This is a genomic window from Chitinophaga eiseniae, from assembly GCF_900167135.1.
Taxonomy (GTDB): domain Bacteria; phylum Bacteroidota; class Bacteroidia; order Chitinophagales; family Chitinophagaceae; genus Chitinophaga; species Chitinophaga eiseniae.
Genome location: NZ_FUWZ01000001.1, coordinates 1,399,349 through 1,514,691 on the forward strand (window position 1 = coordinate 1,399,349; position 115,343 = coordinate 1,514,691).

Genomic DNA, 115,343 nt, shown 5'->3' on the forward strand with positions numbered 1-115,343 from the left:
ATCCTTCACTGAAAGGAACTGCTTTTCAGAGGGCTGTCAACAATGTGGTTATTGTGGAATGTAGAAATATGGGAGCCGCCGGCCTGAATGAAGATGAGGTGGATTTGTTGTGGTAACAGAGGTCGGGTGGCTCTCAACTTCTTTATGTGGATACCGTGATATGTATTGACTTCAAAAATGTGATGTATGAAGGTGAGGTGGTTGAATTTGAAGCAGCACAAGGCTGCCTTGTTTTTAGCTGGTACGACAGTGTTGCTGTCATTGATTAATGTGGCTGTTATGGCGCAGGGAAAAGCTGATGGTAAGGCCGGTATCAAAGAGGCCAGCGATAAGGTGCGGGGCTACTTTGATACAGGTACAGATCTGATGTACGCTGTGGGCGCCGTTGTTGGACTGATCGGGGCGGTTAAGGTTTATCAGAAATGGTCGAGTGGCGATCCCGATACTTCCCGCGTTGCCGCTGCCTGGTTCGGTAGCTGTGTTTTTTTGGTGGTGGTTGCCACCGTGTTGAAGTCCTTCTTCGGAATTGCGTAGCAGGTTATGGTGGGGTAATAATATATGGCGTATGGCGAACAGTGTATATACCATTAATAAAGGAATAAATGTAAGTATTGAGTTCAAAGGGCTAAAAGCCCAGTATATATGGTATTTAGCAGGGGGATTACTTGGTATTATGATACTGTTTGCCATCCTGTATATTATGGAGGTGAACGCCTATGTATGTGTTGCTATTGCTCTCGGTATGGGAACCGGACTGGTTGTATGGGTATACCGGTTAAGTAATACCTACGGTGAGCATGGTCTGAGTAAGAAATGGGCCCGGCGGCAAATTCCATCCTGTATAAGAACCAGGAACGGCCGGGGATTATTTATTGGCAATTTAAGTGGTGGTTATGGAAAAAGTGCTGGAGGAAATGTTGCCAATTATGGCGGTAGAACATGATTGCATACTGGCGAAGAACGGCGATGTTACGGTGGCGTTCCAGGTGCAACTGCCGGAGGTGTTTACGTTATCTGCCGGGGAGTATGAGGCGCTGCATCAGACCTTTATTAAGGCGATTAAAGCGCTGCCTAAATATTCTGTATTTCATAAGCAGGATTGGTTTGTTAACAGGAGGTATAAAGGCGATTTTGAGAAAGACGGTGATTCCTTCCTTTCGCGGAGCAGTAGCCGTTTCTTCAATGAACGTCCTTTCCTGGACCATACCTGTTATATAATGTTGACAAAGAAGCTGGAAAGCCGTAAGCCCTCCACCTCATTGTTTTCTTCCCTGTGCAGGAGGTCAATTGTTCCCGGGGAGCTGCTACAGGGAAATGCCCTCCGGGACTTCATGGACGCGGCCGGGCAGTTCAAGAGCATACTGGAAGGCAGCGGGTTCATAAAGGTGACGCGCCTGTCTGATACCGACCTGATAAGTGAAAAAAAGCGGGCGGGCTTACTGGAAAGATATTGTAGCCTTTCACCGGACCAGGACAAACCGCTTTCCAAAGATATTTTCTTTGGAGAAGACATCCGGGTAGGAGATGATTACCTACAGATATATACCTTGTCGGATGTAGCGAGCCTTCCGGGACTATGTGGTAGCAGGATAAATTACGATAAGTATTCCAGTGACAGATGTAAGTACAGTGTTGGGTTTGCCGCCGCATTAGGCCAGCTGCTTAGTTGTAATCATCTCTACAATCAGTATATCTTCGTCGGTGATGCTTCCCTGAAAATACAGCAGCTGGAAAAAAAGCGGTTGCGTCTCCAATCCCTTTCCGCGTATAGCAGGCAGAATGCCGTTGCTCGCGATGCCGTTAATGACTTCCTGCAAGAGGCGATAGGCCAGCAAAGGCTACCCGTGCAGGCGCACTTCAATGTCTGCGTCTGGTCCAGCGATAAAGACGAGCTGAAAGAACTGAAGAACCAGGTGGCCACAGCACTATCCCAGATGGATGCTTCAACGAAGCAGGAGACAGTCGGTGCGCCGCAGATCTATTGGGCTGGTATTCCCGGGAATGAAGGGGATTTCCCGATGAATGACACCTTCGATAGCTTTTGTGAACAGGCTTGTTGTTTCCTGAACCTTGAAACCAGCTATCGAAGCAGCACCAGCCCGTTTGGTATCCGGCTCGGTGATCGGCAGACAGGACGCCCCCTGCATGTAGATTTATCCGATGAGCCCATGAAACAGGGCATAACCACCAACCGCAATAAGATTGTGATCGGCGGTAGCGGCTCCGGGAAGAGCATGTTTATGTGTTCGCTGCTCCGGAGCTATTGTGAACAAGGTGCCCATTGCGTTGTGCTGGATGTCGGTGGAAGTTATGCCGGTTTATGTAAACTGCTGAACGGATATTACTTCAGCTATACGGAGCAGGACCCTATCCGCTTTAATCCCTTCTATATATCTGAAAATGATACGCTCGATATAGAAAAACGGGAAAGTATTAAAACCCTATTGCTCGCTTTGTGGAAGCGGGAGAGCGAAACGTTTAATAGGTCGGAGTATGTGGCGCTTTCAAACGCGCTCCAGTTATATTACGAAAAGCTGGAGAAGGACAAATCTATATTCCCCTGTTTCGATTCCTTCTATGAATTTTTACAGGAGGATTATGTTTCCGTTCTAGAAAAGGAGCGGGTGCAGCAAAAAGATTTTGATATTAACAATCTCCTGTATGTCCTGAAGCCATATTACAAAGGTGGCGAGTTCTCCTATCTTTTAAACGCCCGGGAGAACCTTAATTTATTGGATGAAAGGTTTGTTGTCGTAGAACTGGACAATATTAAAGACCATCCCATCCTCTTCAGTGCCGTTACCCTTTTGGTTGCTGAAATGTTCATCTCCAAAATGAGAAAGCTAAAGGGCGTAAGAAAGGTAATTACCATAGAGGAAGCCTGGAAAGCCATTATGCGTAGCGGCATGGCAGAGTTTATGAAGTATCTCTACAAAACCGTGCGTAAGTTCTTTGGAGAGGCCATTACCGTTACACAGGAGTTATCAGACCTTATCAGCTCCCCTGTCGTGAAAGAAGCGATCATATCCAACGCAGACTGCAAAATACTGTTGGATATGAGGAAGTTCCAGAATAAGTTCGATGATATTCAGGCACTTCTTGGTCTATCCGATAAGGGTAAGGAGATGGTATTATCTGTTAACCGGTCCAATGAACCTGGACGCCGCTACCGAGAAGTGTTCATTGACCTGGGAGGGCAGGTAATGAAGGTATACCGGTATGAACCTTCACCGGAGGAGTATTACGCCTTTTCGACGGAAGAATCCGAAAAGGTAAAGGTGATGGCCTATGCAGAGCGATATGGTGGCGATATCAAACGGGGGATTGCTGCGCTGGTGCAGGATTTACATTATCAGCAAAATTGAGGTGTATGAAATGGGTAAGTAAGGTGATGCTGTGCATTGTATTGTGCTGTGGATTGGTGATGCTTCCTACGAAGAAGAGCCATGCCATTATCTGGACTGTTATTAAAGCTGCTGCAAAAAAAGTAATCAAAGCGCTTGATCTGCAAGTGCAGCGTATGCAAAACAAGACCATCATTTTGCAGAATGCGCAGAAGACTATCGAAAACACTCTGTCAAAATTGAAGTTGCAGGAAATTGCCGGGTGGACGGAGAAGCAGCGAGAACTGTATGCCGGGTATTTCGATGAATTGTGGAAGGTAAAGAATGCTATCTCCACCTATAAGAGAATAAAGGAGATAGTTCAGCAACAGGTTGTTCTGGTAGATGAATATAAACGGGCATACAACCTGCTCCGGAATGATGCTCATTTCACACCTGATGAAATTGATTATATGTACCGTGTTTATTCCGGTATTCTATCTGAAAGTATAAAGAATATAGATCAGCTTTTTTTAGTGATAAACTCTTTCTCCACACAAATGTCTGACGGGAAAAGGTTGGAGATCATTTCAGCGGCAGCGAATGGTATTTCTGAAAATATGACGGCGTTGCAGCGGTTCACTGACTATAACATCGGCATCAGTATCCAGCGGGCAAAGGGAATGAAGGAGATTGAAATGATAAGGCAGATTTATGGAATAACCGGAAAGTGATTGGTGATATGAAAATTGAGCGGTATGAAGGTGGTGTTGTTAATATGTGTGGCAGTAGTCTTTTCCTTTCCGTCAAAGGCGCAGACATTCGACGAATGGTTCCGACAAAAGAAAACTCAGCGGGAATACCTGGCAAAGCAGATAGCGTTATTGCAGCAGTATATTGGTTATGTCAAAAAGGGCTATGGCATTGCTAATAAAGGGTTAACTACAATCTCGCAGATAAAGAACGGCGATCTTAAAATACACGAGGTTTTCTTTGCCTCCTTGAAGCGGGTTAACCCGTCTGTGAAACGGTACCCTAAAGTAGCGGATATATTTTCGTCTCTTATGGGAATTAGTACAGCCTGTGGCGCTGCTGAACGGGGACTTGCTGCCAATGATCTCCTTGATCAGAATATCAGGGAATATATTCATCAGGTATTTTCCAGTATTAGGGCTTACAATAGAGAGTCCCTGGCTGATCTGCTTATGGTCACTGAAAATGACCGCCTGCAGTTGTCGGATGATCAACGGCTTTCCAGGATAGATACTATATATAAGGAAGTGAAGGAGAGAGAAGCCTTTTGCTCTGTTTTCATAGATCAGGTTGATTTGCTTGTGAGGCAGAGAAGGTTTGAGACTGCCGATATCACGATGCAGAAGGTTTTGTATGGGTTAAAATGATTGGGTATGAAGTTGTGGATATGTGTTGTGGCTGTTGTTTTCTCATCCCAGCTTTTCCTGTGTGTTCCGGCTAGGGCTCAGGCAGACGAGCTTGCGCAGTTGGCATTGAACATCCAGAAGTTGAGCCAGTTGAAAAAGATACTACAGAATATGTACGATGGGTACAGGATTATCAGTAAGGGGTATAATACAGTGAAAGACCTTTCCCAGGGTAATTTCAACCTTCACTATGTTTTCCTGAATGGTTTATATGCTGTTAATCCTGCGATAAAGAAATATAAACGTATCCCGGATATCATTAACCGACAGGCAGCCATCGTAAAGGAGTATAAAACGGCTTTCAATACCTTCCGGGCTTCCGGGTTGTTTAGCGTCGAGGAACTAGAGTACATGACCGCCGTATATGGCAGGTTAACTTCTGAAAGCCTGAAGAGCCTGGAAGAGCTGCTGATGATTATTACAGCGAGTAAGCTAAGGATGTCGGATGATGAGCGTTTGGAAGGGATTGATAGGATTTATGCAAACATGGAGGATGCCTGGTTGTTTATCCGGCATTTCGATGACAGGGCTACGGTGCTTGGATTACAGCGGGCCAAAGAGAATAATGATGTGGAGATGGTAAAGGTGTTGTATGGTATCAGGGAACTAAAGTGATTGATATGAAGTGTGGTTGGAGATTATTTATGTATGTAAGCTGTGGGGTTTTATTACCTGGCATCAGCAACGCCCAAAGCGTGGCGGATAGCATCGGGGGATTACATGGCGTGCTGGATAAGCTGTACGATGACATGATTCCTCTTTGTGGTGATATGATAGACCTGGGCAGGGCAATTGCTGCTTTTGCAGCTATCTGGTTTATCTCATCCCGTGTCTGGAAAAATATAGCGAACGCGGAGCCGGTTGATTTGTACCCGCTCTTACGTCCGTTTGTTATTGCACTGGCAATAGGAATGTTTCCCCAGGTTCTGGATGTAATCAACGGAGTGATGAAACCGACAGTAGAGGCTACTGCTGGTATTGTTAAAGATTCGGATACAGCTATTGCGGTTTTGCTGAAGAGAAAGGAAGATGCCATAAAGGATTCAAAATTCTATAGAATGTATGTCGGTGTTGACGGGCGTGGAAACAAGGATGAATGGTATAAGTATTACCATCCGAAAGACAGCTCGCGTACCAACGAGGGTATTTTTGAGCGGTTGGGGAACGATATTAAATTCAGCATAGAGCAAACGGCATACGGCATCCGCAATTCAGTAAAGCAGTTCTTGTCGGAGGTTTTGCAGGTGCTATTTCAGGCGGCTTCGCTGTGTATAAATACGGTACGAACATTTTATTTAATAGTCTTAGCCATAATGGGGCCGCTTGTTTTCGGTATGTCTATTTTCGACGGTTTTCAGCAATCGCTGATAAGCTGGCTAGGGAGATATATTAACTATTTTTTGTGGCTGCCTATCGCCAATATTTTCGGCGCTATCATCAATAAGATTCAGGTCAATATGCTGAAAATAGACATCGAACAGATCTCGAAATATGGCGATACTTCATTTGGTGCCAACGATACGGCATACCTCATCTTCCTTGTTATGGGTATTGTAGGTTACTTTACCGTACCCAGTATTGCCGGGTATGTTATTCACGTGGCAGGCAGTAACCCACTTTTACAGAAAATAACCGGCATGACTACTTCGGTAGCTACAGGCGGTGCGGGGATGGCTGCATCCCGCCTGGGACAGGGGATTTCCAATGCCTATAATGCCCCGAAAAACTTTAACGAAGGTTACAGCGGTAAGGACGGTGGTTCCGGCGTTATGGCAGATATTGGCCGTGTGGCCGGAAAGGGTGGGGCATATATGTATGATGAATTGGCTGGTAAATAAATAGTAGGGTATGTTTAGGCAGTTGAAGAATATTGACAGTGCATTCAGGTACATCCGGGGTTTTACTATTGCTGTTATCGTGGGAAATACCCTGTTATCATGCTTTTTCTATTATCAAAGTTATCAGTTAGCAGGGAAGGTCCAGGGAAAGATTTATGTATTATATGGTGATAAGGTCATTGAAGCCTTTGCTGATGACAGGAAAAACTATCTGCCCGTAGAGGCCCGGGCTCATGTCAAAGACTTCCACCGGCTTTTCTTTACGCTGGACCCTGATGATAAATTGATACAATCCAATATTTCAAAAGCCATGTATCTGGCGGATGCCTCTGCGCGGGAAAAGTACCAAAGCCTGAAAGAGGGCGGATTTTATACCGGCGTGATTTCAGGCAATGTTAGCCAGCGTATTGAAGTGGATAGCGTGAATGTAGATTTTGGCAAAAAGCCCTACTATTTCCGATGTTATGCTACGCTACAAATTCGCCGGCCAACAAGTATCACTACGAGAAGTCTTATTACAGAGGGTTATTTGCAGGATGCGAAGAGTACAGATAACAATCCTCATGGCTTTCTGATACTTCACTGGACAACTATCCGTAATGAGGACCTGAACGTTGTAAACAGATAATGTATGCTGTGGTGGAAGATGTTTATGAGGAAGAGGAACAGCCCTGTGAATAACAACCAGTCTTATTTATGGCTGGACAGATGGGCTGCACGCTGGAACAGAGCTGTGCTGGCATCCTGTAGTAGGCTACAGAAGAAAATAACCAGGGTGCCCCTGCTGTATCAGAAAATGATACTTACCTGCTTTTTCCTTTCTGGGCTTGCGGTATGTATCTATATTGGATTCAGCGGCATGGGAGCAAGGCGGGGGGCTTTATTTAAAATCGATGCCATCCGCCACCCGGCCTACGTTTTGCCAGTGCGGGCCGGCGCCGGACCTGTTCAGCGTGCGGAAAGTCCCGCCAGCAATGCCGGCATTAAGGAATTGAGAAAGTACCTGGATAGTCTGTCTTCAACTGCGGAAGGAAAACTTCTGCTGGACAGTCTCCGGAAAAGCCGGCCAAGTTTGTATGATAGCTTGATATATACCGACAGATATTTTCAGTTGCAGTAATTGTGTTGTTTGATTTTTAAAATGTGTGTTATGGATAACCTGCAGCAATCCTCCTCAGAGGAGCTTTTAAGGAAGCGGAAGTTTGCAATAATACTCCCCCTCATCGTATTCCCGTTTGCAACCTTAATATTCTGGCTTTTAGGTGGTGGCAGCGGTACCGCTGCGCCGGCCAGCCACAAGGTAGATGCGTTTAATTATGAACTGCCCGCGCCCATTCTGCCGGATGAATCAAAAATGAACAAGCTGGATTATTATGAAAAAGCCGCCAGGGATTCTGCGAAATGGCAGGACATCGCCCGGCATGACCCTAATTACAATAAAACCACTCGTGTGGATAACGATGATATTGATTTCCGCAGCTTTGTTGAAGCAGAGAAAGCCAGGGCGGATGAAAAAGGCGGCGTTGTGGAATCACCATTCTCACCGGGTAATGAGCCGGACGAGAATGTGCGGCGGGTAAACCGGAAACTGGCAGAAATAAATCGTGAGCTGGACAAATCTACCGCCTCCATGCCTGCTGTGAAGGAGGGTGGGCCTGATAAGAATAGTAGTGTAGGCGTTGATACTACTGACATTAGGCCTGACGTGGCCCAGCTGGAGAAGATAATGGAGGCTATGCAGGATAAGGCGCCGGAAGACCCTGAAATGACAAAGATCGACGGAATGCTGGAAAAGATTTTGGATATCCAGTACCCGTCCCGTGTCCGGGAAAAGATGCGGAAGCTCTCTTCTGAACATCAGGAGCAGGTATATCCGGTATCATCTTTCAATAACGATGCGTTGGATGTGTCTACGCTGCAGCCGACGCAGCGTTCCCGGGTGCATATCGGGGATACGGTATTTTCTGTTCATCAGGCGGCAAACGGTTTCTATTCATTGGACGATGCTATGACCGATATTGAAGAAGAAAATGCTGTGGAAGCAGTAGTGCCGGAAACACAGACGTTGGTTACCGGTGCTACATTGAAGCTTCGCCTTACCCGGGATGTTTATATTGCCGGCCGGCTGGTGCCGAAGGATACCTATGTATATGGAGCTGTATCGATCAGCGGTGAGCGCTTGCAGGTGGATATACGTTCTATCCGGTATTCCAATTCTATTTTGCCCATCGCTATTTCCGCATATGACCTGGATGGTATGGCAGGGATATACGTTCCAGGCGCAATTGCGCGGGATGTTTCCAAAAATTCGGCGGACCAGGCTATACAGGGCCTCGGTATCATGTCAATGGACCCTTCTCTTGGTGCCCAGGCGGCGAGTGCCGGTATTGAAACGGCCAAGACCCTGTTAAGCAGGAAGGTTAAGTTGATCAAAGTAACGGTAAAGGCAGGCTATCAGGTGTTGTTGAAAAACAGCCAGAGCTGACCGGTTATTTTATAAATCTAAATTCCTAAGTGATGTTGAAATGTGCTGTTTGGGTGGCAGGTCTATCCTGCCTGGTAGGAACTATACCTGCATTAGGGCAGGAGTATAAGGAGATAGTTCCTTTGAACATGGAAGTGTCGTATAACAAGACCTCCAATCTTATTTTTCCGTATGCTATCAGCAGTGTTGACAGGGGAAGTCGTGATCTTCTTGTGCAAAAGGCAAAGGGGGTAAAGAATATCCTCCAGTTGAAAGCGGGGAAGGAGAATTTTCCGGAAACAAATCTGAGTATTGTTACTGACGACGGGAAGTTCTATTCTTTTATGGTGAGATATGACAGTATGCCCCGTGTGCTGAATTTACGTTTGGGACAGGGACCAGCAGAACTATATGGCGGTCCTGTACTGCTGAAAAGTGATTCCCTAAGCGCTGCTGAATTACAGCGTACTGCTGAGTTAACCAGGATAAGTAAGCAGCATCGCCTTAAACTATCAGACGCAGCTTATAATGTTCGGCTTCGGCTTAGTACCATCTTTATTAAGAATGATGTTTTCTACTTTCAGGTGTCCATAAAAAACAGTTCTTCGATAAATTATTATTTCGACGAGGTGAAGTTCTTCATCAGAGATAGAAAAGTTGCACGGAGGACGGCTTTTCAAGAAAAGATCATCCAGCCAAAATATGTTCTAGGCCCAGATCAGGTCATTCCTGCTCGCACCGAAACGGTCCTGGTATTTGCCCTGCCAAAGTTTACGATTCCCGATAAAAAGCACCTGTATCTGTATGTAACAGAGAAGGATGGTGGCCGGCATCTGAAAATTCGGATTAAAAACCGCCACCTGGTAAGTGCTGTTCCCATCTGATTAGATAAAAATCAAATTTTATGGCTAAAGAAACTTTCAACCGTGACGGAAATAGAAACGACCGGGTTTGGTTTGTACCATCAGAGCTGATTGATGAATACTGGATAGTCCGACACAGTCATCCTGGCCACCAGGTTTATGAAATCGGACATGAACTACAGGTCCTGGACAAAAAGGCGGATTTTATCGACGCGTATAAATCTTTCCTAGAAGTTGCAGTGAAGGAACCTCTGGAACGAAAAGAGTATGTGGATTTTAACCTGGTAGGCACATATAAAGGACAGCGTGTACAGTTCAGCATGGAAGGTACTCCGGAGGGAGAAACTGGTCTTCATGTTGCCTCGGCTTATGCAAGTGGTACCACGTTAAAAGATCGGCATTGGGATTTTGAACAGTATCATAACCCATCCGACCCTATTATGCTTGACCTGCCCGCCGGCTATTATTCTGCTGAACTGAAGTTTGCCGGACCCGCTGCTAAAATAGACCAGGAGATTTATGATGCGATGAACAATGCTTTTGTTAACGGAAATGCCTGGATGGCTTTCAATACGGTTTCTTTTCATAAAAACATCAGCGACTTTGATTTTTTCTCTTGCGAAAGAGAAGCTGAGCATCATATTTTTTCTATGGGGCGGGATTTAGATGAATACCGTGTGGTAGAGCTAAAATCTGTTGATGCCGCTGTGCGAGGAATAATTTATGGGGTTGATGAATATCGTTGGTATAACACAATCAACCCAGATTTTTTACGACGTGAAAATGGTATTGAGATGAATGAGAAGGTATATGAATATCATAAAAAGCAGTTAAGGAGCCGGGGTGTTGGTGATGCTCTGGACGATGCCCTGAAGATAATGCTGGAAAAGGGAGAAAAGCAGTCCAGCTTATATCATACTACAAAGTTCGGTGAAGACCTTTCGGTTACCACATTTAAGTATAACAAATCAAACCGCCCGGACAGTGATCTTGTATTCCTGAATGAAATGGAATTATTAGTAAAACCCAAAGTGGGAGAAATACAAAAGCAATCATTTGATATTACCGGCAATTCTGACGTGATCACCATTAAGAATGCCTACAACGCCATGCAAAAGCGGTCTTTTCTTATCAACAAAGACGAGAAGGAATGGGCCTTTCTTGATTTTAAACAGATAGACAAAGACGGTAACCATCCCCTGGTAAGGGTGAAGGGAGTTGATGCGGAAGCTGTATTAAGAAGGTATCCCGGAATAAAAGAGATGTCCACGCCAGAAGAAAGCCAGCGGTTGGTTAGTTCGCTTGAAAGAGGTAACCGGCAGATGGTCCATGTTGGAGAAAACCGCTTTTTTGTTGAAGCGCTTCCTCTTCATGATACTTTGCGTGTTTATAAGGAGAATCTTCAGCAGACAACTGTGGAGGCGCTGAAGCCTGCTGCTCAGCAGAAGCAGTCTGATAGCCAAGCTACTGGCCAAAATGTTACGAAGGAGGGAAACGCCCAAAAAAACGATCAGCATAGAGGGCAGTCTATCTCCTGAATTTAGTACGCTTTGTGAATTTTTGAATTGGTGTGTTATGGAGAAAGCGCGTGAGAGATTAACAGCAGTTATGGATTCCGTTAAAAATGACGGTAGGGTAGGAGCTACTCACCTCAGTTTGTACCTGGCATTGTTCCAGGTATGGAATCAGACAGATTTTGAAGAACCGATATCAATAAACCGTCCGGAGGTGTTGGAGATGGCGAAGATCAGCAGGTCTACCTACCACAGGTGTATGAATGACCTGAACGAGCTGGGATATGTTAAGTACATTCCATCCTATCATCCAATACTGGGTAGTATAGTGTATATGGCTGACTTCCAGGATTCATCAGGCCGGCCCCAAAATAAAATAGATTAATATACTGTAAGCCTGAAAAGGAAGCAGCCGGTAGGAGTACCACTGCCAGCGATAGGGCTTGCTGACGGGGATAAACCTCTGCCAAAGCCTGATACAGGCTTTGGCTATTCCTATTTGTTGCAAACTGACAAGAATTTAATATTTTTGCTGTCATCGGGATGTTTCTATTTCCTGCTTGATCAGCGGCCTGCTGGTCATTATTCCTTTTAATTCTTTCCTTGTGTTTGCAATTGCAGCTTCATTGTGTGATGTTGTAAATGGTGTGTTATGGATGAAATTGAAGATCAATTGCTGGATTTTATCGCGGAGTTAATTGTGGAAGTTATTTTAAAGGAATCCGAATGAATATAGAAGACATCGTTTTTGCCAACGCTTTCAGCGACCTGATTTCAAATGCTATTGGTTACATCCGTATAAGCATTAAGGACCAATCACTATACAGCCTCGAATATCAGGATAGAGGTATAAGGGACTATTGTACCCGCAATAACCTGAATCTTATCAGCGTGTTCAAGGATGAAGGTGAACATAGTGATACCTTTGATCGTCCGAACTGGCTTGCCCTGGAACAGTTTATAAAAAAGTACAAAGGCAAGGTGAAATACCTTATCATAATTGACTATGATAGGTTCAGCCGTGACCTTGCAGAGGCGCTGTTAAAAATAAAGGAACTGGAAAACCGCCTGGGCGTCAAAATTCTATCCACCCATGAACATATAGATACTGATACGCAGGACCCGCAGACGTTCATGAATCGTGCTTTTAAGCTGATGGTCGCAAACCATGAGTTAATAAATATCCGGAGACGTACCAAGAATGGTATCCGTACAGCATTGGAAGCAGGGCGTATGGTAAACCTGGCGCCGTTCGGCTACAAGAACGCCAGGGATGAACAGGGGAAAGCTATTATAGTTATCGACCCGGTTAAGAGCAAAATTGTAGGGAAAATTTTTACGGACTTTTTGTACGGTGTTTCTATAGCCAGCATCTTGAAGTCGGTTACCCGCCAGGGATTTAACCTGAAAAGCCAAAGCGCCGTTAGCCGTATTTTGTTGAATCCTGTCTACGCAGGTCTTTTAAAGGTACCGGCAGGCAATAATGAACCGGAAAAAATGGTACGGGCTATCCATACGCCTATCATTAGCGAGGCGGTCTACTGGCAGGTCAATGAACAGATAATAGGCAGAACCCGGGGGAGAGCGGTACCGCGTCCTGAAGTGCCTCTTCGCGGGATACTGCGGTGTACCTGCGGAGCTGCGTTGACTGCCGGCTTCAGTAAAGGCCGTAACAAATACTATCTATATTATCGGTGCGTACATGAGCCGTGGAAAAACTATAGGGGAGAGAAGCTGCACGAAATGGTGGACGAGCTTCTTCATAATTTGTCTTTTTCTGCCAGGCAGTTGCGGATAATTATTTCTAAGGTGAAGGAAAAGTTTGATGAACAGCTGAAGAACAGAGCCACCGTTATTAAGAATAAGGATAAGGCGCTGACTGAGGTAAATAAAAAGATCAACGATCTGGAAGAAAAGTTAATCAACGGTGTCATTGAAAATTCCACCTACAAAAAGTGGTTCAGCAAACTTTCTAGTGAACGGTCTTTGCTGCAAAGTGATATTACAAAGTTGAAGGGAGATATAAATCAGCGCTGGTCTAAGCTGGAAAAGGCTTTGCCGTATTTATGTGATATGAAAAATCTGTATCACAAGTTGGGTATAAACGCAAAACAGAAACTTTTAAAGATGTGGTTCAAACCTACTCTCATATATGACGGGGAGGTACTTAGAACCAACTTATTACACCCTAGTTTAATGGCTAACTACTTGAGTATAAAAGAAAAAAGGCTGCTCTTTGTTGAGCAGCCTTCTCTGAGTTTTGCCAAAAACTCCATAAGTACCCCAGATGGGAGTTGAACCCACACTCGCATTGCTGCGAACGGGATTTTAAGTCCCGCGTGTCTACCAATTCCACCACCAGGGTATCAAGGTGTAAAACCTGGAGCGGAAGACCGGGCTCGAACCGGCCACCCCGACCTTGGCAAGGTCGTGCTCTACCAAATGAGCTACTTCCGCAGGTTGTCTAATATAAGAACTTTTTCAACGTTTAGCACAGGGCTTTTTTCGTTGGGACTGCAAAGATAGCAATCTTTTTGAAGCTGCAAAATTTTTTTGGCGTTGAGCTAAAAGAATTTATGCATTCCATAAATTTTAACTGTAACTAGGGGTTCAGCTCATAGCTGTACTTTACCATGCCCAGCAGTTCTTTCCCTTTGCCATAGCAGCTTTCCTTTGAGGGCAGACCGTTACCCTGGTACTCGTATTCCCAGATGGTATAGGATGACGTTTGTGCGTTGACGGTAGTCATTTTCGTTACCTGTCCCTGGGCATTATATTCAAAGATATAGTCCGGCAGCATACGTTTCTTCGCAGGCTGATAGCGGTATACATCGGTCAGCTGCCCGTTTTTGTCATAGTTGTAAAAGATACGTTTGGCGGGAGCGCCTTTGCGCTGCTCCAGCTCTTCGGTCACATGACCGGCACTGTCTGTCTTGAAGGTGACCAGCGCGGAATCGGTGCTGATGCCCTTTTTCTGGACCATCTGTTGCAGCCGGCCGGCGCTGTCATAACGATAGCTGCGCGTCTCGTCAAACCGCATCTTGCTCTCCCGGGCAATGGAGCTGCTGCTGACAGACTGCAATCTGCCCTGTGCGTCGTACCGGTATAAAGTAGTGGTGATACTGCCGGCGGAGCTGTCTACAGTCTTCGTCAGCAACCCCTTGGAAGAAAAAGAGGAGGTAAGGGCCGAATAGCCGGTGGCGGTGGACTGTGTCTGCGATTTCATCTGGTGATAGGTGGGGCTCAGGCTGCGCTCACAGCGAAAATCCCGGTCTATCTCCATCGTGGCGGCATCCAGCGTCATCACCCGCTGCAGCTTCACCTTGTTCTCCTTCAGCAACGCCATGGTAGCCACAGTCTGCTGCGTATTATAGATGTCCTGAAAATAAAACTGTGTATACGCCTTGCTGCCCACGGCCAGCATTCCCAATACCAATAGGATCGTCTTCTTCATGTAGGTAATAATCGCTGATTTTTAATGGTGACAATTACGACAAATGTAAAACGCAATTTTCATATTAAAATTTTTTGACCGTATAAGATACATGGCGATTATTAATTATCTTGTTCCCCGATTTCATATTACAACCATCTAAATCGCGTGAAAACACAGCCCTTACGCTCAGAGAAAAACTGTCTCAACTGCGGTACGGAGGTCCCGGAACGTTATTGTACACACTGTGGACAAGAAAATACAGTTCAACACGAAAGTTTCGGTCACCTGGCTGGTCACGTCGTGGCCGACATCGTCCACTACGATTCCCAGTTCCTGACCACCTTCAAATACCTTATCATCCGCCCCGGCTTTCTGACCAAAGAATACTGGGCCGGCAGAAGGGTACGGTATGTCAATCCCATCAAACTATACGTTTTTATCTCTTTTGTATTTTTCCTGTTCTTTGCCATCCTTACCCACACGCCGGAGCAGCCTGCCAAAAAGAAAGTGAAAGCGCCAAAGAAAGAAGGGGTCGTTGACCTCAGCGCCATGAACACAGCATACAACAGCGTGGCCCAGTTTGACTCGCTGCAGGCGGCCCTGCCTCCGTCGAAACGCCTTACAGGCGTGGAATACCGCTGGCAGCGACGGATAGCAGCGTTAAAAGAAGGCGGCAAAACAGCAGATGACGTCATCATAGAGATGTTCTCCCATAACCTGCCCAAAATCATGTTCCTCCTGATGCCACTGTTTGCATTAATGGTGAAATGGACCCATCGCAAACGAAAACTGGTATATACGGACCACGCCATTTTTACCATCCATATCCACTCGTTTTTGTTTATCATCCTGTTTGTGGGGCTGGTCCTGCGTTTCTTTGTGCACGATGATCTGCCGCTGGACCTGGCCTACTGGGGCGGCTTCTTCTACCTGGTATTTGCGCTGAAAAGCGCATACCAGCAGGGTTTCCTGAAATCGTTTGTGAAAGGCGCCCTGCTTTTCTTCGGCTATATATTTTTCGCCATGCTGGTATTCATGGGTTTCATATTCGCAGTACTGTCAGTTTAAATTTTTATCTCACAACCATCTACATCGCGTGAAAACACAACCCTTACGCTCAGAGAAAAACTGTCTCAATTGTGGTACGGAAGTACCGGAACGTTTTTGCCCCCGCTGCGGTCAGGAAAATACGGTGCAACACGAAAGCTTCGGCCACCTCGCAGGCCACGTGGTAGCGGATATCGTCCACTACGATTCCCGGTTCTTTACTACCCTCAAATACCTCACCATACGCCCCGGCTTCCTGACCAGGGAATACTGGGCCGGCAGAAGGGTACGTTATGTCAATCCGATCCAGCTATACATCTTCATATCTTTTATCTTTTTCTTCTTCTTCCTCACACTGGCCAACAGCCCGCGGAAACAGGGCGCCAAACCCGGTATCCAGTCGGAACTGGCGGATATAAAGGTGGGCGATATCAACGCACAGTATAAAAGCGTGGCGGAATTTGATTCCGTACAGGCTTCATTACCGCCTGAAAAACGCCTCACAGGACTGGAAGCCCGCATAGAGCGCCGCATGGCCAAAATGCGGGAAAACAAACAAAGCGCTAAACAACTGATCAAGGGACTTTTTACCGACAACCTGCCCAAAATCATGTTCGTCCTCATGCCGCTGTTCGCCCTGATGGTGAAATGGAGCCATCGCAAAAGAAAACTGGTATATGTAGATCACGCCATCTTCACCATCCACCTCCACTCTTTTTTGTTTATCATCCTCTTCGTGGGACTGGTGATACGTTATTTTGTGCACGACGATCTGCCGCTGGATATCGCCTATTGGGGCGCATTCTTCTACCTGGTATTCGCACTGAAAAATGCCTACCAGCAATCGTTCCGGAAATCACTCGTGAAAGCAATCCTGCTGTCCTGCGGCTATTTCTGCATCGCGGTAACACTGTTCGTACTGGTGCTGCTCCTGACACTGACCGTTTATTGATAACTTTTCTTTAAATTGAGTGATGCAACCGGAATTTATTATCATACACCAACAGGTGGCGCCCTATGTAGCCCACATCCAGTTAAACAGACCCAAGGAACTGAATGCTCTGAATCTCCAGCTGATGGGGGAACTGCGGGATGCCCTGAAACTGCTCGACGCAGATGACCAGGTGAGGGCCATCGTCCTCAGTGGCAATGAAAAAGCTTTCGCTGCCGGCGCTGACATTAAACAGATGGCAGAAAAATCAGCCATCGATATGTTTAATACCGACCAGTTCAGCACCTGGGATACCATCAAAAAAACAAAGAAACCCATCATCGCTGCGGTAAGCGGCTTTGCCCTTGGCGGTGGCTGCGAGCTGATGATGCTCTGCGATATGATCGTGGCCAGCGAAACAGCCCGCTTTGGTCAACCGGAAATCAAACTGGGCGTAATGCCCGGCGCCGGCGGCACCCAGCGCCTCACCCGCGCGGTCGGTAAAGCCCTCGCCATGGAAATGGTGCTGACAGGCCGCTTTATTACGGCACAGGAAGCCCTTCAGGCTGGCCTGATCAACCGGGTAGTACCGGTGGAACTGTTTCTGCAGGAAGCGATCAAACTGGCTGGCGAAGTGGCGGCCATGGCCCCGCTGGCGGTAAAAATGGCGAAAGAGGCCGTCCTCAAAGCTTTTGATACCACCCTCGATGAAGGCCTGCACTTCGAAAGGAAAAACTTCTACCTGCTCTTCGCCTCGGCCGACCAGAAAGAAGGAATGCAAGCCTTTATGGAAAAAAGGACCCCCGACTTCAAAGGACAATAACCAACAGGAAATACAACAGCTTGAAAAACCATTAAACTTTTTTGTTATTTGAATTGTTAACCTGATATGGACGTTTGGGCCCGTATGTAACGAAAGCGCAGGGGAGTGGTACCCGGCAGCTTCGGCAACCTGTTTGTATTGATGACTAAAAATTTAACCATGATCGTTAAGTTGTTACCTGTAACGCTGTTCCTGTTCGGCATCTGCACAACGGCCTGTAACGGCCCCGCCCAGGAAATCAGGGCGGTCATGCTGGCAGATGATACCACCGTGCCCCTCACAGATACCATGATCGCCAATAAAGACACCATCCAGACCGACAGGGTCGACTCCTGGAAGAAGTTTGAACAATATAAAGGACAGTTTGCGGAAGAAGTAGGACTGCTGGAACAGGAACCCATGAAATCCCGGCTCAGCCACCTCCTGGGGAAAAACCACAAAACCTTCCTGGAACGCTTTAAGGTATGCCCGCCCATCGAAGTGGAAGACAGCATCCTCTTCAACCAGGGCCGTATGCCCGATAACGCCGGCCCCTACGAAGCAGCCGTCGCTGTGGATATGGACCGCGATATCATTTACGCCGCCTACTCCTTCCATAAAAAAGTCATGATCTTCGCAGAAAAAAATGATACTGCCTACCCGAAGAAATTCAGAGAATGGCTGAACCGGTAGTTGCTCGCCAAGCCGTCACGCAAAGGCGCAAAGCAGCAAAGGCGCAAAGATTTTTTTAAGTTTAAATAAGAAAGCAAAGGAGCGAAGATCACATTTGATCTTCGCTCCTTTGCTTTCTGTGCTCGCTTATTTCTTCTTTGCGCCTTTGCTGCTTTGCGCCTTTGCGTGACGGCTTGGCGAGGCTATTTATCAAACTTATTCTTCAACGCTGCCAGCTTCGCCTGGAAATCATTCAAAGGCGCTTCTTTGGCTGGTTTTTCCCGGCGCTCATCGCGACGATCGTCCCTGCGCTCATCCCGGCGTTCCTTACGCGGTCCGCCGCCACCCTGGCCTTTCTCCTGGTCTTTCATAGACAGGGAGATGCGTTTCCGGGCGATGTCCACCTCCAGTACGGTCACCTGTACTTTCTGGTTCAGCTTCACCGCTTCGTTGGGGTTGCTGATGAACTTATTGGACATATGGGAGATATGCACCAGGCCATCCTGTTTTACGCCGATGTCCACAAAAGCGCCGAAAGCGGTGATGTTGGTCACTACGCCAGGTAGTACCATACCGGCTTTCAGGTCCTCCATTTTGTGGATGCCTTCCGCATATTCAAAGATCGCTATCTCGTCGCGCGGGTCGCGGCTGGGCTTGGCCAGCTCTTTCAGGATATCCTCGATGGTAAGCATCCCGGCGTCTTCACGCACGAAGTCTTTCGGATTGATTTTTTTCCGCAGGTCTTCCTGGCCGATCAGCTCCTCAATAGTGCAGTGCTGCTTCTCGGCGATTTCTTTCACGAGAGCGTAGCGCTCAGGGTGTACCGCGGAATTGTCCAGCGGGTTATCGCCGTTTTCGATACGAAGAAAGCCGGCACACTGTTCAAAGGCTTTGTCGCCCAGCCGGTGTACCTTCTTCAGCTGCGTACGGTTGCTGAAAGCGCCGTTTTCCTTGCGGTATTTCACGATGTTTTCGGCGAGGGAAGGGCCCAGGCCGGAAACATAGGCCAGCAGGTGCTTGGAGGCGGTATTGAGATTCACGCCCACATTGTTCACGCAGCTTACCACCACGCGGTCCAGGCTCTGTTTCAGGGACGACTGGTTCACGTCGTGCTGGTACTGGCCCACACCAATGGACTTAGGGTCGATTTTCACCAGTTCCGCCAGCGGATCGATCAGCCTGCGGCCGATGGATACGGCGCCGCGCACGGTCACGTCCTGGTCGGGGAACTCTTCACGGGCTACTTCGGAAGCGGAATACACGGAGGCGCCGCTTTCGTTCACCATAAACACGTTGATTTTCTTACCGAAATCGATCTTTTTAACGAACTCTTCTGTTTCGCGGCCGGCGGTACCGTTACCTACCGCGATGGCGGCGGTATCGTACCGGTTCACCCATTTTTTCAGCAGGGCTTCGGCATCGTCCCGCTTGTAGTTCTTTTCCAGCGGGAAAATAACGTCATGGTCCAGCATATTGCCCTGGTTGTCCAGCGCTACGGTCTTACAACCGGTCCGGTAACCCGGATCGATGGCGATCACGGCCTTAGGGCCCAGCGGCGCTGCCAGCAGCAGCTGACGCAGGTTCTCTGCAAACACGTCGATAGCCTCGGTATCTGCCTTGTCTTTGGCCACCGCCCTGAATTCATTTTCCAGGGAAGGACGCAGCAGGCGTTTGTAAGCATCTGCGCCGGCTTTGGCCACCTGCTCGGAGGCAGCGCCCTTGCCAGTCACAAACTGTTTGTTGATCAGCTCCATGGCCTCTTCTTCCTGCGGCGCTATGGTGCTGAACAGTATACCCTCAGACTCGGCACGCAGAATAGCCAGTACCCGGTGGGACGGCACTTCGCGCAGGTCTTCGGAAAAATCGAAATAATCCTTGTATTTATTGCCTTCCTCTTCCTTGCCTTCGGCTACCTTGGAAGTCATCTTGCCGGTATGGGTGAAGAGCTTACGCAGCTTGTCACGGCACTCGGCGTTCTCGTTGATCCATTCAGCGATAATGTCGCGGGCGCCTTTCAGGGCCTCTTCCGAAGTGGCCACCTGCTCGTTGAGGAAGGTCTCCGCAGCGGCGGTATCGCCGTCCTGCTGATTAAACAACAGCTGGGCCAGCGGCTCCAGCCCCTTCTCAATGGCCACAGTGGCGCGGGTCTTGCGTTTGGGCTTGTAGGGAAGATAAATGTCCTCCAGCGCTGCCAGTACCCAGGTGCCCTCCAGCTTCTCCAGCAGCTCAGGGGTCATTTTCTCCTGCTCCGTAATGGTTTTGATGATAAACTCACGACGGTCGTCCACTTCCTTGTAACGCTTTTGCAGGTCTTCTATCTTACCGATCTGCACCTCATCCAGACTGCCCGTCATCTCCTTGCGGTAACGGCTGATAAAAGGTACGGTAGACCCTTCAGACAACAACACCATGGTGTTCTCTGCCTGTTTGGCGGAGATGCCCAGTTCGGATGAAATAAGCGTAATGTGTTTCGGATTCATATCAATACTTTTTGGGATTTTTTTATGTTGACAGCAAGCCCTGATGCCTTTATTTTAACCGGTAGACGGCCAGCTGCCAAATACTAAAATCGCTGAATTTTTTACAGCTCGCAAATGTAATTAAAAAGCCTTTCAAACAGAAAGCAATTTTCCCCCATTCCCTGCTGTCCGTAAAATGCCAAAATGACAAAATCTCTCTGTATTTTTACGGCCATGGAAAAGACAGCTACATTCAACAGATTGTTACAGATAATGGACGATTTAAGGGAAAAATGCCCCTGGGACCGCAAACAAACCATCCAGACCCTGCGGCAGCTGACCATTGAGGAAACCTACGAGCTGGCAGACGCCATCACGGAAGAAGACTGGAAGTCCATTAAGGAAGAACTGGGAGATATCCTCCTGCACATCGTCTTCTACGCTAAAATAGGCTCCGAACAACAACAATTCGATATCAACGATGTTATCAACGGCGTATGTGATAAACTGATCGCCAGACATCCCCATATCTACGGCGACGTAAAAGTACAGGACGAAGAAGAAGTGAAACAAAACTGGGAAAAACTTAAACTGAAAGAAGGTAAAAAATCTGTCCTCAGCGGTGTTCCCGTGTCCCTCCCGGCCCTCGTAAAAGCGATGCGCCTGCAGGAAAAAGCCAAACAAACAGGCTTCGAATGGGACAACACCAGCCAGGTATGGGATAAAGTGAAAGAAGAGGTGAACGAACTGGAAGAAGTAGTGAACACCGGCGACCAGAACGCCATCGAAGCGGAATTCGGTGATGTGATGTTCTCCCTGGTCAACTACTCCCGCTTCCTCAATATCGACGCGGAAAACGCCCTGGAACGTACCAACAAAAAATTCCAGCGCCGCTTTCAGCATATGGAAGCCCTCGCACTGGAACAAGGCCGCCGCCTCAACGATATGAACCTAACGGAAATGGACACACTCTGGAACAAAGCAAAAGAGTTAGGAATTTAGATATTTAGATATTTTGATATTTGGTTATTGGGGGTTCGCACTGCCAAACTCACAAATTTCAAAATTCCAAAATTTCAAAATTTCAAAATTTCAAAATTTCAAAATCCGTAAATCCAATAACCCAATAACAAAATATCTAAATACTTAAATCCTTTTGGTTGATATAAAAGAAATACGCCTCTTCTTCCTCCGGCACGGATACCTGTTGATCGTTGCAGCATGGCTCTTCACCTTCGCCTTCCTGTTCAGCAACTACTGGGCGTACTATTCCTCCCCCCAGGGCGTGAAACGAAGCATCGAGAAAAGCCTGCACCAGCGCGAACAGTCATTCGATAAACTGCTGAAAGATACCGCCGTCGTCAACAGCCTTTTTCAACGTTCTTACGATGAAAAAACACTGGACCGCATCGGTAAACGCGACTACTTCGTGTTCGCCTACGACTCCAGCGCACAAGGTACCTGGCTCACTTTCTGGAGCACCAGCCAGGTGCAGCCGGAAGAAATGCAGGACGTGCTGAAGCCAGGCGCACAGTTCATGAAACTGAAAAACGGGTATTACGAAATCATTACCCGTCAACTGAAAGGAGGGGGCAACCACCAGCATTTTGTCGTAGCTGCCATCCCGGTCCGCATGGAATATGCTATCCGGAACAACTTCCTCATCAGCCATTTCTATAATAAAGCGGAACTGGGCGCAGAATACACCGTCCACGTGGACCTCCCCGGCCTGATATTACCCGATCATACCATCCTGCCGGTGAAAAACGGGTACGACGAAACCCTGTTTTTCCTCGACTATAATAAAAGCATCCGCGCACAACCTCCCAACAACCTCAGTGTTGTCCTGCGCGTACTGGGATGTATCTGCGTGCTCATCTTCTTTAACCTGTTCGCTACGCTGCTGGCCAAAAACACCAACCCGCTCTACGGGTTCCTGTTCCTCTTCCTCATGGTCTTCGGCCTCCGCGTGCTGAGTTACGTATACCCCTTCCCGTTCAACCTCCGCGCGCTCAACGTATTCGATCCGGTCATCTACGCGAAAGATGAAATATTCTATTCGCTGGGTGACCTGCTGCTCAACGTACTGCTGGCCTTCTGGATGATCCTTTTCTTCCGGGAACACGTAAAAACGATCAACCTGCCGGTGCTCCGCAAACGCTGGCTGCAAAGCATCGTGATCATCGTGGCCAGCCTCCTGCTGTACATGGTGGAACAGTTCCTGGCAGACCTGATCCAGAGCCTGGTGATAGACTCCCGCATCTCGTTTGATGTGACCAACCCCTTCAGTCTCAACGAATACAGCCTGATAGGGTTTGTGGTGCTCGGCTTCATCTCTTTCAGCTTCCTGTTTTTCTCCCAGATCATCAACTACCTGCTCAATGAGCTCACCAACTTCCAGTACCGCACCAAATACGTGTGGCTGGCGGCGGTAGGCATCATCTGGCTGCTGTTCCGCATCCATAACCCGGAACTGCCGTTCTCCGTGGCCATGGTCATCTGGCTGCTGCTGTACATCGTGCTGCTCGATTTCCTGGCCGACCGTTTTGAAAGCAGTGTGGCCACCGTGCCTTTCCTGTTCTGGCTCTTCCTGCTCACCATCACCACCTCCGGCGCACTGGTGTATTACAACGACCAGAAAGAACTGTCCGCCCGCGAAAAACTGGCGGCCGATCTCTCCAAACAGAAAGACCCGTACCTGGAAATGCTGCTCAATGACCTGGGCAAAAAAATTGAACACGACGAATACATGCAGTACTTCTTTATGGACAAAGGAAGTAAACAGTCCAAAGCCCGCATGGAAGAAGTGCTGCTGCAGAATTATTTCCAGGGATACCTGAGCCGCTTTGATGTGGCGTTCTACCCGTACGATGAAAACGGCCAGCCAATCTATCAGGGAGATACCACCAGCCTGATTTCGTTCAACCGCCGTATGTTCTTTGAGTCGGAAGCTTCGCCCACAGACGCCAGCGGCAACGACCTCTATTACTACGAGCCCAGTTTCAACGACTATAACTATATCGGTAAGAAAGAATTTCATAACCCGGTGGACAACACGGGCACCGGTTGGCTGGTATATGTGCTCAAACCCAAGATATTCAGCCAGGAACGGCTCTATCCCGAATTGCTGGTGGAAGGGGACCTTTATGACCGCAGCCGGGAATCGCAGGCCAACTACTCCTATGCCATCTATGATAAAGGCGTGCTGGTAAGCCATTACAGCGATTACCCGTTCCCCATCCGGCTGTATCCCGGCGATGTGCCGCCCGGTGAGCTGACCATCAAGGATGTAGCCGGGCACTCGGAAATGATCTATCGCGCTTCGCCTGAAAAAGTGGTGTTTGTGGTAAAACAAAGCCGTACGTTCGTAGAGTTCATCACGCTTTTTGCGTACATGTTCTGCCTGTTCCTGTTGATTATCGTGATATACAAGATGTTTGACCTGCTCATTAAGGCGCGTATGCGCCTCAGCAACATACGGGCGTTGATCAACATCAGTATCCGCAAAAAAGTACATGGCACCATCATCTTTGTCGTGGTGTTCTCTTTCGTGATACTCGGTATCACCACCACCATGTTCTTCATCTGGCGCTCGGAAGTGCAGAACCGCGAAAGGCTGAGCAAAACGATGGGAGAGGTGGCCACCGATGTGGAAACAGTATTCCTCAACCAGCGCGACATGGACGAGATCGACAATATGTATGATCCCGTGTTTAAAGAAAAATTGACAGCCGCACTGGGCAACATCGCCAACGAGCGGGCGCTCGATATCAACGTGTACGATGCCGACGGTAACCTGCGGCTCACCACGCAGCCGCTGATGACGGAAAAAGGGCTGATCTCCGGTAAAATGGAGCCTATGGCCTATTACGAGATATCCCGCCTGCAGCATATCCAGTTCATACAAACAGAAAAGATCGGCAGTATGCCGTTCCTCTCTGGTTATATGCCGCTGCGCAACCGCAGCGGAGATGTGATGGCGTATCTCAATGTCCCTTATTTCGCTACGCAGACGGAGCGTAACCAGCAGATCTCCAACTTCCTCGTGGCTTTGATCAACTTCAACGCGTTCATCTTCCTCATCGCGGGGATGGTGGCGCTGCTGATCACCAATTCCATTACCCGTTCGTTCTCGCTGGTAACGGAGAAGCTGCGGCATGTGAACCTGGGGCAGCGCAACGATGAAATCGAATGGGACAAAGACGACGAAATCGGCGCGCTGGTAAAAGAGTACAACAAAATGGTGCGGAAGCTGGAAGTGAGCGCCGCGCGGCTGGCCAAGAGCGAAAGGGAAGGGGCCTGGCGGGAAATGGCGCGGCAGGTGGCCCATGAGATCAAAAATCCGCTGACGCCCATGAAACTGAGCATACAGTACCTCCAGCGGGCAATTGCCGGCGACTCCCCCAATGTGAAAGCGCTGTCCACTAATGTGGCCCGTACGCTCGTGGAACAGATAGAACACCTGTCCAATATCGCTTCCGACTTCTCGGCCTTTGCCCGTATCGGGGAGCCCAACAACGAGGTGGTGCTGCTGAACGAAGTCCTGTCATCGCTGACAGGCTTGTACCAGACACAGGAAGATTGTAGCATCGAATACGTGGAACCGGGCAGGCCGCTGTACGTTTTTGCCGATAAAACCCAGATGAACCGGTTGTTTACCAACCTGTTGCTCAACGCTATCCAGGCTATTCCGGAGGAAACCGAAGGCCATATCCGGGTGCGGCTGCAGGAAACGGCCGACCATTACGTGATTGTGAGCGTGGCCGACAATGGGGGAGGGATCTCACCGGAAGTGCAGTCCCGGATTTTTGTGCCCAACTTCACCACCAAATCATCCGGTACAGGGCTGGGGCTGGCCATGTGTAAAAATATTGCAGAGCAGACAAGAGGGGAGATCTGGTTTGAAACCAAGCTCAATGAAGGGACCACCTTTTATGTGAAGCTTCCGCTTCATGAGGGGCAATAATAATATTTCTCATTTCCCGTTCGCCGGAATGTTGCGGGGAGCAGTAGGGACTAAAAACAAAAAAAGGCAAACCGGATGGTTTGCCTTTTCTCAATATCTTTTTCTCTATGCTCTTAGTTACCGCTGTGGAAGCTCTCCTGGATCTTTTCCAGCAGTTTACTTTCGATCATTTGTTGTGCCAGCAGGATCATATTTTTGAAGGCAACGTTCTGGGAAATACCGTGACCGATGATCACCGGTTTGTTAACGCCCAGCACGGGAGTGCCGCCATAGGATTCTGAGTCGAGTTTGTTCAGGTATTCATCGTTGATATTGCGTCTTGCCGCGATATCGTAGATGGACTCGGCCATTTTCAGGATAATGTTGCCGGTAAAACCTTCACATACAATGACATCGGCTTTTTCAGATAAAACATCTCTGCCTTCGATATTTCCGATGAAATTGATTTGTTTGTTTTCTTTTAACAGCGGGTAGGTGGCCTGGGCCAGTAAGTTGCCTTTGCCTTCTTCTTCGCCGATATTCAGCAGACCAACCTTTGGATTGTCGACCTTCAGGATGTGTTTGGAATACAGGGAACCCAGAATAGCAAATTGCACCAGGTTTTCAGGTTTACAGTCAGCGTTGATACCTACATCCAGCATTAGTCCTTGTGAACCGTTTTCACGGGGGACCAGGGTAGAAATAGTAGGGCGTTGCACTCCTTCGATGGCTTTAATGGAATAAAAGGTGCCTACCATCATGGCGCCGGTATTGCCTGCGCTGATGAAAGCATCTATTTTCTCATTTTTTAATAAATGAAAGCCAATAGAGATGGAGGATTGTGGCTTCTCCTTCAGTGCCTTGGTAGGGTGTTCATTCATCCCGATTACCTGGGATGAATGAACAACTGAATATTTTGATTGGTCCACCTGCGCTTCCGCTAATAAAGGGACCAGTTGTGACTCGTCCCCTATCAGTACCAGATGCGCATCAGATGCAACGGTGTCTAAAAATAACTTTACTCCTTTTACTGCTGCTGCGGGGGCAAAATCGCCGCCCATCATATCAAGCCCGATTCTCATGTAACTCAAGTTTGTCTTGTTAGCTCGGGTAAAAATAGTAAAATAATTATTTAGCTGCGCTCTGTTTTTCCAACACTACTTTTCCTTTGTAGTACAGTTTGTTTTCTACCCAATGAGCACGATGTCTCAGGTGCACTTCACCGGTTGCGCTGTCTGTGCTTAATGTATCCGCTACCGCCTTGTAATGCGTTCTTCTCTTTGCTGATCTCTGCTGAGAATGTCTGCGTTTAGGATTTGGCATTTTATTTAATTTTTAATTGTCCTTAAATTTATCCAATCCTTTCCAGATTGGGTTATCGTTCTCTTTTGCCTGCTGGTTCATACGCTCCAGCATTTCTATTACCTTTGGGTCACATCCGCTTTTGCCATCGGCAGTGTCAGGATGGATGCGTTGCATCGGAATGCTCAGCAGGATAAACTCGTATATCCATTCCGCCACGTTCAGATGGCTCTCGGTCTTGGAAATATACGCTACATCCGGATCTGCGTCTTCACTGGCCATTTCTTCGGGATTGTCCGCCATTTTCACAATCTGGTTGAACTCATCCCAGAGCTGCAGCTCGTAAGGCTGCCCACAACGGTCGCAGGTAACTGTTACCGTACCGCCGATCTCAAACTTCAGTAAAAAGAAATTTACTTTCTTGTCCAGCGTCAGGTTCACCGTCGCCTTACAATCACTGAAGTCCCTTTCTCCTTCAAAATGCTCAAAGAAACTTTCCCCGATCTCATACTGAAATGAATGCACCCCTGGTTTTAATCCAACAAAGGCTATCTCAAATTCGCGGAGTGGTTTCATATCAATGTCCTCACTTTTAGAGGGATGCAAAGGTAATTAAATATTTGCAATTGCAAAAATTTCATAAATTTGTTCACTTTCGATATCCGGATTATATATATTTATATATCGGAATATCATCCATATTGCTGTTGCTAAACAGCGGGAGTGAGCCGCAAAGGTAAGGATTTCCACCTTTATCTCATACCTGTTTTTTGCAATACAACCGTGAAAATTGAAAACCTGAAGTCCCCTGGCCATCATAACCAATGACATCCAAAGGAAAGAACGCAAGGAAAATCCCGGCTCCTGACACGGCCCCCACGGCTGCCCGTGACACCCCGGACATCTGCTCGCTGCCTATCCACGCATGGCTCAGCCATACCAGCGCCGGTATCCTAGTGACAGATGAGGACTTCCGTTGCTGCTGGACAAACGACGTTTTATCCGGGCGCCTGCCACATCCCATCCCGGAAAATCTGCCTTTTGACGACCTCATCCAGCTGCTGAAACCACTCGTTACCGGTCCGGATGCCTTCGCCACCAAAATGAATGCCGTCAGAAGCGAAAAAAAAGCCCTTTTTGGCTGGGAACTCGTGCTGGAGACGGGAACGACCGTAGAAGTGGCCTATACCCCCGTTTTCGACGGTCCGGGCTTTAAAGGCAGCATCTGGCAGGTCATCAATATCACCCGCAAATACCACGTTCAGGAAGAAATAAAACGCAATGAGCACAAATTCCGCGTCATGCTCAATAACCTGAACGCGGCCATGTGCGAAACCGACCTCGACGGTAACATCACCCGCGTATACGAAAGCTTCTGCCGCCTCTCCGGCTACTCGGAAGGGGAACTGCTGGGCAAAAATATCACCGACGTGTTCGTGCCGGAAGAAAACAGGGCCTTCGCCCGCGCTCTCCGCCGTAAACGCCTCTCGGAAAACGTTCCCCTGGTCTATGATATGGAAATTGTGCTCAAGGACGGCTCCCGCAGATGGGTGCTCGCCAGCTCGGCAAACGTATACGACCGCAACGGTAACATCACGGGCGGCGCCGGCATTCACATGGACATCACCGGGCAGAAACGCCTCCAGCGAGACCTGGAAAACGCCCGCCACCTCGCCGAAGAAGCCCGCATCGCCCAGAAAGACTTCCTGGCCAGCATGAGCCACGAAATACGCACCCCCCTCAACGCTATCATCGGCATGGCGCACCTCCTCGAGGAAACCAGCCTCGACCCGCAGCAAAAGGAATATGTCAACATCCTGAAACACTCCTCCGGCATACTGCTGGGCATCGTCAGTGATATTCTCGATATTTCCCGCATAGAAGCAGGCGAACTGCAGGTCAACCAAAGGGAATTCAACCCCCGCGAACTGATACAGTCCCTCCGCCATACCTTTGAGCTTAAACTGGGCCGGCGCCCCGTCACCATCACGGCCGAACTGGACGCCAACCTCAATACCTGGCTCATTGGCGATGACGTGCTGCTGAACCAAATATTACTCAATTTGTTAGGAAATGCAGAGAAATTCACCAGCGAAGGAGAAATAGCCATTAAAGCCACCCAGGAAAGCTGGCTCGATAATACCATCTGGGTCCGCTTCCGGGTCTGCGATACCGGCATCGGTATCCCGAAAGATAAACTGGAACTGATTTTCCGCAACTATAAACAGGCAGAAGCAGATATCCGCGAAAAATACGGCGGCACCGGCCTCGGCCTCGCCATCGTGAAACAACTCGTGGAACTGCTCGGTGGCACCATCAGCGTGGAAGATTGCCAGGGATACAATACCTGCTTCGTCTTTGACCTCCCGTTCATGGACAGCAGAAAACCTATCTCGGCCTCGGGTATTAAACCCCGTAAAAAAGGGAAACAACGTACCTTTGAGGAAGCCCGTGTGCTGGTAGTGGAAGACAATCAGATGAACCTGCGCTACATGATGAGCCTCCTGGATAAATATAAAATCAATTACCAGCTGGCCACCAATGGACCCGATGCCACATGGTTTCTCAATGCCCGGCAGTATGACCTTATCCTCATGGATATCCGTATCCCCGGTATGAATGGATTAGAACTGGCCCAACAAATCAGGACAGATGAAAACCAATTTAATGTGGCAACGCCTATTGTCGCCACCACCGCTGTAGCCATGGAAAATACCGCCGCCACCGTCAGGGCCGCGGGCATCACCGATATACTTATTAAACCGTATACACCGGATCAGCTACTACAGATCTTTAACAAATATCTCAACGAAGAAGAAACAGAACTAATAATGGAAGAAGAAGTGCAGAATATCAGCGGATTTGAGTTCCACCCGGAATTGGACGTTAAATATCTCACAGCGCTCTATGAGAACAATATTTCCTATGCGGCCGACTTGTTTGAAATATTTATCCGGACCATCCGGGACGAAATCAAAAAACTAAAAGCGATCGTAGACACCGGCGACTGGGAGCGGGTGAAGTTCCAGGTACATAAACTGAAACCCAACTTCGCCATGGTAGGCCTCACCTGGATCAGCGCCAAAATGCAGGAACTGGAAAACTACCTCCGCACCGGGGAACCGCAACAGCCCGAAAGCGCCACCCGCCTGTTCGATGAAATCGTGGCGGACGTGGATAAATACTATCCCGTAGTGGATGAGGAATATGCCCGTATGCGGGAATTTGTGGACGCTGCCTCCCATCCCCATCAATAGGCCTGCAACACCTCCCGGATGCTGTTGTAGTAGTTGCCGCCAAATAATAACATATGTACCAGCAAAGGATATAACTGGCAAACACCGATCCGCTGTTGCCATCCCGGCGACAGCGGCCAGGCTGCCTGATAGGCATAATAAAAACGGGTGTCAAAACCACCAAACAAACGCGCCATGGCCAGGTCCATCTCCCGGTGCCCGTAATACACCGCCGGATCAAACACGCAAGCCCTGCCATCCGGCCCCACCATAAAATTACCCGACCATAAATCCCCATGCAACAACGCCGGCGCCTCGGCCGGGAACAACTGCGGCAACTGCCGGCAAAGCCGCTCCGCCTGCTGCACCATGCCCTGATCTATAATACGCTGGTCATAAGCCATCCGGACCAGCGGCATCAGCCGGTTGAACGCATAAAACACCGGCCAGCTGCTGTAAGGCGTATTGTACTGCCGGACCGTGCCAATATAATTCGGCGCAGGATACCCATAATGTGGCTGCGTTTTCCGGTGCTGTTGCGCCAGCGACTGCGCAAAATGCTCCCAGAAATCCTGTACCGCATTGCCTTTGACCATCAGCTCCATCAACAGGTAAGACTGCCCGTTGCTCTGCCCATAGGCCAGCGGCTGCGGTACCGTCAGCGCCCGCGCACCATGCAACGCCTCCAGACCGGCATACTCGGCGGCAAACATGTCCGGATAACGCCGGGCATCATTCAGCTTCAGGAAAAAATATCCCTCGTTGGTGCCTATACGAAATGTTTGGTTAATATCGCCACCATGTACGCTTTTTGCGTCATTAATATGTATTTTCACTTTCAGCTGTTCGGATAACGCCGCGCTTAGTTGTTTTTGTAGAATTTCATCGATCATGTTTCGCCACTTATATGGAAACAAAAGCCAAAATTAAAAAGAAGATCGTCCGTATTGTATTAACACTCACGGGTATACTGTTGTTAAAGGGATGCTTTGCCTGGAGTAACCGCTTCAGCGAAGCCTGGTTCCATAGGTGGTACAGCAGTATCAGTACGGTGTTTCGACAGTTAACAGGTATAGTGCCATTCAGTGTTGGGGACGTAATATATACCGCCTGGATTGTAACTTCCCTGTTTTATTTGTTAAAACTATGTTATAAACTGGTCCGGATGCAATGGGGAGGAGCCGGCTGGATCACCCTGCGCGGTATCCATTTTGTCCTGAAGCTCTATCTTGCCTTCCTTATCCTCTGGGGATTCAACTATGAACGCAATACCCTGCTGCGTGATACGGGCATCATCACGGGCGACTATAACACGCAGCAACTTTACCAGCTGTCTGATACTCTGCTGCGGCTCACCAACGCCGAAAAACAACGCCTCGGCGATACCACAGGCGTTACCCTGCCGGATAAAACCACTCCGCTGTTTGCCAGGGCTGCCGCCGCCTACCAGGCCGCCGCGGAACGCTGGCCCGCTTTCCGGTACAAGGCGCCCTGCGTGAAAAAAGCACTCTTCGGCGAATGGCTCAACTATCCCGGGGTAACCGGATACCTCAATCCCTTCACCCTCGAAGCACAGGTCAACACTACCGTACCCACAGTGATACAACCCATCATTACCTGCCATGAAATTGCCCACCAGCTGGGATATGCGCCGGAAGAAGAAGCCAATTTTGTAGGGTATCTTGCTGCTACCAGTATTCAGGATAGCCATTTCCGTTATGCGGCCAATTTTGATATGCTCCTCTATAGCGTACGCCAGCTGGCCGTCAGAGACACCGTGCTGGCAAAGGATATCTGGCGCCGGGCGCTCCCCGGCGTAAAGGCGGATTATAAAAGCATCACTACTTTCTATGAAAAGTATACGGGCAAAGTGGATGACTATTCCACCATCTTGTATGACCAGTACCTGAAGGCGAATAAACAGCAGAAAGGTATCCGCAGCTACAGCGAAGTGACCGGATGGCTGATCGCCTGGTTTAAAATACGCTGACTAGTTCATCATCAGCACGTTCACACTGCGCTGCAGAATATTGAACGCGATCTCGGCCATCAGGTTCTCCCGGTCCAGTGTCGGGTTTACCTCGGTAATTTCAAAGCAGCAGATCTTGCGGTGCTGCATAAACTTGGCAATCAGGTCCTCCGCCTCACGCTCCCTTAAACCATTGCTCACCGGCGTACCGGTACCCTTGGAAATAGAGGCGTCCAGGCTGTCCACGTCGAAAGACACATAGATATAGTCGCAGTCGCTCAGGTAACGGAACACAGACCGGGAAATATTCTCCGGCCCCTTGCGGCGTACTTCATTGGTGGTGATCACCTTCATGCCGTATTGTTTGATCAGGTAGTCCTCTTCCTTCTCATAATCTCTCAGGGAGATGAACACAATATCTTCCGGTAATACCTTGGGAGCGATTTTACCGATGTTTTTCAGGGCATTCCACATACCGGTGGTGGTTTCATCGAGGTCGTGCACCTTGCAGTCCAGGTTGTCCTCCGCAATGGCGGTGGCCAGCGGCATCCCGTGCATATTGCCGGAAGGGGTGGTGTAAGGCGTGTGCAGGTCGGCATGGGCATCTATCCAGATCACGCCCAGCTTGGACTTGGGATGCGCCATTTTCAGCCCGGCAATGGTGGCGCCGGCCGTACTGTGGTCCCCGGAAAGCAGTACGGGGAACCAATTGGCTTTCACCGTTTCACATACGCTTTTGCTGATACGCTCGTACATGTTCACGGTACCCTTGATCCTTTTGGCATAGGGAGACTCAATAGGTTCAAACAGCAGTTTGTTTTCCGTTTCGATCGCTTCGGTGGGGAAGTGTACAAAAAAGTTGCTCATGAAGTCCAGCGCAGCTATCTTGATCGCATCCACCCCCAGGCTCGCGCCCCGGGTACCAGCCCCTATTTCCGACTTGACTTCTATTATTTTGATATTCTTCATAAAGTTTTCATTACCGGCAAGCTACAGGATTTTGGCAGAACACCCAAAGCAGCAGAACCGGCAACGGTAAAAAAAGGACGGATATTGTATGAACCAAATCCAATACAGTGGTGTTATCCTCGCATTTTGTTCAATAATTATCACGATATGGTTGACAACGTTGAATTTTCCCAGTGGCATTTTTTTACGTGCTGATTTATAAATAATTTGGATGCTATCAACTCATCTTTTAAAAACAACTACAACTATAACCATGGACTTTCAACTTACGGAAGAGCATCTTATGATTCAAAAGGCTGCGCGTGATTTCGCCCAAACCGAACTTTTACCGGGGGTGATAGAGCGTGATGAGCATCAGAAATTCCCGGCTGAACAGATAAAAAAACTGGGCGAACTGGGCTTTCTGGGTATGATGGTCAGCCCTAAATATGGCGGCGCAGGTCTGGACACCATCTCCTATGTACTGGCGATGGAAGAAATATCGAAGATAGATGCTTCCGCTTCCGTGGTAATGAGCGTAAATAATTCACTGGTTTGCTGGGGACTGGAAGCCTACGGCACAGAAGAACAGAAACAGAAATACCTTGTGCCGCTGGCTAAAGGGGAAATTATTGGCGCCTTCCTGCTGAGCGAGCCGGAAGCCGGTTCCGATGCCACCTCCCAACGCACCACGGCAGAAGATAAAGGAGACCACTACCTGCTCAACGGCACCAAAAACTGGATCACCAACGGTAACTCCGCCAGCGTATACCTCGTGATGGCCCAAACCCATCCGGAAAAAGGCAGCAAAGGCATCAACGCCCTGATCGTAGAGAAAAACAGCCCGGGCGTAACCGTCGGCGCCAAAGAAAACAAACTGGGCATCCGCGGCAGCGACACCCACAGCATCATGTTCCAGGACGTGGTGGTACCAAAAGAAAACAGGATCGGGGAAGACGGCTTCGGCTTCAAATTCGCCATGAAAACGCTGGGCGGCGGCCGCATCGGCATCGCTTCCCAGGCACTCGGCATCGCCAGCGGCGCGTACGAACTGGCCGTTAAATACTCCAAAGAAAGAAAAGCATTCGGAAAAGAGATATCCCAGCATCAGGCCATCCAGTTCAAACTGGCGGACATGGCCACCAGAATCGAGGCGTCACGCCTGCTCTGCCTCAAGGCAGCATGGGAAAAAGACCAGCACCTCGATTATACCCTCAGTGGGTCTATGGCCAAAGTGTTCTCCTCTGAAACCGCTATGTGGGTGACCACAGAAGCAGTACAGGTACACGGCGGCTACGGCTACGTGAAAGAATACCACGTAGAACGCCTCATGCGCGACGCAAAGATCACCCAGATTTACGAAGGCACCTCCGAAGTGCAGCGTATCGTGATCAGCCGCTCCATCCTGGCGTAATCAGCACCAAATATTCCACAGCGCCCCGGGCCCAAACCCCGGGGCGCTTTATTTTACAGCAGCTTTGTTTATTTTTGCGGGATGGCTATCAATATCAATGCTTACCAGGAAGTGCTGTCCCGGCTGAAGCCCTATAACGCCCAACTGGTGGCGGTTTCCAAAACCAAACCAGCAGAAGACATAGCTGCGTTCTATGCTGCAGGACAGCGCATCTTCGGCGAAAACTACGTACAGGAACTCGTGGACAAACAGGCAGTACTGCCTGCCGACATCGAATGGCATTTTATCGGACACCTCCAGTCCAATAAAGTCAAATACATGGCTCCCTTTGTACACACCATCCATGCGGTAGACAGTCTTAAACTGTTGCAGGAAATCAATAAACAGGCCGCCAAACACCAACGGGTGATCAACTGCCTGCTACAGGTCCATATCGCAGCGGAAGAAACAAAATTCGGCCTGGACGGGCAGGAGTTACAGCAACTGCTCTCTTCGTGGAACAGCCACCAGGCTGATTTTGCAAACATCCGCATCGCCGGCATGATGGGCATGGCCACCAACACCACCAACGAAACACAGGTCCGCCAAGAGTTCCACCAGCTCCACCAGTTATTCGGGTCTGTTAAAACCACATTTTTTAACACACAGGATTATTTCAGGGAACTATCCATCGGCATGAGCGCTGATTATACCATCGCACTGGAGGAGGGCAGTACATTGGTACGCATCGGCAGCCTGCTGTTTGGAGAAAGGAACTACAATCAGTAACTTATGAAACAACTTTGGATCTGCTGCCTGGCAGGTATCGGCTTCACCGCCTGCAACACCGGCACCGCAAAAAAAGAACTCACCAACGGCACCTGGCAGGCCAGCCTGCACCGCGCCGATGGCGCCAACATCGTCTTTAACTTTCTCGTAAAAGACACCGCCGGAAAAAAAGTACTTTATGTACTTAACGCAACAGACAAACTGCTGGTAGACGATGTAAAAGTCTCCGGCGATTCAGTCTTCATTAAAATGCCTTTCTTCGACTCTGACTTTAAAGCCCGCTTCACCGGCGATGGCAGCCTCGAAGGACAATGGACCCGCCACCTCGCGGATAAAGACGTATCAATACCATTTACCGCTAAACCCAACACCGCAGAACGTTTCCCGAAAGGCGCGGCCCCCGCGCAACAGGTGACCGGCCGCTGGGTGACCACCTTCGTGGATAAGGAAAAAGACAAATCCAGCACCGCCATCGGCGAATTCAAACAGATGGGCGACCTGGTATATGGCACTTTCCTCACCACCACCGGCGACTACCGCTTCCTCGACGGCAGCATGGACGGCGATACTCTCCGCCTCTCCACTTTCGACGGCTCCCACGCTTACCTCTTCAAAGCCGTGGTCAAAAAAGACAGTATCGTTGACGGCCGCTTCTTCGCCGGCATCGGCGATCATGTGGAAGACTGGTCCGCCGTGAAAAATGATACCGCCAAACTGCCCGACGAACGCACCATCGCCACCATGAAACCAGGTCAGTCAAAACTCGATTTCACCTTCCCCGATATGAACGGTAACAAAGTCAGCATTAATGACGACCGCTTCAAAAACAAGGCGGTGGTCATCACACTCATGGGCTCCTGGTGCCCTAACTGTATGGACGAAACCGGTTTCCTCAGCGAATGGTACCAGAAAAATAAAGACCGTGGCGTGGAAATCATCGGCCTGGCATATGAACGCACGCCCGACTTCGAAAAATCGCAGAAAGCACTCACCGGCTTCCTCAACCGCTTCAACGTGCAATACCCCGTGCTCATCACCGGCGTAACGCCCGCAGACCCCGAAAAAGGAGAGAAGACGCTGCCCCAGCTGACTGCCATCAAAGGATTTCCTACCACCATCTTCATCGATAAAAAAGGAAATGTGAAAGAAGTACATACCGGCTTCTCCGGACCAGGCACAGGTGATCATTATGAACAGTTCAAAGCCGATTTTGAAAGGTTGATCACCCAGTTGCTCGAATCATAATTTTAACGGATAAATTAGTGCAAATCCTTCCTGGTAAACAGTTACCGGGAAGGATTTGACTTTTTAAGAAAATTTATTTTTTCATCTCTTTCAAAAAGTATTGAAAAATTGAAAAAACTGCCTATTTTACTGCTCCGTTTGACTTTATGAATTCCACCATTATCTAACACGCTTGTCAATCCACCTCCGGAACAATGTCAATATCTGGTATTGTTCCGGCAGGTAACGAAGCCTCCACGTTTAGCCTTGTAAATTCCACGTTTTTTTCTTTCACGCTATCTTAACATTTGCGGTGGCCGTTATGGCCTGATATTTGAAAATCTTGCTTCACTGTGCAGGTTTAAACCACGCACGCGCTTTTTTTGTTAAACCAAATAAAATCTACACATTATGTCTACTACCAAATTTTTAGCAGGAGCAATTGCAGGGTTAACCACCGGGATTATTATTGGTATGTTAACAGCCCCGGAAAGCGGCGATAATACACGCAAAAGGATCAGGCATACTGCGGATGACTGGCGCAACAAAATCAATGGTATGGTAAATCGTGGCGGTGAAGATCTCTCAGACCTGAAAGAAGTATTTGAGAAAGAAATCGACGGACTTCAGGAAGATACCCGCGAACGCGTTTTAAGACTGATCAACAAAGCACAGGGAAAATACAACCGCTTTAAAAAAGAAGCCCTTTCATAAATGTTGGAATTTTTTGATTTACGATTTTTTGATTTAAAGTTCACATATACCCGAAATCAAAAAATCGTAAATCAAAAAATCCAAAATGATCAAATGATCAACTGATGATTTCCCCGGTTTCCATATAGTTCTTGAAACGTTTGATATCCTTGTCAATCATGTTTTCAAACGCGGGGTTCAACAGCCAGGCCAGGCCACTGCCCATATACCCGGCGGGCGGGCGATAGGAGATCATCACATCCACTTCAGTACCGCCGCCCAGCGTTTCCTGGAAAGTAACACGGCCTGCCGTAGCAATCGATGATCCGGGTAAAGACCGCCACCCCAGCATCTCTCCGGGTATCTCTTTCACAATTTCCGCATCCCATTCCAGCGTGCCGATCCCTCCCGGCCCTTTCGCGACCCAGCGCGAGTGCAACGGGTCTATCTCTTCCACAGACTTCAGATGTTTCATGAATACCGGCAGATTGCTCAACTGCCGCCAGAAATAATAAACCTCCTCCTTCGGGTTGTCTATCTTCATGGAAGTGCGGATATTAATAGAAGCAGTGTGTTTGTCGGGTTTCCTTCTGCCCAGCAATCCGTTAACCAGGTCATTGCCGGAGATGCCACGGTACAACAGGTAGCCGGCAGCCAGCAGTTTCAATAAGCTGCCGCCGGGCTTCTTGTCTACCTTACTGATAGCACTGCCCAACAGCCACGCACCTGTGAAAATGGATACAATCCTGCCTTCCGGAGTTACATTGATGATATTTGAACTTTCATAGAGCGGTCCTGCCTTCGGAGGTACATGACCATTTGATAGTTTTGTCATTAGATACAGTTTGGGGTGACGCAGCTAAAACCCTGCAACTTTTGTTGGAAGTCAATAAGATGCTAATATCTAAATAACTAAATATTAAAAAATATATACAACGCCTGTGGCATGATGGGTACGGTGCGTAAATAATTACACACTTCCGGCAACCCTTCAACGATCATTGGTAAGAAGCATTCAGGACATCGAAAATATTTTTTCCCCAGTTAGGCGCCAGCGCGTCGGCTGGCATAAACCGGCTGAATTTTTCACCCGTTTCCTCCACCACAGACCGCGCCCTTTTTTTACCACCACCGAAAATAGCCGGTGTGTAATAGATGTTTAAAGCCTTTACCAGCGAGGCCCGGGGATTGGCGGGATCAGCATCGATCGCTTTCTCCGCATATTGCCGGCTCTCCGCGCCCAGCGAGGCGCCCCGTGAAGGAACGGCGTTGATGCGAGCCGACAGCCAATAGCCCATCAACGTCAGCGTTTCCGTATGATGCGGCTGCATCTCCAGCGCTTTTTTCACAAAAGGAGCAGCCTTGTCACAGTATTCCTCCGCTTTTTTCTTTTCTGCCTTGAAAGATAACTGCGTATAGGCCCAGCCGGCATAATACTGCAACAGCCATTCCCGCGGATGGGCGCCGGCCAGCTGCGCCAGCGTATCGGCATGAGGCAGCCATTGCGGGGGGGCGCTCTTCTCCAGCACCTGCAACTGCGCCTGTAATACGGCCTGCCAGGAGCTGTCCTGCGCAGAAAGGGCGCTCATACCACCGGTGATCATCAAAAAAAGTAAAAGTAATCGCCTCATATAAAAATATTTCTGATAAAAGCCCCGGCGCCAATTATGTGCCACGTTTGTATTTCTGTGCCCGATAGCCTATCTTAACCGGCCAAACCACTGAACATATGAAAAAATTACTGACCACGTTATTGTTACTCTCCGGCCTCCATAGCTATGCACAAAAGGAAATAGCCCCCGATAAATGGCTGAAACTCTTCAACGGTAAGGATTTGACAGACTGGGACATTAAAATAACCGGTTACGACCTCAATGATAACTTCGGCAATACTTTCCGCGTGAAAGACGGTTACCTGACCGTTGCCTATGATCAATACGATGAATTCAAAGAACGATACGGACACATCTTCTATAAAAAGAACTTCTCCGCCTACCTCGTGGTAGCAGAATACCGGTTCACCGGCGACCAGGTGAAAGGCGGTCCGGGCTGGGCTTTCCGCAATAGCGGCATCATGCTGCACGGCCAGCCGGCAGCTACCATGACGAAAGACCAGGACTTCCCCATTTCACTGGAAGAACAACTCCTCGGTGGCAACGGTAAAGACCCGAGAAGCACGGCCAACCTCTGCACACCCGGCACCAACGTGGTGATGAATGGTAAACTGATCACCGATCACTGCATCAGCTCCACTTCCAAAACTTATCATGGCGACCAGTGGGTACACGTGGAAGCGCTGGTCCTGCGTGATTCTGTCATCAAACACATTGTTCAGGGTGACACCGTGATCGTGTACAACAAACCGCAGATAGGCGCCGGCAACGTATCCCACGCTGATCCCGCCGTGAAACAGGACGGAAAACTGCTCACAGAAGGTTCTATTTCCCTGCAAAGCGAAAGCCACCCCGTTCAGTTCCGTAAAGTGGAGCTGTTTGACCTGTCACCTTACGTCAATGACCCGGTGAAACTCAACAGGATACTGCATTTGCTGCAGCAACGGAACAAAGGCCGTCAATAACGCGGTTGACAACCGTGGTCGTGGCGGATGAGGCGGCTTCGGTCTCCTCGGAGGAACACAGCTGGCTGCCAACAGGGCAGCCACTGTCAACAGCCATACATACCGGTAATAAGCAGGTTTTCTGACCATAGTTATGCTTGTTTTTTGTTATGCGAAGGCAATAACTATTCCCGAATTAAGAAAAAACGAAAATTCCAAGGTTGATTTTTTACAGGTTTGGGCTACCTTTGGCCCCTCGAAAAAAATAGCATGGAAAATTGTACCCTCTACACGCATGAGGTAGATATGGGGAAGGTGTTGACGCGCATGCGTGCGCATTTCGATGCATCGGCCCTGAATGTAAACGGACAGGAAGACAACTGGGAGAGTATTACCGTAGTTTCGAAAAAGAGACGTTTAAGAAAAGGCAATACCATTACAATCACTTACCGTCAACGGTCAGTGCCGGGTTACACGCTGGAACACAGTGATGAGCCCATCATCGTTAATCTTCACGGCATGTACGCCTTCGTACAACAGATCGATGCCGAAAACCAGGAACTGAAAAAATTGCTGCTGGGGAAAATCCCGACCGTCAACACGGAAATAGCCATCAAGGCCGAACCCTCTTTCAACGGAGATCTCCGCTCCGCTGTCATGGACCTGGCCTACGAACTGGATGCTTTCTTTTTCTCCGAAGGCAATTCCATCTTTAACACAGACGTACAGGGATTCTGGGATAAAACCGGCGCCCTGCTGCTGGATGTGAACGGCCACGCTACCGCTACCAACCTCACTGTAAATATCGAGGCAAAATATTTCGACAGCCAGACGCCTCCCTCGGCGGAAGCGCTGGAAAGGAAAGCCCGCAGCCTGCAACAACTGCAAGCCATGGGCGTCCGCTCCAGCGCCATGCTGCCGGCCATCGTCGATGAAACGGTCGCTGTCATCCGCACGCCGGAAGAAGTAGCCAAAAGGGTAGCCATCCTTACTGCTATCAACGGCGTTGCTTTCGGACATTTGCCACCACAGGACGTGATCAGTTATCTGCAAAAAAAGCAACTGTGGGAACATGTCACGCCCGATGAAAAAAAATTCCTGCAACATCCCACCGAAGAAGAAAAAACAAAAGCTACCTGGAAATGTGAAAGCATCTGGGTATTGCTTTGGGCGCTGGGCCTGATGCCTGAACTGGGGTACATGACAGACCTCTGTAACCTCGACATGGTGCCGGAAGAAGTATTCCCTTTCCGTGGCTTGTCCGGCGATCTCACGCCTTTCTTTGAAAAAGCCACCACACTGCGCCCCGCTGCGGCCATACTTGATGCCAACGATCTTTACTACCGCGCCCACTGGTCATGCGTGGACGCCCGCCTGAAAAGCGAAGAAGCGCCCGTACACCCAGGCGTGGTCTATGAAAGACATTATGCGCTCAACTGGTTGATTAACTACCGCAACCAGCCGTGGGACAGCGTCACGTGCGACACCTGAGGAATGTAGGGATTTTTTGATTTACGATTTTTTGATTTACGATTTTTTGATTTTTGTTTGTTTTATTAAATACGAAGACCGAAGCAACTTTAAAAATTGCTTCGGTCTTTTTTTATGCGCAAAATCAAAAAATCGTAAATCAAAAAATCGTAAATCAAAAAATCCCTACATCTATTTGAGCATCAGCTGCCGGATATACTTCACCGGTGCACTGCCATAGCTCAGGAATTTTTCGTTGAAAGCTTTAAGGCTGTATTCTTTGCCCATCTTCTGTTTGTAAGCTTCCCGCAGGTCGATGATTTCTTTGTAACCGGTGTAGTAGCTGGTGAGCTGCACGCTGGTCACGCTAACCCTTTTCCACTTGCCTTCTGCTTCCGCCTGTTGCTGGAACGCTTCTTTGGTCAGCAGGTGAATAGCATCTTCGCGGCTCATGTTTTTCACATGTACGCTGTAATCGAGGATGGTATTGCACACTGCCCGCAGGTTCCATTTGTACCACATCAGCCACATTTCAGGCTCGTTATTGCCGTAGCCGTTTTCCAGCATCATCTGTTCGGTGTATACCGCCCAGCCTTCTATCATAGCGCCGTTGCCCATCAGGGATTTGATGAGGCTGGGAGACTGGTTGGCATATACCAGCTGGGTGTAGTGACCGGGGATCGCTTCGTGGATATCCAGTATCTGCAGGATATAGTGATTGTATTCGCGGAGATAACTTTCTGCTTTGTCTTTGGGCCATCCTTCGAGGCTGCCTACGTTATAGTAGGTGTTGCCGCCTTTGTCATACGGGCCGGGAGCGCTGATGGAAGCGCCGGCCACGCCAGCCATGTAGGCAGGTTCTTTACGTACAACCAGCGGTTTGGACGGGTCAATGTACAGCAGGTCTTTTTCTTTGATGAAGGCAATCAGTTCGGGCAGTTGTTTTTCAATGGCCGACTGGAACTCTTCCGGTTTCACGTGTTTGAGCGATAAGGTATCGATCATGCGGCTGATCAGCTCCAGTGAATCTGCCGGCACTGGCTGGCTGCCGAAGTACTTGGGCCACAGCTGCCGGCTGATTTTAGCCATCTCACCATGTACAAAAGCTTTGCGTGCTACTGCGGAATCGTAGATCTGTGTAGCGGAGAAAGAAGATTGTATGCTGTAGTTGAACTTCTGATCGTATAATGGTTGGCCCAGGCGGAAGCTGCGCGGATTGGCAGGCTTCAGTGTTTTCAGCCATGCCGCGTAATCTTTGATGGCTTTCACTGCTGTCTGCGCGCGGGCGATCATTGCTTTCTTTTCGTCTGCGCCGATGCTGGTCTTCTGCAGGGAGTCTGCAAAGTCTTTTTCAAATACAGACAAGCCGCCGTTGTTCTGATCTGCGGCCAGCGAGGTCAGTTCCGGTACCGGGTCTTTGATCTGTTTTTTGGCAGCTTCGTAGTATGCCGGCACATTGCCCAGTCTGGCGGAGAAGGCACGCAGCCGTGTTTCCAGCGGTGCATAGTTCTCGTTGAGAATAAAGGCGAACGTGTTGCTTACGTTAAAGGAAGAAGGGTCCCACTCGTTGCTCTTCAGTTCTTTGATACTCCATTGTACGGATTTCAGATAGTTTTCTATCAGCTGATAATCGATCTGGTTGGCATCTGTCAGTTTGCCCGGCTCATAACTTTTGAGGGAGTCCAGCTGTTGTTGCACAAAGGCGAGACTGGCCTGTGCTGCCGCGCTGTCGGGCACAATCAGTACAGAGTCGTACTTGTGATAGCCCACGCCGGTGGCCCAATCAGGGTTTTCTTTCCAGAGTTGGTCAATAAAACGTTCCTGGTAGGCCTGGAATGCTTTGTTCAGCACACTGTCGGCCTGACCTCCGCCCCGGGTACCGTTGCCGTTATTACAGGCAATCATGGCCGCAGCCGCCGTGGCGCAAAGAAGTATCTTTCTCATGATGGTGGAGATTTTGTTGATTGTCGGCACCTAATATAAAGAATTATGGCGTATAGGACAGGAATAACAGGATGGACGGAAACAGAAATAAAAAAGTTCCCTATCTTTGCGGCTCATTTGTAAAAACAGATAAAACCTTGCGCCATGTAATTTCACAGGCATATTGATCCTCTTTTTCTTCGCCGTTCCGCTCCGGAACCGGCCTGTGAATTTTTTTGTCTAACCTGATTACGTTACCCGAATACCATGAGGGCCAACAGGCTGATTACCTGTAGTTCACTGTCTTGCAGGTTTATATACCCCTGCTGATAAACAGCCCCTCATTCGTAATTCGTAATTCGTAATCCGTAATTTCATTAATATGGCGATTTCCCAAAAATATGGCCGTACCTATCATTATCCGTTCTCACCGGGAACTACCAGCGATGACCGTATCCAGCATGATTACTGGGACTGGCTGGTAAACATACCGCAGCTGATACATACGGAAAAGCTGGACGGGGAGAATAACTGTCTTTCCCGCCACGGTGTGTTTGCGCGCTCTCATGTGGCGCCTACCACGTCACCGTGGACCGAAAGCATCCGCCGGTACTGGCAAAGCATAAAAAATGACCTCGGCGACCTGGAAATTTTTCTGGAGAACCTCTACGCCGTTCATTCTATTGAATATAAAAACCTGGACCATCACTTTTATGTGTTTGGCGTCCGCGAGCATGACCGCTGGCTGAGCTGGGAAGAGACCTGCTTTTATGCCGCCATGCTGGACCTGCCGGTGGTACCGGTAGTAAGCACGGTAACGCCGCCGGCTGCACGGAATGAGTTTGAACGCGATACGCTGTCGCTCGTAACCGGCCCTGGCGCCTTTGATCCGCACGATGCTTTCAGTGGCGAACCTGCGATTATGGAAGGCATCGTGTCCCGTAACGCCGCCGGTTATCCGGTCAGCGAATTTTCACACAACGTGTTTAAATATGTCCGTAAGGGACATGTAAAAACCGATCAGCACTGGACCCGCCACTGGCGCAGGGCCCGGCTTAACTACGAAGGAGGTAACTATGTGGCAGATTACAGATAATAAAGACTGGGCGTCCCTCGAACAGCAGTTTGAGTGGGTAAGGGTCATGGCTTCCGTGCCACAGGATGCCCGCCATCATGCGGAAGGTAACGTAGCCGTACACACGCAGATGGTGCTGGAGCAGCTGCTGCAGCAACAGGCATACCGGGAGTTGACGCCCCAGGACCAGGAAACCCTGTGGGCTGCGGCATTGCTGCATGATGTGGAGAAGTATTCCACCACCGTGCAGGAGCCCGACGGCAGGATCACCTCCGCAGGGCATGCCCGCAAAGGAGAGATGCGCGTGCGGCAGATACTCTACCGGGATATGCCCACGCCCTTTTTTATCAGGGAAACGATCGCGAAACTGGTGCGGTATCATGGGCTGCCGCTGTGGGTATTCGATAAAAAAGATCCGCAGAAAGCCGTGATCATGGCCAGCCTGGAGGTAGATACCCGCCTGCTGGCGCTGCTGGCCCGCGCCGATGCGCTGGGGCGTACCTGCGATGATCAGGCTGACCTGCTGTACCGGCTGGACTGCTTCGAAGAGCTGTGCCGCGACAACCAGTGCTGGGGCGTACCCCGCGTTTTCGCCAGCGCAGCAGCACGGATGAATTACCTGCTGAAGGATGATGTATCGCCGGACTATGTGCCGTATGAACAGCCGCAGCCACAGGTGATCATGATGAGCGGTTTGCCCGGCGCCGGTAAAGACACCCTGGTACAGCAGCAGTATAAGGACTGGCCGGTCATCTCCCTCGATGATATCAGAAGGGCCATGAAAATTGCGCCAACCGATAAAAGCGGTAATGGCACTGTGATACAGGCTGCCAAAGAACAGGCGCGGGAACACCTGCGCAAAGGGCGTTCCTTCGTTTGGAATGCTACCAACATCACCCGCCAGATGCGGGAGCAGTTGACCAGCCTGTTCTTCACTTACCATGCCGCCGTTACCATTGTATATGTGGAAGTGCCGGCAGCCCGGCTGCTGCAACAGAACGGCAGGCGTGAACATATCGTGCCCGCCGCAGCCATGGAGCGGCTGATCAGCAAACTGGAAGTGCCCTCGCTGACAGAAGCCCATGAGGTGATTTACCAGCTCCGCTAAAAAATAGTATGGGTAAAAAATTATGGATTGATTATCTTGGCCCGCGCTCGTGAGATATATCCATTTTGTTTTACCCATATTGTTTAATAAGCATTTAAAGGGCCAACCATTTGACAACGTATGCAGGAGACTCCTTTTTCATTGGAGCAGTTTGAATTGTTGTTTAAGGAACACTTCAAATCATTAGCCCTGCTGGCATATAGTGTGGTGAAAGACAAGGATGTTGCCAAGGATATTGTGCAGGAATTCTTTGTAAAGTTCTGGGAAACACAGCATACCCTGCAGCTAAGGGGGCCTTTTGAAGGCTATGCTGCCCGCGCGGTAAAGAACAGAAGCCTTAACTACATTGCCCGGCAGGAAGTACAGGACAAACATCAGCAGCTTTTTGCCGCCATGCCGCCGGACAACCCGGATGCGGACCATGGGGACAGAGAGCAGTTTTACCAGCGGTTGTCGCATGCTATCGACTGTATGCCGGAGCAGCGCCGCCGCGTTTTCCTCATGAGCGCCGCCGACAACAAAAAGTACGCGGAGATAGCCCGTGAACTTAATATCTCCATCAATACCGTTAAGTTTCACATCAAAGCGGCCTATGTTTTTTTGCGGAATGAAGCTTTTATGCCACTGTGGATCAGCGTTTTACTGAACCTGCTGCATTTTTTCTAAAAAAACTTCCCCGTAGTACCTACCCTTTTTTAATACCTCACTGTCTAATCATCAGAAGCTATGACAGAAAATCAACCATCCCCTGAGTGGGAGAAGCTTGCAGCCAGACTGGAACAACCCCGGCAGGAAGGACCGCTTTCGCCGGAAGAAGCGGCGTATTTCGATATCAGGGACGCGGCGGAAGGCTGGCAGGAAATAGCATCACTGGACACCACGGCAGCCTGGCAGGAAGTAGCGGCCAGGATAGAACATACCCATCGGAAAAGATATTCCATTAATTGGTTCCGGGTGGCCGCAGCAGCGGCCGTTACCGGGTTGATTGCAGGAGGAGCGGTATTCCTGTTGAAACCACCGCGTCACAAACCAACCACCAGCGTAGTGGCTCATGCTGCCGGAAACAATCAGCAAATACAACTGATTACCGGCAGCGGCGCTACGGTAATACTGGACTCCGCCACCCGGCTCAAAGAAGCAGACGGTACCCGCATTACCGCCGGCAAGGCAGGCGTGGCCTACCAGTCCGCCCAAACCGTTGGCGCACCGGTATTTAATACCCTCGTGGTGCCACGCGGACATACCTATAAAGTCGCCCTCGCCGATGGCACACGGGTATGGCTCAACGCTGATTCCCGGCTGCGCTTTCCGGTGGCCTTCTCCGGCGATACCCGCGAAGTGGAACTGGAAGGGGAGGCCTGCTTCGAAACAGCGCCCATGGCCGCCAAACCTTTTCTCGTAAAGGTGCGCGACATGAAAGTGACCGTACTGGGGACCGAGTTTAACATCAACGCCTATACCAGCAATACACTCACCACCCTTGTTTCCGGTAAGGTAAAGGTAGACGCAGGCCCGCTCGTTAAAGAGCTGTCCCCCGGCCAGCAGGCGGCTTACCGGCAGGGTAATATGACCGTGGCCAGCGTCGACGCCGAACAGTTCACCGCCTGGAAAGAAGGCCTGCTGATATTTGACAACGAAAGCCTGGACGATATCATGATCAGACTGGGCCGCGAATACGATTATACAGTCAACTTTGAAAATAAATCATTACAACAACTACGCATCGGCGGAAACATCGAAAAATCACCGTCTGTCGCTCAGGTGCTGACTTTAATTGAACAACTGACAGATGTACACTTTGTAATAGATCAACCAAAACGAGCCATCATGGTAAAACAAGGCAAATAAAAAACGAACATGTTGTAGCATGTTCGTTTTATGAGCAAGCCCCGTAGGAAACAGGGCCTGGATCATCATCTATAATATAAATCAACCTAAATGTAATGAAAAAAAATTACATGCATGGCGTAGCCATGTTTCTGAAGAGATTTTATCAACCTGTACTGCTCTTTCTTTTTTGTGTACTATGGGCCGCCGCCGTAAGTGCCCAAACACAACCAAAAGTCACGCTGAAAGCCAACAACATGGCAGTGCCGGAATTCCTCAGACAACTGAACCGCCAGACCAAACTGCGCTTCCTCTACAACCAGGAGGAAATGATGCAGCTGCCACCGGTAACTTTACAAGTGCGTAACGAACCGCTGGACAAAGTACTGGAAGCTGCCTTCAAAGGAAAGCATGTGTATTACAACATCTCCAACGGCACCCTGGTGCTGCGCTACCGGCCGGCATTGGAAAGAACACCGGTTCAGGCAGCGGAAACTCCGCCGGTGACAGGCACCATCACCGATGAAGACGGGCAACCGCTCTCCCATGTCACCATCCAGGAGGCCGGCACCAACCGCGGCGCCTATACGAATGACAAAGGTTTCTTTACCTTCCCGGTCGGCAACAATTCCATCCTCCGTATTTCCTATGTGGGCATGGAACCAATCACCATCGCCGTCGGTAAAAGGAGAGAACTGACGCTTTCCCTGAAAAGAAACTCCGCCGCGAAGGAAGTAGTGGTAACCGGTATGGTTACACGTAACCGCGAAAGTTTTACCGGCGCCGTAGCCACCTTCACCGGCGCGGAACTGAAAGCGATCGGTAACCAGAACGTGGTACAGAGCCTCAAAACACTGGACCCTTCTTTTGTGATCGTGGAAAACAACTCGCTCGGCGCTAACCCCAACGCTATGCCCAACGTGGAAGTAAGAGGTAAAACAAGCCTCTCTACTTCTCAGGTAAAAGACCAGTTCGGACAAGATCCCAACCTGCCGCTTTTTATCCTCGACGGTTTCGAAACACAACTGCGCAATATCATCGACCTCGATATGAACCGCGTGGAATCCATCACCATCCTGAAAGACGCAGCGTCTACCGCCATGTACGGCGCCCGTGCGGCCAACGGGGTAGTAGTGGTGGAAACCCGCAAGCCCAAACAGGGAGAGCTGCAGGTGTACTACAGCGGCGACTTCCGTGTGGAAGTGCCGGACCTGCGCAGCTATAACCTGATGGACGCCCGCGAAAAACTGGAGTTCGAAGTACTCTCCGGCAGATACCGGAAGCGGTCCGGCGAACAGCCGCAGAAACAGCTGTGGCTGGACAGTATGTACAGCGCACACCGCGCCCTGGTGGAACAAGGCGTAAACACCTACTGGCTCAATGAACCGGTACAAATCGGTTTCACACAAGGACACTCCGTATACGCCAGCGGAGGCGACCAGCAACTGCGTTATGGCGTGGGCGTTAACTACAAAAAAATCAGCGGCGCCATGAAAGGCTCCGGCAGAGACGCCTGGGGCGGTACGGTAGACCTGACCTATCGCAAAAACAGGTTCAATATCAGCAACAAACTCAACGTGTCCGGCTATACGGCGAATGAATCGCCCTATGGCTCCTTCTCCGATTTCGCCTCCGCCAGCCCCTATTTCATGAAAAAACAGGCAGATGGCACCGTCGGCAAATACCTCGATAAACCGGAGGGAGATACGCTGAATAAAGCCATAATGGTGGTAAACCCGCTGTACAATGCTATGCTCAACAGTTTCGACGTAACGAAAAACATGGGCGTGCAGAACAACCTGCAGATGATATGGTCGTTTAACAGCTACCTCCGCCTGCAGGGCAGCCTGCAGCTGAGCAAGGAAAATACCACCCGCGAAAACTTCCTTTCACCGCTCAACAGCCGCTTCGACAACAGCAGCATCTACGAAAAAGGTAACTATAACAATACAAGAACAGATGTTTTCAGCTACCAGACCAATATCATGCTGACTTACGCGCGGGTACTGCAACAACATTCCCTTACCGCCAACCTGCGTGCGGAAGCCCAGGAAGCAGCTACCAGGGGGTATATCACCGCCGCGCAGGGTTTTCCCGAAGGCAGCAACGGCAACCCGGCTTTTGCTTTCTCCTATCAGACCAACAGCCGCCCGGGCGTAACCATCGACAAATACAGGAGAGTGAACGCACTGGCCAGCGTAAACTATATGTATGACAGCCGCTACATGATAGACCTTACCTACAGGATAGACGGTTCTACCGCTTTCGGCAGCAACCGCAAATTCTCCCCGTTCTGGTCTGCCGGTATCGGATGGAACCTGCACCAGGAAAGTTTCTTCAAAGCACTGAAATGGGTCAATCGCCTGAAAGTCCGCGCAGACATCGGCAGCACCGGTAACCAGAACTTCAGCAGTTTCTCCTCTGCGGATCTGTATCAGTACTATCAGAACATTAACCCATTCGGACAAGGCGCCGCCCTCATGACCATGGGCAACCCTGATCTCAAATGGCAAAATACCCTGAACAGCAACGTCGGCGCAGATGTTACCCTGTTCAACAATCGTTTCAACCTGATCCTTAATGCCTATAATAAAAAAACAGACCCGTTAATCGTCATCCTCACCCTGCCTACTTCTACCGGTTTGAGCGGATTCCCCGCCAACCTCGGTTATATGTCGACCAAAGGAGTGGAGGCGCTGGCTAACTATGCTGTGATCTATAAACCCAAACAACGCATCATCTGGCGTGTCGGCTATACCGGCAGCATGGTACGCAGCAGGTACGAAGGGTTTGATAACAAACTCGACGGCCTCAACAAACAACAGCTGGATGCCAAATCCCTCATACGTTTCCGGGATGGCCGCAGCCCCGATGATATTTGGGCCGTACCCTCGCTGGGCATAGATCCCGCTACCGGCAGGGAAGTACTGGTGAAACAAAACGGCGAAACCACCTATAACTACAGCACCGATGATATCGCTGTGGTAGGTAACTCCCGCCCGCGCATGGAAGGCGTTATCAGCAGCAACCTTACCTACGGGCCTTTCAGTCTTGGTATCAACCTCCGCTACCGCTGGGGCGCAGACCTTTTCAATACAGCCCTTTACAACAAAGTGGAGAACATCAGCAGGACGGCGCTGGCTTACAACCAGGACAAAAGAGCGTTGTACGACCGCTGGAAAAATCCGGGAGACATCGCCCAGTTCAAAGGTATTTCCATGACCGACAGGACCGAAATGTCTTCCCGCTTTATACAAAAAGACAACACAATCGTAGGGGAATCCATCAATATGGGCTATGAAATGCTGACCCAGCCCTGGCTGAAGAAAGCCGGTATGCAGAGCCTGCGCCTGAACGCTTATCTCAACGATATCTTCAGATGGTCTACCGTGCGGACAGAACGGGGAACAGAATACCCCTTCACCAATACGATAGCCTTCAGCGTCAGCGCTTCTTTTTAATGCTTCAAACAAGATCACATGAGAAAGATATACCTTCTGATAGTCGCTTCCTGCCTGCTGGCGTCCTGCAATAAGTATCTCGACATTAAGCCGGAAGACAAGTTTACGGAAGATAACCTGTATTCCACAGAGGCCGGCTTCAACAGCGCGCTCAACGGCCTTTACCTCGCCCTCTCCGGCCGTAGCCTGTATGGCGCGGAACTGACACTGTCCACCGTTGAAGTGCTGGCACAGCGCTATAATGTAAGCGGGGAACATAATTTCAGCACCGTGGCAACTTACCAGTATAACCAGTCCGACGTGCAGTCCCGGTTTGAGGCAGTATGGACGTCTGCCTATAAACAGATACTCAACATCAACAAGCTGCTGGAAGCACTGGACAAACACAAAGGCATCCTGTCCAAAGAAAAGGAAAACCTGGTGCGGGGAGAGTGTATGGGGCTGAGGGCCATGATACATTTTGACCTCCTGCGTTTGTTCGGACCGGTATATGCTACCGGCAGCGGCAAAACAGCCATCCCTTACAACACAACGACCGGCTCGGCGCCACAGCCGCTGTTGCCCGCTACCGGCGTGATCGATGCCGTATTGCAGGATCTCGCGGCAGCGCAGCAATACCTGTCCGCAGATCCGGTGATCACCACAGGTGTCGTGGATTTTAAAAGTGATGGAGGCGACTGGTTCCGTAAAAGAAATATACGGTTTAACTATTACGCTGCGAAAGCTCTACAGGCGCGCGTGCAGCTGTATGCCGGCGATAAGCCCGCAGCGCTTGCCGCCGCACAGGAGGTGATCGCCGGCGCCGCGAAGTGGTTCCCCTGGGTAAAACCGGCGGACATCAACGCAGAGCTGATCAATCCCGACAGGATCTGCTCCAGCGAAGTGTTCTTCGCCCTGTACAACCCGGAGCTGTATCTCAATCAGCGTGATTACTTCGCCGGGGCGCTACAGCCACAGTCCATCCTGGCGCCGGCGCAGTCAAAACTGACTGCCGTATTCGAAGGGCTGGAAGGGGATTACCGGTATAAGTCCTCCTGGATAGTACCCTCTGTAGGCGGAAAAACCTACCGGACTTTTGTGAAATATGAAGATGTACAGGATACCAAAAAATTGTTCCGCTTCCTGCAGCCGATGCTTAAAATGTCTGAGATGTACTACATCGCGGCGGAGTGTACGACGGACCATGATCAGGCCCTGCAATACCTGAACACGGTGCGGTTCGCCCGTGGCCTGGTAGACCTCGCCGCTACGGCCAATATCACCACAGAGCTGACGAAGGAATACCAGAAAGAATTTTTCGGCGAAGGGCAACTGTTCTTTTACCACAAAAGGATCATGACGGCCAAACTGGTGAACGGCGCTGCTACCGGCAGCAATGTAACGCCAAATTACGTAGTGCCGTTACCGTTATCAGAAACCAATCAGCGTACCAATTAAAAGCATATTGTCAATGAAAGCAATTCACTGTCTCATGGGGGTTCTCATGCTTTATGCCCTCACTGCCTGCCAGAAAGAAACACTGAAAACCTGGTCGGGCACCAACGATATTTATTTTGAAAACAGCCTGGTGGAGGACGCGGCCAAACGGACATCCGACAGCATGAACATCCTCTTCATCTTCGCGCCAAAGGGAACCACCGACTCTATCCTGAAAATACCGGTGAGAACCATGGGAACGCCTGTGGGGTACGACCGCACTTTCAGTGTCGGCACCACACAGTCCAATGCGGTGGCAGGCAAACATTATGACGCGTTGCCCGATTCGTTTGTGATGCGGGCCAACAGGGTGGTAGACACCATCCGTTTACGGTTACGCCGCACGCCGGATATGATGACGGATACGGTGTCGCTGGTGTTGCAACTGCAGGCCAATGATTATTTCACTACCAATATGGCACGGGTAGCGATAGGGAACAATACCTGGCTCAGCGCTACCACACTGCGGATCCGGATGACGGACGTGCTGTCGAAGCCCGCTTTCTGGTTCTCCGCGGTGTTCGGGAGTTTCAGCCGTAAGAAATTCCTGCTGGTATGCGAGCTGACCGATTATGATCCTTACAAACTGGCCAACGCAGTACCTATTGCAGACACTTATTACCTCGGCAAAGTGACCCAGCGTTACCTGGATGAACAGGCCAGGGCGGGGAATGTTATCCTGGACGACGACGGCAGCGTCATGATCATGGGAGACTACATCACCGGAGGATGACGGATTTATTTTTATTCACCTTTAGAGATAAACAACATGTATAAATATATCCTGGGGATCCTGTCCGTCATCGTACTGGCAGGATGTTACAAAGACAAGGGCAACTATACCTACACTGAGTTGAACGCTGTTACTATCAGCGGCATCGACAGCAGCTATTCACTGCTGCAGGGGGCCCGCCTGCAAATTAAGCCGGTGCTGGCTTTCACCAAAGATGCCAGCGGGGATACCAGCAAATACCGGTATGAATGGCTGGCCATTGCCAAAGTAGGCAATACGCCTGTTGGCGACCGTTATGACCTGGCCACCACACGGGACCTCGATATAAGCGTGACACTGCCACCATCCAAAGACTACGCGGTACATTACCGCGTAACAGACAAGGCTACCGGCGTGATGTTTAAATACGTATTTAACCTGACCGTTTCCATCGTTATCTCCAAAGGGCTCCTGGTCCTGAGCGATGTGAACGGCAAAGCGAGGCTCGATATGTTATCGGAATACCCGAAGAAATACACCATGTACACAGACGTACTGAGGATGCTGGGTTCCACGGTGCCCCGCAACGGTGCTTCGGTCGATGTAACGGTGGTATCCACCGGTTATTATCTTTCAACAACAGCCGGCACGCATAAGATCAATACGAATACCTTTGGCTGGTCGCCGACCAACAGCATCTCCTACGAGTTTCAATCGAAGATGCCGGAGAATATGATAGCACAACGGTTGATGAACACATTTGGCGGCGTACTCTGCTACGCTGACAGTAACCTGTATGTATATAGCCAGGCTTACCAGGTGCGGTATAATCTCCCCGTCAATTATCTCGCAGAGACCAAAGCGTATTTTAAAATATCCCGGCATATCGCTTACAACAACCGGTATATGATCCCGATTATCCTGTATGATGAAACCAATCACCGGTTTGTCCGGTATACCGCGCCTAATTCGGAATGCTCGCTGATGCCGGAAGGAACGCTCTTCAACTACCAGGACCCCTCGAAAGAACTGTTGTATATGACGTGGAACACTTACAGCAACGGGATGATGTTTGCCCTCCTGCAAGACAGGACCACGAAGAAAGTGATGCTGGCGCGTGTGAATGCGTCGGCAGATGTATTGCGGCAAAACAGTTACGATGAGATGGCGGCCACTGATATTGACAAAGCCACGCTGTTTGCGGTGGATCCGGTCAATGGTTATGTTTTCTACGCTGTAGGCGGTAAGTTGTACGAATACGATGTTTCCCTGAAAACGGCCAAACTGATGCTGGACAGGCCGGGATCCGAGATCACCCTGTTGAACAATGCGTCGGACGGACTGGTGGTAGGATTTTACCAGCTTGCCGGTCCGGCGGAGACAGGCGGTTCCTGGGAGAAGTATACGGTGCCATCGGTAAACGGCCCGCTGGAACTGAAGGAGTCTTACCAGGGCTTCGGGAAAATAGTCAGCTGGACAACGAAGAGCTCCTGATCTCGCAAAGGCGCTAAGCAGCAAAGCGCACAAAGAATAAAATAAGCGGGCAGAGAAAGCAAAGGAGCGGAGATCAAATGTGATCTTCGCTCCTTTGTTTTCTTATAATTCTTATCCGTTCTTAGCGCTCTTTGCTGCTTAGCGCCTTTGCGGGACTAAAATTCATTCCGCCACATCATGCTCTCCACTGGTCTTACTGTGCGGCCATTATATTTGGCATTACCTTTTTTGTTGTACATGGTTTCCACTTCGCCTTCCACCACAAAGTAGATCAGCTGGCCGATGGGCATACCGGCGTATACTCTTACCGGTTGTGCGCAGGAGATCTCCAGCGTCCAGGTGTTGCAGAAGCCTACGTCGCCTTTGCCGGCGGTAGCGTGGATGTCGATGCCCAGGCGGCCTGTGCTGGATTTACCTTCCAGGAAAGGCACATGGGCATGTGTTTCGGTGTATTCGAGCGTTACGCCCAGGTAGAGGGTGCCTGGTTGCAGTACATAGCCTTCCTCAGGGATCTCAAAATGTTCTATTTCATTGTGTTTGCGGGCGTCGAGGATACGGTCTTTATACGTAGCCAGGTATTTGCCCAAATGCACATCATAGGAATTGGTACCCAGGTACTTCCGGTCATAAGGCGAAATAACGATGGTGCCTTTTTCAATTTCTTCCAATATCCGTTTGTCTGACAGGATCATGTTAGGTGTTTTAGTAGTAGCAAGAAGGTTTCAGCATTTTAAGGGAAGCGTTAAAAAGCTTTAACCTTTGCTGTTATTTCTGCTTTTTTGCTTTAATTTGGCAAGATATGCCATTAATACGTACCATACAAATTGATCCGGAAACCAGGTTGGGCGTGTGGAGCATAGAAGAGCCGGAAAGTTTCTTCCGGGAGCGGGTAAATATCAGCCCCGACATCCATCATCCACACAAGCGGTTACAGCATTTGGCCGGAAGGTACCTGCTGGTGACCCTTTTCCCGGAATTTCCGCTGGAGAAGATAAAAGTCAGCAGCTCCCGTAAACCCCTGTTACTGTGCGACAGCTTTCATTTTTCCATTTCCCACTGCGGCGATCATGTAGCAGCCATCGTCAGCTCCAAAGGCGCCGTAGGAATAGATATTGAAGAGGTAAAAGACAAAATAGAACGGGTGTCCCATAAGTTCCTCTCACCCGGAGAGCGGGAATTTATCGATCCCCGGCATTCCTTGTCCCATAAAACAATCTGCTGGAGCGCCAAAGAAGCCATGTTCAAATGGTACGGCCTCGGCAGCGTTGATTTTAAGGAAAATCTCGTGTTACAACCCTTTGTATATCAGTCAACGGGTTTTATTACCGCTAATTTTGTGAAGCCGGATTCAAATACCCGGTTATATTTGCAATATATAATGGAAAATGGTCTGTGCCTGGCATGGACGCATCCGGTGTGAGGAACGGCATTTACTAACTGTTGCGTTATTTGACTTATGAAAATATTCTTGCTCGGCTTCATGGGAGCCGGAAAATCCTATTGGGGAAAGCAGCTGGCAGACCACTGGAACGTACCCTACTACGATCTGGACGAGGTGATTGTGGAAAACGAAGAGATGGCCATCAGCGATATTTTCGCCACCAAAGGAGAGGATTATTTCCGGGAAAAGGAAAGTATGCTGCTCCGCGAACTGTCCCGCCAGGAAAATTTCCTGATCTCCTGCGGCGGCGGTACGCCCTGCTTCCAGGACAATATGGACTTCATGAACGATAAAGGCACTACCGTTTGGATCAACCCTCCGCTGGAAACCATGGTGGAAAGGCTGACCCGTAAAAAACATAAACGCCCCCTGATCCAGGACCTCGACGATCAGGACCTGGCGGACTTCGTAGAGAAAAAACTGGCAGAACGCAGGCCTTTCTACGAACAATCGAGGCACATCATTTCATCCGATAACATTACATTGGATACCTTTACGAAAAATATCGAACATGCATAAAGGCTTTTTAGTTTGGGCAGCTGCTCTGGGCGCGCTCGCAGTGATTTTAGGCGCTTTCGGCGCACATAAACTGAAAGAACTGGTGCCCCCCGAGACAGTATCTACTTTTCAGACAGGCGTTACTTACCAGTTCTATCATGTGTTTGCACTGCTGGCAACCGGCATCCTCTTTGCTAATGCTCCGGGCAGTCACCTGGAATGGGCCGGCAGATGTTTTATCATCGGCATCTTCCTGTTCTCCGGCTCCCTCTACGCGCTGACCATGCTGAAAGCGACAGGCAATGTAGGATTGAGAGGAATCGGCATCATCACCCCCATCGGAGGCCTGGTGTTTATCGCCGGATGGATTTCGCTGTTGTTGGGACTTCTGAAAATTAAAGCTTAAAAAAGCAGATCGTATATGCGTAAAGGATACTGGTTGCTGTGGATGTGTATGACCTGGTGCGCTGTCGCCATGGCGCAGCAAACAAAAGATATCAGTGGTAAATGGTACGGTATAACCAGCTCCTACTATGGCGACAAACAACGCCTCACGGTGGCGCTGGAAAAAGAAGGAGAGGGCTACAAAGGGGAATTGCAAAACCCCGACCATGACAATGAAGCCATCGATCTCGATCATATTATCTATCGCGGAGACACGCTGCTGCTCCGTATTGATACCATCCGGTTCGCCTACACCGGCGTATGGAACCCGGCGGAAAAACAGTTCGAAGGCGTTTTTACGTGGGGTGGGCTCAAAGGTACGTTTAACCTTTCCCGGAAAGAGATCAGGCAAAGCGATGTGTACAACCGCCCGCAGGAGCCTAAACCGAAGTACCCTTATCATACGGAAAACGTGCAGTTCAACAATGAGCGCGATCATGTGTCGTTGGCCGGAACTTTCACCCGCCCGTTTGACTGGGGCCGTTATCCGGTGGTGGTCCTGTTGAGCGGCTCCGGCCCGCAGGACCGCGACGATGAAATGGCCGGCCATAAGACATTCCTGGTACTGGCCGATTTCCTGGCCCGCAACGGCATCGCCAGCCTCCGCTTCGACGACCGCGGCACAGGCAGCTCAGGCGGCGTTTACAGCCAGTCCAATATCTACGACTTCGCCAACGACGCCAAAGCTGCCCTCGAATATCTGAAAACACGGAAAGACGTAGATCCGTACACGATAGGTCTGCTCGGCCACAGCGAAGGCGCCGCCGTAGCGCAAATTGCGGCGGCAAACAATAAGTCGGTGGCTTTTGTAGTTTCTTTGGCAGGACTGGGCGTCACCGGCCGCGAAATGGTGGACCAGAAAGTAGTCCTCGACGGACGGATGTCCGGCGCTTCAGATGCTGAAATAAAAGAACGGCTGCAGCGGCTGAAACCATACTGGGACGCGCTTGCCAGCGATACCAACTATACAGTGGCTGCCGCCAGGGCAAAAGCTGCACTGCATGATATCTACCGTGATTCGCCGGAAGACATCAAAAAACAGGTGTCCGAAGAAGCGTTTACCAGCGATATACAATTCGACCGTGAACTGTCATCGATTTTGTTATACAAACCGCTGGACTACCTGAAACAGATCAAGTGCCCGTTCATGGCTATCAACGGCACCCGCGACCTGCAGGTAGACGCCACCAGCAATCTGAACGCCATCGAACGCGCCCTGCGCGAAAATGGGAATATGCTTGTCACCATACGAAAGTTCGACGGATTGAACCACCTGTTTCAACGCTGTAAAACCTGCACTGTGGCGGAATATGGCGACCTGGAACAGACCATCGACCCGCTGGTGCCTGAATTCATCGCACACTGGATACTCCAGTTGCCACCCAGGCCCAGGTAATCCCAACTTGAAGTTAAATTATGTCCAAGAATAAACTGAAAAACGAAAAACCGGAGAGCAAAAAACCAAAAGCCCCCACGCCCAACCCTGACGTGCTGAAGAAAGACAAGGAGGCTGAGGTAAAAGTAAAAGAACTTGTCAAGGATGAACGCACCCACAAAGTGATGGGCGTGTTCTTCCTGCTGCTGTCTGTCTACTGCTTTATTGCTTTCACCTCCTACCTGTTTACCTGGGAAGACGACCAGGACAAAGTATTCCGTTACACCACCCGTGAACTGCTTATCGGTGATGTGAAAGTGGATAACCTCCTCGGCCGCCTGGGCGCCTACGTGTCACACAACTTCTTCTACAACGGAGTAGGCATCGCCGCTTACCTGTTCTGTTACTTCTTTTTTATCATTGGCGTCAATTTTATTGTGGGCCGGCGCGTATTCCGCGTGTGGCGCAATATCAAGTATATGATCTTCGGCCTGCTGTTCATCAGTATGGCCATGGCATTTGTTACCAATGGGGCCGATTTTCCGTGGGGAGGCGCCCTTGGCAACGCCCTCGATAAATGGACCTCCGGGTTCATCGGTAAAACAGGCACCGCCCTGCTGCTCCTCGTGGCCGGCTTCTCCTGGCTGATCTGGAAGTTTAACTTCGATTTCAAATGGCCGGAGAAAAAGGTTAAACCGCCCAAACCGGTTCCGGTGGCCCCGGCAGCACCCGCTACGCCTGCAGTTGCCGCTACCGCCGTTCCAACGCCCGCAGCCACAGCTGCTACACCGGAAACGGCCAGGGGTAATGCTCTCAAAGGCGACAGTGGCGTGGTAGTGATCCCCCCGCACGAAGAAGATCCGGAGGAAGAAATCCCCATGACCCTCATCGAAAAAGATGAGGAAGTGACCATCATCCCGGCTGCCCATGCGGCTTACGTGCCGCCGGTGACAGCACCTGTGCCACCCCCGGTAGCGTCATCGGAGCCCGGACCTGGTGAGGAGGAAGAAGAGGAGGAAGAAGACCCCGGTCCGCTGCTGTACGTGGAAGATGTAGAGGAAGAGTTGCCACCGCCGCCGCCTCCTAAAAAGAAAAATCAACCGGAAGAAGTGGCCTTCGAAATCAAGGAAACCTTCAAAGACGAAGAGGATGAGGTGGAAGAGCTGGCCACAGTAAGGCCGGTAGTGTCTGCTGATCCTTACGATCCTTCGCTGGACCTGCGCGACTACCGCTACCCGGGCCTCGATCTGCTGGAAAATCATAACGCGGATAAAGTAGTGGTACAGGATACCGGTGAACTGGAAAAGAACAAAAACCAGATCATCGATACCCTTAAAAACTATGATATATCGATCCAGAAAATCAGCGCTACCGTAGGACCTACCGTGACGCTTTACGAGATCGTGCCCGCCGCCGGCGTCCGCATCTCCCGTATTAAAAACCTGGAAGACGATATCGCCCTGAGCCTGTCGGCCCTGGGTATCCGTATCATCGCGCCTATCCCTGGCAAAGGCACCATCGGTATTGAGGTGCCCAACGTCAAAAAAAGTATCGTATCGCTCAAAGCGCTGCTGGCATCGGAGAAATTCCAGAACAGCACCATGGACCTGCCTATCGCTATCGGTAAGAAGATCGACAACGAGAACTTCATCGCCGACCTGGCAAAAATGCCTCACCTGCTGATGGCGGGTGCTACCGGTCAGGGTAAGTCTGTAGGTATCAATACCCTGCTGGTATCGCTGCTCTACAAAAAACACCCTTCCCAGCTCAAGTTCGTACTGGTAGACCCGAAAAAAGTAGAGCTGTCGCTGTACAAGCTGATAGAAAAACACTTCCTGGCCAAGCTGCCGGGAGAAGAGGATGCGATCATCACCGATACCAAAAAGGTGATCCATACGCTCAACGCCCTCTGTATCGAAATGGACCTGCGGTACGACCTGCTCAAGGAAGCCGGTACCCGCAACATCCGGGAATATAACGCCAAATTCACCCAGCGCCGGCTGAACCCGCAGAAAGGCCATCGTTTCCTGCCATTCATCGTACTGGTGGTGGATGAGTTCGCTGACCTGATCATGACAGCTGGCAAAGAGGTGGAAATGCCGATCGCCCGTCTTGCCCAGCTGGCCCGTGCGGTGGGTATTCACCTGATCATCGCTACGCAACGCCCTTCAGTAAACATTATCACCGGTACCATCAAGGCCAACTTCCCCGCCCGCGTGGCTTTTAAGGTGTCTTCCAAGATAGACTCCCGTACCATCCTGGATATCGGCGGTGCGGAACAGCTGATCGGACAGGGGGACATGCTGGTATCGTTCAACGGGGAACTGGTACGTCTCCAGTGCGCCTTCGTAGACACGCCGGAGGTGGAAAGCGTGGCGGAATTCATTGGTAACCAGAAAGGTTATCCTGATGCCTTCCTGCTGCCGGAGTATGTGGATGACAAAGACAGCGATGGCAGGGAGCTGAGCCTGGCCGACCGGGACCCGCTGTTTGAGGAGGCGGCCCAGGTGATCGTACAAACCCAACAAGGGTCCACTTCACTGCTGCAACGGCGTATGAAGCTGGGGTATAACCGCGCAGGCCGCCTAATGGACCAGCTGGAGTCCGCCGGTATCGTAGGCCCCAATATGGGTTCCAAAGCCCGCGATGTGCTGGTGAAAACAGAATCGGAACTTCAGGAAATTCTTAATGATTTGTTATAATATATTAAGATAAGAGGGCATGCGTTACACATTTTAACAAAATAAACCGAATTTTGCCCTTCGACTAAAAGACCAAACTTTCATACCGGCATGGCATTTGACATGGCTGGGTTAGAAAATCAAAAAAAACTACAATGAAGAAATTTGTATTGACAGGATTGTTGTTAAGCGGTATTGTTTTCAGCGGTATGGCCCAGTCCAGGGGTGCCAGCGATCCCAAGGCGAAAACGATTCTGGACGGTGTCAGCAGCAAATTTAAATCCCTCAAAACAGTGGTGGCCAACTTCGTACTGAAAGTGGAAGGCGCCAACAACAGCGTCAACGACTCCAAAAAAGGGACTGTGTACCTCAAAGGAGCCAAATATAAAGTCACCCTCCCTGGCCAGGAAATCATCAGCGATAACAAAACCTCCTGGACATATGCGAAAGATGTAAATGAGGTAACTATCAATAATGTGGACCAGAGCAGCGGCGCCATGACACCGGCCAAGCTCTTTACCAACTTCTACGATAAAGACTACCTGTACCGCCTCGATGGCGAAAGCAACGAAAAAGGCAAAGTGCTGCAGAACATTGAGATGACGCCTACCGACAAGTCCAAGAATATCTTCAAAGTGATGGTTTCGGTAGACAAAAAGAACCAGAACATCGCAAGAATGAAGGTGTTCGAGAAAAACGGCAACCACTATACGTACGAGATCACCAGCTTTACGCCCAATGCCGCTACTGTAACAGATGCTATCTTTACATTTGATGCGAAAAAATACCCGGGCGTAGAAGTAGTAGACCTTCGATAGAAATTACGAATTACGAATTGCGAATTACGAATGGAGGGCTTTTTTTATGGAAAGGTTACTAAGTAACCGCTCTGTAAGGGGGCCCTCCATTCGTAATTCGTAATTCATAATTCGTAATTATTGTTTTACCTTTGGCAAGTTTCAATTAAAATTAAACAATATGGCATACGACGTAATCGTAATTGGTAGCGGCCCTGGTGGATATGTGGCTGCTATCCGTGCTTCGCAGCTGGGATTTAAAACCGCAGTAGTGGAAAGAGAAAGCCTGGGTGGTATCTGTTTAAACTGGGGCTGTATTCCTACCAAAGCGTTATTAAAAACGGCACAGGTATTTGAATACACGCAGCATTCCAAAGACTACGGTATCACTATCGGAGATGCGAAGGTTGATTTTGATGCTGTTATCAAGCGCAGTCGTGGTGTTGCTGATAAAATGAGCAGGGGTGTGCAGTTCCTGATGAAGAAAAATAAGATCGACGTGATCATGGGTACCGGCAAGCTGAAAGGCAAAGGCCAGGTAGAAGTGACCGATAAAGACGGTAAAGCCACCGTACATGATGCCAAACACATCATCCTGGCTACCGGCGCCCGCGCCCGCGAGCTGCCTAACCTGAAGATCGACGGTAAAAACGTGATCGGTTACCGTCAGGCCATGGTACTGCCGCAACAGCCTAAATCCATGATCGTGGTAGGCTCCGGCGCTATCGGCGTGGAGTTCGCTTACTTCTATGCTACCCTGGGCACTAAAGTGACCATCGTTGAGTTCATGCCGCGCATCGTACCGGTGGAAGATGAAGATATCTCCAAAGAACTGGAAAAAATATACAAAAAGAAAGGTATCGAAATCATGACCAACGCTTCTGTAGAGGCGGTAGAAGGCGCTGGTAACGGTGTAAAAGCGAAAGTGAAAACACAGACCGGCGAAATCACCCTCGAAGCAGACGTGGTACTCAGCGCTGTCGGTATCGCCGCCAACATCGAAAACCTGGGCCTCGAAGCACTGGGCATCAAAACCGATAAAGGCCGCGTAACGGTTGATAAATACTACCAGACCAATGTTCCGGGCGTGTATGCTATCGGTGACATGGTTCCCGGTCAGGCACTGGCGCACGTTGCCTCCAAAGAAGGTATCGTTTGCGTGGAAGCGATCGCCTACAACGAGAAAAAATACGCACATAAACCTGAAACCATCGACTACATGAACATCCCTGGCTGTACTTACTGCGCACCGGAGATCGCTTCTGTAGGCTACACTGAAAAAGCTGCGAAAGAAGCCGGTTACGAAGTGAAAGTGGGTAAATTCCCATTCTCTGCTTCCGGTAAAGCTTCCGCTGCCGGTGCTACCGAAGGTTTTGTAAAAGTAATCTTCGACGCCAAATACGGCGAATGGCTGGGTACTCACATGATCGGCGCTAACGTGACCGAAATCATCGCTGAGACAGTAGTGGCCCGCAAACTGGAAACTACTTACCAGGAAGTGCTGGATGCTATCCACCCGCACCCAACCATGAGCGAGTCTGTAAAAGACGCCATCGAAGTAGCTTACGGCGAAGCTATTCACCTGTAATCAACTTACTTCATACAATTGAAAAAGGGACTGATCTTTTTGGATCAGTCCCTTTTTTAATATTGTTTATGCTGATTATTGTTTCACTATCTGCCTGGAATAAATGCGCTGGTTGCCGAGGAAGATACTACAGTTGTACACGCCTGGCGCCAGCCGGTCTACCCCGATATATTCCTGTATGTCATTGATGGTGCGCTGCAGCACAATCCTGCCGCTCATGTCTGTCAGCACCAGCTGCCTGGCCCGGTAGTTTTTATCCAGTATGATCAGCTGACTGATCACAGGGTTGGGAAATACCAGGATGTCATGTTGCAACAGTATGTTGGCAGATGACACATCGGAATAGATCACTTGTCCATCCTGCCGTTCCAGCCTTACGCGGTATTGCACGACTCCTTCGTAGGGGTTCTGGTCCATAAAATTGTAGTTCATAGCGCTGCCGGCCAGCTGCGTGCCCAGTTGTGTCCAGCCGTTTGGAGAGCGCCGCTCCCAGTTGATGCTTTTCAGCATATAGGTAGATCCCAGTGAGAGCGTCAGTATCACCTGGTTGTCCGTTGTCGGGTCGGCCAGCAGCGCCTTGATGTAACATCCTACGCCTTGCAGCGCATAATTGCTGGCATAACTCCGCAGCCCTTCCCAGCCGGCGGGGGCTATGGGACTGACGGCGTAATACATGGAGGTGGTGCTTTGTTTGGGAATGAACAGGAAAGTATCGGTCAACTGTTTGTAGGGTGTCATTACCCCCTGCGAGAGAGCGTAAGCCTGGTAACCCTTCACGCCTGGCAACCGGTTCCAGAAGATCATGGCGGAGTCTGAGCAGTTGAATCCGGTGGATAAAGCCAGCTGCGGCGCGATAAAACAGGGCGGGCTGATAAAAGCAGTATCCGTTAACGTTAGTTTAAGCCATACTTTACTGAAGAGGGCCGGCACGTTCCAGTTAAAGGGCGTCTGCAGGGGGACCTGTTGTGCGATGTTGGTCCAGGTGGTGCCGCTGTCGGTGCTGTAGGCCAGGTCGCCGTTGCCGCTGTACGTCGTTTCCCATTGGAGGGGAGTGGGCTGGGAGGCGGCCAGCATACTGCCATTGACCGGGTTTTGCCAGGCGAAGGAAGGTTCCCGGATGAAATCATATACGATGTAAAAGGGCTGGTCGGCGGTGGTCACTTTTTTACCTTTTACCGTGATGTGCAGGTTACCGGCGGCCGGCCGGTCTATGTTGATCTGTTCCGTGTTATTCAGACTGTCAATACCGCGATGGGCGGGCTGTAACAACGAATCGGCTTTGGGAAAGGGATTGAGTACCCACGGCAGCCAGGTGTTGCCATCGGGGGTAATAGCCTGCATGTCCAGGTCGTTGACCAGCGCTTTGGGTGCATTGAGGGCGGCGGCGGGGTCGTTCCAGCAGAGCGTCACTTTTACCTGCCGGAGGCCTGCAGGTACGGGGATGTCGAAAGTGGTAGTATTGCCGGGGAGTACCGTTCCCTGGCGGTAACGGCCGGCAGTGAGGGCCGTCAGCGCGCCGGAGGCGTGCAGGCTGCCAAAGCCGTAGGTATAGGCCGGTCCTTTCCCGGCAGGCAATACGGCACTGTTGATGATCAGCGCGCGTACGAGGGCGGAAGGTGGCGCTACGCCCCGCAGCTGGCGGTAGCCGTCCTGTAAAAGGGCCACCACGCCGCTGGTGAGAGCTGCCGCACCAGAGGTGCCATCCTGTCCGTAAGCGACGATTTCGGGCTTAATACGGCCGTCATAGGCAGGCCCTCTTGAAGCCAGTGTAGCCACCTGGAAGTTAGCTTCGGTGCCGCCAACGACCAGCACGTTCTTGGCCTGTTTGAAATTGCCGGTGAAGTTGGCGAAAGTGCCAACGCCCTGATAACGGCCGGCAGTAGGGATGGCGGCGCCGCTATTGCCGGCGGAAAACACATGCGTCAGCGTATCGGCTTTCCGGACCTGCTGGTCATAAGCTACCGCTTCTGCGTCGTAGTTGTATTCAATCTCGATACCGTAGGAGTGGTTTTGTACCGTGATGCCATAGTCCCGGTAATAGGTGTCCGGGTCAGGGAAAAGCACGGCATAACTGCTGGAAGTAAGTTTGGCGGAAGGGGCTACGCCGAGGCCATTGGCGCCACTGTTACCGGCGCCGGCCAGGAGGGTGGCCATAATAGTGGCATGTGCAGTGCGGGTGGTGTCCTGCAGGGGAGAACGCAGAAACCTGCCTGTAAGATCAATGTCTGTTGTGTCAAATAATGCCTCCTTAACGGAAACGGTTACACTTTTTCCACGGATGGCAGGAAACTGTTGCTGCGCCACATTGATACGGTTCACATACGGATTAATAGTGTTGATGATCACCTCCGGTGAAGCATGCCTCACGCTGTTGGCGCCCGTCACATTATCCAGGGCAATCAGCGCGGGCCAGTCCCGCTGCTGCAGCTTTACCACTGCGGCATGGTAGCGGTCAATGGTATACAATGTCCGTACCCGGGCCGCCGTAAAATGTTCACCGCTGTAAGATACCTGTATCTCCACACTGTCACCCGGCCGCAGAGACTCCAGCCGTTCCAGTAAAGCATCTGTGGCTTTATAGTTCGGACTGGCGGTATAACTGTATTGTATTTTTTTTCGCAGGATGCTGTCCGCCGGCAGTTGTTGCAATACGTAATGTCTGCCGGTCAGGGCTTTGACAACCCCGCAGCGGGCCAGTGTTCTTTCATCCGGTGGCGTGATGAATTTAACAAACAAGGGCGCTTTGGTTTGGAATGCTGTCAAAGTATCTGCAGCATATCTTTTGATCATCACCGCTTCCCGCATGCGCTGCTGCGCCATGGAGGAAGGGGACAGGGATAACAGCAATAGGAATGCTGATAGCGCTTTGACGGTTTTATTTTTCATGCTAGCGGGCGATAGATCCTGGTGTTGGACGATGTTACTTAAAACTACTGCAATAAATTGTTCAACGCAATTTTTTATGCACACGCCTAAAATATTTTTTTTAAGTTAAACGAAAGTTGTAATATTGAGCACACGATAATTTTTATTGAAAACGAGCAACGAAATCTAATAAACCGTACGAGATAACCGATAACCAAAGGTTACCTGAAGAGCAAGTCTGAGTCGCCGGAAACACCGGCATTACTAAATCATAGCCAATCATTGAAAATGCATGCCGATGTCAGAAAACAGACGTCAACGCTGTAATATGTCTGCTAAAGAAGAGCACTGAAAGCCCGCTTTTTTTCGGATGTGTAACACCATGCAATTGTTGTTTGTCGGTAGCACTGCCCACTTCCGCCGGTAGCATTGCCCCCTGCAGATAAGCATTGTTTTTTTTGTCGTGAAATCAATGATACACCGACTGAGTCACATCAGCCGGAAGAGAAATATTTTTTCATTTTTAAAAACCAAAATCCGAACTGATGAAAAAACAAATCGCCGTAATTGCCTGTCTGGCCGCAGGTTTTCTGATTTCATCCTGTAACAAAAATGACAAACAACAACAGGAAGCTCAACCCAATCCTGTTTCCGATGAAGTACTGGCGCAAATAAAAGCCAATGGCTTCAGCACCGACAACGTAAGAAAAACAGAAGACGGATACCTCGTGGAAGGCGATATTCTGTTGACTGCAGAACAACTGAGTGAAAAAGTTGGCACTCCTACCTTGCGTGTGGCCGAGTCTGAGCAATACCGCACCAACAATCTGGTGAGTGCCTTGCCCCGCGTCATTAAAATTAAAGTATCCAATCTGGGCCCGGCTTTTATCGCGGGAGCTGATACGGCTATTGCCCGTTACAACAGACTGGGACTGCGCATCACCTTCCAGCGTATCACCAGCGGCACCGCCAATATTACCATTAAAGGCTTTAACCAGGGCCCCAGCGGTGGCTACATTACATTGGGTTCTGCCGGTTTCCCCACCAGCAGTGGTAATCCTTACAGCACTATCAAGATGAACACCAATCAGTATGCGTACGGTTCCAACCCCAACGTTCTTTATGTAGGATCTGTGATCCAGCATGAAATTGGTCACTGTATCGGTATGCGCCATACTGACTATATGGACCGTTCCTACAGCTGCGGTGGCTCTGCTGTAAATGAAGGCGATGGCGGCGTAGGCGCTGTGCACCTCCCCGGCACGCCTACAGGTCCGGACGCTAACTCCTGGATGCTGGCCTGCTCCAATGGCGGTAACCGTACATTTAATGCCAATGATATCATTGCTTTAAACTATCTGTACCACTAATCAGGAAGTAAATCATTTAAAGTGCAGCGCAGATGTCTGAAAATGGCGTCTGCGCTGTTGTATGTCTGCTAAGGAAAAGCACTGGAAGTCCCTATTTTTGCCGGTATAACATGATGCCGTCTGTTGTTTGTTGGTAGCCTTGCCCGCATCCCTCTGTAACGATGCCCTGCAGATAAGCATTATTGTTTTGGGTCGTCAGTCGTTTACCTCACCGGCGGTACCCCTGCTGCCGGGAAAGGAAATATCTTTTTCTTTTAACCAAAATCTGCAATAATGAAAAAACAAATGCTCGCCGTAATAGCCTCTCTGGCTGTAGGCACAATGATTTTTTCCTGTAGCAAAAAAGACCAACAGGAAACGCCTTTGAATCCCATTCCCCGTGAAATCATGGCGCAGATAGAAGCCTATGGCCTCAGTACCGACAATGTTCAGAAAGTGGCAGACGGGTATCTCGTGGAAGGAGATATCCTGCTGACCGCCGGTCAACTGAAGGAAAAGGTGAATACTACTGCCCTGCGTGTGGGTAAGGTGGAGCAATATCGGTCAAGCAACCTGGTGACCGGCTTGCCCCGCGTCATTACGGTAAAAATAGTGGGACTTAGCCCCGCCTTTATAGCCGGACTTGACACTGCGCTCAGGCGTTATAACAGTTTGGGGCTGCGTATCAGTTTTATGCGTATTGCCAGCGGTACCGCTAACATCACCATTGATGGCTATAACCAGGCGCCTGTCAATGGTCAGGTTTCCTTTGCTTCTGCCGGTTTCCCCACTGGCGGCAACCCGTATTCGTCTATTAAGCTGAACACCAACGCTGCCGCTTTCGGATTCAACCCTAATGTATTACATGTGGGGTCTATCATCCTGCATGAAATGGGGCACTGCATCGGGATGCATCACACAGATTATATGGACCGTTCTTTTAGCTGTGGCGGCTCCCCGGTCCGTGAAAATATTACGCCCATATGGATCCCTGGCACGCCTATGGGACCAGACCCTGATTCCTGGATGCTGGCCTGCTCCAACGGTGGCAATCGTCCGTTTAATTCCAATGATATCATCGCATTAAAAAATCTTTACGGGCGCTAAATGTTGAGGGAGAGCTTCACCACATGCACGCCGTTGTCTTCCCGTATCTGTAGCCGGTGCCGGTGCGGATACAGCTGTTGTAACCGCCGCTGCGCATGAAGCATATCCGCAGTGGCCGCGCTTTCATCCATTGTTACCGGAAAATGCCGGTTGCTGCAATAAAAGCGGATGCAGCTGTCTGTTGCCTGTAAATGCACCACTATTTCGGAGGGTTCCTGCGTGCTGACGCCATGCTGGAAAGCATTTTCCAGGAACGGCAATAACAGCATCGGCGCAATACATTTGATGCCCGGATTGCCGGAAATAGAAAACCTTACCCTGGTGCGGGAGGTGAGCCGCAACTGCTGGAGGTCGATATAATCGTGTATACATTCTATCTCCCGCTGTAATAACACAAAATCATGCCCGGTATCCGTGGTGGCATACCGCATCATGTTGGACAATTTCAGAATGCTGGCAGCCGTATGTTCATGCTGCGATATTGCCAGCGAATAGATATTGTTCAGCGTATTGAAAAGAAAATGCGGCTGCAGCTGCGCTTTCAAAAAAGACAACTCTGCCGCCGTTTTCAGCGCTTTACTGTGCAAAGCCTGCTCCGATAAGCGCCACCGGTGGCCGGTGACTTCAATCGCCACACTGACGACCACCGACAAAACCACCGCCAGCACATGATTGTACCAGTACTGCCCCCGAATGAAAAGCAACGGAAGGCTCATACATATCGCCCAACCGGTGATATGCAGCATTAAGACCATTAACTTTGACCGGAACATGCTCAACAGATATTCGGAATTGCCTCCAATATGCGCCAATTCCACTGTTTATCGCAACACATCTCTGTCAATACGGTCTTTATGTCGATGAATCCGCAGAAACACAGGTTTATCCTTCCATGCCTCCCCGAATTGTAGTAAATTGCCGGTTCTATAAAAAGATTATCAGATATGTTGCAACGAATCGTGAAGCCGCTGATGCTGGCAGCGCTCCTGCTGCTCTCTCAGCTGACTTATGCCACGGAAGGGATGTGGTTACCTCAATTGCTTTCCGGCCTCAATGAGAAAGAGATGAAAGGAATGGGGATGAAAATCAGTGCGTCGGATATCTACAATATCAACAAAGGCAGCCTTAAAGACGCTATCGTCAGCTTCGGCGGCTTTTGTACGGCAGAGGTGATCTCTTCGCAGGGGCTTATCCTGACTAACCACCACTGCGGTTATGAGTCCATCCAGAAACATTCTTCCCTGCAGAACAATTTTCTGCAAAACGGTTTCTGGGCCAAAACAGCAGCGGAAGAACTGCGCAACCCCGGCCTGTTTGTCACCTTCATTGTTCGCATCGACGACGTGACCCAAGCCGCCTTACAGGACGTAAAACCCGGTATGAACGAGCGCGAGCGCCAGTCAGCTATTGACAAACGCCTGCATGAAATCCGCCAGAACGCCCGTAAGGAATCCTGGCAGGAAACCATGGTCAAACCTTTTTATGAAGGCAATCAATACTTCCTGTTTGTCACAGAAACCTTCAGCGACGTACGCCTCGTAGGCGCACCACCGTCTTCCATCGGTAAATTCGGCTCCGATACGGACAACTGGGTATGGCCCCGCCATACCGGCGACTTCTCCATGTTCCGCATCTACGCGGGCAAAGACGGTCGCCCTGCGCCTTATTCGCAGGATAACGTGCCCCTTTCTCCCAAATACTTCCTGCCCGTTTCCCTGAAAGGCGTAAAACCAAACGATTTTACCATGGTACTCGGGTTTCCCGGCCGTACCACCGAATACCTGCCCTCTGAAGCCGTTAAGCTGACGGTAGACGCGCTGGACCCTGCCAAAGTGGGCATGCGCGACGCCGCCCTCGAAGTGATCGACGGCTACATGCGCAAAGATGAGCAGATCAAAATACAATATGCCGCTAAATACGCCAGCACCGCTAATGCCTGGAAGAAATGGAAAGGCGAAATGCTGGGCGTTAAACAAACGCGCGGTATCGGGAAAAAAGAGCAGTATGAAGCCAACTACCGCGAACTGCTGAACACCAGCCCCGAATTGAAAGTGAAATACAGCGGCGTACTGGACTCCCTCAATGAAATGTACCGCCGCATCCGTCCTTACGCCCAGGCCCGTGACTACTACAGTGAGCTGGTGAGGAACGTAGAACTGTTTACGGCAGGCGACCGCCTGATCAGTTTCCTCGGAAATGTGCGTGACAAAGGAGAAGGGCAGTACGAAACACTGCGCCAGCAGTTCCTGGAATCCATGCAGCCTTTCTACAAAAACTACAACGCACAGGTAGACCACGATGTGAGCGTGAAACTGCTGGAGATATACGCGAAAGGCGTACCGAAACAGTATGCCGGCGCGGAATACGCGCAAATCTGCGCGGAAAACAACAATGAGAGCCGCATGCTGGCCGATAAAATCTATGGTTTGTCTGCCCTCACTTCCCTTGAGAAGCTTAAAGCCTTTGTACAGCAGCCGTACAACGCAGTAGTGGCCCAGATGTGGAAAGACCCGGGCACCCGCCTTATCATGGCGATGCGCAAAGGTTTTGTGGACAATGTCAGCAAACCGGTGAACGACCTGCAGAGCAGCATCAATAGCCTGCAGCGTACCTACATGCAGGCGCAGATGGATGTGATGGCAGGGAAAAAACGTTTCTACCCGGATGCTAACAGCACGCTGCGTGTTACCTACGGTAAAGCGGACGGCTACAGCCCCCGCGATGCCATCCATTATGATTTCTACACTTACCTCGACGGTGTCATGGAAAAATACGTGCCCGGCGATTATGAGTTCGATGTGCCTGCCAAACTGATTGAACTGTATAAAAACAAAGACTATGGCCGCTACGGTGTAAACGGAAAAATGCCGGTATGTTTTATTGCCAGCAACCATACCACCGGCGGCAACTCCGGCAGCCCTGCCCTGGACGCCAACGGTCATCTGATTGGTCTTAATTTCGACCGCACCTGGGAAGGCACCATGAGCGACATTAATTACGACCCGTCTATCTGCCGCAATATCATGGTGGATATCCGCTACGTCCTGTTTATTGTTGACAAATACGCCGGTTGCACCCGCCTGATAGATGAAATGAAACTGGTGAAGTAGTCACGCAAAGGCGTCACGCAAAGCCGTCACGCAAAGGCGCAAAGCAGCAAAGAGCGCAAAGATTTTATAAGGTTAGTAAGAAAGCAAAGGAGCGAAGACCAATTCGATTTGATCTTCGCTCCTTTGCTTTCTTTGTTTCTTATTTATTCTCTTTGCGCTCTTTGCTGCTTTGCGCCTTTGCGTGACGGCTTTGCGTGACGGCTTTGCGTGACGGCTTTGCGTGATTACAACTTACACTCATACACAATAGAACTGCACTGGTCTACGTTTTTCAGCCCTTTCCGGTAAGACCGGAAACCATGGAAGAAACCCGCAAACAGCCGGCTTTTGCCGGTTTGGTACTTCTCGCTCAACAGGCTCACGTAGAAGCCGTCGAATACCATCGGATGTTTTTTTATCAGTTTGATGTTATGCTGGCGCAGCAACCGCTCCATAGAAGCAGGAGAGAAGTGGTAAAGGTGGCGGGGCACGTCATAGGCGGCCCAGTATTCCCCGTAATGATCTGCATCGGAAGAGGTGTAGTTGGGCACCGCTATCAGCAGGGCGCCACCGGGTTTCAGCAGCTCACGGATGCGGTCCAGGTAGGCATGCAGCTCGTGCACATGTTCCAGCACATGCCACATGGTGATGGCGTCATATTGCCCGGCGGGCAATTGAAAGAGCTGGTCTATGGGCAGCGGGTCTATGTTGTAGAGCGTTTTGGCATTGTGACGGGCGTTTTCATCGGGTTCCAGACCGGTAACGGTCCATCCGCCTGTTTGCATGTAATGCAGGAAAGCGCCGGTGCCGCAACCGATGTCCAGCAGGTTACCCTGTTTCATACCGGCAGCAGAACGCACCCAGTTTTGTTTGGAACGCAGCGTGATCTTGCGGACGCTGTGATACAAACGGTTGATCAGCCCCTGTTTGGTTTCGGAGTGGGAAATATACTCCTGTGACTGATAATATCGGCCTATGTGATGGCTGTCGGGCACGTTTTGTGTAAAACGGCCGCCACAACCTCCGCAATGGAAAATGGAAAATGTTTCTTTGGATACAGTATAATCTTTAGCGGTAAGAGCTTCATGGGTTTGTGAGGAGCCACAAAGCGGACAGCCATTGTAATAAATCAAGTTCAAGTTTTTTAGACCCCAAAAATAAATATCTATTGTTAATTACGCTTTATATTCTCCCCATACCTGGCGGAGTGCATCCGCAATCTCACCTAAGGTACAATAGTTTTCTACGGCGTTCACCACCAGCGGCATCAGGTTTTCCGTCGTTTGCGCCGCTTCCCGGATGCGTTGCAGGCATTGGGAGGCCGCTTCGTTGTCCCGGCGGGCACGAAGGGCCTGCAGGCGGTCGGACTGCATCTGCCGGATGCTGTCATCGATGCGGAATACTTCGGGCGGCTGGTTGTCGGCAGCCACGAATTTATTCACCCCTACAATGACCTTCTCATTGTTTTCCACCTGTTGTTGATATTGATAGGCGCTTCGCGCGATTTCATCCTGTACGAAACCCTGTTCGATGGCGCTGACAGCGCCGCCCATCGCATCTATTTTATGGATGAGGTCCCAGGCTTTGCTTTCTACTTCGTTGGTCAGCGCTTCCACATAGTAGGAGCCTGCCAGCGGGTCTACGGTATCTGCCACGCCGCTTTCGTAACCGATGATCTGTTGCGTGCGCAAGGCGATACGCGCGGCTTCTTCGGTAGGGAGGGAGAGGGCTTCGTCGTAGCCGTTGGTGTGAAGCGACTGGGTGCCGCCCATGGTGGCGGCCAGTGTTTGCACGGCTACCCGCACAATGTTGTTATGCGGCTGCTGTGCAGTCAGCGTGCTGCCGCCGGTTTGCGTATGGAAACGCAGCATCTGCGCTTTGGGATCAGTAGCGCCCAGCTCTTTGGTGATGTGGGCCCACATCCGGCGCGCAGCGCGGAATTTGGCCACTTCTTCGAAGAGGTGGTTGTGTGCATTAAAAAAGAAAGAGAGCCTTTTGGCAAATACGTTGATATCAAGTCCTTTTTCCAGTGCCGCCTTCAGATAGGCTTTGCCGTTAGAAAGGGTAAACGCGAGTTCCTGTACCGCATTGGCGCCGGCTTCCCGGATATGGTAGCCGGAAATGGAGATGGTGTTCCATTTAGGCACTTCCCGGCTGCAGTAGTCGAATATATCGGTGATAAGGCGCATGGAAGGCTTGGGCGGATAGATGAAGGTGCCGCGGGCGGCATATTCTTTCAGGATATCGTTCTGAATAGTACCGGAAATCTTTTTCAGATCGGCGCCCTGCTTTTTGGCCAGGGCAATGTACAGCGCCAGCAGGATAAAGCCGGTGGCGTTGATGGTCATGGAGGTGGAGATCTGTTCCAGTGATATGCCTTTGAAGAGGATCTCCATATCATCGAGAGAGTCAATAGCTACGCCTACTTTACCGACTTCTCCTTCAGACATGGCGTGGTCAGAGTCGTATCCGATCTGGGTAGGAAGGTCGAATGCCACGCTGAGGCCCATCACACCCTGGCTCAGCAGGTAGTGGTATCTTTTGTTGGATTCTTCCGCTGTGCTGAAACCGGCATACTGCCGCATGGTCCACAGTTTGTCGCGGTACATGGAGGCATGGATGCCGCGTGTGAACGGGTAAACGCCTGGCTGTTCGTTCATCGGTATCGGCTGGGTGTACAGCGGATCGATGGTAATACCGGAGTCGGTTTGAATGATCTTTTCCATGATAGTTGTAACTAGCGTTGCAATGTTACATAATTATTATGGTACTTCGCCGCCGGGAAAAATATTGATATTTGCAGGAAAGTCTGGCTTTGTTATGATCATCTGGTCGTTATTATGTATTACCCTCGCATTGGCGCTCTATAGCCTCTATCTTATATTCCGGGCCGGTATGCGCCCGCTGGCCGGCGCATATAGTATCTTGCTGCTGGGGCTGTCGCTGGGTACGTTTCTTTACCTGTACGGCACCTGGGTATACCTGTCTGTTTATGCCAAATATGTTTTTGGGGTGCTGATGATATTATGTTTGATGTGGCTGCCCTTCGGACGTAAACGCTCCAAAGCTGCACCACCGGCCTGGAAACGGCGTGCCAACCTCGCGCTGACAGGGCTGTTCCTGCTGGGCACACTGCTTTACTTCACCGGTACCACCGGCTCGCCGCGGACGGTTAAACTGGCTTTCCCGCTGAAGTCGGGCCGTTACTTTGTATTACAGGGGGGGAAAGGACTGCCTACAAACGTGTTCCACTTCAGCCTGCGCGGCGCCATCTATGCAATGGACATCGTGAAGCTGGACAGCCGCGGCTGCCGCGCTGCCAGCGTTTTCTCCCGCAAGCTGGACGACTACTGGATTTACAACGATACGGTATATGCACCCTGCGACGGCATGGTACGCAGGGCATATGGCGATAACCCTGATAATATCCCGCCCAATATGGACAGGGGCCCGAAAAACACCAACCAGGTATTACTGGAAGGGGCGGACTGTTACTTCTTTGCAGGCCACCTGAAAATGAACAGCGTGGTGGTGCACGAAGGGCAGTTCGTGAGACAGGGCCAGGCGCTGGGATGCGTAGGCAATTCCGGCTTCAGCACAGAACCACATCTGCATATACAGGCACATGCCCGTAAGGCCGGCGTACCCTGGTATAAGGCGCCGCCGCTCTACATGTTGTTTGATGGAAAAGGATATCTGCTGAACGAAGTGATCAGCTCGAAATAACTATCGCATCAGCCTTTTGGCTTCTGCATTGATGATCTGGGCAGTCAGCTCTGCAGGAGATTCGCCTGCCTGCAGAAACACTTCCAGCAACTGACGGTTGAGCTCCAGCGCCGGTGCATCCGGTGGCAGCTGCATCGCTATCTGGTTGATGACAGAGATCGTTTGCTCTTTCAGCGTTTTAACCGCCTCCCAGGTGGTGGCTGATACATAAATCTGTTGGGTGATATTGTGCTCATATTCCGCTTTGATGCTCTGTACCATGGAGATCTGCATGTCCACGGCGCTCATGCCCGTTTGATATATACGGCCGATAAGGCTTTGCGGTGTGATACGGTCTACATACAGCGCCAGTCTTTCATAGGCCTGCAACTGCAGAGGCAGCACAGCAGGGTTGGCTGCATGCGGCGCTTCCGGTGCAGGCGCCGCGGGTTTCTTCTTGAGAAACATGTCACGGACAGTCATATACAGTATGGCGATAACGCCAATTGCCAGTGCCACATACAACAGCTGTTGGGAATTCATCTTATCGGAACGTTTTGAATCGCAAATATATATAAAATAATCACTAATTGTCAATGACCGGCGTCATATATTAATTACAAATTAAAGGCTTTCTTAAGGAACGGGTGATATCCGCCCTGTAAGAAAGCCTTTAAATCGTGATTCGTAATTATTTCAGTTTGCCCAGCCATTCTTTCAGCCTTGCCACGCCTTTCTCCAGGTTGGCCATGCTGGTGGCGTAAGACAGCCGGATGCAGTCAGGCTGCTGGAAAGCGACGCCGGTAACGACAGACACATTTGCTTTGTGCAGCAGGTACATACACAGATCGTCCGCATTTTTGATATGGGTGTCTTCGAATGACTTGTTAAAAAAAGCACTGATGTCCGGGAACATGTAAAAGGCGCCTTCAGGATCATTTACTTTCAGGCCGGGAATAGTTTGCAGCGCTTCGTGGATATAGGCGCGGCGTTTTTTGAATGCTGTCACCATCGCTTCGGCAGTGGTCAGATCGCCGGTCAGCGCTGTGATGGCCGCACGCTGGGTGATGGAGCAGGTAGCGGAGGTGAACTGGCTTTGGATCTTATCACATGCTTTGGCGATCTCGAGGGGAGCCGCCAGGTAGCCGAGCCGCCAGCCGGTCATCGCAAAACCTTTACTGAGGCCGTTGATAACAATGGTACGCTCTTTCATGCCGGGGAACTGGGCGATGCTCTCATGTTTCCCTACGTAATTAATATATTCATAGATCTCATCGGAGATGATATAGATCTGCGGGTGTTTGGCAAATACCGCTGCCAGCCCTTCCAGTTCTTCTTTTGAATAAACAGACCCGGTGGGATTGCAGGGGGAAGAAAACATGAATAGTTTTGTTTTCGGCGTGATGGCCGCTTCCAGTTGTTCAGGCGTGATTTTGTAGTTGTTCTCAATGGTGCTGGGTACAAATACCACGGTGCCCTGGCACAGCGCTACCTGTTCGGAATAAGTCACCCAGTAAGGCGTGGGGATAATCACTTCATCACCGGGGTTGACGATGCTCAGCACTACGTTGGCAAGGCTTTGTTTGGCGCCGGTGGTCACTACGATCTGTTCCGGCGTATAGTCAAGACCGTTATCGCGCTTCAGTTTGTGCACAACTGCCTGTCTTACTTCGGCGTAACCGGCTACCGGTGTGTAGTGGGTAAAGCCGTCGTCGATCGCCTTTTTGGCAGCTTCCCGGATATGTTCCGGGGTATCAAAGTCCGGTTCTCCAATACTCAGGTCTACGACGTCTATTCCCTGTGCTTTCAGCTCGCGGCCCAGTTTGGCCATTTTAATGGTTTGCGGCTCGGAAATCCGTGACAGCCTTTCTGCTAGTTGATTCATATCTAAACATTGGATTGACCGGAACAAACCTACATAAAAATTCAGGGATTTACGGATTTTGTCATTTTTTGATCTTACAAAAAAGAAGACCGAAGCGAATTGACGTCGCTTCGGTCCTTTTATCGTTTCATCTGTAGAGATCAAAAAATCCGTAAATCAATGCATTCCAAAATCTTAGTAGCTGGAAGTATGAGACAGGTAGTACAACTGCAGTTTGTTGTCACCGGTGCTGTCTTTGGCGCCGCTCAGGTAAATGGTGTAAGCGTATCCTGGCTGGAAGGGTACCTGTGTGGCACCGGCAGTCTGACGGGAAGTACCTTTCACCAGCGGAGTGGTGGAGCCGGGCAGCGTTACGTAGTATTCCACGGTGCTGTTATACGGGTCTACAGAATTCCAGGGACGGCTGATGGAAAAAGGCTGGTTCTCCAGCACTCTTTTGCTGTTGATGTACAGGTCCACCGGGCCGGCGTTGGGGCTCAGGTTCAGGAAGCGGAAGTTCACCTTGCTGGTAGACAGTGAGGAGAAATCTTCCCTGATCAGCTGAGACACGAATTTTTTAGTGTTATCGTTGTAGGTAATAATGGTGTAATACCGGAGAGAGTCAAACTGTTGGGTCACAGAGTCCAGACCGGTGCCGTTCAGGTTCCGGAAAGAAAAAGTGTGTACGCCCGGCAGGTCCAGGAAAGGAGAGGAGGCGCTGGTCTTATAGGCGGCGCTGGTGTTCATTTTGGCGCCGTTATTAAAGATGTCCAGGCTGGAAGGCAGATAAGCGCCGTTGATGATGGCACCGGTATAGTTCATCCTTTGCGGGGTCGGGTCGCTCTGTTTCAGACAGGATGAAAATCCGATTACTCCTCCCAACAGGGCGGCTACCGCCCAAACACGATTTTTTTTGATCAGCATTAGCTCACAGTTTTTTAGTATGGTGTTTATAAAATTTGCGTTTGATGTACCCTGAAACGGTCCAGGTTTGGTTGATACCTTTTTTTTCGTTGTAACTCCTCTTCGTATATCAGTTCTCCCAGCGCTTTCAGAAATGGTTTTCCGGTCGTTTCGAAAGCTTCCTGGTCTTCTCCGAGCGGACCGTCCTTATTTACCAGCAGACTGGCAGAGAGCAAAAACTCCACCTGATTGGCATAGTCCGCCACATAAGCCGTATCCGTTAAAAAGCCATAAGCCCATCCCGGCTTGTTGAAAATCCTGATATGGTCTGGTATGCGGGCCGCTTTCCGGCCGCCGAAAAGCAGAAATTTCACATATGCCGGATGGTATTGCCCCGTGTTATACACCGGATCTGTTGATTCTCCGGGGTATTGGGACATACAACGATACAAAAAATTGTAGTCATCTTCCGTTAAACGGAGCCGGAATGGATTTGTTACAGTTTCCGGAAAAAATAACCGCTGCATCATCTGGTGGAGCTCGTTGAGCGGCAACCTGTTCCGGTAGGAGAAGTCCATCGGGCTGTTTTCCAGCCGGCCCCGGTGATCGATATGCTGTTGACCGGCCAGGTCCTGGCGGGAGGCAAACACGAGGTTGCTCCGCTGGTCGGGCTGGTCGTACAGCAGCTGCCGGCCGGCCCGGAAATAGACGCTGTTGGTATGCATATTGGCCGCCATATGCAGCGGTAGCCCTACCCGGTGACGGATTTCGGTGCGGGTATATCCCAGTTCCCACAGGCGCCGGTTGAGCGGCTCCTGGCCCAGGAACTCATACAGCCGGTTGTAAGCGTCGTTATCGCTGACCAGAAAGATTTTTTTGATATAATGCGAGATGGTTGGTAGCTTGCCGGCTGCCGAATAATCATGCAGGACGCCCGGGTTGATGCCCGGCAAGGCCCGGGTAAACATGGCCGCGTGCCGGTCCAGCCCCGGAATCTGCAGGTCGTTCAGCTTCTCCAGCGCCAGCAGGGCGGTGGGGAGCTTGACGGTGGACGCCGGATAACAGTACCAGCCCCGCCCTATGCCAAAGCGAAAATCAGTAAATTGCGGCCGCTGCTGCGCATCCCGGTCTATCCGGGTGTAAATGAGCTGCAGCCGGTGAGCGGAAGCATCCCTGAATACCTTGGCCACAGCGGCTTTTCGACTTTTCAGCAACGCCTCAGGGAAATTATCTGTTACCGGATAATGGTGGGTTTGCATATATTTGTCGGTATTACATGAGTGTAAAGCAAAGAAATATTCTTAAAAACAGGAAAAAACCAAGATCGCGGATTTAGAAAAAATGGGTGTCACCAAGCCCGTAAAGTCAATCACATATTGATTTTGCGCCTCTTTTAACAAGGGCTTTAATATATCAATTTAAATTCTATCTTTGCAACTCTTAAAATTTTTTTATTATAAACCCGAAACAAGTAACATGCAACTAAAAGGACTGGTAAGATTTTTTGCCATCGCACTGATCCTTATCTCTTTGTATCAATTGTCCTTCACGTTTTTGGTGCGGAACTATGAGAAGAAGATAGAGCGGCAGGCTGAAACCGATGTAGCCAAGCAATTCCCTACACCTGAACAGAAATACCCAGGCAGCAAAGAACAGCAGGCCTTCTATTCTGACACGCTGAAAGGATTTACCAAACAAAGAAGACAAGAGATCGTGGACAGCACCAGCAATAAACAGATTGCCGGGTTTCCATGGTACGTTACCTACACCAAGGCCAAAGAAAAGGAACTGAACCTCGGCCTCGACCTCGTAGGTGGTATGAACGTAGTGCTGGAAGTAAGCGTGGAAGACGTTATCCGCGCCCTCGCCGGTCAATCCAAGGACCCTGCTTTCAATAAAGCGCTGGAACTGGCTGGACAACGCAAAAATACCAATCAGACTGATTTCGTTACCTTGTTCGGACAAACGTACGCTGAAGTGGCTCCTCAGGGCCGTCTGGCGACAATCTTCGCCAATGCGTACCAGAAAGACATCAACTTCAACTCGTCCAACCAGCAGGTGCTGGACATGATCCGCAAGGAATCCCACGCGGCCATCAAAAACACCTATATCGTACTGCAGAAACGTATCGATAAATTCGGTGTGGCACAGCCTAATATCAGCCTCGATGAAAATAAAGGCCTGATCTCTGTGGAACTGGCCGGTGTTGACAACGCTGAACGCGTGCGCAAATACCTGCAGGCTACTGCCAACCTGGAATTCCGGGAAGTGTACAAAAACAGCCCCGAGTTCTTCCAGAACGTACTGAACCCAATGAACGAAGCCATCAGGAACGCACAGGGCGGCAATACTGCCAAACCCGCTGCTACACCTGACAGCACACAGGCTGCTGCTGCCGCTGCTGATACCAAAGCTGACACCAGCAAAGAAGGTAAACTGAGCGACTACCTGGCTAAAAAAGATACCGGAAAAAGCGTAAAAGACAGCACTAAATCCTCTCAGGAACAACTCTTCGCTGAACAGCGCAAACAAAATCCGCTGTTCGCGATCATGATCCCGATGATCGATCCGCAGTCCGGCACCCTGATCCCCAGCCCGTCCATCGGCCGTATCCTGCCTAAAGACACTGCCGCTTTCCGTCAGTTCCTGCGCATGCCGGCTGTACAGGCTATCCTGCCTAAAGACGCGGTATTCGCCTTCGGTCCTGAAAATAAAGACGACAAACACGGCCCGCTGCCACTGTACGTGCTGAAAGTAAACCCCGCTAACCCTGCACCCCGTGTAGGTGGCGAAAGGATCGTTGACGCCCGCCAGGACGTTGGTCCCGACAACCAGCCGGAAATCAGCATGGCGATGGACAACGTGGGCGCACACGAGTGGAAAAAACTGACCGGTGAACTGGCGCCCGCCAACCCGAAAGATCCTTCCACCCTGAACTTCGTAGCCATCGTACTCGATAATATCGTTTACTCCGCTCCTTCCATCCAGGGCGAAATCGCCGGCGGCCGCTCTTCCATCAGCGGTAGCTTCACCATGGAAGAAGCCAATGACCTCGCCAATATCCTGAAGTCCGGTAAAATGCCTGCACCTGCACGTATCGTACAGGAACAGATCGTAGGGCCTACCCTCGGCGCTGAATCTATCGCCGCCGGTGCCAAATCCTTCATGATCTCCTTCGTGATCATCTTCGTACTGATGCTGGTATACTATAACAGCGCCGGCTGGGTAGCTAACATCGCACTGGTACTCAACCTGCTGTTTACCTTCGGTATCCTGGCCTCCCTCGGCGCCACCCTCACCATGGCGGGTATCGCCGGTCTGGTACTGACCATCGGTATGGCAGTGGACACCAACGTAATCATCTTTGAGAGGATCAAGGATGAGCTGACACACGGCAAGTCCTATCCCGACGCGATATCCCTCGGCTACAAACGCTCTTATGCGCCTGTGCTCGACGGTCACGTTACCTCTCTGCTCACAGCCTTTATCCTGTTTTACTTTGGTCTGGGCCCGGTGCTTGGTTTCGCTACCACCCAGATCATCGGTCTGCTCCTGTCCCTGTTCTGCGGTATCCTCGTATCCCGTATGATCACCGACTGGTGGACCAACAAGAAAAGACACTTCGAATACTTTACGCCGATCTCCCGCAAAGTCTTCAAACACGCTGCTTTCGACTTCGTAGGTAAACGTAAATATGCTTACATCATCTCTGCTATCGTAGCAATAGGTGGTATCAGCTCCTTCTTCCATGGCTTCGATCACGGTATCGACTTCTCCGGTGGCCGTAACTTCACCGTGCGCTTCGAGAAAACCATGAACAGACAGGAAGTGGCCAATGCGCTGAAGAAAGAATTCGACAGTGAGGTGTTTGTAAAAACCATCGGTAACACCAACCAGCTGAGCATCACCACTGCCTATAAAATTGAACAGCAAAGCCTGGCGGTTGATCAGGAAGTGATCACCAAATTGTACAGCGGTCTGAAACCTTACTACGATGCCAGCGTTACACAGGACGTGTTCAACACCCGTTATGTGATCGGCTCCCAGACAGTATCGCCTACCATCTCCGACGACCTTCGCGCCGGCGCGGTAAAAGCAACCGTATTGTCCCTCCTCGTGATCTTCGTGTATATCCTGATCCGTTTCAGCAAATGGCAGTACTCTATCGGTACTATCTTCTCCCTGCTGCACGACGTATTACTCACCCTGGCGGTATTCTCCTGGTTTAAGGACATCGTTCCTTTCACCCTGGAAATCGACCAGCACTTCATCGCGGCGATCCTCACCGTGATCGGTTTCTCCATGAACGATACCGTGATCGTGTTCGACCGTATCCGTGAATACTTTAAAACAGGCGCACATGGCAGAGACAGGAACACCGTGATCAACAAAGCGATCAACGATACCCTGAGCCGTACCATCATGACGTCCCTCACGGTATTCCTGACCATCCTGGTACTGTTCATCTTCGGTGGTGAAGTAACCCGCGGTTTCGCCTTCGCTATGCTGATCGGTGTTATCACCGGTACTTACTCTTCCATCTTCGTGGCGGCGCCGGTACTGGTTGACTTTGACAAGAAAAACCAACTGTCCAACGAAAGCGATGCGGTAGCCGTTTCTGAAAAGAAAGCTACTCCCGCCACTAAATAAGTAAGTGATAGCTGAAAAATATGTTTGACAAAAAAGCCTGCTATGTAACATAGCAGGCTTTTTTATTGGAGTAATATTTTGACAGGCAGACATATGCGCCAGCGCAAAGTATAACCCTGCCGGGCCTTATTCAGGCTTGCGGAAAACAAATCCCCGGACATCGTCCTGGTCCTGGTAATCTACTTCCAGCCCCACCAGGTACATGCCATGCGCTTTTTTTATGATCACGGGTATACCGGCAATCTCAAACAGGTCATCATCTTCCCGGAGGGCGTCAAACCCCAGCATGTAGCCCATACCCGAACATCCTCCGCCTTTTACGCCAATACGCAGATAAGGAGCTTCCACGTCGCCCTGCAGCAGTTGTTTTACTACAGCGGCGGCGTTGTCAGTGAGTTGCAGGGGGGCGGTAAATGTGGTAGCCATGGGCTTTTATTTTTTTCCAAAGGTAGGGAAAAGCCGCAGGAGTAGGGGAGGTGGTATACGGAAAGTAACCTCAGGTGGCGGCGGCCAGCTGCAGCAGTCGCTGATGAAGGGCCAGTACCTGCGGGATCACCAGTTGCTGTTCATCGTTCCGGATAACATAATCGCACAAACGCATTTTGATGCTTTCATCGATTTGTTTATGCATACGGGCCAGCACCTCTTCCCGGGTGACGTTGTCCCGCTTCATCACACGCAGGATGCGCAGCGGCTGCGGCGCGTACACGCCGATGATTTTATCGAGGTAGTGGAACGATTCCGATTCAAACAGCAGGGCGGCCTCTTTGAGCACGTAGGGAGTGGTCTGCTGACTGGCCCAGAGGTTGGAGTCGCGAATAGTGGCAGGATGTACCAGCGAGTTGAGCAGCGCCAGCTTTTCCTTGTCGTTGAAAACGATATTGCCGAGGTATTTGCGGTTCAGGGCGCCGTGGGCGTCGTAGGTATCCGGTCCGAAATGCTGCCTGACGGCTGCCGCCAGTTCGGGGTCCCTGACCAGGATGTCTTTGGCGCGTTCGTCTGCGTAGTACACAGGAACGCCCAGAAGTTCAAATATCTTGCTGACGGTGCTTTTACCGGAACCGATACCGCCGGTGATGCCTACCTTTAACATAAAATCCGGATAATTGGGTCTGTATCGAAGCTAAGGATAAAAAAAATCCCGGACAGGATGGCCGGGATTTTTTACAGTATTGTATGTGAATTACTTGGTCGCGGCCGTTTTCTGCTGTTGGGCAGAAGTGTATTCCATGCTGATGGCAGAACGCTCGATGGTGAAGCTGGTACCAGGACTAACTTCCACTACCAGGGTGTTGTCATCGTTCATTTTTTTCACTTTACCGTGGATGCCGGCAATGGTCACGATTTTATCACCTTCTTTCAGGTTGTCAATGAATTGTTTCTGTTGTTTGGCTTTCTTGGTCTGCGGACGGATCATAAAGAGCCACATGATCAGGATCATACCGCCAAAAAACAGGATAGAAACCATTGGGCTACCGCCTTGTGCGCCGCCTTGTGACGGCCCCATCAGTAAAATGTTCATGATGTTCATCGATAAATTGATTTAAATAGTTTGCCTATACAGCGCTTATTTTGCAACAATATTACACTGGATCTTAGGGCCTACCTGATAACCACCGCCGTTGTTGGTCCTGATGGATATTTCTTTTTCGGTATAGCCGGATTTCCCATGACTGTCGAATATTACCTTCATATAGCCGGATTCTCCCGGTTTGATAGGCTGTTTGGGCCATTCAGGCACCGTGCAGCCACAGCTGGAGATAGCATCCTCGATAACCAGGGGGGCTTTACCGCTGTTGGTAAACTTAAAGGAATATTCCACCTTTTCACCCTGGACAATATCTCCAAAGTTATGCACCTTTTCTTCAAAAGTAAGATCAGATGCTTTGCCGGCTTCAGCAGTATTGCCGGAGGCGGCGGGCTGACCGGCGGCAGCGGTTTGATCGTTAGCCGGTTGGTTATTGTTACAGGCAGCCACCAAAAGGGTGCCGCAGGTAAGGAAAAAGAGCAGTGTTCTCATAATGGTGTTGTTTTGGCCTAAAAATACTGCTTTCCACTTACTTTTTCGGACGGTCCTGTTTTTGCACCAGCGACTCTTTTTCAAGGTCTTTCAGGATATTGTCCAGGATACCATTGATGAACTGACCGCTTTGTGGCGTGCTGTAAGCCTTGGCCAGGTCGATGTATTCGTTGATGGTCACTTTGGTCGGGATGGTAGGGAAATAGAGAAACTCACACACGCCCATTTCCATCAACAGCATGTCCACCGCCGCAATACGCTCCGGGTCCCAGTTCTGCAACTTGGGTTTGATCAGCTCCAGGCAGTATTCTTTTTTGTCGTTAACGGTCAGTAACAGCTCCCGCGCATAGTCCAGTTTCTCTTTGCTGATCAGTTGCAGGAAGTTGAACAGATGCGGTTTGTTGAAATAGTTGCCCAGCAGAATGGCCATCATCTCCTCGTCATCGCTCCAGTGCAGGAAGTTGTCCTCCATATGCTGGACAAACAGCTCGCTTTTGGCCAGCACCTCTTTATAAATATATTCCAGGATCTCTTTTTCACCGGCTTTGGTGCGGGTTTCGTCCGCAATATAAGCTTTGTAGGCGTCGGAGGCGACCAGTATATTATAAAGCTTTCTGATCAGGTCAGTATCTGTCAGCTGGCGCATTTTCCACTGTTCCAGATTTACCTGAAAGCCTTTGTCGTTTGTTATCTGATAAATGAATTCATTTCCTGCGATTTTTGTATTCACCTGCAGGTCCTCGGCAGAGGGTAAGTGTTTGGAAGCACGGGTCTGGGCATCAGTTTCCGCATATTGCGCCACCTGTACCACCGAATAAAGTAAGTAGGTAAAGATCTGGCAGGTCTGGTCCAGCTTCTCATTCAGAAGCCTGGTAGCCGTGCCCGGCTTAATATTGCTTTGCTCCATCGTTTCCAGGGCATAAAGTGTTTGCATTACTTTCACCCGGATATTTCTTCTACTGATCATCGTATAAAAAAGAACTGGTATAAGGGCGCAAAACTAGACAAAAATCCCGAAATTTAGATATTTTGGAATTTTGGGATTTGGAAATTTTGCGAATAGACATCTGCGGAACTACAAAAGACCGGAAAACAACGCCGGAATTAAATCACAAAATCCGTAAATATCTAAATTCCTAAATGTTTTCCTGTCATTTTTTCCTGTTCCTTGTCATGATTTGTCAGTAATTAAAGCCTGTATTACATTTGCAATCTGCAATTTTGACTATAAAAGCGCCTTGGCATAATTCTCGTGGCAGGGTGCATTCACAATTCAAACTACTTTCTTTAAATAAAAACTACTATGGCTAAGAAATTAAGTATTAAACCATTAGCTGACAGGATCATCGTAAAACCTGCAGCCGCTGAAGAGAAAACCGCTGGTGGTATCATCATCCCGGATACTGCAAAGGAAAAACCCGTTAAAGGAACCGTGGTAGCCGCCGGTCCTGGTAAAAAAGACGAGCCGGTGACTGTAAAAGTAGGTGACACCGTACTGTATGGTAAATACTCCGGTCAGGAACTGCCTATCGACGGTGAAGACTACCTGATCATGAGAGAATCCGATATCCTGGCCATCGTTTAATAACGGCCGGTTTGTGTTATTGTAAAAACTAATCTTTTAAATATCCTTAGAGCATTATGGCAAAACAATTATTCTTCAATATAGAAGCTCGCAACAGAATGAAAAAGGGTGTAGATACCCTGGCCGATGCGGTAAAAGTAACCCTGGGTCCTAAAGGCCGTAACGTAGTGATCGAAAAGAAATTCGGCGCTCCCGGCGTAACTAAAGACGGTGTTACCGTTGCGAAAGAAATTGAACTGGAAGACGCTATCGAAAATATGGGCGCACAGATGGTGAAGGAAGTTGCTTCCAAAACCGCTGACCTGGCTGGTGACGGTACTACCACTGCTACCGTTCTGGCGCAGGCGATCATCGGCGAAGGCCTGAAAAACGTGGCTGCCGGCGCTAACCCGATGGACCTGAAACGTGGTATCGACAAAGCTGTTAAAGCGATCGTTGAAAACCTGAAAAAACAGTCCGAAAAAGTTGGTAACGACAACAAAAAAATCGAACAGGTTGCTTCTATCTCCGCTAACAACGACTCCGAAATCGGTAAACTGATCGCGGAAGCCATGAAGAGAGTAACCAAAGACGGCGTAATCACCGTGGAAGAAGCGAAAGGTACCGACACTACCGTAGAAGTAGTAGAAGGTATGCAGTTCGACCGTGGTTACCTGTCCCCTTACTTCATCACCAACAGCGAAAAAATGCAGGCCGAACTGCAGAACCCTTACATCCTGATCTACGACAAAAAGATCAGCACCATGAAGGACATCCTGCACATCCTGGAAAAAGTTGCACAGCAGGGCGCTCCGCTGGTAATCATCTCCGAAGATCTGGAAGGTGAAGCACTGGCTACCCTCGTGGTAAACAAACTGCGTGGTACCCTGAAAGTAGCTGCTGTAAAAGCTCCTGGCTTCGGTGACAGAAGAAAAGACATGCTGCAGGACATCGCTACCCTCACCGGTGGTATCGTTATCAGCGAAGAACAAGGCTACAAACTGGAAAACGCCGACCTCACCTACCTGGGTAAAGCGGAATCCGTAACCATCGATAAAGACAACACTACCGTTGTTGGCGGCAAAGGCCAGAAAAAAGATATCCAGGGCCGCATCGGTCAGATCAAAGCACAGATCGAAGTAACTACTTCCGACTACGACCGCGAAAAACTGCAGGAACGCCTGGCTAAACTGAGCGGCGGTGTTGCTGTACTGTACGTAGGTGCTGCTACCGAAGTGGAAATGAAAGAGAAAAAAGACCGCGTAGACGACGCCTTGCACGCTACCCGCGCTGCTGTAGAAGAAGGTATCGTTCCGGGCGGTGGTGTGGCTTACATCCGCGCTATCGAATCTCTCGATAAACTGAAAGGCGACAACAACGACGAACAAACAGGTATCGCTATCATCAAACGCGCTATCGAAGAACCGCTGCGCCAAATCACTGCTAACGCTGGTATCGAAGGTTCCATCGTAGTACAGAAAGTGAAAGAAGGTAAAGGTGACTTCGGTTTCAACGCCCGCACTGAAGTATATGAAAAAATGCTGGCTGCCGGTGTTATCGACCCGACTAAAGTTAGCCGTATCGCACTCGAAAACGCCGCTTCCATCGCTGGTATGCTGCTGACTACCGAATGCGTGATCGCTGACAAACCAGAACCTAAATCCGCTGCTCCTGCTATGCCAGGTGGCGGACACGGTATGGGCATGGACTACTAATCAGTCTTATTACCATAAAAAGAAACTCCCGCAGGCCTTTCTGCGGGAGTTTTTTTATCTTGTAACTTTACCGCCGGTAGTGCGTTACACTGATAACTCTGGTAATTAAATCAACTTGCAACTGAATGAAGTTATTGCTGAAAATAACCCTGGCCTGCCTGCCGGTACTTATCCTGCTCTCCTGCTCCAAAAAAGCAGAAGACATGGTCACAATGGACGCCGCAGAAACAGATACACGCATCCAACAATATCTCTTTGCCCACAACGAAATCGCCATACGTGACCCCTCCGGCCTGTACTACCGCATTTATGCGCCCGGAGACAGCGTTCACTTCGTAAAACCTGCATCCGTTGTTTATGTCAACTATTCCAACCAACTGATTGACGGCACCATCGTAGACGCCTCTTTCGATGTGACAAACTTCAACAACCGGGAACTGAAAAATCATATTCCCGCCTGGCAGATAGGGCTGACCAAAATCTCCAAAGGAGGTAAAATCCGGATGTATATCCCGCCATACCTCGCTTTCGGTAGCATGGGCGTGCCCGATATCATCCCTCCCAACGCCATCCTTATCTCTGAGGTAGAACTGGTGGACATTAAGTAGCTTTTTGTATAATTATAAAATCCAAATATCAACGGAATGAAGAAAGTTTTTTTACTGGGAGGATTAGGCCTCGCTTTACTGGCAGCCTGCTCTAAAAAAGACGATACACCGCAGTACGATGCCATCAAACAATTCGATGCCGACAGCGTTACGATTGTCAATTACCTGAAAACCAATAACATCACAGCATCTCACGATCCGCGGGGTATCTTCTGGCAAATCATCGACAGTGGCGATCTGGGCAACAAACCCACCCCGACCAGCAACGTGACCGTGAAATATGCCGGCACCTTCCTCGACGGAAAAACTTTCGACAGCAACGACAACGCCAGCTTCGACCTGAACCGTGTCATCGACGGCTGGACCATCGGTATCCCCAAGATAGGTAAAGGCGGACGCATCAAGCTGTTCCTGCCCTCCATCTACGCCTACGGCCCCTACGCCAATAATGGCATACCGGCCAACTCGGTGCTGCTGTTCGATGTCACACTGAAAGATCTTGTTAAAAAATAATTCCCGGGCTGGCCTGACAGGTCAGCCCTTTTGATTTCCCGTTACAGCGGCTACCCGCATAAATCGTTAAATAACAAAATCTGTAAACACCTGAATAGGTAAAATGCCCTACTTTTACAGGTAAATCAATAATGTAGTGGCACACGAATGTATCTCCGTTTTCGACATCTTTAAGATTGGCATTGGCCCGTCCAGCTCCCATACTTTAGGCCCCTGGAGGGCCGCCCAACGCTTCCTCGGCGAACTGGAAGCCACCGGTAAACTCTCTTCCGTCACCAACTTACAGGTACTGCTTTATGGCTCTCTCGCCAAAACCGGTCACGGCCATGGTACCGATATAGCCGTGCTGCTGGGACTCTGCGGCGATGACCCCGTTACCTTCGACGTTAATAAAATCAACGATAAAATAGATGACCTGCGCCGCACCCGCAAAATGATGCTGGCCGGCAAATACGAAATAGATTTTGACCCGGTGGAAGACATCGAATTCCTGTTCGAGGAGTCCCTGCCATTCCATCCCAACGCCCTCGTATTCCTCGTCGCCTTCGCCGACGGCGATAAACGCGCGGCTACCTATTATTCTATCGGTGGCGGCTTCGTAGTACAGGAAGGTGAAATAGGCGGCGGCGGCTCCTCGGTGGACCTGCCTTTCCCCATCGATACGGCCCGGCAACTGCTGCAGTTCTGCATCAAGACCGGCTTCAGCATCTCCGAACTGGTGATGGAAAACGAACTGGCCTGGAGATCGGAAGCGGAAACCCGCGCCGGTGTGCTCAACATCTGGCGCGTAATGCAGGAATGCACCTACCGCGGCTGCCATACTACCGGTGAACTGCCAGGTGGCCTCAAAGTGGCCCGCCGCGCCGCCGCACTCAATAAAAAACTGCTGAAAGGCCGCACCTATACCGACTATAACTCCTGGATAGAAGCTATCCGCGCCGGAGGCGCACACTTCACTTATACGCTCGACTGGGTGAGCTGCTTTGCCCTCGCCGTAAATGAAGAAAATGCCTCTTTCGGCCGCGTAGTCACAGCGCCCACCAATGGCGCCGCCGGCGTAATACCCGCCGTACTGCAGTATTACATCGCCTTCTGCGACGGCCTGCACGACGATAGGATCATGCAGTTCCTGCTCACCGCTTCCGAGATAGGCAGCATCTTCAAAAAACGTTCTACCATCTCCGCCGCTATGGGCGGGTGCCAGGCGGAAATAGGCGTTTCTTCCGCCATGGCCGCCGCAGCGCTGACAGAATGCCTCGGCGGATCCCAACGGCAGGTGCTGATGGCCGCTGAAATAGCCATGGAACACCACCTCGGCCTTACCTGCGACCCTATCGGCGGACTGGTGCAGATTCCCTGCATTGAAAGAAATACCATGGGCGCCATCAAAGCTATTACAGCTTCCCAACTGGCGCTGCAAAGCAACCCGGAACTGGCCAAGGTGTCCCTCGATGCCGTGGTGAAAACCATGTGGGACACCGCACTGGACATGAATTCCAAATACAAGGAAACCTCCGACGGCGGCCTCGCTGTCAATATCCCGATCAGTCTCAGCGAATGCTAATATAAAATACGGCAACAGCGGTACAGGGAGCAGGATTTTAAATATGTTTATATTAAGAAAGAAACATATTTTCGTTTTGCGCTCAGTACCGCAATTCGTAATCCGTATTTTTTTATGCGTCACTACTTCTGGCTCCTGTTATTGTCAACTTCCGCCGCCGCCCAACAGTTCGGGGGGAACCCTCCTTCCCTGAAATGGCAACAGATCAATACCGATACTGTCCGCGTTATCTTCCCCAAAGGTATGAGCCCGCAAGGGGAACGTGTAGCCAATATCGTTACCTGGCTGAATAAAAATACCCGCTCCTCTATCGGTCCGCTGGAAAGGAAAGTAGACATCGTGCTGCAGAACCAGACCATGCAGTCCAACGGATACGTACAACTCGGCCCTTTCCGCTCCGAATTCTATCTCGCCCCGTCTCCCACATCGCAGGACCTCGGCTCCCTCAACTGGACCGAGCAGCTCGCGCTCCACGAATACCGCCACGTATTGCAGAACATGAACTTCCGGCAGGGAGTGTCTAAAGTGTTTTCCTGGCTGGGTGGGCAACTGGGACAGGCGGCGGCTACCAATATCGCCGTCCCCAACTGGTTTTGGGAAGGCGACGCCGTGATCAACGAAACGGTTTTCAGTCCGCAGGGGAGGGGCCGCCTGCCAGCATTCTTCGACGGGTTCCGCGCCCTGTCGCTGGAAGACAAGCACTATGCCTACATGAAAATCCGCAACGGTTCCTACCGCGATTTCGTCCCCGACCACTACCCGCTGGGCTACCTGCTGGCCACCTACGGCCGCAACCACTACGGCGACGATTTCTGGAAGCACATTACCAGCGACGCGGTCCGCTACCGCGGCGTTTTTTACCCTTTCTCCCAAAGCCTGAAAAGACGCACCGGCAAAAATATCACCGCCTTCTATAACGCCATGCTGGCAGAATACCAGCCACAATGGAATCAATACGCCGCCCGCCCGGACACTACGCCGGTAGTGCCGGTCACCGCTTCCGGCCGCACCGTTACCAACTATAAATATGTATATGCCGCCGGCCCCGGAGAATGGATCGTGCTGAAAGACGCCTATAATAAAGTACCAGGCATCTACCGCCTGCACAGCAACGGCGATGAAGAACTGCTGGTAAGGCCAGGCATTGTTTACAACGATTTCTTCAGTTACCGCAACCAGCGCATCGTATGGGCCGCCGCCCGCTTCGACGCACGTTGGGGCTGGAAAAATTTCTCTGTCATCAAAGTGCATGACAACGCCAACGGTCGTACGAAAACGGTATCTCCCCGCGGTAAGTTCTTCTCCCCGGACATCAGCGCCAACGGCCAGCAGATAGTGGCGGCATCCATTACGCCGGACATGCACTACAGCCTGCAGGTCATCAGCACCGCCACCGGCGACATAGAGAAAATATTGCCCAACCCCGACAACTGGTACTATACTTTCCCCCGCTTCACCGCGGACGATAAGGCGGTAATCAGCGCCGTCCGTAATGAACGCGGTGAAATGGCCCTCGTACAACAATCACTGCTGACCGGCGAAGCCACGCCACTCACCCCCTTCAGCTACGTGGTGCTGGGAATACCCGCAGTACAGGGAGATACGGTATACTTCACCGCTTCCACCCGCGATGTCAACAACGTATATGCCTTGACGTTGTCCGACAGGAAAACATATGAAATCACAGACAGGGGGAACAGCGCGCTGCACATGGCTGTGTCGCCGCAACAGGACAGCCTCCTGTTCAGCGAGTTTACCACTGCCGGCTATCGCCTGTACCGCACGCCGCTGAAAACAGCCTGGAAAGAAACATCCGTGGCTCAATCGCAGCACAGTAAGTGGCTGCAGCCGGTTGCTACAGAAAACGCGAATACACTGGATATCGTACCACAGGACTCCCTGCCGGTAAAGAAATACAGGCTTTTTACCCGTCCGTTCAACTTCCACAGCTGGGTACCATCCTTCAATGATCCCAACTACAGCATCTCGCTGCTGGGAGAGAATATCCTCAATACCACCAACACCTCCATCGGGTACAACTACAACCGGAATGAAGGTTACTCCGATGTGAGCGCCAGCTTCACCTTCGGCGGATGGTTTCCCTACCTGAACACCGGTGTGGACTATATTTTTAACCGCAATACCGTAGTGCCTAACCTCGGCCGTATTTACTGGAACGAGCTGACCTGGCACGCAGGACTGTCTGTTCCGCTGAACCTGTCGTCCGGACTGTTCAGCCGCAGCCTGCTAATCGGCAGCGACTATAATATCCTGCACCGCTATCCGCAGGGGAACTTTAAATTCAGGAACGACAACCTGCAGTACCTGAGCAGCCGGTTGCTCTTCAATAATATGCGGATCAAAGCCAAACAAAATATCTACAGCCATTTTGGACAGTATGTGGCGTTGTATTATAACCACTCGCTGGGCAACCCGTTTGCCACGCAGTTCTATGGCCGCATAGACCAGTATCTCCCCGGGTTCTCCCGGAACCACAACATCGTGTTGCAGGCGGCTTTCCAGCAGCGTGACCAGGATTTTAACTATACTTTCACGGATAACTTCGTATATGCGAGAGGGTACAATACGCCTTTCTACGACAGGGTGTATAAGCTGGGGGCCAACTATCATCTGCCGCTGGCGTATCCGGACTGGGGCTTTGCGCAGATCCTCTATTTCAGCCGCGTACGGGGCAACCTGTTCTACGATTACAGTGTAGCAAGGGATTTTGTGAACAATAAGAACAACCGCTATACTTCCGCCGGAGCAGAGCTCTTCCTGGATACCCGTATCGGCAATACGCTGCCGTTTACCTGTGGGGTGCGGTTCAGCCACCTGTTTGACAAAGACCCGAAAGACAATGCGCAGAACAGGGTAGATTTTATTGTGCCGCTACAGCAGCTGTTCAGTTATTGATTTTGAAATTTGGGGGATTCATAAAAGCGACGCTGAAACTTCGGTCTTTTTATATTTATAGTAATCAATCGCGTTATAATCCCCCAAATTCCAAAATCCGTAAATCAAAAAATCTCAAAATCACTTCACGTCTATCCGTAACGAAGGGGCGCGGTAAATTTTATCCGGTGCGTATTCGATCAGGATATCATCAAAGTACAATACATCTCCCTGTTGCAGGCTCTCTTTGAGGCGGGTGCTCCAGAGGGCCGGGAGGCGGGACGTTTTAAAGTTGTCCCCTGTATAGTCTTTATAGATGCCGGGCTGACCGGTAGTATCGTTGAGATAAGGCTGATGTTGTTCGTACGTAAAAGCGAAAGAGATCACGGGGTAGACGTGATTTTTTTCATCGCGTACTACCAGTGCGGAGTCCAGCAGTTTCACCACCTGGCTTTTGGGCAGGGTATCGCTGAGGAAAAGTCCCCAGCTGCTGCGGAGCTTCGCAGGCCGTTTGTTGGAAGCCGGTGTGGTTTTGTTTGCCGATGAGGTTTTGGTGGCAGGAACAGGTTTTTTGCCGGATTGGGCAAACGTGGCCATGTTGATCATCAACAGCAGGAAAATGAATGCGGACAGGTGTTTCAGCATGATAGTGACGGGATATAAAAAAATCGCCCGGTATACTAACGACCGGGCGATGATTAAAATTATAAAGATTTCAAACTTTCCGTTATCACCTGGATTTTGGCTTCGGCGTCCGCTTTTTTGCGTCTTTCCGCTTCTACCACTTCCGGTTTGGCGTTCTGTACAAATCGTTCATTGGCCAGTTTGATTTCCACCGACTTCAGGAAGCCCTGTTGGTACTCGAGGTCCTTCAGCAGGGATTCTTTTTGTGCCGTGGTATCCAGTACTGTTTCGGTGCCCAGGTAGAATTTATCTTTCTGCACCACGAGGGTGATACAGCCGGGGACCGTTTCCTGTACGTAGTGTACCGCTTTGGCGTTTACCTGTTTGGCGATGGTGTCTTCAATTTGTTTGAAGGCGTTCTCGTGTTTGGTTTCGATATGCAGTACGATCGGATCTTTTGGTTTGATCTGGTTTTTAGCGCGGGCATCGCGGATGCCGGTGATGACTTCCTGCGCCAGAACGCCTTCCAGCAGGGCGGCGTGTACCGGGGCGGCAGGAGTAGTGAATTGTTTCATCATCAGTATATCTGCCTCATCGCGTACTTTCAGCAACTGGTAAATCTCTTCAGTGATGAACGGCATGTAGGGATGCAGCAGTTGCATCAGTTGCTCGAAGAAAGATACCGTTTGCATGTATACGGCGGCGGAGATAGGCTGTTCAAAACCGGGTTTCACCCATTCGAGGTACCAGCCGCAGAAATCGTCCCAGATAAGGCTGTAAAGGGATTTCAGGCCTTCGCTCAGGCGGAAATCGGCATGCAGCGAGGCTACCTGGGCCTGTACTTCGTTCAGGCGGCTCTGGAACCATCTGATGGGGAAGAGGCTGGAGGCGTCCATGTTGTCAGTCGCCTGGCGGGATTCCCACATTTTCACCAGTTTCAGCGCGTTCCAGATTTTATTGTTGAAGTTACGGCCCTGATCGCAGCTGGAGGTATCGAACAGCAGGTCGTTACCGGCCGGGGAGCTGATCATTACGCCAAAACGTACGGCGTCGGCGCCGTAGCTGTGAATGAGTTCCAGCAGGTCGGGCGAGTTGCCGAGGGACTTGCTCATTTTGCGGCCTTCCTTGTCTCTCACCATGCCGGTAAAGTACACGTCGCTGAAAGGCTTTTGCCCGTTGAATTCCAGGCCGGCCATGATCATGCGGGCCACCCAGAAGAAAATGATATCCTGGCCGGTTACCAGTACGGAGCCGGGGTAGTAGTATTGATAGTCTGCGTTGTCGGGGCTGGAGATACCGTTGAACACTTCCATGGGCCAGAGCCAGGAGGAGAACCAGGTATCGAGGCAGTCTTCATCCTGCTTCAGGTCGGCCGCGGTCAGCGTGATGCCTTTCTGTGCGAACAGGGCTACGGCTTCTTCCGCGGTGGCAGCTACTTCGAAAGTGCCGTCTGCCGCGTACCAGGCAGGGATCTGCTGTCCCCACCACAGTTGGCGGGAGATACACCAGTCCTTTACATTTTCCATCCAGTATTTGTAGGTAGCGAGGAAGCGGTCGCCGGGATGTATTTTAACATCACCGTTTACGACAGCGTCCAGCGCGGGTTTGGCGATATCGGCCATTTTTACGAACCACTGGGTGGAGATGCGTGGCTCTACTACGGTCGTCGGGTTACGTTGACTGTAGCCGAGGCGGGTGGTATAAGCCTCTTCTTTCACCAGCTGGCCGGCTTCTGCGAGGGCGGCCACTGTTTTCTTACGGGCTACGAAACGGTCTTCTCCAACAAATACAACGGCGGCGGCGCTCAGGGTGCCGTCATCGTTGAGGGTGTCGATGATGTCGAGGTGATGTTTCAGACCAAGGTTATAGTCATTGATATCGTGTGCGGGCGTCACTTTCAGGGCGCCGGTACCGAAGGCTTTGTCCACGTAGGTGTCGAAGATGATGGGCACGGGGCGGTTTACCAGCGGAACGATGGCAAAATGGCCTTTCAGGTGTGCATATCTTTCATCTTCCGGGTTTACGCAGATGGCGGTATCGCCCATGATGGTTTCCGGGCGTTGGGTGGCGATAGTGATGAATTCGCCGGTAGGTTTGCCTTCCGCGTCAGTAATGGCATATTTCACATGGTACAGGAAACCCTGGATATCTTTGTATTCCACTTCCTCGTCGCTCAAAGCCGTTTTGGCTTTGGGGTCCCAGTTGATCATGCGGGCGCCGCGATAGATGAGGCCTTTGTTGTACAGTTCCACGAACACTTTGATCACCGCTTTATAATAGTGGTCGTCCATGGTAAAGGTCACCCTGTCCCAGTCGCAGGAGCAGCCGAGTTTTTTGATCTGTTGGTAGATGATGCCACCATATTTTTCCTTCCACTCAAAAGCGTGTTTGAGGAAGTCTTCGCGGGAGAGCTGGGATTTTTCGATCCCTTTTTCTCTTTTCAGCATGTCTACCACTTTCGCTTCCGTTGCGATGGAGGCGTGGTCGGAACCGGGTACCCAGCAGGCGTTGAAACCGCTCATACGGGCGCGGCGCACCAGTATGTCCTGGACTGTTTCATTGAGGGTATGGCCAAGATGCAAGACCCCGGTGACGTTAGGCGGGGGGATCACTACAGTAAAGGGCTGGCGGCTATCCGGCGTAGAGCGGAAATAACCTTTGTCCATCCAGTGTTGGTACCATTTTTCTTCAACCGTTGCAGGCAGGTAATTTTTCGAGAGTTCCATGCTATTCATAATATAAGTCTGCAAAAATAACGGAGATTGACCAGAGAAGGAAATTATGGGGCATAATATTAGTGCGGGACCGCAGTGCCGGAAAGGAGAACGGGACGCCGTTATGCGCCCGTTTCCCTGCGGTGGACTGCAATACGGCCGCACCTGCGGCTTTTGTGCAAAAAAAGTGCATCCGGAGATGCACCTTTTGCAGGAGATAAGTGTCTTTATATATGGACGGTACGGTTACATGGTTTCAGCGATCACCTGGCAGGTTTTCGCCACCATCTCAGGAGTGATGTCCAGGTGGACGACCATTCTGACCTGTGTAGGGGAGATGGCCATGGTAAGGATGCCTTCTTTGCGGAGGTGGTCTGTTAGTTTCCGGGGCGTCCATTCGCCGCCGGTCACTTCGAAGATGAGGATATTGGTTTCCACGGGCAGCATATGGCCGGTGAAGCTTTTTTCCAGGAGGGCCGCCGCTATTTGTTTGGCGTGCTGGTGGTCTTCTTCGAGGCGCTGGATATTATTTTCCATGGCATAGATGCCGGTGGCGGCCATATAACCGGCCTGCCGCAGACCACCGCCCAGTTTCTTGCGTATGCGGCGCGCTTCGCGGATGAAGCCGGTGCTGCCGAGGAGCACGGAGCCTATGGGGCAGCCCATGCCTTTATTGAGGCATACGGAAATGCTGTCAAAGGTACGTCCGTAGCTGCGGGGGTCCTGGCCGGTGGCTACGATGGCGTTGAAAAGGCGGGCGCCGTCGAGGTGGAGGGCCAGTTTATGCTGGTCGCAGACCTGGCGGATACGGAGCACCTCGTCCCAGTCGTAGCAGCATCCGCCGCCGCGGTTGGAGGTGTTTTCGAGGCATACCAGGCTGGTGCGGGCTTTGTGGACATCGTCGGGGTTGATGGCCGCTTCCACCTGGGCAGCGGTGATCATGCCACGGTCGCCGGTGATGGCATGTACCTGGGCGCCGGCGTTGAAGGCGATGCCGCCTCCTTCATAAATGTAAACATGGGCGAGGTTGCTGCAAACCACTTCATCCCCCGGCAACGTATGTACTTTGATGGCAATCTGGTTGCTCATTGTGCCGGAAGGGCAGTAAAGGGCTGCCTCTTTGCCAAAATAGTCTGCCATCATGGCTTCCAGTTTGTTGATACTGGGGTCTTCGCCAAAAACGTCGTCTCCCGTTTCAGCTTGTAACATGGCCTGTAACATGCCGGGGCCGGGGCGTGTAAAAGTATCGCTGCGAAAGTCTATCATATGATTGAATAATTTGCAAGGACTTTGACAATAAATTAGTTAAGATGCTAATTTAATAATGATTATTTATCAATTGTTAAAATTTGCATAAAGCGTGTGGCAACAAGGACTAAAGCACTATAAAATATCGTTATAAAACTGTACTTTGTTATAGCGAAGACAATAAAAAAGAAGGATTTGGTAGAGTGGTGGGTTAGCACGATCTTTGCAGGCTAAATAAAAACAAACGAATAAGGTGCGGGAAATTTTGTAAGTTAATTAAATTCAAAATTCAAACAAAATATTTCTTTCGCTGTTATTCTTATTTATAAACCAATACAATTTTTCATATGAGGCAACTTAAAATTGCCACCCAGATCACCAATCGTGATTCGCAGGCGGTAGAAAAGTACCTGCAGGAAATCTCGAAGATCCCTTTGTTAACACCTGAGGAGGAGACCGTTTTGGCGCAGCGCATTAAAATGGGCGATCAGAAGGCTCTTGAAAGATTGACTACAGGAAACTTACGTTTCGTGGTTTCCGTTGCCAAGCAGTATCAGCACCAGGGGCTTAGCCTCAGCGACCTTATCAATGAAGGTAATTTAGGCCTGATCAAAGCTGCGCAGCGTTTCGATGAAACGAAAGGTTTCAAATTCATCTCTTATGCAGTATGGTGGATCCGCCAGTCCATCCTGCAGGCGTTGGCCGAACAAGGTCGTCTTGTTCGTCTGCCGCAAAACAAAATTGGCACCTATAATAAAGCAAACAAAGCTTACATGGCATTTGAGCAGGAAAACGAGCGTGAGCCTTCTACCGAGGAACTCGCAGAAATCCTGGAAATGTCTGAATCGGAAATCAATAACATTTTCCAGAGCAATACCCGCCATATGTCACTGGACGCACCAGTACATGAAGCTGAAGACGTAGCCATGGGAGACCTGCTGGAAGGTGGAGACATTACCGACGACGACGTGATGAGAGATTCCCTCCGCGAGGAAATACGCCGGGTTTTAAAATCCCTGAGCCCCCGCGAAGCGGAAATTGTGAATGCCTATTTCGGTCTGGATGGTGAAAACGGCGCAACAATCGAACAAATCGGGCAGAAGTACGATCTGACCAAAGAAAGAATCAGGCAAATCAAGGAACGCGCTATCAAAAGGCTCCAGAAAGCACGCTATAGCGGTGCCCTGAAATCCTACCTGGGATAATATTTTCGATTTTCGGATTTTCAGATTTTCGATTTTAAATGCGTAAATCACTAAATCACTAAATCAAGAAATCATTATATAAATCCTCTTAATCTATAAAAACACCGGCCTTGTAAATACATGGCCGGTGTTTTTATATTGATAACACCCCTTATTTTTGCAAACATGCGCAACTTCCTGATGATCATAGTGGCTGCCGTTGCTTTCTTCTCCGCCTGCGAGAAAGATATCAGCGTCAACCTGCAGCAGCAGGAACCATCGCTTGTGGTAGAGGGTAAATTTGAAACCAACCGATACCCGCAGGTAGTGCTCACCCGCAGCCTCGGCTACTTCTCTGAAATAGCCCCCGCCACCTTACTGGCCTCCTTCGTGCACAACGCGGTGGTGACCGTCTCCGATAGTGTCCGCACCATGACACTCAAAGAAAGAATCGTGGAAATAGCCGGGCTGGGCCGCGTTTTCGCCTACGTGCCCGATACTTCCAGACCCGCCGCCGCTTTCAGAGGAAAAAACGGTGGCCGGTATACCTTGAAGATTACTGCTGACAATAAGTCATACGAGGCAGTGACAACAATACCCCTGCAGGGGCTCCACCTGGATACTATCTGGTGGCAGCGGGTAAGGAAGGAAAACGATACCTCCAACGCCCGCGTATGGGCCAGGATCACCGATGCTGCGGCCTCCGGCAATTATGCCCGGTATTTCACCCGCACCAATAGCGGCGCCTTCCTGCCCGGCATGAATTCAACCATGGATGACCAGGTGGTGAACGGCACAACATTTGAAATTCCTCTCGACGCCGGCGTTGACAAAAGCAAACGCGAAAATCCGGAGACATACGGCTTTTTTAAAAGAGGCGACACGGTAACGGTTAAGTTCTGTAACGTCGATAAAGCTACCTTCAGCTTCTGGCGGGCACTGGACTTCGCCTATAACAGCACCGGCAACCCGTTTGCATCTCCCACAAAAATACTGGGAAATGTGCCCGGAGCCGTCGGCTACTGGGGCGGTTATGCCGTCACCTATAAAACAGTTATTATCAGGAAATAATTTATATAGAGCAATCAAAGTATGGAAAACAAACAACAAGAACATGTGCATCTGTTGATCATCGGTTCCGGACCCGCCGGCTACACCGCTGCAATATATGCCTCAAGAGCCAACCTTAAACCAGTATTGTACCAGGGCATTCAACCCGGTGGCCAGCTGACCATCACTACTGAAGTGGAAAACTATCCCGGTTACCCGGAAGGTATCCAGGGCCCGGAAATGATGGTGGACTTCGAAAAACAGGCTACCCGCATGGGCGCTGATATCCGCTACGGCATGGCTACCGCCGTGGACTTCAGCAAACAACCATATAAAGTAACCATCGACGAGGAAAAAGAAATCACCGCCGACGCCATTATCATCGCTACAGGCGCCTCTGCCAAATGGCTGGGACTCCCGTCCGAACAACGGCTCAACGGCAGCGGCGTTTCCGCCTGCGCGGTATGCGACGGTTTCTTCTTCCGCGGTAAAGAAGTAGCCATCGTGGGCGCCGGTGACACCGCCGCCGAAGAAGCGCTCTACCTCTCTAAAATGTGCACCACCGTACACATGCTCGTGCGTAAACACGAAATGCGCGCCTCCAAAGTAATGCAGGACCGTGTGCTGAAAACCTCCAATATCATCGTATACTGGAACACCGAAACAGACGAAGTACTGGGCGACAAAAAAGTGGAAGCCGTAAGAGTGCGCAACAACCAAACCGGCGAGAAAAAAGACGTGCCGGTAAGCGCTTTCTTCGTAGCCATCGGCCACCAGCCTAACTCCGCCATCTTTAAAGAATACCTGCAGCTGGACGAACAGGATTATATCGTGACCGTTCCGGGCAGCAGCCGTACCAGCATCGAAGGCGTATTCGCCTGCGGCGACGTACAGGACAAAATCTACCGTCAGGCTGTAACAGCAGCTGGCAGCGGTTGTATGGCCGCTCTCGACGCTGAAAGGTACCTGTCGGCTAAAGAACACCAATAATAAATTACGAATTACGAATTACGAATTGAAAGGTAGTTCGTCTTTTATAATTCGGAATTGAACTTAATAACAACCATTACGAATTACTGATTACGGATTGTACCCCAATCCGTAATTCGTAATTCGTAATCCGTAATTGTCCCAAATGCTCACCATCGCCCTCGAACAAGCTGCTTTCCGCGCCTATCATGGCCTTTATCCGGAAGAAACCGTGATCGGCAACGATTTTCTGCTCGATATATCCGTTCGTATACCTGGCTCCGTTGCCATCGATGACCTCACGGATACGGTCAACTACCAGGGTATCTATGAAGTGGCAAAAGCCATCATGGCACAGCCCAAACCCTTGCTGGAAGAGGTGGTGTACGCCCTCACAGACGCCCTCCGCGAACGGTACCCCTCCATTCAGCACAGCACCGTTACCCTCCGGAAACTGAACCCGCCCATGGGCGCCAGCGTCCGCAACTCACTGGTGTCGCTGGCGAAGGATTACTAAAATATACCGCCGCTTCGCATTAATTACTTGTAATTTTCGTAGATTTATAGCAACAAGTAAATCAAGCATTTCTTACCCTGCTAAAAACCAGTCCTATGATGAAACGGATGCTGACAATTTCATTCCTGCTTTGCGCTGTATTATTTGCCAACGCCCAATCAGTGGATGAAATGGTGGAACAGGCCAGGCAGCTGGAACTACAAATGAAGGAAGAAGCCGCACTGGAAAAGGATAAGGAAATACTGAAAATACAACCCGGCGAAATAAAGGCCCTGACCCAGGCCAGCCAGATGTGCTCCCGCATCGGTAACCGCCAGAAAGATAAAAGCGCTAAAACAAACTATTTCAATCAGGCTAAAACATATGCACAGTCCGCCCTGAAAGTGGCCCCGAACAATGCAGACGCCAACCTCGCCATGGCCGTGGCCATGGGACGCATGGCCCTTATCTCCGGCGCCAGGGAAAAAGTAGCCGCCTCCAAAGACGTTAAGAAATACGCCGAACTGGCCATTAAATTCAATCCTAACCTCGCACAGGCCTACCATGTGCTGGGCAAATGGAACTATGAAGTGGCCAACCTCAACGTATTCGAAAGAGGCGCCGCCAAAATGCTCTTCGGCGGCCTGCCGGACGGCTCCCTGAAAAACGCCATCGCCAACTATGAAAAATGCCGGCAGCTGGACCCCTCCTTTCTGCTCAATTACTACGAACTGGCCCGCGCCTATAAAGCCGATGACCAGCAGGACAAAGCCATCGAAGTGCTGAAAAAAGCCCTGTCACTCCGCAGCATTTACCAGGACGATGCCAGCATCAAGGCTGACTGTAAAAAAATGCTGGACGACCTGCAGTAATATCTCAGATCACTTTCCCTTTCCATTTACCACTTTTCAGGTACCAGGCGCTAAGCCCGAATATCAGTATCCAGTAAATGAAATCCGCACCCCATGCAAGATGCAGCGGGCTGCGCATCCTTTCTATCACGATATCGCAGTAAATCATATAGCCTACCACCGCCGTACACTCGGTCAGGAGGTTCATCCGCGTATTGCCCGTGCCGGTCACCCCACTGAGCACGACCGCCGCTACCGCCATCAGCAACGTGCTGAGCGTGATGATCCGGATAGACGGAATGGCCGCCGTAATCAGCGTAGCGTCGTTGGTGTAAATATGCAGCAAGGTATAGGGGAAGAGGTTCACCAATATACAGATGACGGTGGCGCAACCAAGACTGATGGCCACAATGTTTTTAATGACCTTAAATACAAGGTGCTCCTTGCCCTGCCCGATAATATTGCTGACCATCGTATTGCAGGTAGCGGCCAGTGCCCAGGTGAAAATGCCGAAAAAGCCAAAAATGCTGCGCAGCATATTGGAAATGGCCAGCGGTCGCTCTCCCAGGTGCTCGATGAAAATAAAGAAGACAAACCAGCTGCCGATACTGAAAAGAAACTGCACGATCAGCGGCGCGGACACATTGAGAATATTCCGGATGATCTCCCGGCGCGGCTTCAGGTAGGTAAATAAGCTATACCGGATATGGTACTTTTTCAGGAAAATGATACTGAATGCCACCGAACAGCCGGTGATCTCCGCGATGATGGAAGCAATCGCCGCACCATTCAGCCCAAGGGCCGGCAACCCCAGCTTCCCGAAAATCAGTGTATAGTCGAAAAGGATATTGACCGTTTCCTGGCACAGCGAAGTGACGGCCAGCACCCTGGAGTTGCCGCTGCCGATGTAGAAGGCATTGGCCATGCTCAGCATCATCAGGAAAGGCAGCCCCCAGATACGGATACGGATGAACGAAACCGCTGCCGAAAGGATCTCCTGGTTGTGCAGTGTTTTGGAGAAAAAATAAGGCGCTACCGCCAGGGTTAGCAGGATGGCCGTCAGGGCAAAGACAGCGCCCACTTCCAGCCCGTTGGCGAAAAGCTGGCCGATACTGCTGTACTGCTGCTGCCCCGCCCGGCGGGCTATCAGCACCTGCAGGCCGTTGTTAAGCCCATAAGCGATCATATACATCACCAGGTAATAAATACCGGCAATACCGTTGGCCGCCAGCTCCAGCTCACCCAGCCGGCCCAGGAAAGCGGTGTTGGTCATATGGTTAAACTGGGGGATAATCAGTGCCAGACATATAGGGGCGGCAATTTTAATGATCTGCCGGTTGTTAACTTCGAGTTGCATCGTGAAATGGGTCTGATATTCATCAAAAAACAAAGATATAGCCTCACCAATTCACTAAAAAGATTATTATTGTAATTCATTTGAATGGTAAAATATGCCCGTGGCTTACAACATCCATCCTGCATTTACAGTAGATGATGAAACCTTACTGGAGACCGATCTTACCGCCTGTCACCTGCTGGTGCTGGTAGGTAGCGGTACTTTCAGTTATGTGGTGTTTGATCCCGCAGCGAAAAAATTCCTGGCGCTTAAGTCCTATCATTTCCAGCCTCAGAAACTGGCCGTGGCCGACCTGGAGATGATTGAGGAGGTGTTCGACGCAGACAAACTGTTGTTTACCGCCTTCAAATCCATACTGCTGGCTTTTGATATTGGCGGGGGCGTACTGGTGCCACAGGTATATTACATGCCTTCCCTGAAAAAAGAATATCTCCGCCTGTCACAACCCGAAAAAATGCAGGAGGCCATCCTGGCCGACCTGATGCCGGGACAACCGATGGTCAACATCTTCAGCGTGGACAAAGACCTGCTGGGATTCCTGCGTAAGGAATTTTCCACCGACCTCGTGGTACATGCCAATTCCGCGCTGCTGCAGGCTTACCCACTGGACCTGGACTACCGGGCGCCTGAAGGGATCGCTTTTGTACATGTACAGCGCCATACCTTCACCCTCACCATCTACATAAACGGCAAACTTCTGATCCAGCAGGACGGTGAATACCAGGCAGGCCTGGACGTAGTGTACCAGCTGGTCAATACCCTGCGGCAGCTGGGACTGAACGAACGGGAGGTGAAAGTGAAGCTGGGAGGAGTAGTGGCTACTGACAGCGTGGTGTACCAGGAGATGTATAAATTCATACCCAGCCTGGAATGGGTACAACGATTACCGGGATTCAGCTATGTTACGCCCATGCAGGAAATTCCGGGCTATTATTTTCATAACCTGTATGCGTTAGCATTATGCGTATAATCGGAGGAGAACGTGGGGGCAGAAAGATACAACCGCCTGCAAAAATGCCTAATACAAGGCCAACGACAGATATTGCCAAAGGCGGACTGTTTAATATCATTGAGAACAACCTGGATATTCCTTCTTTAAAGACACTCGATATTTTTGGCGGTACCGGCAGCATCAGCTATGAACTGGCCTCCAGAGGCGCCACCGATATGACCATCGTGGAGAAAGACCCGTCGATGGCTGAATTTATTACGAAAACAGCGCAGTTGCTGGACATCCCTTCCCTGAAAGTAGTACGGATGGATGTTTTTAAGTACCTGCAGCAATGCACGGAAAAATTCGATTTCATTTTTGCCGACCCGCCTTATGCCATGGACGCCATGTACAAACTGCCGGGGATCGTTTTTGAGCAGCAACTGCTCAACCCCGAAGGCTGGCTGGTCATTGAACATACCCGGCAAAACGACTTCCGGGACTATAGCTATTACCGCTCCGAAAGGAGCTACGGCGGTACTACCTTCTCGATCTTTATTAACCGGGAAGAGCTGAAACGCTGATCCGTTATCATAAATACTTCAACTTTCCATGAGGACTTGTTTATTTCCGGGCACTTTCGATCCCATTACGCTGGGCCATACCGATATCATCAACCGGGGGCTGGACCTGTTTGACCGCCTGGTGGTAGGCATCGGCACCAACAGCAGCAAAACACCGATGTTTGCACTGGAAGAGCGTATTGCCTGGATCAGGGAGATCTATAAAGAGGACCCGAGGGTGGAAGTGGCCGTCTACCAGGGGCTTACCATCAACTTCTGCAAGGAAATCGGGGCTAATTTTATCCTGCGCGGTATCCGGTATGTGAGTGACTTCGAGTATGAAAAAGCCATCGCTGACGTGAACCGGACCATCGCTCCTGAGATAGAAACGATTTTCCTGACCACTACGCCGCAATATTCCAGTGTGGCCTCTACGCTGGTGCGGGATATCTACCGCCACGGCGGCGATGTGGAACCGTTCCTGCACAAAGTGGTGCTGGAAGGACTCAAAAAACACAAGCTATAACTGATAAAGTACTTTTTATGAAAACGATCTGGCATTCCCTGGACGTATCATTGGACACGCTCAATGAGCTGGGGGAGAATACCATGGGAGCGTACCTGGGAATGGAGTTTACCGAAATAGGCCCGAATTACCTGAGAATGATGATGCCGGTAGACCACCGTACCAAACAGCCTTACGGACTGCTGCATGGCGGAGCCTCTGTGGCGCTGGCGGAAACCGTGGGCAGCATGGCTTCCGCGTTGATCATCGACCCGGAAAAACAAATGTGCGTGGGCATGGAAATCAGCGCCAATCACCTGCGCGCTGTGAAAGAGGGCTATGTGCACGCTATTGCCAGCCCGCTGCACATAGGCGCTACCAGCCATGTGTGGGATATCCGCATAACGGACGACCAGCATAAGCTCATCTGTGTGAGCCGGCTGACCATGGCTATTCTGGCTAAAAGATAATCACGGACATCGATGGCTTACCTGCAGATAAGCCATCGATGTCTATAAAGTAAATAGGTGATTATAATCCTTCCACTTTGAATACCTCCCGGATATTTTCGTAGGAGTATTTGAGGTACTTCTCCACGTTTTCCGGTTTCACCCATTCTATATCCTGGATATCTTCTTCAATCTGTGGCACGGTCAGCTCCGTACCGGTGAACTGCATCCGGTACCAGTGGGTATGTTTCAGTACCTTCTTTGTCTTCATGGGATAGTAATGAAACGTTTCCGTGATTTTATGGGTCAGGGCGATGGTATGCAACCCGGTTTCCTCCGCGACTTCGCGGACTGCACAGGTTTCAAGGTCTTCACCGGGGTCCTGCTTGCCTTTGGGGAGGTCCCATTTTCCCCGGCGGAACATCATCAGCACTTCGCCTGCGGGATTGGTGATCAGGCCGCCGGCCGCCACCAGCACCGTAAAATGAAGAGACACCTTTTTAAACAGCTGTTTCACATCTTCAGTGATAAACACAGCTGCTTCCTTTTTGCCTTCTTCCATCTTCTGCAACACTTTGGTTATCTTCTCCGTATCAGGGTTCAGGTAAACCTTGGCCCCGTTGCTGCCTGCCGGTATGTTTTGTTCACTTTCGCTGATAATGAGGGGGCGCTCATTCAGGTAGATCGTCATGTTTGCTTGCATGGTACAAATTTAGACATTTGGTTATTTGGACATTTATATATTTTGGATTTAAGGAAGGCACGTTCAAATATCGATGTATCAAAATATCAATGTATCTAAATAACCAAATGTTTTAACTTTGGCGCCGTATGAGTACAGTAAGCGAAAAACAAGTAGCAGAAAAACTGCTGCAGGTGCAGGCCGTAAAGTTGAGCCCTGCCCAGCCTTTTACATGGGCCTCCGGCTGGAAATCCCCCATCTATTGCGATAACCGGAAGCTGTTGTCCTTTCCGTATGTGCGGGACTATATCAAATCCGAGTTGTGCAATACCGTATTTGAAACATACCCGGATGCTGCAGTGATTGCCGGCGTGGCTACTGCCGGTATTCCTCACGGCGCACTGGTGGCTGATCAGCTGAAACTGCCATTTATTTACGTTCGTTCCAAGCCGAAAGAACACGGCATGGGCAACCAGATCGAAGGCGTATTACAGCCCGGCCAGCAGGTAGTAGTGGTGGAAGACCTGATCTCCACCGGCAAAAGCAGCCTTGAGGCGGTACAGGCGATCCGTGCTGCCGGCGGCGAAGTGATCGGCATGGTGTCTATCTTCAACTATGGTTTTGATGTGGCGGTAAAAGCTTTCGAAGCTGCCGGTGTACCGTTTAAATCGCTGAGCAATTACAACGCGATGATTGCCCTGGCAGAAGAGAAAGGCATTGTTTCCGGGGATGAGATCAGCACCCTGCAGGCCTGGAGAACAGCGCCGGACCAATGGGGTAAATAGGATATTACTTTTTTTGTATATTCGGTTGTCAAAATCTATACTATGCGTATCGTAAAATTAGTAATGCTGTTCCTGCTGGCGAGCGTAAGCGTGGCCATGGCCCAGCAGAAGAAAAAAGCCCTGCTGACTGCTAAGATCAGTACGCCAACTGTGCAGTGTGAGTCCTGCAAAAACCGTATTGAAAGATACATGTCCCAGGAAGAAGGCGTGGAGTCTGTAAAAGTGGATTATAAAAAACATGTGACGACTGTCAAATACTGGGATGACCGTACGAATATCGAAAACGTTAAAACAGGTATTGCCAATGCCGGTTATGACGCTGATAACGTAACTGCCAACCCGGAAAGTTATGCTAAACTGCCCAAATGCTGCAAAAAGCCGGAAGATGGCGGCGGCATGGAAAAGAAAAAGCACTAAGTCTTTATATCATAACAGCACCCGGGAAAGTACCCCTTCCCGGGTGTTTTATTAGCCTGTAATTCCCCCCGTTACTTCCCCCAAATTGCCCGAATTGCTCAATTTTTCAACTTTTTCGCTATTTCCTGCATTCTCTTTAACCCGTTCAAGCATCATTTAGGCGCATTACAGCAGCTGCTGGCAGCTGTATTGCCCGCTGATCTGCCGGCCACCCTTCAGAAAATCGGGACTTCCCAGATGGACATGTACACGGGCAGCCTGTCACCCGAAACTATTTTTGAGGAAATTATCACGCAGCTGACAGCACGGGGCCTGCACCTGCCGAAGACCTTCGCTACTGCCATAAAGGAGCGGCATGGGTATATGGAGGTAACGCTGGCCGATACCTCCCGCTGGGTGCTGCGGTTGTCGGACGATCCGGAACGGTATGTCCATCTGCATCCGGGGCGGTACAGCCCGCATACGTTGCGCATCAAGGCGGCAGCGTTGAAAACAGCCATGGCTTACACGGCGGCTGCCAGGAACGGACAGCTCAGCGGGGAACTGCTGCCGGACATGAATGCTGTCCGGGCAGTGGCGGGGTTGTCGCCGGTGCGGAGCCTTGAGGACGCACAACACCTATTGAAAATTATCCATTTGATGTCCGGTTCCTGGTAATTCCAGCAATCCCGGGACTGACGCCTCCCGGCAATGATGTTATTTTACCGAAATTGCTGGAGTTTTGAAGAATTGTCCGTTCCAGGTGACAAAATTTGTATGGGGTGAATGCCGGAATGCGCGCTTTCCGTGAAGGTACCTTTGAGCGTTGTCGTTCATTAGAAAAAATTCAGCGCCTGCCTGGTTTCGCATTTAATGGGGAAGGGGATGAAAATACCACCTTTGCCCACTTTACAGTTACCGGTGGCTTTAATGGTGACTTCTTTACTGGAGAAAGCCGTAAAGGCATTTTTCAGCACATTGGCCATGTTGACTTCCAGTTTCACCGGGAAATAAAAAGTGTCCTTTGCGGGGATGTTGATCATGGTGTCCTGCAGGGAACGGCCGACTTCGGTATCGTCAAAATAAACATTAAAGTTGGCGTCTTTCAGTTTCAACTGATAATTGTTTGGGTTGTAGTATGCCAGGGTCAGCCGTACAATACTTTTGGACATACCCATCTCATCCATTTGCAGATTAGCGACTCTTACAAACTCCAAATCCTTCATTTTCTCGCATGAGCTCGTTAGCCCCCAGGTGGCGATAATGATCAAAATCAGACGGATTGTTTTCATTGTATAACGGTGAACTTTTAATCTTCAAACCTACTGTAAAGGTTTTATTTATCAAAAATACAGAAACGAATTGGGAAACATTTAACGGGGAAGTTATGGTGGAGCCGGGTAGGGGAGTTATTTGTATAATCTAAAAAATAAATATTTAAATTTTTTTTCTTTACAATTCTTTTTTATCTTTAAAACCCTCTCTGAGCTTGCTTAAAATCATCGCGCAAGCAACTAATTTCTTTAGTATTTTTGCATTTGTCTGCCATTTTACTTTAATCGATGAAATACTAATTTCGTTAGCATATGAATAACTTTTCTATGAATTGTTATCCAGTTACTTGAAATTAATTATTAAGTAGATAACTCTAAGTAGATCAGCAGCTGTAACTATTCATTTCCGCACTGGCGGGCAAAAATTTTGACATTATGACAGAGAATGCAAAAAGTGAAGTACTATTAATTGAATCACAGTATTTTCCGCCGATTAGCTTCTACAAAACTTTAATTAACCACAATATATTACAGATTGAGAAATATGAGCACTATCAAAAGCTCAGTTATCGGAACCGTTGTTACCTCGCTGGCCCGAATGGCCGTATGATTTTAAGTGTGCCGCTCACCCGGGGGAAAAATCAGCGGACCGTTATGAAGGATGTTCGGATCAGCAATGAGGAGAAATGGCAGTCGCTGCATTGGAAAACGCTCGTGTCTGCTTATCGCCGCTCTCCCTGGTTTGAATATTATGAAGAAGATATGCAGGGGCTGTTTGAAAAACCGTTCCATTTTCTGCTCGATTGGAACATGGCCTGTTTCGAATGGGTGAATAGCAAGCTCGGCATTAATCCGGTCGTTCGGTTCACCGAAAGTTACCAAAAGGATGTGCCCGGTGTAACAGATGCGCGTGAACTGATTTTGCCCAATACCCCTGCAACGGAAGAGGCGCCGCAATACACCCAGGTGTTCCAGGAACGCGTCGGTTTCCTGCCTGATCTGAGCATTCTGGACCTGCTTTTTTGCGAAGGAAAACAGTCAATGTCGGTCATCAATAATGCTTAATAAATATTAAATAAATTTATTTAATTGGTTGATTTATAATTGTTTGTATATTTGCATCGCTGTTGACCTGTTGCCCGGCCGGGCCCCCGGAAAAAAATTACTGCAGCAATCAACAAAATATTTAGCTTTGCAACCAATTTTGCTGGGTTTCGAACTGACGTAGGTGTGTAAACCAGGAGTTTCCAGCGAGGAAAAGGAGCATTTATCCTGTAGTTTATTTTATTACTAATTCATTTGCAGATTTAAATGAACAACACCTACACCGACCTCGTTAAACAGACTTTTGAATTTCCCCAGGAGGGCTTTGACGTAAAAGACAACTACCTGGAGTTTAACGGTTTGGACATTAAGGCGCTGATTGACAAGTACGGAACGCCTTTTAAGTTGACCTACCTTCCCAAGATCGGAATGCAGATCAACAAGGCAAAGAAAATGTTCCATGATGCCATCAAGAAGAACAGGTACGACGGAAAGTATTATTATTGCTATTGTACCAAAAGTTCGCACTTCTCCTTCATTATGGAGGAAACCCTGAAACACGGGGTGCACATCGAAACCTCGTTTGCTTATGATATCGATATCGTAAACAAGCTGTACGAAAAAAAGAAGATCAGCAAAGAGACGTTTGTTCTCTGCAACGGTTTCAAAACAAAAGCCTACACCAGGGCCATCGCCAGGCTGATCAACAGCGGCTTCAAAAATGTGATCCCGGTGCTGGACAATAAAGAGGAGCTGGAAGACTACAAACGGAATATCCGGATAAAAGATAAAGTGAAATTGGGTATCCGCGTTGCTGCGGAAGAAGAGCCCAGCTTCGACTTCTATACCTCCCGTCTGGGCGTGCCTCCCCGCGATATCCTCGAGTATTACGTGGATAAAATCAAGGGAAATGAGAAGTTTGAGCTGAAAATGCTGCACTTCTTCATGAACAAAGGGATTAAAGATGATATCTTCTATTGGTCTCAGTTCAACCGGGTGATCAACCTGTACTGCCAGCTGAAGAAGATCTGCCCTGAACTGGACAGCATCAATATCGGTGGTGGCTTCCCGATCAAACACTCTCTGGGCTTCGACTATGACTATAATTACATCGTTAACGAGATTGTAGCCAACATCAAAAGCACCTGTAAAAAGAATAAAGTGCCGGTTCCGGACATCTATACAGAATTCGGTTCCTTTACCGTGGGAGAGAGCGGCGCTGTTATCTACAGCGTGGTAGGCGAAAAAATGCAGAACGACAGGGAGTCCTGGTATATGATCGACAGTTCTTTCATTACCACCCTGCCGGATACATGGGGTATCGGGGAGAAATTTCTGATGCTGCCGATCAATAAGTGGGACCAGGAATACCAGGAAGTGCACCTGGGTGGTCTTACCTGCGACGGATATGACTTTTATACTTCTGAGGAACATATTAATGCGGTATTTTTACCGAAACAACAGCCGAGCGGAGAGCCGCTGTATATCGGTTTCTTCCATACCGGCGCCTACCAGGACCAACTGAGCGGATACGGTGGTATCAAACACTGCCTTATTCCATCCCCCAAGCATGTGATTGTGGGATACGATAAGAATGGACAGCTGAAGGACTGGTTGTATGCGAAAGAACAAACTTCTCAGAGCATGTTGAAGATTTTGGGTTATTAAAAAATGGGTTAGTAATCCTACTGAAAGCCCCCCGATTTTTCGGGGGGCTTCTTTTATGTGTGAAAGTTCAGGGCAAAAAAAAGGACTTTCATTGCTGAAAGCCCCATCCATGGCATAGGTTAGATGATGTCCAATAGCATAAGGACAATAGGAAATAATTTGATATCACAAATATAGTGTAGCCGTTCACGCTGGATAAGCCCTAAAAGTTGTAATTTTTTATAATCTGTTGTTGCGATGTTTGAATCGATTTTATGTTAATATAGTATTATATCATTTACAAATCATTAACATTTACGCGGTCTTTCAAGAGATTAGCTGTTAGGGTTTTTTAGGGAGAAGTGACGGGTACAGGGAGTAAAAAAATGTTATATCTCACACAGACGTGTAGTATCAATCTTCCTGGGCTTCATTGAGATAGCTGATAGCGGAGCCGCATTGTTTTTCTATTTCAGTGAAACAGGCTTCCAGCAGTTCCAGCTCGCCTTTTATAAAAGCCGCTTTACCGGAACGGGAGAACCCTTTCACCAGCAGGAACTGTTTGGTGAGGTTTTGATTGATGAGTGACAGGTGCTGCTTTTGTTTTTCCATAGTGCGCTGCTGCTCCATGGAGATGATGTTGCGGTAATACTGGCCCAGTGCGCGGATCAGGAAGAGCATATACAGGATCACCGTGATGGGGTTGGACATCAGCTGGAAGGCGTCGGAATAACCGGGGCTTACATATATGGTAATACCGTTGATTTTAATGTAGGCCACTGTACAGAGATAGACGCAGAGAATGCTGCACAACACGAGCGAGGTCCGTATGTTGACCGTAATATAAGCCAGCAGGATACTCATCGACCATACGATGGCGTATCGGGGGGAAAGGTCCTGGTTGTTGAGGAAAGACGAAAAAATGGGTATCAGTAAAGTACAACAGGAAGTGACCAGTCCCACCACCCGCGCTGCTATCCCGCGCCTCAGCAGGTAAAGGCAAACGGACAATGCCGTTACCATGCAGGGGATCAGTATCATGTTGACCTCGTTCTGGCTGATCATGGCCAGCAACATCACGGGGAACAGTAGTAGTATGTAAAAAAAGAGATAGTCAAAGATGAGCCGGAGCTTCGCCTGTTCATAAGTATCTTCGGTATGCTGCAATACATTGCCGATCACTGCTTTCTCCGAGCTGAGGTAAATGCTCTTGGTAAATAACCAGGCATTCCTGAAATGCTTTGCCATTAGCGCTTGCTTAAGGAAGCAAATTATCGTATTAATCCGCACCAGTTGATTCAACGTTTGTGTGAATTATACACATATGAAAAAGGAGATACCAGATGGTACCTCCTTTATTAACCCCCATGTTTCAGGCAACTTCCGGGAGAAAGCTGTCCTGTATCCCTTATTCCACTACTATCTCTTTGGGAGCGTCCTGTTTGTTTTCCTTTTTGGAAAGGGTTACTTTCAGGATGCCGTTTTCATACTTCGCCTGAATCCTGTTTACATCCACTGTTTCAGTGATGCTGAAGGAACGTTTGAAGGATTTGAAGTTAAACTCGCGGCGCACTTGTTTGTCGCCTTCGGTTTTAGCTTCTGCTTTTCTTTCTGCGCTGATGGTAATGGCCTTATCATCTGCACTGATCTTAAAGTCTTCTTTCACAAAACCAGGTGCTACTACATCCAGCAGAAATGCGTCTTTCGTTTCTACGATGTTCACCGGGGGATGGGTCGTGAAAAAGTCGCTGGTCAGGAAGTCGTCTTTTACATATTTGTTCCATCCGCTGTTAAAGATGTCTTCAACTAATCTGGGAAGAGGGCTGTGGTTGAATTTTACGTGTGTCATGGCTTTTATAAATTTTTTTAGTGTGAAATAAATTTTGTTGTTCAACACTGGTTACAGATCAAATGGGATACCATGCCAACAAAACTGCTATTTTGTTAGTAAAATGGTTACAGATACTGACAATGTGTCGTTTTGATTGTTTGTATTGTGTCAAAAAGTCTTTTATGGGGATGGTTTTTTTACTTTTTGATCCTATATCTTTAACTTTGTCGAAAATCTTAACACAAAAAACAATAATTATATGTATCCTGCGGAACTAGTTATGCCTAGAAAGGCTGAGTTGACTGATAATGGATTTGAGGAGCTGCTGACCTCCGGCAGTGTAGACGACACGCTGAAGAAAGAAGGTACCACGCTGGTAGTAATAAATTCTGTATGTGGCTGCTCCGCTGCTACTGCACGTCCTGGTGTACTGATGGCTGTTGCGCACAGCGAAAAGAAACCGGACAGGCTGACCACGGCTTTTGCGGGTTTTGACCTGGAAGCGGTACAGCAGATCCGTACGCACCTGATGCCTTATCCTCCGTCTTCTCCTTCTATTGCGCTGTTTAAAGACGGACAACTGGTGCATTTCATCGAGCGTCACATGATCGAGGGCCGTTCAGCACAGATGATTGCTGCCAACCTCGCTGATGCGTTTGAACAATATTGCTAATACTTTAATTCCGGAATTCCAATTCAGAATTTCGAAATTACATCGTACTTTGGTGGTTTGATTTTCCTTATTGACTAATTCGGCTTTGTTCATAGGAAAACTCAGATCACCAATTTTTTTAGGCTATGTATCCTAATTTATATTACGCTTTTAGAGACCTGTTTGGTATAGAAATCCCTGCTTTCAAAATCCTTCAGACATTTGGCTTTTTTGTGGCCGTTGCTTTTCTGGCAGGGGCCTGGGTGCTAACGAAAGAATTGAAGCGCCGTGAGCAACTGGGCTGGCTGAAGCCTGTTGCTGAAACGGTGATGACAGGCGGTCCTGCCGGTACCGGTGAATATCTTACCAGCGGGATTCTCGGGTTTCTGCTGGGCTGGAAAGGGTTAGGACTGGTCCTCAACTGGGATACGGTGTCGCAGAACTTTCAGGGTTTTATCCTGTCCGG

103 protein-coding genes and 2 tRNA genes (2 of these 105 running past the window's edge) are annotated in these 115,343 nt (G+C 49.9%); 71 read left to right on the plus strand and 34 right to left on the minus strand.

From position 1 onward, the window contains the following. The 15 genes from B5D63_RS05885 to B5D63_RS05955 all read left to right on the plus strand — a co-directional run. Nucleotides 1–116, plus strand: the final stretch of a protein-coding gene (locus B5D63_RS05885; RefSeq protein ID WP_078667795.1) for a hypothetical protein. It extends 331 nt beyond the left edge of the window; the window shows 116 of its 447 coding nt (coding positions 332–447); its start codon lies beyond the left edge, outside the window; the stop codon is at nucleotides 114–116. A gap of 70 nt (nucleotides 117–186) precedes the next feature. Then, complete coding sequence (locus B5D63_RS05890) at nucleotides 187–534, plus strand: DUF4134 domain-containing protein (protein WP_078667796.1); 348 nt, start codon at nucleotides 187–189, stop codon at nucleotides 532–534. Between the two features lie 31 nt (nucleotides 535–565). Continuing rightward, nucleotides 566–943, plus strand: coding sequence for a DUF4133 domain-containing protein (locus tag B5D63_RS05895; protein WP_078668559.1), 378 nt, complete (start codon nucleotides 566–568; stop codon nucleotides 941–943). Then, entirely contained in the window at nucleotides 894–3,365 is a 2,472-nt protein-coding gene (locus tag B5D63_RS05900) for a TraG family conjugative transposon ATPase (RefSeq protein WP_078667797.1), read from the plus strand. The genes B5D63_RS05895 and B5D63_RS05900 overlap by 50 nt, the downstream gene beginning before the upstream one ends. A gap of 5 nt (nucleotides 3,366–3,370) precedes the next feature. Then, nucleotides 3,371–4,057: a conjugal transfer protein TraI gene (locus tag B5D63_RS05905; RefSeq protein WP_078667798.1), complete on the plus strand. Its 687-nt coding sequence runs from the start codon at nucleotides 3,371–3,373 to the stop codon at nucleotides 4,055–4,057. Between the two features lie 24 nt (nucleotides 4,058–4,081). Then, nucleotides 4,082–4,723 (plus strand): hypothetical protein, encoded by a 642-nt coding sequence (locus tag B5D63_RS05910; protein ID WP_078667799.1) that lies wholly within the window; start codon nucleotides 4,082–4,084, stop codon nucleotides 4,721–4,723. Nucleotides 4,724–4,729: 6 nt separating this feature from the next. After that, a complete protein-coding gene (locus tag B5D63_RS05915; protein ID WP_078667800.1) occupies nucleotides 4,730–5,377 on the plus strand; it encodes a hypothetical protein in 648 nt (215 codons plus the stop codon). A 5-nt stretch (nucleotides 5,378–5,382) separates the two neighbouring features. Further along, entirely contained in the window at nucleotides 5,383–6,600 is a 1,218-nt protein-coding gene (gene traJ / locus B5D63_RS05920) for a conjugative transposon protein TraJ (RefSeq protein ID WP_078667801.1), read from the plus strand. A 10-nt stretch (nucleotides 6,601–6,610) separates the two neighbouring features. After that, the gene (gene traK / locus B5D63_RS05925) at nucleotides 6,611–7,228 is read left to right on the plus strand and encodes a conjugative transposon protein TraK (protein WP_078667802.1); all 618 of its coding nucleotides are present in this window, start codon (nucleotides 6,611–6,613) and stop codon (nucleotides 7,226–7,228) included. 147 nt (nucleotides 7,229–7,375) lie between these two features. Then, the gene (locus B5D63_RS05930; RefSeq protein ID WP_235021468.1) at nucleotides 7,376–7,720 is read left to right on the plus strand and encodes a hypothetical protein; all 345 of its coding nucleotides are present in this window, start codon (nucleotides 7,376–7,378) and stop codon (nucleotides 7,718–7,720) included. A gap of 30 nt (nucleotides 7,721–7,750) precedes the next feature. Beyond that, a complete protein-coding gene (gene traM / locus B5D63_RS05935) occupies nucleotides 7,751–9,085 on the plus strand; it encodes a conjugative transposon protein TraM (protein WP_159455906.1) in 1,335 nt (444 codons plus the stop codon). A gap of 32 nt (nucleotides 9,086–9,117) precedes the next feature. Further along, nucleotides 9,118–9,948 (plus strand): conjugative transposon protein TraN, encoded by an 831-nt coding sequence (gene traN / locus B5D63_RS05940; protein WP_078667805.1) that lies wholly within the window; start codon nucleotides 9,118–9,120, stop codon nucleotides 9,946–9,948. Nucleotides 9,949–9,968: 20 nt separating this feature from the next. Then, nucleotides 9,969–11,465, plus strand: a complete 1,497-nt coding sequence (locus B5D63_RS05945) for a hypothetical protein (RefSeq protein ID WP_078667806.1) — start codon at nucleotides 9,969–9,971, stop codon at nucleotides 11,463–11,465. A gap of 70 nt (nucleotides 11,466–11,535) precedes the next feature. Continuing rightward, a complete protein-coding gene (locus B5D63_RS05950) occupies nucleotides 11,536–11,826 on the plus strand; it encodes a hypothetical protein (protein ID WP_078667807.1) in 291 nt (96 codons plus the stop codon). A 341-nt stretch (nucleotides 11,827–12,167) separates the two neighbouring features. After that, nucleotides 12,168–13,739, plus strand: a complete 1,572-nt coding sequence (locus B5D63_RS05955; protein ID WP_078667808.1) for a recombinase family protein — start codon at nucleotides 12,168–12,170, stop codon at nucleotides 13,737–13,739. Here the strand turns inward: B5D63_RS05955 and B5D63_RS05960 are convergent. The 3 genes from B5D63_RS05960 to B5D63_RS05970 all read right to left on the minus strand — a co-directional run bounded on the left by B5D63_RS05960 (nucleotide 13,721) and on the right by B5D63_RS05970 (nucleotide 14,895). After that, nucleotides 13,721–13,806 (minus strand) — tRNA-Leu (locus B5D63_RS05960). The genes B5D63_RS05955 and B5D63_RS05960 overlap by 19 nt on opposite strands. Nucleotides 13,807–13,822: 16 nt before the next feature. Continuing rightward, nucleotides 13,823–13,898, minus strand: a tRNA-Gly gene (locus B5D63_RS05965). 145 nt (nucleotides 13,899–14,043) lie between these two features. Continuing rightward, nucleotides 14,044–14,895 (minus strand): RHS repeat domain-containing protein, encoded by an 852-nt coding sequence (locus B5D63_RS05970; protein WP_078667809.1) that lies wholly within the window; start codon nucleotides 14,893–14,895, stop codon nucleotides 14,044–14,046. Nucleotides 14,896–15,042: 147 nt separating this feature from the next. Here B5D63_RS05970 and B5D63_RS05975 point away from each other — a divergent pair, with 147 nt between their 5' ends. From B5D63_RS05975 to B5D63_RS05990, 4 genes are all read left to right on the plus strand, one after another. Then, nucleotides 15,043–15,945, plus strand: coding sequence for a DUF3667 domain-containing protein (locus B5D63_RS05975; RefSeq protein WP_159455907.1), 903 nt, complete (start codon nucleotides 15,043–15,045; stop codon nucleotides 15,943–15,945). 28 nt (nucleotides 15,946–15,973) lie between these two features. Further along, complete coding sequence (locus tag B5D63_RS05980; protein WP_159455908.1) at nucleotides 15,974–16,876, plus strand: DUF3667 domain-containing protein; 903 nt, start codon at nucleotides 15,974–15,976, stop codon at nucleotides 16,874–16,876. Between the two features lie 22 nt (nucleotides 16,877–16,898). Beyond that, entirely contained in the window at nucleotides 16,899–17,678 is a 780-nt protein-coding gene (locus B5D63_RS05985) for an enoyl-CoA hydratase-related protein (RefSeq protein ID WP_078667812.1), read from the plus strand. A gap of 159 nt (nucleotides 17,679–17,837) precedes the next feature. Further along, a complete protein-coding gene (locus tag B5D63_RS05990) occupies nucleotides 17,838–18,350 on the plus strand; it encodes a hypothetical protein (protein ID WP_143312780.1) in 513 nt (170 codons plus the stop codon). Between the two features lie 182 nt (nucleotides 18,351–18,532). Here B5D63_RS05990 and B5D63_RS05995 read toward each other — a convergent pair whose 3' ends face one another. Continuing rightward, complete coding sequence (locus B5D63_RS05995) at nucleotides 18,533–20,809, minus strand: Tex family protein (protein WP_078667814.1); 2,277 nt, start codon at nucleotides 20,807–20,809, stop codon at nucleotides 18,533–18,535. A 183-nt stretch (nucleotides 20,810–20,992) separates the two neighbouring features. Here B5D63_RS05995 and mazG point away from each other — a divergent pair, with 183 nt between their 5' ends. Both mazG and B5D63_RS06005 read left to right on the plus strand, forming a co-directional pair. Continuing rightward, nucleotides 20,993–21,790, plus strand: coding sequence for a nucleoside triphosphate pyrophosphohydrolase (mazG, locus tag B5D63_RS06000; protein WP_078667815.1), 798 nt, complete (start codon nucleotides 20,993–20,995; stop codon nucleotides 21,788–21,790). Nucleotides 21,791–21,944: 154 nt separating this feature from the next. Continuing rightward, complete coding sequence (locus tag B5D63_RS06005; RefSeq protein WP_078667816.1) at nucleotides 21,945–25,754, plus strand: sensor histidine kinase; 3,810 nt, start codon at nucleotides 21,945–21,947, stop codon at nucleotides 25,752–25,754. Nucleotides 25,755–25,867: 113 nt separating this feature from the next. On the opposite strand, the gene plsX is transcribed toward B5D63_RS06005, so the two are convergent. Genes plsX through B5D63_RS06020 form a run of 3 tightly spaced genes read right to left on the minus strand, consistent with a single transcriptional unit; the run spans nucleotide 25,868 to nucleotide 27,611 of the window. Next, the gene (gene plsX, locus B5D63_RS06010; protein WP_078667817.1) at nucleotides 25,868–26,815 is read right to left on the minus strand and encodes a phosphate acyltransferase PlsX; all 948 of its coding nucleotides are present in this window, start codon (nucleotides 26,813–26,815) and stop codon (nucleotides 25,868–25,870) included. Between the two features lie 46 nt (nucleotides 26,816–26,861). After that, entirely contained in the window at nucleotides 26,862–27,056 is a 195-nt protein-coding gene (gene rpmF / locus B5D63_RS06015; RefSeq protein ID WP_073079237.1) for a 50S ribosomal protein L32, read from the minus strand. Nucleotides 27,057–27,068: 12 nt separating this feature from the next. Further along, a complete protein-coding gene (locus B5D63_RS06020; protein ID WP_078667818.1) occupies nucleotides 27,069–27,611 on the minus strand; it encodes a YceD family protein in 543 nt (180 codons plus the stop codon). 248 nt (nucleotides 27,612–27,859) lie between these two features. Between B5D63_RS06020 and B5D63_RS06030 the strand changes: the two genes are divergently transcribed. Further along, a complete protein-coding gene (locus tag B5D63_RS06030; RefSeq protein WP_078667820.1) occupies nucleotides 27,860–30,292 on the plus strand; it encodes a PAS domain-containing hybrid sensor histidine kinase/response regulator in 2,433 nt (810 codons plus the stop codon). Here the strand turns inward: B5D63_RS06030 and B5D63_RS06035 are convergent. After that, the gene (locus B5D63_RS06035; protein ID WP_078667821.1) at nucleotides 30,286–31,164 is read right to left on the minus strand and encodes a fructosamine kinase family protein; all 879 of its coding nucleotides are present in this window, start codon (nucleotides 31,162–31,164) and stop codon (nucleotides 30,286–30,288) included. The two genes, B5D63_RS06030 and B5D63_RS06035, sit on opposite strands and share 7 nt — an antisense overlap. 14 nt (nucleotides 31,165–31,178) lie before the next feature. Here B5D63_RS06035 and B5D63_RS06040 point away from each other — a divergent pair, with 14 nt between their 5' ends. Then, nucleotides 31,179–32,261 (plus strand): DUF3810 domain-containing protein, encoded by a 1,083-nt coding sequence (locus B5D63_RS06040; protein ID WP_078667822.1) that lies wholly within the window; start codon nucleotides 31,179–31,181, stop codon nucleotides 32,259–32,261. Here the strand turns inward: B5D63_RS06040 and B5D63_RS06045 are convergent, their stop codons facing one another. After that, the gene (locus B5D63_RS06045; protein WP_078667823.1) at nucleotides 32,262–33,209 is read right to left on the minus strand and encodes an arginase; all 948 of its coding nucleotides are present in this window, start codon (nucleotides 33,207–33,209) and stop codon (nucleotides 32,262–32,264) included. It lies immediately after the preceding gene. A 253-nt stretch (nucleotides 33,210–33,462) separates the two neighbouring features. Between B5D63_RS06045 and B5D63_RS06050 the strand changes: the two genes are divergently transcribed. The 4 genes from B5D63_RS06050 (at nucleotide 33,463) to B5D63_RS06065 (ending at nucleotide 37,308) form a co-directional block, all read left to right on the plus strand. Next, nucleotides 33,463–34,602 carry an acyl-CoA dehydrogenase gene (locus B5D63_RS06050; protein WP_078667824.1) on the plus strand — a complete coding sequence of 380 codons (1,140 nt, stop codon included), beginning with the start codon at nucleotides 33,463–33,465 and terminating at the stop codon, nucleotides 34,600–34,602. A gap of 81 nt (nucleotides 34,603–34,683) precedes the next feature. Beyond that, on the plus strand, nucleotides 34,684–35,370 hold the full coding sequence (locus B5D63_RS06055; protein WP_078667825.1) for a YggS family pyridoxal phosphate-dependent enzyme: 687 nt from the start codon (nucleotides 34,684–34,686) through the stop codon (nucleotides 35,368–35,370). Nucleotides 35,371–35,373: 3 nt separating this feature from the next. Next, entirely contained in the window at nucleotides 35,374–36,615 is a 1,242-nt protein-coding gene (locus B5D63_RS06060) for a TlpA family protein disulfide reductase (RefSeq protein WP_078667826.1), read from the plus strand. Between the two features lie 390 nt (nucleotides 36,616–37,005). After that, entirely contained in the window at nucleotides 37,006–37,308 is a 303-nt protein-coding gene (locus B5D63_RS06065) for a YtxH domain-containing protein (protein ID WP_078667827.1), read from the plus strand. 97 nt (nucleotides 37,309–37,405) lie between these two features. Here B5D63_RS06065 and B5D63_RS06070 read toward each other — a convergent pair whose 3' ends face one another. Next, entirely contained in the window at nucleotides 37,406–38,122 is a 717-nt protein-coding gene (locus tag B5D63_RS06070) for an SRPBCC family protein (protein WP_078667828.1), read from the minus strand. 163 nt (nucleotides 38,123–38,285) lie between these two features. After that, nucleotides 38,286–38,918, minus strand: coding sequence for a hypothetical protein (locus B5D63_RS06075; protein ID WP_143312781.1), 633 nt, complete (start codon nucleotides 38,916–38,918; stop codon nucleotides 38,286–38,288). A 98-nt stretch (nucleotides 38,919–39,016) separates the two neighbouring features. Here B5D63_RS06075 and B5D63_RS06080 point away from each other — a divergent pair, with 98 nt between their 5' ends. Further along, on the plus strand, nucleotides 39,017–39,865 hold the full coding sequence (locus B5D63_RS06080; RefSeq protein ID WP_078667830.1) for a 3-keto-disaccharide hydrolase: 849 nt from the start codon (nucleotides 39,017–39,019) through the stop codon (nucleotides 39,863–39,865). Nucleotides 39,866–40,114: 249 nt separating this feature from the next. Further along, nucleotides 40,115–41,335, plus strand: a complete 1,221-nt coding sequence (locus B5D63_RS06085; protein ID WP_078667831.1) for a DUF4272 domain-containing protein — start codon at nucleotides 40,115–40,117, stop codon at nucleotides 41,333–41,335. A 171-nt stretch (nucleotides 41,336–41,506) separates the two neighbouring features. On the opposite strand, the gene B5D63_RS06090 is transcribed toward B5D63_RS06085, so the two are convergent. Continuing rightward, nucleotides 41,507–43,258: a DUF885 domain-containing protein gene (locus tag B5D63_RS06090; RefSeq protein WP_078667832.1), complete on the minus strand. Its 1,752-nt coding sequence runs from the start codon at nucleotides 43,256–43,258 to the stop codon at nucleotides 41,507–41,509. A 361-nt stretch (nucleotides 43,259–43,619) separates the two neighbouring features. On the opposite strand from B5D63_RS06090, the gene B5D63_RS06095 reads away from it, so the two are divergent. From B5D63_RS06095 to B5D63_RS06130, 8 genes are all read left to right on the plus strand, one after another. After that, nucleotides 43,620–44,333: an RNA ligase family protein gene (locus B5D63_RS06095; RefSeq protein WP_078667833.1), complete on the plus strand. Its 714-nt coding sequence runs from the start codon at nucleotides 43,620–43,622 to the stop codon at nucleotides 44,331–44,333. Then, the gene (locus B5D63_RS06100; RefSeq protein ID WP_078667834.1) at nucleotides 44,314–45,420 is read left to right on the plus strand and encodes an AAA family ATPase; all 1,107 of its coding nucleotides are present in this window, start codon (nucleotides 44,314–44,316) and stop codon (nucleotides 45,418–45,420) included. Before B5D63_RS06095 ends, B5D63_RS06100 begins: the two co-directional genes overlap by 20 nt. A gap of 120 nt (nucleotides 45,421–45,540) precedes the next feature. Beyond that, nucleotides 45,541–46,086, plus strand: coding sequence for an RNA polymerase sigma-70 factor (locus tag B5D63_RS06105; protein WP_078667835.1), 546 nt, complete (start codon nucleotides 45,541–45,543; stop codon nucleotides 46,084–46,086). Nucleotides 46,087–46,146: 60 nt separating this feature from the next. Next, the gene (locus B5D63_RS06110; protein ID WP_078667836.1) at nucleotides 46,147–47,268 is read left to right on the plus strand and encodes a FecR family protein; all 1,122 of its coding nucleotides are present in this window, start codon (nucleotides 46,147–46,149) and stop codon (nucleotides 47,266–47,268) included. A 95-nt stretch (nucleotides 47,269–47,363) separates the two neighbouring features. After that, on the plus strand, nucleotides 47,364–50,708 hold the full coding sequence (locus tag B5D63_RS06115; RefSeq protein ID WP_078667837.1) for a SusC/RagA family TonB-linked outer membrane protein: 3,345 nt from the start codon (nucleotides 47,364–47,366) through the stop codon (nucleotides 50,706–50,708). A gap of 18 nt (nucleotides 50,709–50,726) precedes the next feature. Beyond that, entirely contained in the window at nucleotides 50,727–52,145 is a 1,419-nt protein-coding gene (locus B5D63_RS06120; protein WP_078667838.1) for a RagB/SusD family nutrient uptake outer membrane protein, read from the plus strand. A 13-nt stretch (nucleotides 52,146–52,158) separates the two neighbouring features. Further along, entirely contained in the window at nucleotides 52,159–52,917 is a 759-nt protein-coding gene (locus B5D63_RS06125) for a DUF4843 domain-containing protein (RefSeq protein WP_078667839.1), read from the plus strand. Nucleotides 52,918–52,953: 36 nt separating this feature from the next. Beyond that, nucleotides 52,954–54,390: a PKD-like family lipoprotein gene (locus B5D63_RS06130; RefSeq protein WP_078667840.1), complete on the plus strand. Its 1,437-nt coding sequence runs from the start codon at nucleotides 52,954–52,956 to the stop codon at nucleotides 54,388–54,390. Nucleotides 54,391–54,545: 155 nt separating this feature from the next. Here the strand turns inward: B5D63_RS06130 and dcd are convergent, their stop codons facing one another. Then, entirely contained in the window at nucleotides 54,546–55,082 is a 537-nt protein-coding gene (gene dcd / locus B5D63_RS06135) for a dCTP deaminase (protein ID WP_078667841.1), read from the minus strand. 107 nt (nucleotides 55,083–55,189) lie between these two features. On the opposite strand from dcd, the gene B5D63_RS06140 reads away from it, so the two are divergent. The 7 genes from B5D63_RS06140 to lpdA all read left to right on the plus strand — a co-directional run bounded on the left by B5D63_RS06140 (nucleotide 55,190) and on the right by lpdA (nucleotide 63,214). Further along, nucleotides 55,190–55,810, plus strand: coding sequence for a 4'-phosphopantetheinyl transferase family protein (locus tag B5D63_RS06140; RefSeq protein ID WP_078667842.1), 621 nt, complete (start codon nucleotides 55,190–55,192; stop codon nucleotides 55,808–55,810). 36 nt (nucleotides 55,811–55,846) lie between these two features. After that, nucleotides 55,847–56,350, plus strand: a complete 504-nt coding sequence (locus B5D63_RS06145) for a shikimate kinase (protein ID WP_078667843.1) — start codon at nucleotides 55,847–55,849, stop codon at nucleotides 56,348–56,350. Continuing rightward, a complete protein-coding gene (locus B5D63_RS06150) occupies nucleotides 56,343–56,735 on the plus strand; it encodes a DUF423 domain-containing protein (protein WP_078667844.1) in 393 nt (130 codons plus the stop codon). The genes B5D63_RS06145 and B5D63_RS06150 overlap by 8 nt, the downstream gene beginning before the upstream one ends. A 15-nt stretch (nucleotides 56,736–56,750) precedes the next feature. Continuing rightward, on the plus strand, nucleotides 56,751–58,169 hold the full coding sequence (locus tag B5D63_RS06155) for an alpha/beta hydrolase family protein (RefSeq protein WP_078667845.1): 1,419 nt from the start codon (nucleotides 56,751–56,753) through the stop codon (nucleotides 58,167–58,169). Between the two features lie 20 nt (nucleotides 58,170–58,189). After that, nucleotides 58,190–60,850: an FtsK/SpoIIIE family DNA translocase gene (locus B5D63_RS06160; protein WP_078667846.1), complete on the plus strand. Its 2,661-nt coding sequence runs from the start codon at nucleotides 58,190–58,192 to the stop codon at nucleotides 60,848–60,850. A gap of 134 nt (nucleotides 60,851–60,984) precedes the next feature. Beyond that, nucleotides 60,985–61,647: an outer membrane lipoprotein periplasmic chaperone LolA1 gene (locus B5D63_RS06165; protein ID WP_078667847.1), complete on the plus strand. Its 663-nt coding sequence runs from the start codon at nucleotides 60,985–60,987 to the stop codon at nucleotides 61,645–61,647. A gap of 160 nt (nucleotides 61,648–61,807) precedes the next feature. Beyond that, on the plus strand, nucleotides 61,808–63,214 hold the full coding sequence (gene lpdA / locus B5D63_RS06170) for a dihydrolipoyl dehydrogenase (protein ID WP_078667848.1): 1,407 nt from the start codon (nucleotides 61,808–61,810) through the stop codon (nucleotides 63,212–63,214). A 75-nt stretch (nucleotides 63,215–63,289) separates the two neighbouring features. On the opposite strand, the gene B5D63_RS06175 is transcribed toward lpdA, so the two are convergent. Beyond that, a complete protein-coding gene (locus B5D63_RS06175) occupies nucleotides 63,290–66,100 on the minus strand; it encodes a S8 family serine peptidase (protein ID WP_078667849.1) in 2,811 nt (936 codons plus the stop codon). Between the two features lie 524 nt (nucleotides 66,101–66,624). Between B5D63_RS06175 and B5D63_RS06180 the strand changes: the two genes are divergently transcribed. Together B5D63_RS06180 and B5D63_RS06185 are read left to right on the plus strand one after the other, a co-directional pair. Further along, nucleotides 66,625–67,449: a M57 family metalloprotease gene (locus B5D63_RS06180; protein WP_078667850.1), complete on the plus strand. Its 825-nt coding sequence runs from the start codon at nucleotides 66,625–66,627 to the stop codon at nucleotides 67,447–67,449. 273 nt (nucleotides 67,450–67,722) lie between these two features. Continuing rightward, a complete protein-coding gene (locus B5D63_RS06185; RefSeq protein ID WP_078667851.1) occupies nucleotides 67,723–68,535 on the plus strand; it encodes a M57 family metalloprotease in 813 nt (270 codons plus the stop codon). Here B5D63_RS06185 and B5D63_RS06190 read toward each other — a convergent pair. After that, complete coding sequence (locus B5D63_RS06190; RefSeq protein WP_159455909.1) at nucleotides 68,532–69,281, minus strand: sensor histidine kinase; 750 nt, start codon at nucleotides 69,279–69,281, stop codon at nucleotides 68,532–68,534. The two genes, B5D63_RS06185 and B5D63_RS06190, sit on opposite strands and share 4 nt — an antisense overlap. Before the next feature lie 198 nt (nucleotides 69,282–69,479). On the opposite strand from B5D63_RS06190, the gene B5D63_RS06195 reads away from it, so the two are divergent. Continuing rightward, nucleotides 69,480–71,645 (plus strand): S46 family peptidase, encoded by a 2,166-nt coding sequence (locus B5D63_RS06195; RefSeq protein WP_143312782.1) that lies wholly within the window; start codon nucleotides 69,480–69,482, stop codon nucleotides 71,643–71,645. Nucleotides 71,646–71,869: 224 nt separating this feature from the next. On the opposite strand, the gene B5D63_RS06200 is transcribed toward B5D63_RS06195, so the two are convergent. Next, nucleotides 71,870–72,763, minus strand: coding sequence for a class I SAM-dependent methyltransferase (locus B5D63_RS06200; RefSeq protein WP_078667853.1), 894 nt, complete (start codon nucleotides 72,761–72,763; stop codon nucleotides 71,870–71,872). 36 nt (nucleotides 72,764–72,799) lie between these two features. Beyond that, complete coding sequence (locus B5D63_RS06205) at nucleotides 72,800–74,350, minus strand: acyl-CoA mutase large subunit family protein (RefSeq protein WP_078667854.1); 1,551 nt, start codon at nucleotides 74,348–74,350, stop codon at nucleotides 72,800–72,802. Nucleotides 74,351–74,372: 22 nt separating this feature from the next. Between B5D63_RS06205 and B5D63_RS06210 the strand changes: the two genes are divergently transcribed. Next, nucleotides 74,373–75,350: a M23 family metallopeptidase gene (locus B5D63_RS06210; RefSeq protein ID WP_159455910.1), complete on the plus strand. Its 978-nt coding sequence runs from the start codon at nucleotides 74,373–74,375 to the stop codon at nucleotides 75,348–75,350. Here the strand turns inward: B5D63_RS06210 and B5D63_RS06215 are convergent, their stop codons facing one another. The 4 genes from B5D63_RS06215 to B5D63_RS06230 all read right to left on the minus strand — a co-directional run bounded on the left by B5D63_RS06215 (nucleotide 75,351) and on the right by B5D63_RS06230 (nucleotide 79,355). Continuing rightward, complete coding sequence (locus tag B5D63_RS06215; RefSeq protein ID WP_078667855.1) at nucleotides 75,351–75,872, minus strand: DUF7935 family protein; 522 nt, start codon at nucleotides 75,870–75,872, stop codon at nucleotides 75,351–75,353. Nucleotides 75,873–76,020: 148 nt separating this feature from the next. Beyond that, a complete protein-coding gene (locus B5D63_RS06220; protein ID WP_078667856.1) occupies nucleotides 76,021–77,214 on the minus strand; it encodes a pyridoxal phosphate-dependent aminotransferase in 1,194 nt (397 codons plus the stop codon). Nucleotides 77,215–77,388: 174 nt separating this feature from the next. Continuing rightward, entirely contained in the window at nucleotides 77,389–78,117 is a 729-nt protein-coding gene (locus tag B5D63_RS06225; RefSeq protein ID WP_078667857.1) for a DUF4397 domain-containing protein, read from the minus strand. Nucleotides 78,118–78,143: 26 nt separating this feature from the next. Then, nucleotides 78,144–79,355 carry a serine hydrolase gene (locus tag B5D63_RS06230; RefSeq protein WP_078667858.1) on the minus strand — a complete coding sequence of 404 codons (1,212 nt, stop codon included), beginning with the start codon at nucleotides 79,353–79,355 and terminating at the stop codon, nucleotides 78,144–78,146. A 217-nt stretch (nucleotides 79,356–79,572) separates the two neighbouring features. Between B5D63_RS06230 and secDF the strand changes: the two genes are divergently transcribed. Beyond that, nucleotides 79,573–82,746, plus strand: a complete 3,174-nt coding sequence (gene secDF, locus B5D63_RS06235; RefSeq protein ID WP_078667859.1) for a protein translocase subunit SecDF — start codon at nucleotides 79,573–79,575, stop codon at nucleotides 82,744–82,746. Nucleotides 82,747–82,872: 126 nt separating this feature from the next. On the opposite strand, the gene B5D63_RS06240 is transcribed toward secDF, so the two are convergent. The 5 genes from B5D63_RS06240 to nusB form a co-directional block, all read right to left on the minus strand. Continuing rightward, nucleotides 82,873–83,172 (minus strand): HesB/IscA family protein, encoded by a 300-nt coding sequence (locus tag B5D63_RS06240; protein WP_078667860.1) that lies wholly within the window; start codon nucleotides 83,170–83,172, stop codon nucleotides 82,873–82,875. A 70-nt stretch (nucleotides 83,173–83,242) separates the two neighbouring features. Beyond that, nucleotides 83,243–83,839 (minus strand): dephospho-CoA kinase, encoded by a 597-nt coding sequence (gene coaE, locus B5D63_RS06245; protein WP_078667861.1) that lies wholly within the window; start codon nucleotides 83,837–83,839, stop codon nucleotides 83,243–83,245. Between the two features lie 90 nt (nucleotides 83,840–83,929). Then, nucleotides 83,930–84,277: a preprotein translocase subunit YajC gene (gene yajC / locus B5D63_RS06250; RefSeq protein WP_235021469.1), complete on the minus strand. Its 348-nt coding sequence runs from the start codon at nucleotides 84,275–84,277 to the stop codon at nucleotides 83,930–83,932. A 36-nt stretch (nucleotides 84,278–84,313) separates the two neighbouring features. Continuing rightward, nucleotides 84,314–84,766 carry a DUF1573 domain-containing protein gene (locus tag B5D63_RS06255; protein ID WP_078667862.1) on the minus strand — a complete coding sequence of 151 codons (453 nt, stop codon included), beginning with the start codon at nucleotides 84,764–84,766 and terminating at the stop codon, nucleotides 84,314–84,316. A gap of 37 nt (nucleotides 84,767–84,803) precedes the next feature. After that, nucleotides 84,804–85,733, minus strand: a complete 930-nt coding sequence (gene nusB, locus B5D63_RS06260) for a transcription antitermination factor NusB (protein ID WP_078667863.1) — start codon at nucleotides 85,731–85,733, stop codon at nucleotides 84,804–84,806. A gap of 336 nt (nucleotides 85,734–86,069) precedes the next feature. Here nusB and B5D63_RS06265 point away from each other — a divergent pair, with 336 nt between their 5' ends. The 6 genes from B5D63_RS06265 (at nucleotide 86,070) to B5D63_RS06290 (ending at nucleotide 93,646) form a co-directional block, all read left to right on the plus strand. Continuing rightward, nucleotides 86,070–86,351 carry a co-chaperone GroES gene (locus tag B5D63_RS06265; protein WP_078667864.1) on the plus strand — a complete coding sequence of 94 codons (282 nt, stop codon included), beginning with the start codon at nucleotides 86,070–86,072 and terminating at the stop codon, nucleotides 86,349–86,351. 56 nt (nucleotides 86,352–86,407) lie between these two features. After that, nucleotides 86,408–88,045, plus strand: coding sequence for a chaperonin GroEL (gene groL / locus B5D63_RS06270; protein WP_078667865.1), 1,638 nt, complete (start codon nucleotides 86,408–86,410; stop codon nucleotides 88,043–88,045). Nucleotides 88,046–88,170: 125 nt separating this feature from the next. Then, a complete protein-coding gene (locus B5D63_RS06275; RefSeq protein WP_078667866.1) occupies nucleotides 88,171–88,653 on the plus strand; it encodes an FKBP-type peptidyl-prolyl cis-trans isomerase in 483 nt (160 codons plus the stop codon). Between the two features lie 36 nt (nucleotides 88,654–88,689). After that, nucleotides 88,690–89,166 (plus strand): FKBP-type peptidyl-prolyl cis-trans isomerase, encoded by a 477-nt coding sequence (locus B5D63_RS06280; RefSeq protein WP_078667867.1) that lies wholly within the window; start codon nucleotides 88,690–88,692, stop codon nucleotides 89,164–89,166. A gap of 136 nt (nucleotides 89,167–89,302) precedes the next feature. After that, nucleotides 89,303–90,730 carry an L-serine ammonia-lyase gene (locus tag B5D63_RS06285; RefSeq protein WP_078667868.1) on the plus strand — a complete coding sequence of 476 codons (1,428 nt, stop codon included), beginning with the start codon at nucleotides 89,303–89,305 and terminating at the stop codon, nucleotides 90,728–90,730. A gap of 114 nt (nucleotides 90,731–90,844) precedes the next feature. Continuing rightward, nucleotides 90,845–93,646, plus strand: a complete 2,802-nt coding sequence (locus B5D63_RS06290; protein WP_078667869.1) for a TolB-like translocation protein — start codon at nucleotides 90,845–90,847, stop codon at nucleotides 93,644–93,646. A gap of 120 nt (nucleotides 93,647–93,766) precedes the next feature. Here B5D63_RS06290 and B5D63_RS06295 read toward each other — a convergent pair whose 3' ends face one another. The 3 genes from B5D63_RS06295 to B5D63_RS06310 all read right to left on the minus strand — a co-directional run bounded on the left by B5D63_RS06295 (nucleotide 93,767) and on the right by B5D63_RS06310 (nucleotide 98,229). Next, entirely contained in the window at nucleotides 93,767–94,270 is a 504-nt protein-coding gene (locus B5D63_RS06295) for a hypothetical protein (protein ID WP_078667870.1), read from the minus strand. A 59-nt stretch (nucleotides 94,271–94,329) separates the two neighbouring features. Next, a complete protein-coding gene (locus B5D63_RS06300) occupies nucleotides 94,330–96,975 on the minus strand; it encodes a valine--tRNA ligase (RefSeq protein ID WP_078667871.1) in 2,646 nt (881 codons plus the stop codon). A gap of 234 nt (nucleotides 96,976–97,209) precedes the next feature. Next, the gene (locus tag B5D63_RS06310) at nucleotides 97,210–98,229 is read right to left on the minus strand and encodes a threonine aldolase family protein (protein ID WP_078667873.1); all 1,020 of its coding nucleotides are present in this window, start codon (nucleotides 98,227–98,229) and stop codon (nucleotides 97,210–97,212) included. A gap of 329 nt (nucleotides 98,230–98,558) precedes the next feature. On the opposite strand from B5D63_RS06310, the gene B5D63_RS06315 reads away from it, so the two are divergent. The 5 genes from B5D63_RS06315 to B5D63_RS06335 all read left to right on the plus strand — a co-directional run bounded on the left by B5D63_RS06315 (nucleotide 98,559) and on the right by B5D63_RS06335 (nucleotide 102,782). Then, complete coding sequence (locus B5D63_RS06315) at nucleotides 98,559–99,416, plus strand: sigma-70 family RNA polymerase sigma factor (RefSeq protein ID WP_012793808.1); 858 nt, start codon at nucleotides 98,559–98,561, stop codon at nucleotides 99,414–99,416. Nucleotides 99,417–99,581: 165 nt separating this feature from the next. After that, nucleotides 99,582–100,466, plus strand: coding sequence for a DUF4249 domain-containing protein (locus B5D63_RS06320; protein ID WP_159455911.1), 885 nt, complete (start codon nucleotides 99,582–99,584; stop codon nucleotides 100,464–100,466). A gap of 21 nt (nucleotides 100,467–100,487) precedes the next feature. Continuing rightward, nucleotides 100,488–101,435 carry a thioredoxin-disulfide reductase gene (gene trxB / locus B5D63_RS06325; protein WP_078667875.1) on the plus strand — a complete coding sequence of 316 codons (948 nt, stop codon included), beginning with the start codon at nucleotides 100,488–100,490 and terminating at the stop codon, nucleotides 101,433–101,435. Nucleotides 101,436–101,580: 145 nt separating this feature from the next. Then, nucleotides 101,581–101,931: a dihydroneopterin aldolase gene (folB, locus tag B5D63_RS06330; RefSeq protein ID WP_078667876.1), complete on the plus strand. Its 351-nt coding sequence runs from the start codon at nucleotides 101,581–101,583 to the stop codon at nucleotides 101,929–101,931. 95 nt (nucleotides 101,932–102,026) lie between these two features. Next, on the plus strand, nucleotides 102,027–102,782 hold the full coding sequence (locus tag B5D63_RS06335) for a tetratricopeptide repeat protein (RefSeq protein WP_078667877.1): 756 nt from the start codon (nucleotides 102,027–102,029) through the stop codon (nucleotides 102,780–102,782). Between the two features lie 4 nt (nucleotides 102,783–102,786). Here the strand turns inward: B5D63_RS06335 and B5D63_RS06340 are convergent, their stop codons facing one another. After that, entirely contained in the window at nucleotides 102,787–104,118 is a 1,332-nt protein-coding gene (locus B5D63_RS06340; RefSeq protein ID WP_143312783.1) for an MATE family efflux transporter, read from the minus strand. 100 nt (nucleotides 104,119–104,218) lie between these two features. Between B5D63_RS06340 and B5D63_RS06345 the strand changes: the two genes are divergently transcribed. Genes B5D63_RS06345 through B5D63_RS06360 form a run of 4 tightly spaced genes read left to right on the plus strand, consistent with a single transcriptional unit; the run spans nucleotide 104,219 to nucleotide 106,587 of the window. Next, on the plus strand, nucleotides 104,219–105,088 hold the full coding sequence (locus tag B5D63_RS06345; RefSeq protein WP_159455912.1) for a DUF3822 family protein: 870 nt from the start codon (nucleotides 104,219–104,221) through the stop codon (nucleotides 105,086–105,088). A gap of 44 nt (nucleotides 105,089–105,132) precedes the next feature. Further along, a complete protein-coding gene (locus tag B5D63_RS06350) occupies nucleotides 105,133–105,633 on the plus strand; it encodes an RsmD family RNA methyltransferase (RefSeq protein WP_235021470.1) in 501 nt (166 codons plus the stop codon). Between the two features lie 28 nt (nucleotides 105,634–105,661). Next, entirely contained in the window at nucleotides 105,662–106,138 is a 477-nt protein-coding gene (gene coaD / locus B5D63_RS06355; protein WP_078667881.1) for a pantetheine-phosphate adenylyltransferase, read from the plus strand. 17 nt (nucleotides 106,139–106,155) lie between these two features. Beyond that, nucleotides 106,156–106,587 (plus strand): hotdog fold thioesterase, encoded by a 432-nt coding sequence (locus B5D63_RS06360; protein WP_078667882.1) that lies wholly within the window; start codon nucleotides 106,156–106,158, stop codon nucleotides 106,585–106,587. A 61-nt stretch (nucleotides 106,588–106,648) separates the two neighbouring features. Here the strand turns inward: B5D63_RS06360 and B5D63_RS06365 are convergent, their stop codons facing one another. Beyond that, complete coding sequence (locus B5D63_RS06365; protein ID WP_078667883.1) at nucleotides 106,649–107,269, minus strand: NUDIX hydrolase; 621 nt, start codon at nucleotides 107,267–107,269, stop codon at nucleotides 106,649–106,651. Nucleotides 107,270–107,397: 128 nt separating this feature from the next. Here B5D63_RS06365 and pyrE point away from each other — a divergent pair, with 128 nt between their 5' ends. From pyrE to B5D63_RS06380, 3 genes are all read left to right on the plus strand, one after another. Continuing rightward, the gene (gene pyrE, locus B5D63_RS06370) at nucleotides 107,398–108,033 is read left to right on the plus strand and encodes an orotate phosphoribosyltransferase (protein ID WP_078667884.1); all 636 of its coding nucleotides are present in this window, start codon (nucleotides 107,398–107,400) and stop codon (nucleotides 108,031–108,033) included. A 42-nt stretch (nucleotides 108,034–108,075) separates the two neighbouring features. Further along, nucleotides 108,076–108,450, plus strand: coding sequence for a heavy-metal-associated domain-containing protein (locus B5D63_RS06375; protein ID WP_078667885.1), 375 nt, complete (start codon nucleotides 108,076–108,078; stop codon nucleotides 108,448–108,450). Nucleotides 108,451–108,687: 237 nt separating this feature from the next. Further along, nucleotides 108,688–109,107, plus strand: coding sequence for a hypothetical protein (locus B5D63_RS06380; protein ID WP_078667886.1), 420 nt, complete (start codon nucleotides 108,688–108,690; stop codon nucleotides 109,105–109,107). Nucleotides 109,108–109,265: 158 nt separating this feature from the next. Here B5D63_RS06380 and B5D63_RS06385 read toward each other — a convergent pair whose 3' ends face one another. Then, nucleotides 109,266–109,721: an LEA/WHy family protein gene (locus tag B5D63_RS06385; protein ID WP_078667887.1), complete on the minus strand. Its 456-nt coding sequence runs from the start codon at nucleotides 109,719–109,721 to the stop codon at nucleotides 109,266–109,268. Nucleotides 109,722–110,138: 417 nt separating this feature from the next. Between B5D63_RS06385 and B5D63_RS06390 the strand changes: the two genes are divergently transcribed. Both B5D63_RS06390 and B5D63_RS06395 read left to right on the plus strand, forming a co-directional pair. Further along, nucleotides 110,139–110,768, plus strand: a complete 630-nt coding sequence (locus tag B5D63_RS06390) for a WbqC family protein (RefSeq protein ID WP_078667888.1) — start codon at nucleotides 110,139–110,141, stop codon at nucleotides 110,766–110,768. 246 nt (nucleotides 110,769–111,014) lie between these two features. After that, nucleotides 111,015–112,415, plus strand: coding sequence for a type III PLP-dependent enzyme domain-containing protein (locus tag B5D63_RS06395; RefSeq protein ID WP_078667889.1), 1,401 nt, complete (start codon nucleotides 111,015–111,017; stop codon nucleotides 112,413–112,415). 393 nt (nucleotides 112,416–112,808) lie between these two features. Here B5D63_RS06395 and B5D63_RS06400 read toward each other — a convergent pair whose 3' ends face one another. Both B5D63_RS06400 and B5D63_RS06405 read right to left on the minus strand, forming a co-directional pair. Beyond that, nucleotides 112,809–113,642 carry a hypothetical protein gene (locus B5D63_RS06400; protein ID WP_078667890.1) on the minus strand — a complete coding sequence of 278 codons (834 nt, stop codon included), beginning with the start codon at nucleotides 113,640–113,642 and terminating at the stop codon, nucleotides 112,809–112,811. A gap of 160 nt (nucleotides 113,643–113,802) precedes the next feature. Next, nucleotides 113,803–114,243: an Hsp20/alpha crystallin family protein gene (locus B5D63_RS06405; RefSeq protein WP_143312784.1), complete on the minus strand. Its 441-nt coding sequence runs from the start codon at nucleotides 114,241–114,243 to the stop codon at nucleotides 113,803–113,805. A gap of 241 nt (nucleotides 114,244–114,484) precedes the next feature. Here B5D63_RS06405 and B5D63_RS06410 point away from each other — a divergent pair, with 241 nt between their 5' ends. Both B5D63_RS06410 and B5D63_RS06415 read left to right on the plus strand, forming a co-directional pair. Continuing rightward, a complete protein-coding gene (locus B5D63_RS06410) occupies nucleotides 114,485–114,898 on the plus strand; it encodes a BrxA/BrxB family bacilliredoxin (protein WP_078667892.1) in 414 nt (137 codons plus the stop codon). A gap of 125 nt (nucleotides 114,899–115,023) precedes the next feature. After that, on the plus strand, nucleotides 115,024–115,343 hold the 5' portion of the coding sequence (locus B5D63_RS06415; RefSeq protein WP_078667893.1) for a prolipoprotein diacylglyceryl transferase. The gene runs 979 nt beyond the window's last position; only the first 320 of its 1,299 coding nucleotides appear in the window; its start codon is at nucleotides 115,024–115,026; the stop codon falls past the right edge of the window.

What these genes read in the sequence shown, in the direction of transcription:
- B5D63_RS05890 (WP_078667796.1), top strand. Translation starts at nt 187, where the DNA reads ATGAAGGTGAGGTGGTTGAATTTGAAGCAGCACAAGGCTGCCTTGTTT.
- B5D63_RS05895 (WP_078668559.1), top strand. Translation starts at nt 566, where the DNA reads ATGGCGAACAGTGTATATACCATTAATAAAGGAATAAATGTAAGTATT.
- B5D63_RS05900 (WP_078667797.1), top strand. Translation starts at nt 894, where the DNA reads ATGGAAAAAGTGCTGGAGGAAATGTTGCCAATTATGGCGGTAGAACAT.
- B5D63_RS05905 (WP_078667798.1), top strand. Translation starts at nt 3,371, where the DNA reads ATGAAATGGGTAAGTAAGGTGATGCTGTGCATTGTATTGTGCTGTGGA.
- B5D63_RS05910 (WP_078667799.1), top strand. Translation starts at nt 4,082, where the DNA reads ATGAAGGTGGTGTTGTTAATATGTGTGGCAGTAGTCTTTTCCTTTCCG.
- B5D63_RS05915 (WP_078667800.1), top strand. Translation starts at nt 4,730, where the DNA reads ATGAAGTTGTGGATATGTGTTGTGGCTGTTGTTTTCTCATCCCAGCTT.
- traJ (WP_078667801.1), top strand. Translation starts at nt 5,383, where the DNA reads ATGAAGTGTGGTTGGAGATTATTTATGTATGTAAGCTGTGGGGTTTTA.
- traK (WP_078667802.1), top strand. Translation starts at nt 6,611, where the DNA reads ATGTTTAGGCAGTTGAAGAATATTGACAGTGCATTCAGGTACATCCGG.
- traM (WP_159455906.1), top strand. Translation starts at nt 7,751, where the DNA reads ATGGATAACCTGCAGCAATCCTCCTCAGAGGAGCTTTTAAGGAAGCGG.
- traN (WP_078667805.1), top strand. Translation starts at nt 9,118, where the DNA reads ATGTTGAAATGTGCTGTTTGGGTGGCAGGTCTATCCTGCCTGGTAGGA.
- B5D63_RS05945 (WP_078667806.1), top strand. Translation starts at nt 9,969, where the DNA reads ATGGCTAAAGAAACTTTCAACCGTGACGGAAATAGAAACGACCGGGTT.
- B5D63_RS05950 (WP_078667807.1), top strand. Translation starts at nt 11,536, where the DNA reads ATGGATTCCGTTAAAAATGACGGTAGGGTAGGAGCTACTCACCTCAGT.
- B5D63_RS05955 (WP_078667808.1), top strand. Translation starts at nt 12,168, where the DNA reads ATGAATATAGAAGACATCGTTTTTGCCAACGCTTTCAGCGACCTGATT.
- B5D63_RS05970 (WP_078667809.1), bottom strand. Translation starts at nt 14,895, where the DNA reads ATGAAGAAGACGATCCTATTGGTATTGGGAATGCTGGCCGTGGGCAGC.
- B5D63_RS05985 (WP_078667812.1), top strand. Translation starts at nt 16,899, where the DNA reads ATGCAACCGGAATTTATTATCATACACCAACAGGTGGCGCCCTATGTA.
- B5D63_RS05990 (WP_143312780.1), top strand. Translation starts at nt 17,838, where the DNA reads ATGATCGTTAAGTTGTTACCTGTAACGCTGTTCCTGTTCGGCATCTGC.
- B5D63_RS05995 (WP_078667814.1), bottom strand. Translation starts at nt 20,809, where the DNA reads ATGAATCCGAAACACATTACGCTTATTTCATCCGAACTGGGCATCTCC.
- mazG (WP_078667815.1), top strand. Translation starts at nt 20,993, where the DNA reads ATGACAAAATCTCTCTGTATTTTTACGGCCATGGAAAAGACAGCTACA.
- plsX (WP_078667817.1), bottom strand. Translation starts at nt 26,815, where the DNA reads ATGAGAATCGGGCTTGATATGATGGGCGGCGATTTTGCCCCCGCAGCA.
- rpmF (WP_073079237.1), bottom strand. Translation starts at nt 27,056, where the DNA reads ATGCCAAATCCTAAACGCAGACATTCTCAGCAGAGATCAGCAAAGAGA.
- B5D63_RS06020 (WP_078667818.1), bottom strand. Translation starts at nt 27,611, where the DNA reads ATGAAACCACTCCGCGAATTTGAGATAGCCTTTGTTGGATTAAAACCA.
- B5D63_RS06030 (WP_078667820.1), top strand. Translation starts at nt 27,860, where the DNA reads ATGACATCCAAAGGAAAGAACGCAAGGAAAATCCCGGCTCCTGACACG.
- B5D63_RS06035 (WP_078667821.1), bottom strand. Translation starts at nt 31,164, where the DNA reads ATGATCGATGAAATTCTACAAAAACAACTAAGCGCGGCGTTATCCGAA.
- B5D63_RS06040 (WP_078667822.1), top strand. Translation starts at nt 31,179, where the DNA reads ATGGAAACAAAAGCCAAAATTAAAAAGAAGATCGTCCGTATTGTATTA.
- B5D63_RS06045 (WP_078667823.1), bottom strand. Translation starts at nt 33,209, where the DNA reads ATGAAGAATATCAAAATAATAGAAGTCAAGTCGGAAATAGGGGCTGGT.
- B5D63_RS06050 (WP_078667824.1), top strand. Translation starts at nt 33,463, where the DNA reads ATGGACTTTCAACTTACGGAAGAGCATCTTATGATTCAAAAGGCTGCG.
- B5D63_RS06055 (WP_078667825.1), top strand. Translation starts at nt 34,684, where the DNA reads ATGGCTATCAATATCAATGCTTACCAGGAAGTGCTGTCCCGGCTGAAG.
- B5D63_RS06060 (WP_078667826.1), top strand. Translation starts at nt 35,374, where the DNA reads ATGAAACAACTTTGGATCTGCTGCCTGGCAGGTATCGGCTTCACCGCC.
- B5D63_RS06065 (WP_078667827.1), top strand. Translation starts at nt 37,006, where the DNA reads ATGTCTACTACCAAATTTTTAGCAGGAGCAATTGCAGGGTTAACCACC.
- B5D63_RS06070 (WP_078667828.1), bottom strand. Translation starts at nt 38,122, where the DNA reads ATGACAAAACTATCAAATGGTCATGTACCTCCGAAGGCAGGACCGCTC.
- B5D63_RS06075 (WP_143312781.1), bottom strand. Translation starts at nt 38,918, where the DNA reads ATGAGGCGATTACTTTTACTTTTTTTGATGATCACCGGTGGTATGAGC.
- B5D63_RS06080 (WP_078667830.1), top strand. Translation starts at nt 39,017, where the DNA reads ATGAAAAAATTACTGACCACGTTATTGTTACTCTCCGGCCTCCATAGC.
- B5D63_RS06085 (WP_078667831.1), top strand. Translation starts at nt 40,115, where the DNA reads ATGGAAAATTGTACCCTCTACACGCATGAGGTAGATATGGGGAAGGTG.
- B5D63_RS06090 (WP_078667832.1), bottom strand. Translation starts at nt 43,258, where the DNA reads ATGAGAAAGATACTTCTTTGCGCCACGGCGGCTGCGGCCATGATTGCC.
- B5D63_RS06095 (WP_078667833.1), top strand. Translation starts at nt 43,620, where the DNA reads ATGGCGATTTCCCAAAAATATGGCCGTACCTATCATTATCCGTTCTCA.
- B5D63_RS06100 (WP_078667834.1), top strand. Translation starts at nt 44,314, where the DNA reads ATGTGGCAGATTACAGATAATAAAGACTGGGCGTCCCTCGAACAGCAG.
- B5D63_RS06105 (WP_078667835.1), top strand. Translation starts at nt 45,541, where the DNA reads ATGCAGGAGACTCCTTTTTCATTGGAGCAGTTTGAATTGTTGTTTAAG.
- B5D63_RS06110 (WP_078667836.1), top strand. Translation starts at nt 46,147, where the DNA reads ATGACAGAAAATCAACCATCCCCTGAGTGGGAGAAGCTTGCAGCCAGA.
- B5D63_RS06115 (WP_078667837.1), top strand. Translation starts at nt 47,364, where the DNA reads ATGAAAAAAAATTACATGCATGGCGTAGCCATGTTTCTGAAGAGATTT.
- B5D63_RS06120 (WP_078667838.1), top strand. Translation starts at nt 50,727, where the DNA reads ATGAGAAAGATATACCTTCTGATAGTCGCTTCCTGCCTGCTGGCGTCC.
- B5D63_RS06125 (WP_078667839.1), top strand. Translation starts at nt 52,159, where the DNA reads ATGAAAGCAATTCACTGTCTCATGGGGGTTCTCATGCTTTATGCCCTC.
- B5D63_RS06130 (WP_078667840.1), top strand. Translation starts at nt 52,954, where the DNA reads ATGTATAAATATATCCTGGGGATCCTGTCCGTCATCGTACTGGCAGGA.
- dcd (WP_078667841.1), bottom strand. Translation starts at nt 55,082, where the DNA reads ATGATCCTGTCAGACAAACGGATATTGGAAGAAATTGAAAAAGGCACC.
- B5D63_RS06140 (WP_078667842.1), top strand. Translation starts at nt 55,190, where the DNA reads ATGCCATTAATACGTACCATACAAATTGATCCGGAAACCAGGTTGGGC.
- B5D63_RS06145 (WP_078667843.1), top strand. Translation starts at nt 55,847, where the DNA reads ATGAAAATATTCTTGCTCGGCTTCATGGGAGCCGGAAAATCCTATTGG.
- B5D63_RS06150 (WP_078667844.1), top strand. Translation starts at nt 56,343, where the DNA reads ATGCATAAAGGCTTTTTAGTTTGGGCAGCTGCTCTGGGCGCGCTCGCA.
- B5D63_RS06155 (WP_078667845.1), top strand. Translation starts at nt 56,751, where the DNA reads ATGCGTAAAGGATACTGGTTGCTGTGGATGTGTATGACCTGGTGCGCT.
- B5D63_RS06160 (WP_078667846.1), top strand. Translation starts at nt 58,190, where the DNA reads ATGTCCAAGAATAAACTGAAAAACGAAAAACCGGAGAGCAAAAAACCA.
- B5D63_RS06165 (WP_078667847.1), top strand. Translation starts at nt 60,985, where the DNA reads ATGAAGAAATTTGTATTGACAGGATTGTTGTTAAGCGGTATTGTTTTC.
- lpdA (WP_078667848.1), top strand. Translation starts at nt 61,808, where the DNA reads ATGGCATACGACGTAATCGTAATTGGTAGCGGCCCTGGTGGATATGTG.
- B5D63_RS06175 (WP_078667849.1), bottom strand. Translation starts at nt 66,100, where the DNA reads ATGAAAAATAAAACCGTCAAAGCGCTATCAGCATTCCTATTGCTGTTA.
- B5D63_RS06180 (WP_078667850.1), top strand. Translation starts at nt 66,625, where the DNA reads ATGAAAAAACAAATCGCCGTAATTGCCTGTCTGGCCGCAGGTTTTCTG.
- B5D63_RS06185 (WP_078667851.1), top strand. Translation starts at nt 67,723, where the DNA reads ATGAAAAAACAAATGCTCGCCGTAATAGCCTCTCTGGCTGTAGGCACA.
- B5D63_RS06190 (WP_159455909.1), bottom strand. Translation starts at nt 69,281, where the DNA reads ATGCTGCATATCACCGGTTGGGCGATATGTATGAGCCTTCCGTTGCTT.
- B5D63_RS06195 (WP_143312782.1), top strand. Translation starts at nt 69,480, where the DNA reads ATGTTGCAACGAATCGTGAAGCCGCTGATGCTGGCAGCGCTCCTGCTG.
- B5D63_RS06205 (WP_078667854.1), bottom strand. Translation starts at nt 74,350, where the DNA reads ATGGAAAAGATCATTCAAACCGACTCCGGTATTACCATCGATCCGCTG.
- B5D63_RS06210 (WP_159455910.1), top strand. Translation starts at nt 74,373, where the DNA reads ATGTTACATAATTATTATGGTACTTCGCCGCCGGGAAAAATATTGATA.
- B5D63_RS06215 (WP_078667855.1), bottom strand. Translation starts at nt 75,872, where the DNA reads ATGAATTCCCAACAGCTGTTGTATGTGGCACTGGCAATTGGCGTTATC.
- B5D63_RS06220 (WP_078667856.1), bottom strand. Translation starts at nt 77,214, where the DNA reads ATGAATCAACTAGCAGAAAGGCTGTCACGGATTTCCGAGCCGCAAACC.
- B5D63_RS06225 (WP_078667857.1), bottom strand. Translation starts at nt 78,117, where the DNA reads ATGCTGATCAAAAAAAATCGTGTTTGGGCGGTAGCCGCCCTGTTGGGA.
- B5D63_RS06230 (WP_078667858.1), bottom strand. Translation starts at nt 79,355, where the DNA reads ATGCAAACCCACCATTATCCGGTAACAGATAATTTCCCTGAGGCGTTG.
- secDF (WP_078667859.1), top strand. Translation starts at nt 79,573, where the DNA reads ATGCAACTAAAAGGACTGGTAAGATTTTTTGCCATCGCACTGATCCTT.
- B5D63_RS06240 (WP_078667860.1), bottom strand. Translation starts at nt 83,172, where the DNA reads ATGGCTACCACATTTACCGCCCCCCTGCAACTCACTGACAACGCCGCC.
- coaE (WP_078667861.1), bottom strand. Translation starts at nt 83,839, where the DNA reads ATGTTAAAGGTAGGCATCACCGGCGGTATCGGTTCCGGTAAAAGCACC.
- yajC (WP_235021469.1), bottom strand. Translation starts at nt 84,277, where the DNA reads ATGAACATCATGAACATTTTACTGATGGGGCCGTCACAAGGCGGCGCA.
- B5D63_RS06255 (WP_078667862.1), bottom strand. Translation starts at nt 84,766, where the DNA reads ATGAGAACACTGCTCTTTTTCCTTACCTGCGGCACCCTTTTGGTGGCT.
- nusB (WP_078667863.1), bottom strand. Translation starts at nt 85,733, where the DNA reads ATGATCAGTAGAAGAAATATCCGGGTGAAAGTAATGCAAACACTTTAT.
- B5D63_RS06265 (WP_078667864.1), top strand. Translation starts at nt 86,070, where the DNA reads ATGGCTAAGAAATTAAGTATTAAACCATTAGCTGACAGGATCATCGTA.
- groL (WP_078667865.1), top strand. Translation starts at nt 86,408, where the DNA reads ATGGCAAAACAATTATTCTTCAATATAGAAGCTCGCAACAGAATGAAA.
- B5D63_RS06275 (WP_078667866.1), top strand. Translation starts at nt 88,171, where the DNA reads ATGAAGTTATTGCTGAAAATAACCCTGGCCTGCCTGCCGGTACTTATC.
- B5D63_RS06280 (WP_078667867.1), top strand. Translation starts at nt 88,690, where the DNA reads ATGAAGAAAGTTTTTTTACTGGGAGGATTAGGCCTCGCTTTACTGGCA.
- B5D63_RS06290 (WP_078667869.1), top strand. Translation starts at nt 90,845, where the DNA reads ATGCGTCACTACTTCTGGCTCCTGTTATTGTCAACTTCCGCCGCCGCC.
- B5D63_RS06295 (WP_078667870.1), bottom strand. Translation starts at nt 94,270, where the DNA reads ATGCTGAAACACCTGTCCGCATTCATTTTCCTGCTGTTGATGATCAAC.
- B5D63_RS06300 (WP_078667871.1), bottom strand. Translation starts at nt 96,975, where the DNA reads ATGGAACTCTCGAAAAATTACCTGCCTGCAACGGTTGAAGAAAAATGG.
- B5D63_RS06310 (WP_078667873.1), bottom strand. Translation starts at nt 98,229, where the DNA reads ATGATAGACTTTCGCAGCGATACTTTTACACGCCCCGGCCCCGGCATG.
- B5D63_RS06315 (WP_012793808.1), top strand. Translation starts at nt 98,559, where the DNA reads ATGAGGCAACTTAAAATTGCCACCCAGATCACCAATCGTGATTCGCAG.
- B5D63_RS06320 (WP_159455911.1), top strand. Translation starts at nt 99,582, where the DNA reads ATGCGCAACTTCCTGATGATCATAGTGGCTGCCGTTGCTTTCTTCTCC.
- trxB (WP_078667875.1), top strand. Translation starts at nt 100,488, where the DNA reads ATGGAAAACAAACAACAAGAACATGTGCATCTGTTGATCATCGGTTCC.
- folB (WP_078667876.1), top strand. Translation starts at nt 101,581, where the DNA reads ATGCTCACCATCGCCCTCGAACAAGCTGCTTTCCGCGCCTATCATGGC.
- B5D63_RS06335 (WP_078667877.1), top strand. Translation starts at nt 102,027, where the DNA reads ATGATGAAACGGATGCTGACAATTTCATTCCTGCTTTGCGCTGTATTA.
- B5D63_RS06340 (WP_143312783.1), bottom strand. Translation starts at nt 104,118, where the DNA reads ATGCAACTCGAAGTTAACAACCGGCAGATCATTAAAATTGCCGCCCCT.
- B5D63_RS06350 (WP_235021470.1), top strand. Translation starts at nt 105,133, where the DNA reads ATGCCTAATACAAGGCCAACGACAGATATTGCCAAAGGCGGACTGTTT.
- coaD (WP_078667881.1), top strand. Translation starts at nt 105,662, where the DNA reads ATGAGGACTTGTTTATTTCCGGGCACTTTCGATCCCATTACGCTGGGC.
- B5D63_RS06360 (WP_078667882.1), top strand. Translation starts at nt 106,156, where the DNA reads ATGAAAACGATCTGGCATTCCCTGGACGTATCATTGGACACGCTCAAT.
- B5D63_RS06365 (WP_078667883.1), bottom strand. Translation starts at nt 107,269, where the DNA reads ATGCAAGCAAACATGACGATCTACCTGAATGAGCGCCCCCTCATTATC.
- pyrE (WP_078667884.1), top strand. Translation starts at nt 107,398, where the DNA reads ATGAGTACAGTAAGCGAAAAACAAGTAGCAGAAAAACTGCTGCAGGTG.
- B5D63_RS06375 (WP_078667885.1), top strand. Translation starts at nt 108,076, where the DNA reads ATGCGTATCGTAAAATTAGTAATGCTGTTCCTGCTGGCGAGCGTAAGC.
- B5D63_RS06380 (WP_078667886.1), top strand. Translation starts at nt 108,688, where the DNA reads ATGGACATGTACACGGGCAGCCTGTCACCCGAAACTATTTTTGAGGAA.
- B5D63_RS06385 (WP_078667887.1), bottom strand. Translation starts at nt 109,721, where the DNA reads ATGAAAACAATCCGTCTGATTTTGATCATTATCGCCACCTGGGGGCTA.
- B5D63_RS06390 (WP_078667888.1), top strand. Translation starts at nt 110,139, where the DNA reads ATGACAGAGAATGCAAAAAGTGAAGTACTATTAATTGAATCACAGTAT.
- B5D63_RS06395 (WP_078667889.1), top strand. Translation starts at nt 111,015, where the DNA reads ATGAACAACACCTACACCGACCTCGTTAAACAGACTTTTGAATTTCCC.
- B5D63_RS06400 (WP_078667890.1), bottom strand. Translation starts at nt 113,642, where the DNA reads ATGGCAAAGCATTTCAGGAATGCCTGGTTATTTACCAAGAGCATTTAC.
- B5D63_RS06405 (WP_143312784.1), bottom strand. Translation starts at nt 114,243, where the DNA reads ATGACACACGTAAAATTCAACCACAGCCCTCTTCCCAGATTAGTTGAA.
- B5D63_RS06410 (WP_078667892.1), top strand. Translation starts at nt 114,485, where the DNA reads ATGTATCCTGCGGAACTAGTTATGCCTAGAAAGGCTGAGTTGACTGAT.